Genomic DNA, 115343 nt, shown 5'->3' with positions numbered 1-115343 from the left:
CAAATTCACCATTCGTCAACAGTTTTTTTAATTTTTTTCAAAATTTTTTATTCATCACAAAAGGGGACTCCGAAGAGCCCCCTCTGGGTTGGTTTTCTATAATTACTTTAACTGCTCTCCAGCTACCTCGTAAGCCTTCTTCAGAGCCTCGTCCACGCCTGCCGGATTCTTTCCGCCTGCCTGAGCCATGCCCGGACGGCCACCGCCGCCACCGCCTACAAGTGCTGCAATGCCCTTGATCAGGTTGCCTGCATGAGCACCCTTCTTCTGAGCATCATCGGAAGCAGAAGCCATCAGATTTACCTTGCCATCCATCACAGAAGCAAGAACGATCACGCCACCGCCGAGCTTATCCTTGAGCTGGTCACCGAGATTTCTTAAACCGTTCATGTCCACATCTGCTACCTTGGTTGCGAGAACCTTCACGCCGTTGATCTCCTGAACCTGGCTCATGACATCGCCGAGGGAGTCACTTGCGAGTTTGCTCTTTAACTTCTCGTTCTCAGCATGGAGAGCCTTGATCTCATCCATCATTGCCTCGATACGGCTCTTTAACTCTGCCGGAGTCGTCTTAGCGGTCTTTGCAGCCTCCTTTAACTCCTCCTCCTGCTTCTCGTAGTGAGCCATCAGACCATCACCGGTCAGTGCCTCGATACGGCGCACGCCTGCTGCGATTCCTGCCTCAGAGAGGATCTTGAATGCCTGAATCTGACCAGTACTGCCAACATGAGTACCACCACAAAGCTCGGTAGAGAAGTCGCCCATCTTAACCACACGAACCTTCTCGCCATACTTCTCGCCAAACAGTGCCATAGCGCCCGTCTTCTTTGCCTCATCCAGACTCATCTCCTCGGTCACAACCTTGAGATTCTCACGGATCTCCTCATTGACGATCTGCTCAACCTTCTTCAACTCCTCCGGAGTCATAGCGGAGAAATGAGTGAAGTCGAAACGCAGACGATCCGGAGTTACAAGAGAACCTGCCTGCTCAACATGCTCGCCCAGAACAAGACGCAGAGCCTTCTGAAGCAGATGGGTTGCACTGTGGTTCTTCTCACAACCACCGCGCTTCTCAGCGTCAACCTTCAGCGTAACGGTCTCACCAACGGAGAGCATTCCGCCTACCATATGGCCGACATGACCGATCTTGCTTCCCTGAAGATGAATCGTATCCTCAACAACGAAGCGTCCGCCGTCTGCGCCAACGATCTCACCGACATCGCCGGTCTGACCACCCATCGTTCCGTAGAACGGGGTCTCCTCGACAAGGATCGTTCCCTTCTGTCCATCGGTCAGAGCCTCAACGATCTCATCCTCGGTCGTCAGAACCGTGATCTTGGAATCATGGGTCAGTCTGTCATAGCCGACAAACTTGGACTCAACATCAGCCGGAATCGACTGGTATACAGTCACATCTGCGCCCATGTAGTTCGTGGTCTTTCTTGCCTTTCTTGCCTTCTCACGCTGGTCGTTCATTGCCTTCTGGAAGCCGTCGTTGTCAACGGTCATTCCCTTCTCCTCAAGGATCTCGATCGTCAGATCCAGCGGGAATCCGTAGGTATCGTAGAGCTTGAATGCATTCTCTCCGGAAAGAACGGTCTCTCCATTTGCGCTCATCTCTGCTTCCATATCTGCAAGGATTGCAAGACCCTGATCGATCGTCTTGTTGAACTTGTCCTCTTCCTCTGCGAGAACCTTGAGGATCATAGCCTTCTTCTCCTCAAGCTCCGGATAACCGTCCTTGGACAGCTCAATCACGGTCTTGGACAGCTCCGGCATAAATCCACCCGGAATACCGAGCAGTCTGCCATGACGGGCAGCACGGCGCAGAAGACGACGAAGAACGTATCCACGACCCTCGTTGGACGGCATGATACCATCGGAAATCATGAAGGTACAGGACTTCACATGGTCTGCAATGATACGCAGGGAAATATCGGTCTTGTGATCCTCGAGATACTTCACATGTGCCATCTCGCAGACTTCATCGAGCAGAGCCTTGTTCGTATCAACGCTGAACAGGGAATCGACATCCTGAACAACCACTGCCAGACGCTCCAGACCCATACCGGTATCGATGTTCTTCTGGATCAGATCGGTGTAATGGCCATGTCCGTCATTGTTGAACTGGCTGAATACGTTGTTCCATACCTCGATGTAACGGTCGCACTCACAACCTACGGTACATCCCGGCTTTCCACAGCCATACTTTTCTCCACGGTCATAGTAGATCTCAGAACACGGACCACACGGACCTGCGCCATGCTCCCAGAAGTTGTCCTCTCTTCCGAAACGGAAAATACGCTCCGGTGCAATGCCGATCTCCTCGTTCCAGATCTTGAATGCCTCATCATCGTCCTGATAGATGGACGGATACAGGCGGTTCGGATCAAGACCAACGACCTCAGTCAAAAACTCCCAAGACCAGTGAATTGCCTCATCCTTGAAATAATCGCCGAATGAGAAGTTACCAAGCATCTCGAAGAAGGTGCCGTGACGAGCGGTCTTTCCGATATTCTCGATATCACCGGTACGAATACACTTCTGACAGGTGCAGACACGTCTGCGTGGCGGAATCTCCTGACCTGTAAAATAGGGCTTTAAAGGAGCCATACCGGAATTGATCAGCAACAGGCTGTTATCATTATGCGGTACAAGCGAAAAGCTCTTCATTGCAAGGTGTCCCTTGCTCTCGAAAAATTCGAGAAACATCTTTCTTAACTCATTTACTCCATATTTTTTCACTTTACTGCTTCCTCCGTAATCATCAGATTGCTTCATCCGTTTATATTATCATAGGAAATAACAAATGTAAAGTCTCGCAAAATAAAAAAGAATGTGCCTTGGCACATTCTCGCGCCGAGGCGCGGTTGCTTCGGCGACCATCTTCTCCTGCGCCGAGTGCGCATTCTTGCGGAGCGTTTTTTGTATGATAGGACGCAATTTCCTATCATACAAAAAAGAGGGGAGCCAACAACTGCCGTCTCCCCTGAATTTTTATTTGCGCGGACTCTTGCCAGATTCCTACTGGTATTCCTACTGATATTCCTACTGGTAATCGTCACCCTTTAAGTAATTGTAGAAAGCGGTGTTGACATAGCGCTCCTGCGGGGTTACCTCCACTCCGCTGTCGCCTGCAAACTCTTTGAACTTTTCTACGGTCTCATCCTTGTTCTCCGGAAGAGCGAACGGATGAATCGAGTAGATGCCATCGCTTACAACACAGTCATAGATCTGATGATAATCCTCAGAGGACATATCGGTTCTCGTTGTGCTGTAAAGCGGCTGCCACCAGGATGCATAGATCAGACCCTTTGCTTCCTCGTTGCCCTCGTTCTTCTTTGCGTAGGCATTGATCACGTCGTTGAAACGCTTGAGGTCTGCGGTCGTGTTAAACTCAAGTTTCATATCATACTCAACTGCATAAACGAGATACAGATCATCGTCAAACTGCTTTACCTCGTAAGTCGGGGTAGCCTCCGGAATCGGACCCCACTCAAGCAGGTACTGGTAGATACTGATCTTCGGCTCAAGCTGTACCTTCGCGTCGATGTTCTCGCTGTTCAGCAGACCGATCAGCTGATGAGCATGCTTGATATCAGAGTGACCATACTGAAGAGTCAGATCAGAGAGGAAACGAGCATCATAAGCAGCGGACTTGATTCCGTAACCGGTTGTTACCTGCTGTTGAACGGAATTCTTTCCGATCTCTGAGAGCTTGTCATCGTCAAAGATGATGAAGGAATTCCACGCCTGGTCAATCTTTCCGTAGATATCCGGATCGCTTGCCATGCCAAGATAGTTGCGTCCGTCACCGTTTACGTCGATGATTCTCATCAGAAGGGACTCTGCCTGTGCCTGAGTCATCGCCTCTTTCTTCACAGCGCTCTGTCCTTCCTCATCTGAGATCAGATCGGTATCCAGTGCGCAGGCAAGATAAGCCGCATACTCCTCATCAACCTCATCCTTGATGCCGTGAACAGCAAGGCGCTCCTTGACCTTGTCAGCCGGATAGCTCAGCGCAAGCTCCTCATAGTCTGCTGCGCCGACAGCTGCCTTGACTGCGGTCAGGAGATTTAAATCTCCCTCGACAGCAGGTGCCTCGTCGCCGGCAACAGTCTTGAGTGCCTCATTGAATGCAGTTGCATCCGGACCATCCTTTGAAATCTCCACTCCGTAGTACTCTTTCAGCCATGCGGAATCCGTCGCCTCAGACTTCGTCTCTGCCTTCTCTTCTTTTGCAGTCTCCGTCGTCTCCTCAGCTTTTGCACTCTCTGACTCTGCAACCGTTGTCTCGGTTGCGCTCTCTGCTGTCGTAGCCGTCGTCGATGCCGTGTTGTTTGCACAACCACCGATCACCAGAACGGACATACCCACTGCTGCCATCTGAGTCAGTTTCTGAATGGATTTTCTCATCGTCTTCCTCTCCTCTTCTTCCTTTTCTTTGGATTTGTAGTGCCTTTATCATGCACAAAAAGGGCAGAGTCACCCATTTGTATCGGATCACTCTGTCCTCTCTGTTATGATTCATTCTTATTTGTGCTTCGGAACAAGAACCTCGGTTCCACCCATGTACGGCTGAAGAACCTTCGGTACCTTTACGCTTCCGTCTGCCTGAAGGTTGTTCTCCAGGAATGCAATCAGCATACGCGGCGGAGCAACTACGGTATTGTTCAGGGTATGAGCGAAGTAACGGCCATTCTCACCCTCGATACGGATCTTTAAGCGACGAGCCTGTGCATCGCCCAGATTCGAGCAGGAACCAACCTCAAAGTACTTCTTCTGACGCGGGGACCATGCCTCTACGTCGCAGGATTTTACTTTCAGATCTGCCAGATCACCGGAACAGCACTCCAGAGTACGAACCGGGATATCCAGAGAACGGAACAGATCTACGGTGTTCTGCCACAGTTTATCGTACCAAGCCTTAGAATCCTCCGGCTTGCAGACTACGATCATCTCCTGCTTCTCGAACTGATGGATACGGTATACACCGCGCTCCTCAATTCCGTGTGCGCCCTTCTCCTTGCGGAAGCATGGAGAATAGCTCGTGAAGGTCTTCGGAAGCTCTGCCTCCGGAGTTACGGTATCGATGAACTTACCGATCATGGAGTGCTCACTCGTACCGATCAGGTACAGATCCTCACCCTCGATCTTGTACATCATTGCGTCCATCTCTGCAAAGGACATAACGCCGGTTACGACGTTGCTACGGATCATGAACGGCGGGATGCAGTAAGTGAATCCACGGTTGATCATGAAATCACGCGCATATGCCAGAACTGCGGAGTGAAGTCTTGCGATATCACCCATCAGATAGTAGAAACCGTTTCCGGCTACACGACCTGCTGCATCGAGATCAATGCCATCAAAGGTCTTCATGATGTCGGTGTGGTACGGAATCTCGAACTCCGGAACAACCGGCTCACCGAACTTCTCGATCTCAACATTCTCGCTGTCGTCCTTACCGATCGGCACACTCGGATCAATGATATTCGGAATAGTCATCATGATCTTGAGAACTTTCTCTCCAAGCTCTGCTTCCTGCTTCTCCAGCTCTGCCAGACGTGCTGCGTTTGCAGCCACCTCTGCCTTCACTGCCTCTGCCTCTTCCTTCTTGCCCTGACCCATCAGCTGACCGATCTGCTTGGACAGCTTGTTGCGGGATGCGCGGATGCTGTCTGCCTCAGCCTTTGCTGCACGGTTCTTTGCATCCAGCTCAATCACCTCGTCTACGAGCGGAAGTTTCTCGAACTGAAACTTGTTCTCGATATTTTTCTTTACGATGTCCGGATTCTCACGGACAAACTTTAAGTCTAACATCTTTTCCTCCTGTATACATCGATCCCGCGCCCTCTGTCCGGAAACCCGTCCCGGACGCTGAAACCATGAATAATATAACAATCATTCCCAAATTATACTACATTTTTACACGGTTGGAAAGGGGTTTATCTGGAAATCTGCAAATCATTAGGAAATCCGCATGAAAAGACCTGCTTTTTTCAGGACCGGACGGACTGCCATGTAAACGACACAGACCACAATCGTACCTGCAACAGCGTTGATGAAGGTCACACCTGCTGCCCATGTTGCCATGATCTTTGCTGCGTCAGACTGAACACCCAGGATGTAGTTTTTATAGAAGAATCCAACGATCGGATCGAAGATCACATTGAATCCGAGACCTGCAATCGAAGCGATCAGCGTCCACTTCAGGATGTACTTGTTGTCGTGATTCTCAGTGATGTGTGCGATATTGTGTGCGACGAAACCTGCGATCAGACCGATGCAGAGCTTTAACACGAAGGTCTTCGGTGCACTCGTGATATAGGTAGGATCAATCAGATCTGCGATCGTCATCCCCAGAGAGCCTGCCAGACCGCCGTAGCCACCGCCGAGCAGTAAGGCCGCAAGCACGCAGAATGCATTTCCGATGTGAAGCGCAGTGTAGTCGCCACCGAAGGTCGGAATCGGAATCTTTAAGTAAGTGAATGATACATAGCACAGAGCTGCCATCAGCGCAGTCAGCACCAGCTTGTATACCTTGTTGTCCTGTTTGTCTTGTCTGTTTTCCATAACTGTTCCACTCCTCTTTTGCTTTTCAGGTCACGCCTTCCTCTTAAGAATCCGTAACCTGTTTTGGTTCTCCCAATCATAGCACGCTGGTGGAGTGGCATAAATATCCAGTTTCGTATATTTTGACCAGTCCAGTTTGAATTTTAACCCCGATCTCTCGATTCCACGCAGACTAAAACACCCTTGTCGATCCAGATCTTTGCCTCATCCTGTGCAAGCTCATTGCTCAAGCAAAGTCCACTCTCCACACCTTTTTTTAAGTCCCAGCCGTGAAGCAGATACTTAAATCCTGCAAGGTGAATCCCCGTCACGCGGTCGGTGTACGGGAAGAAGGAGATGTATTTCCCCCAGACCTTTTCCCGCTCAAACTCCGCCTGATGCTCGATCAGATACAGACGATTCTGTGGATCGACAAGCTCGGCATGCACATTCTGCTCGAGACACGCGGACAACATCTGAATATTTGCAATCATGTGGTCAAGCCGTCCGCCGGTTGCCCCGAGAAAGACGATGCGACTGCATCCGAGCTCGAGCGCCCGACTTCTCGCAAGCTCCGTGTCCGTCTCATTTTTTTCCGGATGATGCTGTTCCCAGAATACAATGCGACCATCCTCCAGCTCTACCGAGCCAACCGTCTCCTCCTGACCAAACAGTTCCGCACTCTCATAGACCTGTTCTTCCAACGGTTCCTTCGACGGTCCTTCCATCGTCTCTTCGTCGGACAGACGCGCCGGAATCTTCGCCGGGCAGTACTTTTTCAAAAGCTCTTCGTCCACGGTGTCAAAGTCGCCGACAACCCAGTCCGGTTTCAGACCGAGCGCATCCGCATATTTGAGTCCCCCGTCAACGGCAATCACAAGATCAAATGTTTCCCTCTCCAAAAAGGAACGGGCGAAAGCCAGTTCCAGCTCTCCGCCCGTAACCACAAGACAGGATGGATGTTCCCTCATCACTCGTACTCCTTAAATGTCTCTAAGAATGCCTTGACATTCGCCTCTGCATCTCCCTTGAAGACTGCGGAACCTGCGACAAGAATGTTTGCTCCTGCCTTGAGAAGCTCCCCTGCATTGGCAGTCGTCACACCGCCGTCAACCTCGATATCGGTGTGAAGTCCCATCTCATCTGCCATTTTGCGCACCTCGCGCACCTTCTCCGTCGCATAGGAGATAAACTTCTGACCGCCAAATCCCGGATTGACCGACATGATCAGCACCATATCCACCTCAGGAAGAATCCACTTGAGCGTCTCAACCGGAGTTGCCGGATTGAGTGCAACGCCTGCCTTCATGCCGAGATCTTTGATCTGGTGAATCGTGCGGTCGAGATGTTTGCAGGCTTCCTGATGCACACAGATCAGATCTGCCCCTGCCGTCTTCAAATCCTGCACATAGCGTCCCGGCTCCTCCACCATCATGTGAACATCAAACACACGGTCCGTACAGGAACGAATGCTTGCAATCACCGGCATTCCAAAAGAAATGCTCGGCACAAACATGCCATCCATCACATCGATGTGAAGATACTGCGCTCCTGCCCGATCGACCTTCTGAATCTCTTCCCCGAGTTTCTTAAAATCTGCCGCTAAAAGCGACGGTGCTAAAATTGCCATGGTTCTCTCCTCTTCCCTTTCTTAGTCATTACCTTTGAAAATAAAAAAATCTTTTGTATATAGGGCGAAAAAAGGCAATAAGTCGGCGCAAACCCGTTTTCGACGTCGGTGTTTGGGTCGCGTAGTTTGCGACCTTATGCACCGCTACGTCGAAACTCGGAGCGAGAGCGTGTTTGCAAGACTTATTTTGCCTTTGGAGCCCCCTACAGTAATTTTAATATCTTCTTCTCTCTTTTTCTTTGAGTTCCTGATAGAGAATCCGATAATTCTCATAACGACTCTCACTCAGCTTCCCACTCTCGAGAGCATCCTTGACTCCGCAAACCGGCTCCCCGATGTGAACGCAGTCCGCCTGAAACTTGCAGGCATCCGCAAACGGTTCAAACTCCGGGAAGTAGTACTTGAGCGCTCCGGACTCAATATCCTCAAGATACATCGAAGAAAATCCCGGTGTATCGCAAAGATAGGTATTCTCCTCCACGCAGAACAACTCTGCATGGCGGGTCGTGTGCTTTCCTCTCTTGATCTTCTCGCTGATCGATCCCGTCTCCATCACTGCCTTCGGCAGGATCTGGTTTGTCAGCGAAGATTTGCCGACCCCGGAAGGTCCCGCAAGAATCGTCGTCTTTCCACGCAAAACTTCCCGGATTTTCTCGACACCGGCTTCCTCCCTGCTACTCACAAAGAGCACCGGATAGCCCGCCTGCTCATACGTCTTTCGGTACTCCTCCTGACGATCCTCCTCGCCGAGATCCGTCTTGTTAAAACAGATCGTGACCGGGACCTCCTGCGCCTCCATCATAATCAGGAAACGATCGAGCAGGTTCAGATTCGGCTCCGGCTGTGTGATCGCAAACACCACAAGTGCCTGATCCACATTTGCCGATGCCGGACGGACAAGCACATTTTTGCGCGGCAGAATCTCCTCGATACTGCCCTCCGCCTTCTCCTCGTCGAGAACGACAAACTCCACGTTGTCCCCGACCACCGGCTTGATGCCACGGCTTCGGAAAATTCCCTTCGCACGGCACTCATACACCGTCTCATGTCCGTCATGGACATAGTAAAATCCTGCAATTCCTTTGATAATTTTTCCTGTCATCTCTTATCTCTTCTCAACCTGCTGTATCTTTTTATCCTCTTACATCAGTCCATCGCAAAGAAGGTGAGCGGATAAATCTTTAAAATCTCTCCGCTGTCCACATTCACAACCTCAACCTGACCCTGATCGGTTCCATCCATGCTCTCAATGCTTGTAAAGCTGATCGGAAGCAGGACATTTCCGCGAATTCTCGTCGTCTGCATCAGCACTTTATAGAGCGGATTGCTGTCCGGCCCCTGGCGCAGGCGCACCATCACGCTGACGGTCGAACCACTCGCTCCCGGACCGATGAGATTGCTCGGATCATAGACCTCATTGATCGAGGCAACGTATCTCTGACGCTTGATCTGAGGACCGGTGCTGACCACATAGTCCACACTGCTTCCCGCCTCAACCTGAGTACCGGCTACTTTTGCCTGACTGATCACATGACCGGATGCCACGGACTCACTGCTCTGCTCCGTCACATCCCCGGAAATCAGTCCCGCCTCAACCAGAAGCGCATTTGCTTCCTCCTTCGTCTTTCCGGTCAGAGACGGCACATAGGCAGTCTCGACATGAGGACCACTGCTGACGTAGAGAACCACACTTCCATTTTCCTCTACCTCCTCCGGCTCGTAGCGGATCACCTGATCCTTCTCAACCGTATCGCTCTCCTCCTCAACGACGGTCACTGTCAGATTTTTGCTCTCAAGAAACGTCTTTGCCGTGCTCGCGTCGAGATCGGTCAGTTTCTGATCTCCGATCGTCAGCTCTGACAGAACAATCTTCTCAGAACCTATGCTGACAATCACCGTGACGGAAGCGCCCTTGAGAACCACACTGTCGGCAGACGGTGCCTGGCTAATCACATACCCCTTCTTGACCTCATCCGAGGAGGTGTAGGAAACCTTCATCGTCAGGAAACTTGCCTTGAGTTTCGTCTGTGCCTCTTCCTCGGTGAGGCCTCTGACATCCGGCATATAAATTTCGGTATCTTTGAGGCCATCCGCATCCGTTCTTGTCTCCATCTCTGCCTCATTCGATGCCACTGTCGTGTGAAGACCTCCAAGACCTGCATGGGAGAAGCCACCAAAGAGCTTCATCACCACAACAATGAGAACCGCCACAATGCCGATTGCGACGACAATTCCCACCCCAGCAAGAAGTCGCTCGAGCTTTGGATTCACCTCATCCTCATTTTCCTCCGGCTCTTCCTTGCGCCCTTTTCGATGTCCGTCGTAGTAATCCGAAACCTCAGAATGTCTCTGATAATGCTTTTTTGTTGATCGATCCGGATATTCGTCCGTTTTCTGCTTGGAACCACTCGACTTCGGAAACTCAATCTCATCCTCAATCAGAGATCTGTGTTTGCCGATCTCCTCAACTTCCTTACTTCCGAGCTTAATCGTCTCTCCATCTAAGGCAATCTGACTCTTCGGAGTCTTAGAAAGCGTCGCAACATGGCTCTCCGGCTGAAGAAGCACTTTTCTGAGATCTGCAATCAACTCTTTTGCACTCGCATAGCGCCTCTCCGGCATCTTCTCTGTGCACTTCTTGATAATCTGTTCAAGACTTGCCGGAACATCCGGGTTGTAGACACTCGGCGGAACCATCACATTCTCTAAATGAGCAACTGCAATCGCAACCGCATTCTCCCCGGTAAACGGCAGATATCCGGTCACCATCTCATAGATCGTGATGCCGAGCGAGTAAATATCACTTCGCTCATCGCAGAATCGCCCCTTCGCCTGCTCCGGCGAGATATAGTGAACCGATCCCATCGCCGAGGAAGTCATCGTCTGGGAGGAAACGGCACGCGCGATTCCAAAGTCCGTCACCTTGACCTTTCCATCCCTCGAAATCATGATGTTCTGAGGCTTGATGTCGCGGTGAATGATGTGCTGTTCATGCGCCGCCTCCATGCCCTGTGCGACCTGAATCGCAATGCCGATCGTCTCCTTCACCTCAAGATGACCTTTCTTGGCAATATAGCCCTTGAGCGTGATTCCCTCAATCAACTCCATCACGATATAGTGAAGCTGTCCCTCATCGATAACGTCGTAGACGCTGACGATGTTCGGGTGGGACAGTCCCGCTGCCGCCTGTGCCTCCATCTTGAACTTGCTGACAAAATTGCTGTCGTCGCAGAATTCCTCCTTGAGCACCTTGATTGCCACGAAACGGTTGAGCTTATGACATTTCGCCTTGTACACCACAGACATGCCACCAGAGCCGATCTGTTCGAGTATCTCATAACGGTCCTGCAAAAAAGTTCCCGGTCTCAGCATCATAGGCTCACCTCACTTATCTGAGGTTCTACCAGAATCACCGAGATGTTGTCCTTACCGCCACTGCGGTTTGCCGCATCCACAAGTCCCTTTGCCTTCTCGCTGATGCTCTCCTCCGCGCGGATGATATACTCCATCTCAAACTCGTCAACCATATTACTCAGACCATCCGAGCACATCAAAATCACATCCCGGCTCTTGAGCTTAAATGCGAACAGATCCGCATCGACATCCTCATCTGCGCCGATCGCACGGGTGATGATATTCTTGTTTTCGAGATAATCCCGGCTTCCGCGCTTCATCTTTCCGAGCGCGACAAGCTCCTCCACATAAGAATGGTCGCGCGTGATCTGCTCAAGCTCATCGCGCAGAAGATACAGACGGCTGTCGCCGACATTTGCGACATAGAGCACATTGCCACGAATCGTCGCAAGCACCAGCGTACTTCCGGTTCCCTTCAAGTCCTCATTCTGATTTGCAGTCTCGTAGAGTTCCCGATTGACTTTTCGGATTCCCTCCCGGATGATGCTGTGCACATCCTTATCCGGAAACGGCTGGGAGAAATACTCCGTCAGCTTCTCCACAACAAAACGGGAGGCAAAATCCCCCGCCTTGTGTCCGCCCATTCCATCTGCAACGATAAAAAGATTATCAAGAGAACCGATCGGCGTCGTCGAAGCGTATACATAGTCCTGATTCATACTGCGATTCATGCCAATATCTGTAAGCGCGCATGCCTCCATCTCCCAGTCCCTCCTTATCCTTCTTTCTCATGATCGAGATAGCTCTTTCTGAGCTGTCCGCAGGCGCCGTTGATGTCGCGCCCCATCTCTCTTCTTATCGTAACATTGATTCCATTTTTTTCAAGATAATTTTTGAAATCCTCAATCGCCTTTCTTCCGGACTGCACATAGTCGCGCTCCTTGATCGGGTTGACCGGAATCAGGTTCACATGACCGTGAAGATCCTTGATCAACGCCGTGAGGGCACGAGCCTCCTCGAGGTTGTCGTTGACTCCGCGCACAAGGCTGTACTCAAACGTCAGTCTGCGACCGGTCTTCTCAAAGTAAGTCCGGCAGGCAGAGAGCACATCTTTGAGCGCATAGCGGTTTGCGATCGGCATCAGCGTCTTTCGGACCTCGTCACTCGGTGCATGCAGAGAAAGCGCCAGCGTGATCTGAAGATCCTCCTCCGAGAGTTTCAGGATTCCCGGCACGATTCCGCAGGTCGATACCGTGATGTTTCTCTGGCTGATGTTAAGTCCCTTCTCACCCGAGAGCAGGCGCACAAAGCGGATCAGATTGTCGTAGTTGTCCATCGGCTCTCCGGAACCCATGACGACGACGTTTGAGACGCGCTCGCCCGTCAGCGTCTGAATCCGGTAAATCTGATCGAGCATCTCGGACGGAGTCAGGTTTCGCTCAAGTCCGTCAAGCGTGGACGCACAGAAGCGACAGCCCATGCGACAGCCGACCTGGGAGGAGATGCAGACGGAGTTGCCGTGATGATACTTCATCCAGACACTCTCAATCACATTTCCATCGGCAAGACCAAACAGATACTTTCTCGTTCCGTCGATCGCAGAGACCTTGACATCGACCGGCGTCAGCGCCGTCAGCGTGCAGGTCTCCTTGAGCTTCTCGCGAAGAGAGGCGGGAAGATTCGTCATCTCGTCAAAATCTGTCACGAGCTTCTCATGCATCCACTGAAAAATCTGCTTTGCACGGAAAGCCTTCTCTCCTCTCTGTCGCATCCACTCTTCCAGTTCCGGAAGATACAACGATTTGATATCTGTCTTGTTGTCCATCTCCATCTTTCTCTCGTCCAACCCTTCTATCCTTCTATTACCATTAAAAACGCTCACTCAACATTTCCGAGTTTTTATTGTTTCTATTCTCTAATTCTTTTTCAATCCGATGCTCACAGCGCTTCGTCTTCTTTTCTTCTGTACACCGAGATAAAGAATCCGTCACACGGGTATTTGCCCGGAAGAAGCTGTACATAGCCGTCCTTCAGCGACTCCTCACTCAGAACTTCCCCGAGACTGTCACTCAAATCAACCGGTTCAAACGGGAAGTTTTTAAGAATCCATTCTCTCTGCTTCTCATTCTCCTCCGGGCTGATCGTGCAGGTACTGTACACGAGCCGTCCCCCCGGCTTGACATATCTCGTAACGGTCTCAAGAATCTCTCTCTGAAGCACCGCCAGATCATGAATCTTCTCCGGTGAAGCCTGATACTTGATGTCCGGCTTCTTTCCGATGATTCCAAGCCCCGAACACGGAAGATCGGCAAGCACGAGATCGGCACCATTCTCCCACTCCGGATCAAACTCGCGCGCATCCCAGACCTCTGCCCGGATATTCGTAAATCCACTCCGGTAAATATTGTCCTCGACAAGTGCAATCTTCGACTCTGTCAGATCCCGGACAACAACCTCTCCGCTTCCTTTCAGACGATCTGCAAGGTCAAGGCTCTTTCCGCCTGGAGCCCCGCAGACATCGAGCACAAGCTCGCCTTCATGGACTCTCGAAGCCTGTCCGACAAGCGCGGAACTCGCATCCTGCACCTGAATCCAGCCATTTTCAAACGCATCCAGACTCTCGAGGTAGTCATAACCTGAGATCTGAAGCGCATGAGCAAGCAGGGGACTCTCCGTCACCGTCACGCCCTGAGCCTCAAGACTCTCGCGGATCTCTTCAAGGGAAGCCCGGTCAAGGTTACAGCGAACCGTCGTCGGCATTTCAGCTAAGAATGCCTGAAGGATCTGCTCCGTCGCCTTTGAACCGTACTGGGACTTCCAGTTCTCGATCAGCCAGTCCGGCATCGAATACTTCCTCTCCCAATCCGGGAAATCAAACTCCTCTTTTCGGCGGGAAACCGAGCGAAGCACACCGTTTACAAAACCTTTGAGCCCTGCAAAGTGACGCTTCTGTGCCAAATTGACCGCCTCACTGCAAACGGCGCGGTCCGGAATTCGGTCCATCCAGAGCATCTGGTAGACCGACATCCGAAGGATCGTGCGGATCACCGGCTTCATCTTCTTCACCTTTGTGTTCGAGCACAGATCGAGCACCCCATCGATCGTGATCAGACGCTCAATCGTGCCCTCAACCGTGCGCGTGATGAAGGCGCGGTCGGATTTTGGCAGATACTGGTACTTCTCGAGCGCCTGACGAAGCACGACATGGCTGTGCTGTCCCTTCTCAAGAATCTCAAGGAGAATGTCTAAAATCAGCTCTCTCGTCTGCGTCGGAGCCTTCGCCGTTGCAGACTTCGCTGTCTTTTCCGTCTTTGCTGTCCCCGTCTTCGCCGTCGTCTTCTTCGCTCTCGTATTCTTCGCAGTCACAGTCTTTGTCGTCGCAGGTCTTCCCGCCGTGGTCTTTTTGTTTCCGTCTCTAGTCATCTCGTCTTCTTCCTCCGAACAGAATGATCAGACGCAGAAGTTGCAGAAGCGAAACGGCAACCGCTGCCACATACGTCAGTGCTGCCGCACCGAGCACCTTTCTCGTCTGTCCGACCTCATCACCCCGAAGAATTCCAAGGCTGTCGAGCAGGCGCACGGCTCTCGCGGACGCATTGAACTCAACCGGAAGCGTGATCACCTGAAACAGGACTGCAAGCACAAACATCCAGATTCCAAGCTCGACAAACGGAGTCATACCGATCAGCACGCCGAGTATGATTGCCGGCATCGCGAGCTTGCTTCCAAGATTTGCAACCGGCACAAATGCAGAGCGCAGACGAAGCGGGACATAGCCCACATTGTCCTGAATCGCGTGACCGCACTCATGCGCTGCGACTCCGATCGCAGAGACTGAAGTCTGGTTGTACACGGACTCCGAGAGATTGACGGTCTTCGTCCGCGGATCATAATGATCGGTGAGACTTCCACTAATCGGCTGAACCGTCACATCATAGATTCCTTGCGAATGTAAGAGCTGTCTTGCGACCTCCGCTCCCGTCATCCCGGTCATACTGCGAACGCGCGCATACTTGCGAAACGTTCCATTGACATGGGCGGACGCCCAGAATGAAAGCACGGCGCCGATCAGAACAAGGATCATCGTCGGGTCCCAGTACATTCCATAGTATCCATATCCACCGTAATAAGGCATGTAATTCATTACTCCTTTCCGACTCTGCTTCCCACTTCCACGGGATATCCGCGCAGGAAGGAAGCCACATCCATCCGCTTCTTGCCCTCAAGCTGAAGACTGCAAATTTTTAACACGCCGTCTCCGGTCTGAATCGTGAGCGTGTCGTGATCTGCCTCAAGCACATCTGCCGGCTCGCCTTTTTTCGCATCTGCGGACTGAGGAAGCACCTCTGCCTCCCAGATCTTTAACATCTTTCCGTTCCAGTGTGTGTAAGCACTCGGCCACGGATTTAAACCACGCACAAGGCGCTCAATTGCAACCGCAGACATCGTCCAGTCGATCTCTCCCATCGACTTCGGGATCTTCTTCACATAGGTCGCCTGTGCATCGTCCTGAGGCACTGCCTGAATCGTGCCAGCCTCAAGTTTGTCGAGCGTCGAGAGAATCAGATCTCCTCCCATCAGGCTCAAACGGTCAAACAGACTTCCGCCCGTCTCCTTTTTATCGAGCTTAATGACTGCCGTCTCAAGAATATCGCCGGTGTCCATTCCCGCTGCCATCTGCATCGTCGTGATACCGGTCTCCTCATCGCCGTTGATGACTGCCCACTGAATCGGAGAAGCTCCGCGGTACTTCGGAAGCAGGGAAGCATGGATATTCACACAGCCAAACTTCGGAAGGTCGAGAAGTTCCTGGCTCAAAATCTGTCCAAACGCAATGACAACCATCACATCCGGATTCAGCGCCCGCATCTGCTCGACAAAGGACTCCTCTCGCGCTCTGACCGGCTGATAGACCGGAATCTCATGCTTTAATGCACACTCCTTGACCGGAGACATCTGAATCGCATTTCCGCGTCCCTTCGGCTTATCCGGCTGGGTCACCACACCGACAACCTCATGGCGGGAGGAAATTAATGTCTCAAGCGTCGGAACGGAAAAGTCCGGCGTTCCCATAAATACAATTCTCATCTTAGTCCTCCATTTCCGGAATCACAGAGATCTCTTCCTCGTCTGCGGTCGTATCCATCAGCTCACCCTCAACGCGCTCCACATAGAGGTGACCGTGCAGATGATCGCACTCATGGCAGATGCAACGGGCGAGAAGCTCGTCTCCCTCAAGCTCAAACTGCTCCATGTTCTCATCGTAGGCGCGAACCTTGACGTGATTCGGACGGGTTACCTGACCGGACTTGTTCGGAACACTCAAGCATCCCTCCGGACCGGTCTGGCTTCCGCTCTCCTCGATGATCTCCGGATTGATCAGCACATACTGGTTGCCGTCATCCACATCCATAACGATGATCTGCTTTAAGATTCCGACCTGCGGAGCCGCAAGACCGACACCGTTCGCCTCGTACATCGTCTCAAACATATCCTCGATCAGTTCTCTCGTCCGATCGGTCATCTCCTTCACCGGCTTACACTCTTTATTTAAAATTTCGTCTCCAATGACTCTGATCTGTCTGATTGCCATTTTCTTTACGCTTCCTTTCTCTTCTCTTTTCTTCTGCAATTTAATCTTATAAATTTATAAAACGAAAACCCACTAAAACTTATAAAATTTGAACCTGTAAACAAAAACTTATAAGGCTGAAACTTATAAGACTGAAACTTATAAAATCCAAATTTATGAAACTCCAAGTTATGAAAAATCATACTGGATCGTCAGCCGTCTGCAACTGTCTGTCTCGTCCCAGCGCGTCTGAACATATTTTTGGATTTTTATTAGTATATCATAATTTTGTTGTTTCATATATAAAATTTTTCTGTAAATATCATTAACTTTGTAGACCGGAGCCGGAACCGGCCCGATCACGATCGTCTGATCCCCGAAATGCTTCTGCACCGCCATTGCGATCGAATCCATGATCCGCGCAAGCAGTTCCTCCTCTTTTCCCGCAGTCTGGATACTCAGCATATGGCAGGCAGGCGGGTAATGCATGAGTCTGCGAAACCGCATCTCCTGGCGGAAAAATTCGCCGTAATCCTGGCGCGATGCCGTCTGAATCGTGTAGTGATCCGGCATATACGTCTGAATCACCGCGATTCCGGGCTTTTCGGCACGTCCCGCGCGCCCCGAAGCCTGCACGAGAAGCTGGAACGTCCGCTCCGCACTCCGGTAATCCGGCGCGTAGAGGGAGACATCGGCTGCGAGAATCCCGACGAGCGTCACATCCGGAAAATCATGCCCTTTGACGATCATCTGTGTCCCGATCAGGATGTCCGCCTGATGTTTCGAGAATGCGGACAGAATCTTCTCATGACCGCCCTTTTTTGAGGTCGTGTCAAGATCCATCCGAAGAATCCGGGCTTTCGGAAACATCTTTCCCGCCATCTCCTCGATTTTCTGCGTCCCGACCCCGAAGCCCGCCAGATACGAGGAACCGCAGGTCGGACAGGTCTTTGGCATCGCGATCGTGTAGCCACAGTAATGGCAGACGAGGCGCGAGTGATGGTGAAGTGTCAGCGAGACATCGCAGTGCGGGCATTTGACTGCCTCCCCGCACGAACGGCAGGAGACAAAGTTTGAGTATCCTCTGCGATTCATAAACAGCATGATCTGCTCATTCTTTTCAAGGCGATCCTCGATCAACTGCTGAAGCCTCCGGCTGAAAATCGAGCGGTTTCCATCTGCCATCTCCTGACGCAGATCGACGACCTCCGTGACCGCAAGTGTCTTTGCGACCGCGCGGTGCGGAAGTTCAAGCAAGCGGTAAATCCCGACTCTCGCCTTCTCATAAGCCTCGACCGACGGGGTTGCAGAACCCATGACGAACATTGCGTCGTGCATGCGCGCAAGGTGCTCTGCAACCTCTCTCGCATGATACCGCGGGGTGACCTCACTCTTGTACGCGCCCTCCTGCTCCTCATCCATCACGATGAGTCCGAGATTTGCAAACGGTGTGAAGAGTGCGGACCTTGCACCGATCATGATGTCGGTCTCCCCTCGCCTTGCGCGCTCAAACTGGTCAAACCTCTCTCCCTCGGAGAGTCTTGAGTGCATCACGCAGACCCGGTCACCGAACCGGCGGTAAAACCGCATCACCGTCTGGTACGTCAGCGAGATCTCCGGAATCAGCACAATGACCTGACGCCCCGAGCGGAGCACGTAATCAATCATCTCCATGTAGACTTCGGTCTTTCCGCTTCCGGTGACTCCGTAGAGCAGAAACGGCTTTCTCTCGCCCTCATCGTAGTACGCCTGAAAGATGTCGACCGCGTCCTGCTGATCCTCGTTGAGCACAACCGTCCCCGGCGATTTCTGCGCTCCCTCTCCCCCGTTCTGATTTTCCGATTCACTCTGTATTCCCAAATCGTCCGGACTTGAACCCTCAAGACCTACTGACCCTTTTTGATTTAAACTCTCTGCGATCGGAATCCCGGTCACCGACTGCACGACATTCTTGTTCCGCGCTTTGACCTTGCGCTTGACCGGAAGCACGGTCTTTAATGCCTGATTCATCGTCGAGCCGTAACGCTCTTTCATCCACCATGCAAGCTCAATGAGTTTTGAGTCCGCGGTCACTCCCCTCTCGGGAATCGAGTCGATCGCCTTGATCTTTGTCACCTCATAGTCCGCGTGGTCTGTGATCTCGACGACATAGCCTTTTCTAAGTCGGTTCCCCGAACCAAAAGGAACGCAGACCTGCGTCCCGATCCGGACCTGCCCGAGAAGATTCTCGGGAATCCGGTACTGAAACACACGGTCTACGTTTTCATGAGAAATATCTATAATAATACTGGCATACAAATCTGCCATTCATTCACCTCTTTTTGCTCGCCCAGTTTCCCAGTTTTCCAACTTTCCAGTTCGCATTTTTGCCGATCCTTCATGCCTTCGCATTCCAAATCGGCTTTATCTCTTTATCATCTATATCTATTTTAAAAGCTGGGATGCAAGTTCCTGAAGTTTCATGCTGTTCGAGCCCTTTAAGAGCACACAGTCTCCCGGCTGAAGCATCTTTTCCACTGCCTCAAAGAGTGCCTCGCGCTCTTCCACCTCAAAGTGATGGCAGTCACAGCCGACGTTTGCCTCCTTCGCGCCCTCCTCGATCTCCTTTGCGAGCTCTCCGAACGTAAAGAGCACATCGACCGGATGGTCGGCAAGAAACGTTCCGATCTCCCGGTGGAAGCGCGGGCTCTGCTCGCCAAGTTCCTTCATGTCGGCGAGTACTGCAATATGGCGCTTTAGGCTCTTCATCGAGTCGAGGACTTCAAGTCCTGCCATCATCGATGCCGGACTTGCGTTGTAGGTGTCATCAATCACGGTCACCCCGTCCGCTCTGCGGTAAATCTGCTGGCGGTTCTTAAATCCATGGAACTCGCTGAGTTTCTCGGAAGCCTTCTCAAGCGGAACGCCACAGGCATCTGCGACAGCAAGTGCAGACATCGCATCAAGCACATGATGGCGACCCATCACCGACAGGCGCACCGGAATGCGCTTTTCTTTGCAGACTGCCACAAATGACGGGCAACCATCCTCAAGCACAATGTTCTCTGCGCGGTACTGGCAATTCTCCCCGGTTCCGTAGTACACGGTGCGAAGTCCGTCTCTCGCCTTCTGATCTTTTAACAGCGGATCGTCGCCATTTAAAATCAAAAGCCCTCCCTCTGGCATTCCATCCTGAATCGTCAGCTTCTCTCTGCGGATATTCTCCTGACTTCCAAGCTGTTCAATATGGGCAACGCCGATGTTCGTGATCACCGCCATATCGACTCTCGCGATCTGGGCAATTACGGTCAGCTCACCCGGAAGGCTCATTCCAAGCTCGAGAACACCGACCTCATCCTGACTTGAGATCTCGGAGATCGTGATCGGCACTCCGATCTGGCTGTTCGCATTTCCCGGTGTCTTGAAGACCTGATACTTCGCAGAGAGTGCCGTCGCGATCATCTCTCTCGTCGTCGTCTTTCCGACGCTTCCGGTCACTCCGACAAGCGGAATGTGCAGTCTCTCTCTCAAGTAGACACCGATTGCCTGAAGCGCCTTCTTCGTGTCGTCGACGCGAATCCACGGATGCACATCATCCATCGCATCGTGCTCTGAGGTCAGCGTGGCAGCTGCCCCCGCCTCAAACGCGCCCTCGATAAAGCGATGCGCGTCGACTCTCTCTCCGATCAACGGGACAAAGAGATCTGCTCCCGCCATCTCCTTCGAGTTCGTGCTGATATGGGAAAGCGTCAGACTCTCCTCTCCGCACAGAAGTCTGCCACCGGTTGCCTTCACAATGTCTGATACGGTTATCTGTTCCATTTGCTTACCACCTCTTCTACGACCGCACGATCTAAGAACGGATAGCGGACGCCTTCAATCTCTTGATAATTTTCATGTCCCTTGCCGATGATCGCAATCATATCACCCGGCTCTGAGTGTGTGATGCTGTATTCAATCGCTTCGCGACGATCCGGGATCTCGAGGAAGGCTCCACCGGTCTTCTCGATGCTTCCGCGAATGTCCGCAAGAATGTCCTCGACCTTCTCAAATCGGGAGTTGTCTGCGGTGATGATCGACAGATCTGCCATGCGTCCGCCGATCTCACCCATCGAGTAACGGCGCTCCTTCGAGCGATTTCCGCCACAGCCGAAGACGACGACGAGACGCTTCGGATGGTACTCGCGCAAGGTTTCAAGAAGGCTCTCCATGCTGACTGCATTGTGCGCGTAATCGACGATCACACAACAACGCTCTGAGGTGTAGACAATCTCCATTCTTCCATCGATCTTTAAGTGCTCAAGCGCATGCTGAAGTTTCTCTGCCGGAACTCCTGCCTTCAGCGCAACTGCGGATGCAGAGAGTGCATTGTAGACATTGAATTTTCCCGGGATGTTGACTCTGACCGGAATCTCATGGGCTCCGCGAATGTCAAACTCGATTCCGACAAAATCCGGCTCCGACACATAGTGGAGGTTCTCTGCCTGGTACGTCGCATTTGCGCCCATGCCAAATCCCGCCCACTCGCACGGAATATCCTTCACAATCTCCTCAAAATGCTCATCGTCGACATTGACGAGCGCAAACTTGCTCTGTGCAAAGATCTGCTTCTTGTAGTACAGATACTCTGCGAAATCTGCATGCTCATCCGGTCCGATGTGATCCGGGGAAATGTTTGTGAAAATTCCATAGTCGAACGTGATTCCGGCTACGCGGTACATCTTGAATGCCTGGGAGGAAACCTCCATCACACAGCAGTCGCATCCCTCCTCGACCATCTGAGCGAAATAGCGATGCAGATCATAGGATTCCGGTGTCGTGTTCATCGTCGGATAGTGATCCTCGCCGATGTAAACTCCGTTCGTTCCGATCATTCCGGTCTTCTTTCCGGCTGTCTCCATGATCTTTCGGATCATGTGCGTCGTTGTCGTCTTTCCCTTTGTTCCGGTCACTCCGATCATCAGAAGCTTCTCCGCCGGATAGCCAAAACGTGCTCCTGAGAGCTTTGCAAGTGCCTCTCTTCCGGATTTCACAAGAAGTACGGTCACACCCTCCGGAACTTCTACCGGACGCTCTGTCACGAGAACCCGACATCCTGCCTCAAGTACCTGCGGAATGTAATCATGGGAATCTCTCTTCGTTCCCTTCATGCAGACAAACACCGTCTTCGGTGCCGCCTTTCTGGAATCATAGACAACCTCGTCCACTTCCTCCTCCACACTGCCACAAAGCAGTGTGTAATCCAGCTTATCCAGCCAGTCTCTGATCTTCATGATTTTGATTCCTTTCCCTGCATCATTTTAAAAAATGTTGAATCTCTCCGATTTCCTGCATCGTTTGAAGACAAATCAGAGAGATTCTTTCTACTTTTGTTTTGTTAATTAAATGGGAACTGCTCGGTATTCTGTACTTCACAGTTCCGTAAAATTTTAGAACAGACCCGTGATCACACCGTCATCGGTCACATCGATTCCGTCTGCTGCCGGCTTCTTCGGCAGTCCCGGCATCGTCATAATTGCTCCGGTCAGAACAACGACAAAGCCTGCACCTGCGGATACATACGCGTCGCGCACATTGATCTTGAATCCGGTCGGACGTCCGAGCTTCTTCTGATCGTCAGACAGAGAGTACTGCGTCTTTGCCATACAGATCGGGAAATTGCCAAAGCCCATCTGCTCGATCTGAGCGAGTGCCTTCTGTGCTGCCGGTGCATAGGTCACACCGTCTGCTCCGTAGATCTCACCTGCGATCGTCTCGATCTTGTTCTTTAAGCTCATGTCATCCGGATAGAGCGGATGGTAATTGCTCTCCTTGTACTCGAGAGTCTTGAGGACTTTCTGTGCGAGAGCTTCACCGCCCTCACCGCCTTTTGCCCATACCTCGGAAAGTGCGAACTCACAACCACGGCGCTCGCAGAATGTGCGGATGAACTCATACTCTGCCTCGGTGTCGGTGACAAAGGAGTTTAAGGTCACAACAACCGGCACGCCGAATTTCTGGATGTTCTCAATGTGCTTCTCGAGGTTGACGATTCCCTTTCTCAGGGCGTCGAGGTTCTCCTCAGCAAGGTCAGTCTTCGGAACACCGCCGTTGTACTTGAGCGCACGAACCGTTGCGACAAGGACAACCGCATCCGGCTTCAGATCTGCCATCCGGCACTTGATGTCAAAGAACTTCTCAGCTCCCAAATCAGCGCCGAATCCTGCCTCGGTGATCGTGATGTCCGCTAACTTCAGAGCGGTCTTTGTCGCACGCACGCTGTTGCATCCGTGTGCGATGTTTGCAAACGGTCCACCGTGTACAAGTGCACCCGTATGCTCAAGCGTCTGAATCATGTTCGGCTTGATTGCGTCCTTCAAAAGGGCTGCCATTGCGCCGACTGCATTCAGATCTTTCGCCGTCACCGGCTCTCCCGCATAATTATATGCAACGATGATCTTGCCGAGGCGCTCTTTGAGATCCTTCATATCGTTTGCGAGGCAGAGGATTGCCATGATCTCGGATGCAACCGTGATGACGAAATGATCCTCGCGCACAACGCCATCTGCCTTCGAGCCAAGACCGACTACGATGTTTCTGAGCACACGGTCATTCATATCGAGGCAACGCTTCCAGAGGATCTGTCTCGTATCGATCCCAAGCGCATTTCCCTGCTGAATGTGGTTATCCAAAAGAGCGGCAAGCAGGTTGTTCGCAGAGGTGATCGCATGGAAGTCACCGGTAAAATGCAGGTTCAAATCCTCCATCGGGACAACCTGAGCGTAACCACCGCCGGCTGCTCCACCCTTGATTCCAAAGCACGGTCCGAGGGACGGCTCTCTGAGCGCGATCATCGTCTTGTAACCAAGTCTCGTGAGCGCATCTGCCAGTCCGATGCTCGTCGTCGTCTTTCCCTCTCCTGCCGGAGTCGGGTTGATTGCAGTCACGAGAACCAGTCTTCCGTCCTTCTTGTCTTTTATCTTTTTCCAGAGGTCATCCGTCAATTTCGTCTTGTACTTTCCGTAAAGTTCCAGATCATCTTCCGAGATTCCGTAGTTCTCTGCCACTTCCTTGATCGGCATCATCACCGACTCCTGTGCGATTTCAATATCCGTTTTCATAGACTTTCCTCCTTTGATAAGGGCTTTTGGTTTTCTGTCGTCGCTATTTACGATTGTCTCAACAGCTCCTCAAACTCCTGTTGCGTCATCAGAACCTTGCGGGGTTTTGTTCCTTCTTCTTCCCCGACAACGCCTGCCTCTGCAAGTTGATCCATAATCCGCGCAGCGCGGTTGAACCCGATTTTGAATACCCTCTGAAGCATGCCGATCGATGCACGGTCTTTCTCGATGATGAAGTTTCCCGCTTCCGCGAAATACTCATCACGCGCATCCCTTGCACCTCCCGCTCCCGCCGTCGGCGCAGAATTCATCTGTGTCTCGACCTCGGCGCTGTAATCTGCGGTCATTCCCTGTTCGGTCAGGAAATCCACGACAGCCTGCACCTCCTGATCGGAGACGAATGCACCCTGCACGCGTTGCGGTTTCGGGAATCCTGCCGGATAGAAGAGCATATCGCCCTTACCCAGCAATTTCTCGGCACCATTCATATCGATAATCGTCCGGGAGTCCACACCGGATGACACGGAAAATGCAATTCTTGACGGAATATTTGCCTTGATCAGACCTGTGATGACATTGACTGACGGTCTCTGGGTCGCAATCACCAGATGGATGCCCGCTGCTCGCGCAAGCTGTGCGAGACGACAGATCGCATCCTCGACCTCACCCGGAGCAACCATCATCAGATCCGCAAGCTCATCAACGATGATGATGATCTGAGGCAGTTTCTTCGGCTTGTTCGGATCGTCAATATCCTTCACGCTCTCAATCTTTGCGTTGTATCCCTTTAAGTCACGCACATTGTACTGTGCAAACTTCTTGTAACGGTCTGTCATCTCTGCAACCGCCCAGTTGAGTGCGCCGGAAGCCTTCTTCGGGTCGGTCACAACCGGGATCAGAAGATGCGGGATTCCGTTGTAGACGCTAAGCTCCACGACCTTCGGATCGATCATGATCAACTTGACATCTTCCGGTTTTGACTTAAAGATCACACTCATAATCAGCGTGTTGATGCAGACCGATTTACCGGAGCCTGTCGCACCTGCGATCAGAAGGTGAGGCATCTTTGCGATATCCGTCACGACAACCTGACCGCCGATATCCTTTCCGACTGCAAACGCAAGGCGGGACGGATGGGAGCGGAAATTTTCTGACTCCAAGAGGTCTCTCAAATAAACGGTATTGTTCTCCTTGTTCGGCACCTCAATGCCGACTGCGGACTTGCCCGGAATCGGCGCTTCGATACGGATGTCCGCTGCCGCAAGACTCAGCTTGATGTCATCGGCAAGTGCGACGATCTTGCTGACCTTGACGCCCTGCTCCGGGTGAAGCTCATAGCGGGTGACGGACGGACCACAGCTGATGTTTGTCACAGTGACTCCGACTCCGAAGTTTCTGAGTGTCTGCTGGAGCTTGATCGCCGTCTTTCGATACTCCTCATCGGAAAAGCTGTTCGCACTCGGTGCCCCCTTCTTCAACAACGTGGTCGGCGGAAACACATACTCCTTTTTCGGGAGTTCTTCCTCCTTGCGGATCTGTGTCGCCACACTTGTATCCTGACCGGCTCTCGCCTGACGCAGTTCCTCCTGACGCTTTGACTCGAGCTTCTTGTGAAGTGCCTCGGTCTCCGTCTCAATCACCTTGCCCGATGCCGTCACAACACGGCGCTCTGCGGACGGAACCGCAAAACTTCCACCGTTTTCGGTCGGCTTCATTCTCACATCCCGGTCGAGATACTCTGGTTCTGTTGCTCTCGCCCACGGGGTCGGTTCCATCGACTGCTGGGCTTGCACTGCCTGCTGAGCTTGCATGGTCGGATGTGCCTGTGTTGTCGAATGAATTCTCACCACCTGCTGAGCGGGCGCCGGATCAGGAAAGTAACGATCCTGCGACTGCATAGACTGCTCGAGCTTTTCCTGCCCTGTCTCATACATCTCATACATCGAAGGCTCTCGAACCGGATTCTGGCTCGACTCTGAGCTCGACTCTCTATTTGCATTTGCTTTTCCTGACTTGCTCGCAAGCGTGTCTCTGAGACTCTTGCTCGCCGGAGAAAATGTCTGCGGACGGGAAGTTCTTGAGGTCACATTGACCCAGACATCGTCAGAAGAGTCGTCATCCGCGACTGAACCAATCGGCGGGATCTCTCCCTCCTCATAGCGCGCAGATGCACTTAACGGCTCTGCCTGCTTCTGCTCTGCTCCGGACGCATGAAGACTCCACGAAACTGCCGTTCCATAGTCTTCTTTCTTTTCCTCTTCCTCAAACGGGACCTCGCTCTGGCGCAGACTTCCCGAAAAACTCGGTGAAATCGACTTTTGACTGCTCATCTTGCTCATTGACGGCACGGTCGAGGAAGACTCAGACGGCTCCGACGGCATTTGTGCTGTTCCCATCGGGACCTGAGTTGATGATGTTGATGAGAACGCCTGAGAGGCACCGAATGCGGATGCAGACGCTGTCGGAATCGATGCAGGTTTCGGCTCGCTCTGAGAGTAGATCTCATCCTGCGCCGTGTAGACACGATATCCCTGCGGGTGAGAAATGCTTCCGGTAAAGATGTCTGCCGGATCTGGTCTCGTGATCGTCGGCTCGGAGATCTTTAAGTTGGAGCCAAAATTGCTCGCCCTCTTCTCCCTCTGATCCGCCATCTTGCCCTCACTCTGCATTTCCTGCTTGGAATCTGAACGATCTCTTCGATCGGTTCTTCCTGATCTCTCTATTCCCTCTGCATCATCCGCATTTGCGGACTTTGCTCCTGTCTCCGAACTGGCTTCCTTCGCCTTTTGATTCTTCTCGGTCGACTTCTGTGCCTGACGCTCTGCAAACGAGATCGTCTTTGCCTCTGTCGGCTCCTCGTCATCCCCAACGTCAAATTTTGCCGGGGCTGGTGCCGGTGCGCCAAGCGGAACTCCGACAATCAGATCCTCCATCAAGGTTCCACCGCGATGATACATCGGCTGTTGTGCCGGCATTCTGCGGTTTCTTCCGCCTGTCGGCTGTCTCTTTCTTCCGGAGGTCTCGTTCATCATCAGCGAAATGCCGGCTGATTTTGCACGCTTTTCCTCCAAATATGCCTCTCTCTGCTCCTCGCTCTCCGGCTTCTCTCCGTCATAGACGCGAAGTCCACGGGAAACCTTGCTCGACACAAGATCCGTCGCTCCGAGATCGACACCGCGCACACGCTGTTGTCTGCGCTCTGCCTGAACCTCTCTGCGTCTTCCAAAATCTTCCCATGCCAGCTCACCCTGCTCCTGCACGAGACGCAGAAATGATTTCTCCGTGATGCACACGAGCGTGATGATCATGCACACAAACAGAAGGACAAAGGTTCCAAGACCGCCGAGAATCTTCTTAAATACCATGCAGATCAGACCGCCGAGCATTCCTCCGCCGACTCCGCTCTTCACTGCCTTCTCATAGTAGACAGAGATTCCCTCTCCCGCTCCCGGCTCACTTCCCATGAACAACTGCAAAAAACAGCAGATGATCACGCCAAGAATAACTCCTGCCACGATTTTTCTTGTCACCAGCGGATTGTCCTGATTCGCGCTGTAAAAGATCACGCCTCCCGCAAGCGCAATCGGAAGGATAAATCCGAATGAGCCAAACACTCCGATCTGGATATTTCTCGCCACTTCTCCTGCGACTCCGCACACATGCAGATTACTCAAAAACAGGAGCAGAGCAACTGCCAGCGAAAGCAGAATACATGCCTCCGACTGCACAAAATCCGGCTCTTCCTGCCACTCCGGTTCCGGCTGAACTGCCACCCGCACCGTCTGTCTGTTCGGAGTCGACGTTCCTCTCTTTGCGGAAGACGCACGGCTTCTCGAACGGGTTTCTGTTGAACGTTCTATCTTCTTTGTCTGTGGTGCTGTCTTTTTTCCAGACTTTTCCTCACTGTTCATTTTCTTGCTTGATGCCACAAATATGCCTCCTCATTTCCCAAATGTACCCTGCCATTTCTCTGCACCTTAAAATATGCTCGAACATCTTTTTTCCTTTTTATCCGAACACCCTGTTTTCGCGCTTGGTTTTCCCTGATTTTGTCTGTGATCTGAGTCTGTGAGAAGATACAGCTACAAAAACAAGCGGTACAGAAACCGCGAACGTACATCAATGAAGATAGTATACAAAAAAATGAGAGGAATTGCAACCTTCCCCTCATTTTCCTTTTTTTCAAAATTTTTCAAGTCGACGCTCGCGGAGACTTGGCGCGTGATTTTGGTCAGCTCTGCTGACATTTTCTTATCAAAATCGCTGCGCATCCTCGCGGAGCGTATAACTCAGAAGGGGATTGTCTCCCCTCCTGAGAAAGTTTGTGATACCCCACCTATAGAGGAGGGGGACATCCACTCTGAGTTATAGCCTGATGATTCCGATTCGGCTTTTTGATGCTTCGCGCATTTTTTATAAGAGCCGAACCGGAATCTATTCTTTTACTCTTTTACTGTTCCGTTTGCTTTTTCGTTTGCGTTCTCTTTACTTTTCTTTCTTTTACACTTACATCAGAGAACGATACAGTTCCTTGATCTCCTCAACAGAGGTATCTCTCGGGTTGCCCGGACGGCAGGCATCTGCATATGCGGACTCAGACAGGAAGTCCAGATCCTCTTCCTTCACGATTGCCTTCAAATCAGCCGGAATTCCGACATCAGCGGACAGCTTCTTGACTGCGTCAACGGCTGCCTTGCGGTATTCTTCCTGGCTCATCTCATCGACACCCTCAACGCCCATTGCCTTTGCGATGTATTTATACTTGTCACCGGTGCACGGAGCATTGTACTCCATGATCGTCGGAAGCAGGATTGCATTTGCAACACCGTGCGGGGTATCATAGACAGCACCGAGTGAATGTGCCATCGAGTGAACAATACCAAGACCTACATTGGAGAAGCCCATTCCTGCGATGTACTGACCGAGTGCCATTCCCTCTCTGCCTTCCGGAGTGTTCTCAACTGCGCCTCTCAAGGACTTTGAGATGATCTCGATTGCCTTGAGATGGAACATGTCGGTCATCTCCCATGCGCCCTTCGTGATATATCCCTCAATCGCATGAGTCAGAGCATCCATACCGGTGGAAGCCGTCAGACCCTTCGGCATGCTTGCCATCATCTCCGGATCGATGACTGCGACAACCGGAATGTCATGGGTATCTACGCAGACAAATTTTCTCTTTTTCTCAACATCGGTGATAACGTAGTTGATCGTTACCTCTGCTGCGGTTCCTGCTGTCGTCGGAACGGCAATGATCGGAACACACGGCTTCTTCGTCGGAGCTACGCCCTCAAGACTTCTGACATCCTCAAACTCCGGGTTGTTGATGATGATGCCGATTGCCTTTGCGGTATCCATCGAGGAACCACCACCGATTGCGATCAGGTAATCTGCGCCGGATGCCTTGAACGTTGCAACACCGGTCTGCACATTCTCGATCGTCGGATTCGGCTTAATGTTGGAATAAACCTCATAGGCAAGACCTGCCTCATCGAGAACATCGGTCACCTTCTTCGTCACACCAAATTTGATCAGATCCGGATCGGAACATACAAATGCCTTTGCAAATCCTCTAGTCTTCACCTCATTTGCAATCTCCTTGATTGCTCCTGCTCCATGATAAGAAGTCTCATTCAATACGATTCTGTTTGCCATGTGAATTTCCTCCTATAATGATAATGATCTAAAGATTTCCGACCATATGCGACATCAACCGCAGATGACCGATTTTGTTTGCATTTCGGAACGAATTTTCTTTTTGTTCGCTCTCTCTTGTAACTGTTATTATTTTAACAGCATTTTCACAAAAAAGAAAGTGACAAATCTGCTCGTTTGTCACTTTCCGCCTAAATCTTTTTTCTATTTTTCGTTTCTTCATCTATTTTCACGATGATTTCTTCGGTAAGTCTCAGTTTTCCCATTTTCGTGTTTGCCAAAAAATAGACAGTAATGTCAGGATCTGTCACTGATTCGATATTCAAGATCCTGATCAATCTAATTCATCTGAGCGGTCTACCTAGTCCTGCCAAGAGCACAAAAACTCGGAATCAACTTCCCTACAAGAGTCCCAACTCCAGGAAGACCTTTGCGAGCTTCGGCGGGATTCCCTCCACGAGCTTTTCCGCCATCTCTCTCGGAGAACGCTTCATTCCACCGAGCACCCATTTTTCCGTCATGTAGACAGAACCGCGACAATACATCTCAAGCAGGAAATCGAGATCCTCACTCAGAGGCCGGGATGTCCTCGTCGCGATCAGACTCTTATAAAACTGCAAGATCAGAACGAAATCATGTTCCTTGACCGAATTATAGTCATCTGAGCGAAATGCCTCCGTGAAAAAGGCCTTCTCTTTGCGGATAAATTCAAATTTCTGGACAAGACTCTCCCCAACGGTATTCTCCGTCCCCATTTGTGCAAATGACTGGAGCACGAGTTTGTCAAAATACCAGTTGATCAGATCATACTTATCTTTGAAATTTCGGTAAAATGTCTGGCGCGTCAGCCCACATCCGTCCACAATGTCCTTGACGGTGATGCGATCGACCGGAGTCACTCTCATACATTCCTTGATCGACTCTGCAAGCCGGTATTTTGTGCGATCGCTTCCTCCCGGATTCCCGGATACTTCAATCTGTTTGTCCATGCCTCTACAATCCTTTTCTTTCGTGTTCTTTTGTGCCTTTTGTGTCTTCTGTTTTTTCGTATCTTTTCTTTTTTGTAATCTTCTGTATTTCCCAATTAATAAGAACTCGTATTCCTGCTTTTCTTTCACTTTTTATCTATTTTATCAGATTGTCTCTTCTTCTGTCTACCATCTCATAAAGTTTTCCAAGTGCATCCCGAATTCCGCCGACCTCATCGATCAGCCCCTCCCGGACTGCCTGCGTGCCGACAAGCACAGTTCCGAGATCTCTCGTGAGCATCTCTGTGTTGAGCATCAGCCGTTTCGCCTGATCGTAGGCAATCCGCGAGTGTTCACTGATAAAACTTAAGATCCGATCCTGAATCATATCGAAATATTCATACGTCTGGGAAGCCCCGATCACAAGTCCATTCATCCGAACCGGATGGATCATCATCGTTCCGGTCGGCACGATAAACGAGTAATCGGTTGAGACCGCAAGCGGGACTCCGATCGAGTGACTTCCGCCGAGCACCAACGATACCGTCGGCATTGACAATGATGCAATCATCTCCGCAATCGCAAGTCCTGCATCGACATCTCCACCCGAGGTATTTAAGAGCACGAGAAGTCCCTCCACACTATCATCATCCTCGAGTTTTGCAAGCTGTGGAAGCACATGATCGTATTTCGTCGCCTTCGCATTTCCCGAGAGATTTTCGTGTCCTTCCACCTCCCCGATGATCGAGAGAAGCTGGATTCTCCGCTTTTTGCTGTTCTCGTCGAGCGTCAGCTCTCCGTATGCCTCCGGAGCCTGATCCTGTCCCTGATTCTGCGATCCGTTTTGCCGACTCTGTCCGCTCCCGTTTTTCCCATTTTCTTCATTCCATTTAAATTCCATCTCGTCTTCCATGCGCTCTTCCCCTCCATAACCCAAGATAAATAGGAAACATAAGAAATCTTCTATTCGCATTTTTCCCTGCAATCCGCTATAATATTCTTATTGATTTCTTGTTAATTATAAATAAAGGGGGATTTTTTATGTCTGAATATACCATCAGCCAAATCACTCCGTCTGATCGCCGTGCCTGCCGTCAGATGGACGCGCTTCTCGAAAAAGAGGGCATTGAGCGCGATAAGAACTTAGATTACAGCATCGGTCTGTTCGATGAGGATTACAATCTCGTTGCAACCGGATCCTGCTTTTCCAATACGCTTCGCTGTATGGCGGTTTCTTCCGATCATCAGGGCGAGGGTCTGATGAATCAGGTCGTCACTGCCTTGATGGATTACCAGTTTTCTCGCGGATGCACGGATCTCTTTTTGTATACCAAGATTACAACCGCACGCTTTTTCCGAGATCTCGGATTCTATGAGATTGCGCGCGTGGAGGGCAAACTTGTCTTTATGGAAAATCGTCGCACCGGATTTGAAAATTATCTAAAAAATCTTCAGCGCGAGACCGAGGATGCTCTGCCTCAGCTCACGAAAAACACAAATCCGGAAGTAAGCGGTCACATCGGAGCGGTGATCATGAATGCGAATCCATTTACCCTTGGTCACCAATACCTGATTGAGCAGGCATCCTCCCACACAGAACTTCTCCATGTTTTCGTCGTCTCCGAGGATGTCTCCCTCGTTCCGCTTGCCGTCCGCGAACAGCTCGTGAAAGAGGGATCTGCCACCTTCAAGAACCTGATTTTCCATCGCACGGGACCTTACATGATCTCAAATGCGACGTTCCCGTCCTATTTCTTAAAGGATTCGGATACCGTCATCCGCTCCCATGCAAAGCTGGATATCCAGATTTTTACGAGAATCGCTTCGGCACTCGGCATCACAGACCGTTTTGTCGGCGAGGAGCCATTCAGTCAGGTCACCGGCATCTACAATCAGGTGATGAAAGAAGAACTCGAATCCGCTGGTCTCACCTGCGCGATCATTCCGCGAAAAACAGGCAATGACGGCGCCATCAGTGCTTCCGATGTCCGCACCAAGATCAAGGAAGGGGATTTTGAGGCGCTTCGCGCTCTTGTTCCGGAGACGACTTATCGATACTTCACTTCCGAGAAGGCAGAGCCTGTGATTGCGAAAATTAGGGGAACTGCGGAAGTACGCCACTATTAGTTTTTTAAGATACTTATATTTGCCCTTGCTCCGCTCCTCCGACCGAAATAAGTCCTGCAAACTCGCTCTCGCTCCGGGTTCGACGTAGCAGTGCATAAGACCGTAAAATACACGGTCTAAGCACTGACGTCTCACACGGGTTTGCAGGATCTTTTTCGTCATCGGAGCGGTCATAATTATGATGGCACAATAATTCTTAATTAAAAACTATTATTAAAACAGACAAAACCTCATGCCTAGTCTCCGTGGATACCAAGTAAAAAAACAAAATCTGCGCCAGTTCTCAACTCAGCAACTATTTTCTGAGATAAGATCTGACGCAGATTTTTTACATAAGCGGTGCAAAGATTCGCAGAGCCTTTCCGACCGCTTTCTTTGCAAACGGGAAATCTCGGCAATCTTCCAGCGTGATTTTCTGGCACTTTTTCAGGGTCTCCTGGAAATCCTGCTCTGCCTGTCCGACAGCCGGGTTTCGATAAATATAGGTCGCACACTCAAAATGAAGATGAAGACTCCGGTAATCAAGATTGACTGAACCCACCACTGCCTTCTCATCATCGCTTGTGAAGACCTTCGCATGCACAAATCCCGGCGTATACTCATAAATCCGCACACCGGCGCGGATCAACTCGGCATAGTAAGAGCGCGCAAGCAGATACGCATAAATTTTATCCGGAATATGAGGCATGATGATCGTCGTCTCGATTCCTCGCTTTGCCGCAAATGTCAATGCCGTGATCATATCACTGTCGAGAATCAGATACGGAGTCATAATGTGGACGTAATAGCGCGCCTCATTGAGGATATCCATGTAGACATGCTGTCCGACGGTCTCCTGATCAAGCGGACTATCCCCATACGCCATCACATACCCGCTCCGGTCAAGATCTTTCGGCCAGTTGTGGGAGCGTTTCGGCAGATACCGCTCATAATGTTCTTCTGTGTGCTCCGTCACATTCCACATCTGAAGAAACATCATCAGAAAACTCTGGACTGCATCCCCTTTCAGCATAATCGCCGTGTCCTTCCAATGTCCAAAGCGCACTTTTCGGTTGATATACTCATCTGCGAGATTTACCCCTCCGGTGAATGCCGTGAGTCCATCGATCACAACGACTTTTCGGTGATCCCGGTTGTTCTGATAAGAGGAAAGCACCGGGCGAACCGGCGAGAACATCTTGCAGCGGATTCCTTTTTTCTCAAGCTGAGCCGGATAGCGATACGGGAGGAGTGCCAGACAGCACATTCCATCATACATCACGCGAACCTCGACGCCGGATTTTGCTTTTTCCTCAAGCACTTTCAGGATCTCTCCCCACATTTCTCCGCGATCAATGATGAAGAATTCCATAAAGATATATCGCTTTGCCTTCCGAAGTTCTCTGAGAAGTACCGGATACATGTCATCCCCGAGTGGAAAATACTCGACATGGGTATTTTTCACAACCGGATACCCGCCGTAATGATTCATATAGACCGCGAGTCCGGTGACCCCACGGCTCTCCTCATAGAGCTGGTGCATGACCGCCGGGTCCTGTTTGAGCCACGGTTTCGTATCAAGCTGAAGTTTCTGAAGACGCTTTGCAATCGCCTTCGTTCCCGGCTGTGTCTCAATAAACAGATAGAACATGACACCAAAAACCGGAAAGACGAGAACCGGAATGATCCACGACATCTGGTAAGACGGGTTTTCATTTTTATTTAAAATGTAGATCACGACAACCGCACTCAGGATCGTGAATCCCCCATAAAAATAAAACGCCTGATTTTTCAGCCACTCAAACGTCAGGCATAGAACCATGATCTGCACAATCAAAGAGAGAATCACAAACGTCGTTCGTCCAAAAATGATTCTGAGCAATTTTCCAGAAGTCTTTTTGACGAGTTTTTTCTTGTCTTCCTTCAACATGTCGTACCGCCTCCTGAACATCCGGTCTTTATCTTTGTATCTTATCTATATCCCAGACGAAATTTTTTCAAAAGTATTCCGCTAAAATCATTCAACGAAGTCCTTACCGAAAAATCTTCACCAAAATTTTCACCTGAAATCTTTATCTGAAATTAGAATCTAGTTTACCACAATTTTCAAACAGATACAATAAACCAATCCCGCCCGAGTGTTCATCCATCCCTTCTGCTTACCTCTCCGCTATCCTATCTCTCACGAAATTCATTTAGAAATTTTCTACTCATAACTTACAATTCTTCTATTACACTTTACGCGCCGGGTGCTTTGCTCGCTGTTCCAAGCGGAACTTTGTCACGTCCGACCTGGCGCACCGTGATCTCCTCATCGCCGTTTAGTGTGAGATTTGGCGCAATCAGACGCTTTTCTGTCCAGTATGGCGTGTCAACCTGCTTTCCATTGACAAAGATCTTTGAATAAGAATTAAAGCCTGATCCAAACACAATCACCTGATGCTTTCCCACATAGGTGCTCTTCTGGATGATCGGATCAATTCCAAATTCCATCTTAACTGTCTGATACGGCGAAGTGCCCCCGTAGACCTCCTGATCCCCGTAGAGAATATCGTACTCGAGGAGTTGCATCTTGGAAAGATAGGTATCATTCTGATCAATGTCCTGCCCGTTCTCCTCCTCTTGTTCTTCGCTCTGCTTCTCATCCATCGTCTCCACAAGCGTTTGCTCGGTATCTTCCACTTCTGCAAATGTTGACTCGGTATCTGTCGTCTCCACAAATGTCGACTGCTTGCTTACCGCTTCGGTCGACTCCTCGCTTACCGATTCGGGTGTCTGCTCGGCACTTTCTCCCGCGAGATTTTCCTCATCCCTCATATATTTCTGGTGGAAGCAGAACATCGTGCCCTCATGAAGATTCAAAAGATCCTGCACATAGGCGGAAAGCTGATAGCTCTCCACATCCCGCTTCTGCACCGGAAGATCCAGATTGTTCCAGATCACATAGTTCGTCTGAAACAGAGACTTGTTCTTCATCTCATCCGCGGTCCACTCAAATCCCGGCAGATGATCGCCGTACATCACAAGAACCGTCGGCTCTTTGCGCGCATTCAGCGTCCGCACGAGCTTTTTGACAAAGCCGTCCATCTCATGAATCTGCTGACAGTAATACTCAAACGACGGATATTTTCCATGACCCTGCACCGAGATCGTGTAAATAAAATCCTGCCCTACACTTGAATCCAGTGCCTTTTCGATTTCCTCAACAAGAATCTTGTCCTTGCACCACCCGGTCGGATTGCGCTCCACGTTGTACATATATTCAATCGGCGTGAAATCATCAAAACCAAGCTGAGCAAAAATCTTATGCCGATCATAAAAGGTTGCCTCATTGTCATGGATCGCATGCGTGTGGTAGCCGAGATTTTTCATATCAAATGCCATGCTCTCGCACGCTGTCTTCTGAAGCACGGTCTTGTACGGATACTCACCCGGGCCGAAAAAGTCGAGGTTCATTCCGGTGATGCATTCAAACTCGGTGTTCGCCGTTCCTGCTCCGACAGACGGCACACTCAGATAGCCCGACGGAAAATGCTCCATCAGATAGCGGAAAAACGGAATCGGATCTTTCTCGACTGGATTATTTTCCCAGAGCATCGGATCAAAAAACGATTCCAGCTGAATCATAATGATGTTCGGAGTCTGGTACTCACTCAGAGAATACGTTTCTCCTGCCTCAAGCTCAATCGTCTCAAGGTCTTCTTTCTCAACCTGGGCGACGGTCGCCTTGTCATAATCACTCGGGCGCGCAATTCCCGTGTGAAAAAGTGAATTGGAAAAACAGTAGACAAAACCGTAATCCTGATAGGCCTGACCGATGTTTCCAAAGTGAAGTGCCAAAATTCCACTCAAAACTGCGAGATGAAGTCCTCCCCAGCTGATAAGCAAAGCAACTCCCGCCACACAGAGCGAGTTTCGCAGACAAATTGGTTTTGGATCTACCGGCGCAAGTCTCCAGAGCAGAACTCCAAGAATCAGCGCAAGTACAATCCCGACAGCACCGAGCACGATCTGCCACCATGTCAGATACGTATTCAAAAGGCTCAATGCATACTTGACCAGTCGCAGATCCGATGCCGTAAACGGCGTTGTCCGAAAGACGAGAAGGACTCCGTTGATGAGTCCCATCGCCAACCCAAGAATCACCAGAATTCCCGCCGTAAACACTTTTCTTCTCGTAAACAGAATCAGCAGAAACGGTGGCAAAAGCAAAAGCGCGTTCGCGAGAAATACCAGAACGTGTCCAACGCTGTAATCAAAAAGTCCAATTAGTGACTTCCGACTCAAAAGCTCTATCGCAAGGTCGAGAAGAAGCACCAGACCAAATAGTTTTCCAAGCAAAATCCATGTTTTTTTCACAATCTCAGTTTCCCCTTTTTTATCTTCTTTTCGTTCTTTCGTTCATTGATTTCCCATTTTTTCGAATTTTCCAAACACACTCTACCATATTTTTCTAAAAAACGACAGATCACTTTTTTATAATTTTTTACAAAATCTTGCAATTTTTCCTATTTTCTCAGCGTTGTCCCATCGGAATGTAAAATTTTCACGGTCAAACACGACGATTCCTGCCGGAAATTTTACGGAAATCTTACTCGGAATTCATTGAAATTTTCGATTAGATCGCATATAATCGAAAAGAAAAAAAGAATATAGATAGAATTGAGGAAAAAACAATGACGGATACGATTGTACAGGGTCTCACTGCCCTTCTCGGCGGAAAGGTATCAAAGGAGGCCATTATTTTTATCATTTCCATGATCCCGATCCTCGAACTGCGTGGCGGACTGCTCGCCGCATCCCCGGCACTCTTAAATGTTCCGATCACACGTGCGATTCCGATCTGCATCATCGGTAACCTCCTTCCGATTCCGTTCATCCTTCTGCTGATTGAACATGTTTTGATCTGGATGGAGAACGTTCCGGGACTTGGAAAGATTGCACGTTGGGTTCGCGCAAAGGCTGACAAGAACAAGGACAGCATTCAGAAGTACGGATTCTGGGGACTCACGCTCTTTGTCGGCATCCCGCTTCCGGGTACCGGCGCATGGACCGGCTCTCTCGTCGCTGCACTCTTACATATGGAGTTCAAGAAGTCGATCCCTTCGATCCTGATCGGCATCGCACTCGCGACGATTATCATGTCTCTTGTCTCCTACGGACTGCTCGGCATCCTGTTTGGCTAACTAAAATGCTCCCTCTTATCAGAAATCAACCCTTGGATTCTCTGATGGAGGGAGTATTTTTTATCCGCAAAAATTCCAACTCCATTTCATATCGCCTTTTCACCCATAGATAATACCCACATAAAAAAGCCCCACCGCTCAGGCAGATTTTCATCTGCCCTCACGATGGGGCTTTCTATATTATGTTCTATGCAAGATCAGAACTCACAGTCCCGAATGGATTACTCCTCGGTGCTGTACAGAGCGGTCAGCTTGGACAGATACTCATATCTCTCCTTAGCCTCGCTCTCGTTCTTAGCGAACAGCTTAGCTGCTCTCTCCGGATTCTTCATAGCCAGAGAAGCGTAACGAACCTCGCCCTTCAGGAAGTCCTGATAGCCTTCCATCTTCGGAGCCTTGCTGTCCAGGGTGAACTTCTTCTCTGCTGCCGGGTTGAAGCGGAAGTTGTTCCAGTAACCGGTCTCAACTGCCAGTTTCTCCTCGGTCTGAGCCTTGCTCATGCCCTTCTTGATACCATGGTTGATACACGGAGCGTAAGCCATGATCAGGGACGGACCCGGATAAGCCTCTGCCTCTGCGATTGCCTTAACGGTCTGAGCGTAATCAGCACCCATGGAGATCTGAGCTACATATACATAGCCATAGGACATAGCCATGCTTGCGAGATCTTTCTTCTTGGTCTCCTTACCAGCTGCTGCGAACTGAGCAACTGCACCAGTCTTGGTTGCCTTAGAGGACTGACCACCGGTGTTGGAGTAAACCTCGGTATCGTAAACCATGATGTTGATATCCTTACCGGATGCCAGTACATGATCCAGACCGCCGAAGCCGATATCATAAGCCCATCCATCACCACCAAAGATCCACTGGGACTTCTTAGCCAGGAAGTTCTTATTTGCTACGATGTACTTGCAGGTATCGCAATCAACACCCTCAAGAGCTGCAACCAGCTTGTCCGTAGCGGAACCGTTCAGAGCACCGATACCGAAGGTATCCAGCCACTCCTTGCAAGCAGCCTTCATTTCCTCAGTAGAGGTCTCAGAATTAGCTACTCTCTCAACTTTCTCCTTTAACTCATCACGGATTGCGTTCTGAGCAAGAAGCATACCATAACCGAACTCTGCGTTATCCTCGAACAGGGAGTTGTCCCAAGCCGGGCCCTGACCCTTAGCGTTCACGGTGTACGGAGTAGACGGTGAAGAGTTACCCCAGATAGAGGAACATCCAGTTGCGTTTGCGATGTACATTCTGTCACCGAACAGCTGAGTGATCAGCTTAGCGTACGGAGTCTCACCACAACCTGCGCATGCGCCGGAGAACTCAAGTAACGGCTGCTTGAACTGGCTACCCTTAACGGTGGTCTCTTTGAACTTTGCAATAACGTCTTCCTTGATCGGAAGGGTTACAGAGTAGTCGAAGATCGGCTGCTCGTCAACATGATCAGCTAACGGCTCCATGGTCAGTGCCTTCTCACCCTTCTTGCCCGGGCAGACATTTGCACAGGAACCACATCCGGTACAATCCAGAGCGGAGATAGCCAGAGTGAACTTGTAGTTCGGCATACCGGTCAGCGGCAGGAACTTGGTTCCTTCCGGAGCCTTAGCAGCCTCTTCCTCGGTCATAGCGATCGGACGGATAACTGCATGCGGACATACATAAGAACAGAAAGTACACTGGATACAGTTGTCAGTATTCCAAACCGGAACATTAACAGCGATACCACGCTTCTCGAATGCGGAAGATCCAGACGGAGTAGAACCATCTACATAATCCTTGAATGCGGATACCGGCAGGTTGTTACCTTCCTGAGCGCTTACCTTGTTCTGGATGTTGTTTACGAAATCAACAACGTCCTTTCTGGAACCGGTAACGTTCTTGAAGTCAAGACCTTCGTCTTCGCAGTTCTTCCAGCTCTCCGGAACGTCTACCTTGACAACGCCCTGAGCACCTGCATCGATTGCAGCCCAGTTCTTCTTAACAACGTCCTCACCCTTACGGCCGTAGGTCTTCTGAGCAGCTTCCTTCATCAGCTGGATAGCCTTCTCCTCCGGGATAATGCCGGTCAGTTTGAAGAATGCAGACTGCAGAATGGTGTTGATACGGGTCGGGCCCATGCCGGTCTCGATACCGATCTTAACGCCGTCGATGGTGTACAGGTTGATGTTGTGGTCAGCGATGAACTTCTTCATCTGACCCGGAAGGTGCTTGTCCAGCTCCTCGTGAGTCCACGGGCAGTTCAGCAGGAAAGTACCGCCGTCAACCAGCTCCTGAACCATGTTGTACTTACGAACGTATGCCGGGTTGTGGCATGCTACGAAGTTTGCCTTGTGGATCAGGTAGGTAGATTTGATCTTCTTATGACCGAAACGCAGGTGGGACATGGTAACACCACCGGATTTCTTGGAGTCATAATCAAAGTATGCCTGTGCATACATGTCGGTGTTATCACCGATGATCTTGATGGAGTTCTTGTTTGCACCTACGGTACCATCTGCACCCAGGCCCCAGAACTTACAGTTCGTGGTTCCTTCCGGAGTGGTAACGAGCGGAGCGCCAACCGGCAGAGACAGGTTGGTTACATCATCGTTGATACCGATGGTGAAGTTCTTCTTGGAGGTGTTCTCGTATACTGCTACGATCTGAGCCGGAGTAGTATCCTTAGAACCAAGACCATAACGTCCGCCGAAGATCTCAACCTGATCGAACTTGCTGCCCTTCAGAGCTGCAACAACATCCAGGTATAACGGTTCGCCAAGGGAACCAGGCTCTTTCGTTCTATCCAGAACGTTGATGTACTTAACGGTATCCGGCAGAGCGTCGATCAGAGCCTGAGCGCTGAACGGTCTGTACAGACGAACCTTAACAACACCAACCTTAGCGCCGGTGGTCTTTGCTAAGTAGTCGATGGTCTCCTCAATGGTATCATTTACAGAACCCATTGCGATGATAACCTTCTCAGCATCCGGTGCACCGTAGTAGTTGAACAGCTTGTAATCGGTACCGATCTTCTCGTTTACCTTGTCCATGTACATCTGTACAATACCCGGCAGAGCGTCGTAGTACGGGTTGCAAGCCTCTCTAGCCTGGAAGAAGATATCCGGGTTCTGAGCGGAACCCTTCTGGCACGGGTTGTTCGGGTTCATTGCATTCTTACGGTACTCCGTAATTGCATCCCAATCTGCCATATCTGCCAGATCATCGTAATCCCAAGTCTCGATCTTCTGAATCTCATGAGAGGTACGGAATCCATCGAAGAAGTTGATGAACGGAACCTTGCCCTTGATTGCAGCCAGATGTGCAACCGGAGTCAGATCCATAACTTCCTGCACGCTGGAGGAGCACAGCATAGCTGCACCGGTCTGACGGCATGCATAAACGTCGGAGTGATCACCAAAAATATTCAGCGCATGAGAAGATACTGCACGCGCGGATACATCAAATACGCCCGGAAGCTGTTCGCCCGCAATTTTGTACAGGTCCGGAATCATCAGTAACAGACCCTGAGAAGCCGTATAGGTTGTGGTCAGAGCACCTGCTACCAGGGAGCCATGAACAGCACCAGCAGCACCAGCCTCAGACTGCATCTCGGTAATCTGAACCGTGCGTCCGAAGATGTTCTTTCTGCCCTCAGTTGCCCATTCATCCGTATGCTCCGGCATTACGGAAGAAGGAGTGATGGGATACATGGCAGCTACTTCGGTAAATGCATATGATGCATGAGCGGCAGCCTGATTACCATCCATGGTTTTCATTTTTCTTGCCATTTGATTTTCCTCCTACAAATGTGAATATTACATGTGTTCCGGGAAGGTCCTCCGGAACAGCTTGTCCGATTCAGAAAGCACTTTCAAAATGCTCCGAACCGACGTTTAAGCTATTCCCTGTAAACACTCGGAATAGCTGACCTGTATACATTATATCAACTTTTTATCAATTTGCAAACATGAATTGAAAAAAAATGCGTACTATTTTGCATACAATCCACACAGAACCCTCTCCATTTTCTTTTTTTCTGCACACTGATGCACAAAAAAAGAGAGATGAGGGTCTTTTTTCTCTCATCTCTCTCAAATCTCGTGTTTCTTATTTTTTCCTGCAATTAAGCTGTGATCAGCCTGCCGGATTCGGAGCGATCGTCTCCACATTCGTGTCTCCACCCGGTACCGGAGACGGTGCCGGTGCAACCGTTGTCGGCGTTGTGGCAGGTGCTGTCGCCGTCGTCGGTGCTACGGTCGTATGCTCTGCTGTCGTTGCCTTCTCAGCTGAGGTTGTGTGCTCCGCTGTCGTTGCCTTCTCTGCCGAAGTGGTCTTTTCTGCGGAAGTCGTCTTCTCCGCTGCCGTGGTCTCCGCCGAGCTGGAATGCTGGATGCTCTCCTCGGAGGAGGTAGCCGGAGCCGTTGTCGTCGCTACTGCGGAAGAATTTCTCAGGATTACCGGGGTATGTCCCTTGTAAGTTGCGGTGTGATCCACCTTATCGCTGACCACCTCGCCGTTCTTCTTCACAACAAGGCGAACTTCCCACTTGCTTCCCTTTGTTCCTGCGGTCTTCGTCTTCTCCGTTCCCGGTGCAAGCGTTGCATCTTCCTCGTAAGTCGGAGCCGGAATATCGGTCTCAGACAGCTTCTCGGACTTCAGAGAATAGGTCACACCCTCTTCAAGAAGCGGGATTGCGTAAATCGAAACCGTACACTCCTGATCGGCGTAGCTTGCGCGGATACCGATCGCGGTGTCGGAATTGTTCACAAACTCATAGTCCGGTCCACCCCAGCTGACAGTTGCGTCCATACCCGGGGTAACGTAAGTCGGCTCAAATGTGTGAGAACGTCTCGTCACAGTCTTGAGTCCTGCCTTCACAACGGCATTGTACAACGTGGAAGATACCTGACATACACCGCCACCGATCTCCTGAACAACCTCACCGTTGCTGTAAGCGCCTGCCTCCTGGTAACCCTTCGCCTCGGTACGCTCTCCCACGGTCTTATTGAAGGAGAAGGTCTCTCCCGGCTGAAGCACGGTTCCGTTGATCGCCTTTGCTGCGAGACGCACATTCGTGTTTCTCTTCGCATTTGCGGTCGTCTTCGTCGTCACGGTCGAAACCGTCTTGTACTTCTCTCTCGCCGTGCTCTCAGAAAACTCCGGCTCTACGGTATTCACCGTCGCTGTGATCACTGCATCGAAATGCTTCTCATTCAGAGCGCTCACAATATCGCTTGCGAGCTTCTCCTGATCGACTGCCTGACCGTTCTCTGCACCTGTAAACTGGAATTTTCCGGTCGAATCGTCATAGCTCGAGATCGAACCATTCTTCGCCTTCTTATCCCACTTCTTTGCCACAGCCTCAGCCTCAACCTTCGCGGCCTCCTCCAGACCGGTCGTGTCAAGTGTGTAGCTCTCCTTCGGCTCCCCGGAATAGATCTCTGTCAGAAGCGTGTCGAGCTTCTCTGCCATCAGGTCAGTCACCTCATAGGTCTGATCCTGCCAGGTCACCTTCATCGCCCACGGGAAGTCCTTTAAGATGGCTTCCTTTGCCTCTGCCTTTGACATTCCGGTGATATCAATTCCGTCTACGCTGACCTGCTTTTTCAGCTCAATCTGCGCCTCTGTCGTCGTCTCCACGGTCGTCTTATCTTTACCGTTATCTTTCTTTCCAGAACCGACAATTCCCTTTACAAGAAACATAATGCAGGCAATCGCCACAACCAGAATGACTCCTCCGATCACGATTTTTGCGACCTCATTTCCGGAGCTTCCGCGTCTCGGCGGACGGCGATTTCTTCCTGAATAGGAATATCCACTGCGATGACTGCTTCCTCTGCGTGAAGATCCCCCTGAAGAATATGTGCTACGTCTGGATGCACTTCCCGTCGTGCTCCCCGCATGTCCTGTACTTCTTGCTCTTGAATGCCCCGATGTCGAATTTCTGTTATTCTCGTACTGACTCATACCATTCACCTGTTTTCATCATTATTCGTATTCGTACTGTTCTCGTACTTCTCTATGTGTCCTGATTTTTTGTCAGAAACACACTCTTGCCAAGTATATCACATTTTGTCAAAAAAGAACTAACAATTTTTTAACTTTTTCATGAATCTTTTTTATGCATTCCTTAGAGTCTGTTTAAGAATTCGTTTCCGCCTGCTAAGCGCCCGATTATTTTGTTAAATTTTTATCTTGCAGAATGAAACCGGACTTGTTATACTGTTGCCGTAAACGAAAACAAGTAACATAAAAAAGGAAACCACATAAAATTCCAAACGTTTCTCAACTAAAAATGGAGGAAGGAACCATGAAAATTCAGAACATTAAGGATGTAACCGCTTTTTTCAAGATCATTGATGAGTGCAAGGGTCCGGTAGAGTTAATCTCCCCGGAAGGCGACCGCATCAACTTAAAATCCCGTCTCTCCCAGTATCTGTCTATGGCAACCATGTTCTCCAACGGATATATCAGAGAGCTTGACCTCGTCGCTCATGACAAGGAGGACGTTGAGCGCCTGCTCAAATACATGTACCAGGGAGAATAACCTGTATTTTGCGGTCGTTCAGAACAGATACTCCCGCTGCTTCCTTCTTGCATCCTTATTCTTTCCAATTCAGAAAGTTTGGACATCCCAAATTTTTGAAAATGCGGAAACAGTGACATGCCAGTCGACATATGATGAAGTGTAAACCAATTCCGGAGGAATAACACTATGAGCGATCTGGCTGCAACAAACTGCGGATGCGATTGCAGTTGCAACAATGGAGGAAACAGCTGTAACACGATCTGGCTGATTCTGATTCTGTGCTGTTGCTGTGGCAACGGATTCGGAAACGGCTGTGGAAATGGCTGTTGTGAACATAACGGCTGTGGAGGAAATGAATGGATCTGGATCATCCTTCTCCTCTGTTGCTGTGGCGGAAATAACGGCTTCTGCTGTTAAATCGCCTGACCGAGAATCAGGGAACGCACCACTGACGTCTCTCTGACGCGTCTTCCTGACCGGGAAAGAAAGAGCTACCCCCAACTCAGATGAGTTTTTCTCATCTCTGGAGCGGTAGCTCTTTTTTGTTCTCCTATTCGTTTTCACGGTTCCTGTTTTTCTTATTTGGTTTTTCTTATTCGGTTTTTCTTATTCGGTTTCTTATATTTTCTTATTTGGTTGATTCCTTATCTTTTTTTATTTTTTCGTCTTCCCTGTATCCGGCGCTGATCCCGGATTTTCCCCGTGCAGAGAACTTCTCCCGCACCATTCGCTCCGGTTTTCCTGTTTCTTCTGATTTTTCTGATTTTTCTGGTTTCTCTGATTTCTCTGTTGGCATGCCTCACATTCCTCATCAATCTCGTAAACGGCATTTCCATTTATGATCAATCTTGTCTTCATATTTTTCACGCTCCTGTACCCGTAATATATGCCTGATTTTGAAAAATGTTTGAAAAAACGGGATCTCCCTCCCATCCTGCCACATGTTTTCCAAAAATCATGCATATATTGTCTCAGAACGTAACGGTTCGATACCTTATACCTTCACAGTCACAAGTTTCCATTTAAACGAATCTCTCAACAGATGACGCAGAAAGGAGAGTTTTTATGAGTGAAGATCAGGGAAATCAGGACTGCCGGGCAACGGAATTTGACTATCTTTTGGCTGATCCCCATATGCAAATGCTCAAAGCTGCCCTGCCCTACATGCCGTCCTCGCGACAGCGTTTCTGTTCGATGCTGATTCAAATCCAACAGATTCAGCGCACGCGCAGTCTGTTTCAGGACGGGCAACTGAGCACGATGGAGCTTGCGCGCTCCGGAAACAAGACCGCCTCCCCGATTGAGATGCTTCAGGCGATCAAGCCCTACGCTTCCCAGCGGGAGCGGGAACTCATTGAGATGCTTGAAAATCTTCAGATTATGATGCAGGCGATCTCCTAAATCCATTTTCAAAATCAATCCATCGATCTGGCAGACAAATTTTTTAACTGGGCGGAACCTGTTAAATCGATTGTCTGCAATCTGATCAATCATACAATCGGACACGATTCACACGAACATAATAAAATATGGAGGAACCTGTATGAACCAATCATCCTGGCAATCCGATCCGCGCCTTGCCGGCATGGACCCGGAAAAGCTGAATTTCATCACTGCCTTTGCAAGGCAGATTTCCACGCTCCCGCACGAACACATCCTCCCCGCATTCATGGCGATGCAACTTGACGCCTCCCGAAAACACATCGATTTTTCGGATCAGGAGACTGAGGCTCTCGTCTCGATTCTCAGCGAGAACATGTCGACTGCGGAAAAAAAGAAGCTCGAAACCCTTCGTCTTCTAGCAAAAAAACTGACTGCCAGGTCATCCTGACAGCCAGTTTTCTTATGTGACCAAATTCCAATCAACACTCCACGAGCACCGATTAAAATCTGGAAACAAATATTTACCTATTTACTTGAAATGATTACTTGCAAACAATGTTGATGATCTTGCCCGGAACATAGATCTCTTTTACGATCGTTCCAGTCAGCTTGTCAGCTACAATCTCTTTTGCCTTTGCAAGAGCTTCCTCTCTCGTCGCATCGGTTGCAAGAGCAACAACGCCTCTTGCCTTACCGTTTACCTGAACGCCGATCTCGATCTCGTCATCCTTCATTGCCTCAGCATCGCACTCCGGCCACTGGGTATGGAAGACGCTGTCGGTATCACCGCCAAGCTCCTGCCACAGCTCCTCACCGATATGCGGTGCAAACGGAGCAAGCAGAACTACGAAGGTCTTTAAGGTCTCTTTGTCGATTCCGCCGGTCTTCTTTGCAAGCTCGATCAGCTTGTTGTTGTACTCCATGAATCCGGAGATTACCGTGTTCAGATTGAACTGGTTGAATCTCTGCTCAATGTCGTAAACCAGCTTGTGACGCAGACGGATCATCTCCTTCGTCGCCTCAATGTTCTTATCCTTAGAATCCTGTACCAGATTCCAGAAACGATTCAGGAAACGGGATACGCCCTCGATTCCGCGGTCATCCCACTCTGCATCGAGTTCCGGCGGTCCTACGAAGAGCTCGTACATTCTCAAGGAATCGCATCCGTAATCTCTTACGAGATCATCCGGGGAAACGACGTTGCCCTTGGACTTACTCATCTTGATTCCGTTCTTACCGGTAATCATACCCTGGTTGAACAGCTTGGTGAACGGCTCATCGAAGTCGATCACACCGATGTCATTCAGGAACTTGGTGTAGAAACGGGAGTACAGCAGGTGAAGAACGGCATGCTCAACACCACCGATGTACATATCTACCGGCAGGTACTTGTCTGCCTTCTCGCGGGAAACAAGCTCCTTGTCGTTGTGGTTATCAACGTAGCGCAGGAAGTACCAAGAAGAACCAGCCCACTGCGGCATCGTGTTCGTCTCTCTCTTTGCGTCAGCGCCACACTGCGGACACTTGCAATTTACCCACTCGTCGATTGCTGCAAGCGGTGACTCACCGGTTCCGGTCGGCTGATAGCTCTCTACATCCGGAAGTCTAAGCGGAAGCTCCTCCTCCGGAACAGCCACATTACCGCACTTCGGGCAGTGGATGATCGGGATCGGCTCGCCCCAATAACGCTGTCTGGAGAATACCCAGTCACGCAGTTTGTAGTTTACGGTCTTCTTACCAATTCCGCGTGCCTCGATCATCATCGGAGCTTCCTTCTTCAGAACAGAAGACTCCATTCCGTTCCACTCGCCGGAATTGATCATTGTGCCAGATGCCTCGGTGTAAGCCTCGGTCATGTTCTCGATCTCTTTTCCGTCCTTTGCGATAACCTGAATGATCGGAATATTGAACTTCTTTGCGAACTCGAAGTCACGATCATCATGAGCCGGTACGCACATGATTGCACCGGTACCGTAATCAGCCAGTACATAGTCGGACAGCCAGATCGGAACCTTTGCGCCGTTGATCGGGTTAATTGCGTAGCTTCCGGTGAAGACGCCGGTCTTCTCCTTGCTCTGCATACGGTCTACGTTAGAACGCATGGAAGCGTCGAAGATGTACTTCTCAACTTCCTCTCTCGTCTCATCCGTAGCAAGGCTCTTTGCCAACTTGTGCTCCGGAGCGAGAACCATGAAGGTTGCACCGTAGAGGGTATCCGGGCGGGTCGTGTAAACAGTGATCTTGTCCTCGCGACCGTCAACCTTGAAGTCAACCTCAGCACCGTAGGATTTTCCGATCCACTCGGTCTGCATCTTCTTAACCTTCTCCGGCCAATCCAGTTTGTCCAGATCATTCAACAGGCGATCTGCATAAGCGGTGATCTTGAGCATCCACTGACGCAGGTTCTTCTTCGTAACCGGAGAACCACAACGCTCACAGCAACCGTTTACAACTTCCTCATTTGCAAGACCGGTCTTACAGGACGGGCACCAGTTGATCGGGAACTCCTTCTCGTAAGCCAGACCCTTCTTGAACATCTGAACGAAGATCCACTGCGTCCACTTGTAGAACTCCGGATCGGTCGTGTTTACTTCCATATCCCAATCGTAGATTGCTGCGATCTCTTTGATCTGACGCTTGATGTTCTTGATGTTCTCAGCGGTTGATTTTGCCGGATGTACGCCCATCTTGATTGCATAGTTCTCTGCCGGAAGACCAAATGCATCCCATCCCATCGGATGAATAACATAATGACCTTTCAGCATCTGATAACGGCTCCATACATCAGAGATAACGTAACCTCTCCAGTGACCTACATGAAGTCCGCTTCCTGACGGATACGGGAACATATCCAGACAGTAGTATTTCGGCTTCTTGCCGTCGTTGACATTGATCGGGTGTTTCTCCCAGTTCTCGCGCCATTTCTTCTCAATGGCACTGTGGTTGTAACCAGCCATTTTTCTTCCTCCTGAATCCCATGCACGGTTCTCTCCGAACAAACGATCTGCGATCTCGTCCCTCGACAGCCTTCGCTTTTGATCATTCTTTTCTCCGATCTCCATGCACCTGAATTATACGTTTGCTCGGTGATTTCTGCGACGATCTCATTAAGAGTCTCTCCCTCAGTATATTCGATTCCTTTCATTTTTTCAAAAACTTTCAAAAATATATTCCTAAATTCTTGAATTCTCATAAGAACGAAATCGAAATAAAAAAACGCGCCCCCGGAATCTCCTGATTCCAGAGACGCGGGGAAAATCTCTACGACCTCGCGCGGTACCACTCTGCTTCATGCCTTGCATGCACTCTTTGGATCTGTACGACTGCGCGCCGTGCCTTACGGCAACAGATCCGCTTCCTCTGACGGGGGATTCCGTTCTGTCTTACTGACCAGATCATCCTCTATGCTCTCGCTTAGGGAGTCTCCGATGTTGGGCAGACCGCTCCAAGACCAGTTCCGCTTTCTTCCTCCGCTGTCTCGCACCCTCCGACAGCTCTCTGAACGATTTCAAAAGCGTACTCCTTCTCTTCACTGCGTTTACGCTGACTTTTAATCTAGCATATCGAGCGGGTAATGTCAAGATTTATCAAACAACTCCCCCTGATTTTTTATTGATTTGACAGAAAAACATCTGAAAAGCTCAGCAAAATCACGCACCAAGTCAACGCCCTCGTCGCCTTAATTTTTTTCAAAAAAATGCATTTTTATAAGTCTTTCTTGCACAATTAGACAGATTATGCTAAGATTAGAGCAATTGTCAAAGGAGACACAGCTTTCGGGCGTCGTGTCTCCTTTTTCTATTTTATTTACCAGGGAAAGAGGGATCTAGTATGAAAGAAAAAAAGAAAATGTCATTGGCGATGAAAATCTTCATCGCGCTCGTTCTGGCGGTTGTCGCCGGACTTCTGCTTCAGAGTCACGCATCTTTTGCAGAAAACTTCATCAAACCGTTTGGTACCATCTTCTTAAACTTAGTTAAGTTCATCGTTGTTCCGATCGTTTTGTTCTCGATCATGTGCGGAATTATTTCGATGAGCGACATCAAAAAAGTCGGCGCAATCGGTCTGAAAACCGTAGTCTTTTACCTGTTCACCACAGCCTTCGCGGTTACGATCGGTCTGACCGGCGGAAATCTGTTCAAATCTCTGTTTCCGGTCATCGCTACCACAGATCTGTCCTACGAGGCGACAGAGGCTACTTCCTTCATGGACACGCTCGTCAACATTTTTCCATCCAACTTCGTGTCTCCTATGGTAAATGCCAATATGCTTCAGATCATCGTCATGGCGATTCTGCTCGGTTTTGCCATCATTCTGGTCGGTGAGAAAAACATCCGCGTCGTAAATGCATTCAACGATCTGAATGAGATTTTCATGAAATGTATGGAAATGATCCTGAATCTCTCCCCGATCGGCGTTTTCTGTCTGCTCTGCCCGGTCATCGCTGTGAACGGTCCGACCATCATCGGTTCCCTCGTCATGGTGCTCCTCGCAACTTACATCTGCTACATCGTTCATGCCGTCTTTGTCTACTCTTCGACTGTAAAACTTCTCGGTGGCATCAGCCCTCTGAAGTTCTTTAAGGGAATGCTTCCTGCTATCATGTTTGCATTCTCAAGTGCTTCCTCCGTCGGAACTTTGCCGATCAATCTGAGCTGTACCGAGAAACTCGGAGCAAAGAAAGAAATCGCCTCCTTTGTTCTTCCGCTCGGCGCAACGATCAACATGGACGGCACTGCGATTTATCAGGGTGTCTGCGCGATCTTCATCGCATCCTGCTATGGCATTGATCTGACGCTGTCCCAGATGGTCACAATTGTGCTGACCGCAACGCTCGCATCCATCGGAACCGCCGGTGTTCCGGGTGCCGGTATGATCATGCTTGCAATGGTTCTCACCTCTGTCGGTCTTCCGGTAGACGGAATCGCCCTCGTAGCCGGAGTTGACCGTATCTTCGATATGGGACGTACCACCGTCAACATCACCGGCGATGCTGCCTGCACGATCGTTGTCTCCAATCTCGAAGCAAAGCGGGAAGCGAAAAAAGCATAGAATCGTTAACAAAAAAGAGAAGCAAAGATCAAATCTCTGCTTCTCTTTTTTCTTTTATCTCACTATTATTCCGTAGCCGACAGAATCTCCCCGTACCGTTCTGCAAGCTCATATGTCCTCTGTCTTGTACTCTCCCGGATCAGGCGATTATACTCAATCTCATCGAGCGTGCTTCCATTTTGACGTCCGGATCCCTTCGTCGCCTCCTCATCCCTCGTTCTCAACCACTCTTTCTGCTCTTTAAACAGCTTTTCCCACTCCGATGGTTCCAGCTGGTTTTCCAGTGTATCGAGGAAGCGGTTCATCTGCGTCTCCCAGAGCTTGCACTCATTCTCGACCGTCGCCTTGCGCGCATTCGGGGTTGAGTCTGTCTCAACCAAAGCCCGCTGTGCAATCTCCTCATCAATCGCACGCAGTTTCACAAAGACCTCATCCGAAGGCTTCGCCCCGTCTGCACTCTCTGCATCCTGCACCGAGATTCCGGAATTCTCCGCCCCGCCAACTGCCTGCTTTTTGCCCTGGCGCTTTGAACTTTCTTCCTGATTTCCAGTAGAATCCTGCGCATTTGCACCGACTCCCACCTTTGCCATCCCACCAGAAGCAACTTTTTCTCCATCACCTTCGGCATTCTCAGCATTCAGTCCCTGTTCCGCCACACCTGCATCTGGCATCTCCTCGAGATTCTGGCTCTGCACCATCGCAACATTTTCCTGCTCTGACTCGATGTATGATTTTGTGTATCTCGTCACCCCGATTCCTGCAATCAGAATGACTCCTATTGCAATCCAAATTCCTTTGAGTTTCATCTTCATCCTGCCCTGTCTCTAATTTCTTGTTCTGTCTCCACTCCTGAGAAAGCCTGTAATCCCCATCCATACCAAACTATACAAAAGGGGAATATTCTCTCTAAATTATAAAAAAGTGGAATATCAACAGAGCCTTCAACTCTGTTCATTAACACAATATCATAAAGCAGGGCAGATGAAAATACAAAAGCAAAAGAAGTAAACATTTGTAAGAGAACTGTAAGTGTTGCTGTTCACGCGCCCTGCAAACAGCAACCGGTAAGTTTCTCTATTGGGCTTCCACGCCCTCATCCACGAGGAGATTCTGTCCATCCGCTGCCGTCGTCGCAAGCTGATCGCACCGCTCATTCTGCGGATGACCAGCATGTCCCTTTACCCAACAAAATGTTACCTTATGGGGCGCCTTCGCTTTTAAAAGACGCTCCCACAGGTCAATATTCTTCACCATGCCACTTTTCCCGCGCTTCCAGTTGTTCTTGACCCAGCTGTCAATCCAGTGCTGGTTAAACGCATCCGTCAGATATTTGGAGTCCGAATAGAGCTCCACCTCACACGGACGGGTCAGCGCCTCCAAAGCCACAATCGCCGCCAAAAGTTCCATACGGTTGTTCGTGGTTCTGCGGAATCCGGCAGAGAGTTCGCGCTCATGAAGCTGTCCCTTGCTGTCGACAAAGTGGAGCACCGCCCCATATCCTCCCGGTCCATCCGGGTTTCCTCTCGCTGATCCATCCGTGTAAATCTGTACTTTTGTTGACATGATACTTTTATTTTCTCCCTTCTTACTACACTTCTGGTTACTGTTTACACGCCCCGCAAACAGCAACTTTTTCTGCACTTATACTTATAATATAATTTCTTCTGCAAAGGCTCCGGCGGTGGAAAAGATTCTGCAAACCCGTGTGAGATGTCGGTGTTTAGGCTGTGCACTTTACAGCCTTATGCACCGCTACATCGAACCCGGAGCGAGAGCGCGTTTGCAGAACTTATTCCGCCTGCCGGAGCCCACTACCTATCACTCAAGAAAAATGAAACAAACTCAAACTATCTATCCCACTTGTCGCAGAGCGCCTGAATCTGATCCGCAAACTTCGCCAGATCCTTGTTCGCTCCACCCTCGTTTCTCGCAATAACCGCAAGCAGGCGCTCGCCCGCTGCCAGCAAACGTGCAAAGACTCCACTTGCCTTCTTCGTCGCCATCGTCTTCGGGTTAACCGGGATACCCTCGGTCTCGCGAATCCACTCGCCCTTCGCCAGATCATACTCCGCTCCACTGAACGGTGCCTTTGCCGGACAACCGGTCTTTGCAGTCACAAGCTCAGCAAACTTGTCGCAGACATCGTCATTGCCGTGCACGATAAAGAACTGGGATGGCTTCTTCTCGAAAGCGCAGGCCCACTCAATCAGTCCATTCTCATCCGCATGACCGCTGATGTCATGAAGCGTCTCGATATGCGCCTCCACATCGATCGTCTCACCAAACAGCTTCACCATCTTTGCACCATCGATCAGCGCACGACCGATCGTTCCCTCTGCCTGATAACCGGCAAACACAACCGTACATTCCTTTCTCCACAGATTGTGCTTCAGATGATGGCGGATACGTCCCGCATCACACATGCCGGATGCCGAGATGATGACCTTCGGCGTCGTGCTGAAGTTGATGTTCTTGGACTCCTCGCTCGTGACAGAAAGTTTCAGTCCCGGGAACGAGATCGGGTTGATGCCCTGCTCCACGAGTGCCTTCGTCTCATCGTCGTAGCAGTCCATCTGGTTCTCCTTGAAGACGTGAGTCGCCTCGACTGCAAGCGGGCTATCTACATAGACCTCAAAGCCGTCATGACCGTGTACCATATGCTCTGCCTTAATATGACGGAAGAAATAGAGAAGCTCCTGGGTACGACCTACCGCAAACGCCGGAATCACGACATTTCCGCCCCGATCAAGCGTCTCCTGAACGATTCTTGCAAGCTCTGTCACATGATCTTTGCCCTTCTGATGCAGGCGACCACCGTAAGTCGACTCCATAACCGCATAATCTGCCTCTTTTACATAAGCAGGGTCGCGGATCAGAGGTTTGTGCTTATTTCCGATATCTCCGGAGAAGACGATCTTCTTCTCGACACCATCCTCCCTCATCCAGATCTCAATCGAAGCAGAACCGAGCAGATGACCGACATCGGTGAAACGGATTGTGATGTCATCATTCAATGTAATCATCTCTCCGTAATCGTATCCCTCAAAATGTCCGATCACGCCTTCCGCATCCGCCATCTCATAGAGAGGCTCGACCTCCGGTTTGCCGGCACGGCGGGCCTTTCGGTTCTTCCACTCTGCCTCCATCTCCTGAATGTGTGCACTGTCTCGAAGCATAATGTTACACAGATCGCAGGTTGCCATCGTCGCAATGATTCTTCCCCGGAATCCTCTTGCATAAATATACGGCAATAAACCGACGTGATCGATGTGGGAGTGCGTCACAAGCACGAAATCAAGATCCGAGTACGGAACCGGCGGTTCCACGTTCTCGTAGATATTTGTTCCCTGCTCCATTCCACAGTCCACAAAGAGTTTCGTATTTCCAACTTCCAGATAATGACAACTACCCGTCACTTCATGATCCGCACCGATGAACATTAACCTCATAAGGATACCTCCTTTTCTCGCTTGTACTCTAAAACTCTTCCCCAGACAAGCTCATTATTAAATTTTGCGTTTCTAACTCATCATGTCTCACTATCTTACTCATCATGAAAATTTGACTCAATTCACTCAGATGATGATACAGATCAGCCCTCCATTGCTGTCATTGATAATTTTCTGCATTGCATCCTGAAGACGTGCCTGACACTCCTCGGTCATCTGGTTGACCTTCGCCTGAATTCCATCCTCCACGATCTGCTCGATCGATTTTCCGAAAATATTCGTGTCCCAGATCCCATCTTCCTTCTTGCCTGCATTCTCCTTCATATACGCAATCAGGTCTCTTGCCTGTTCTTCACTTCCCACAATCGGAGCAATCTCCGTCTGAATCTGTGCACGAATCAGACTGATCGATGGTGCCTGCGCCCTCATCTTCACTCCATAGCGGTTTCCGTGGCGAATCACCGTCGGCTCGTCGAGAAGAATCTCAGAGCGTTCCGGTGTCACAACGCCATATCCTTTCAGTCTCACCTGGCTGAGTGCACCGCGCACCTTGTCGTATTCGCTCTGCATCGATGCCAGCTGTCTAAGTTTCTGCATCAGCTGGTACTCATCTTCCACCACGACTCCCGCAAAATCGCTGAGCACCTGATAATACGACTCCTCGTCGAGAACGACCGTAATCTCCACCTTTCCGTTTGAGAGATTCTGCCGATCCGTCTTCATCTGACGAATCGCCGTCTGATCCGGAAGGTCAAACTCCGACGGAACATCCTTCATATAGCGGATCTTCGCCATCGCCTCGCGCACCGTCAAAATCACCTGCTCTTTGAGCCAGTGCGAGGACGGCAAGATCTCAAGCCATCCCGGAATATCAAAATCCGCCTCCGTCACCGGAAATTCATTCAACACCTTCTCAAGAATCCGACAGATGTCGTCCCGTTTCAGTTGCTCACAGTTGACCGGAAGAACTGTCACCCGATACTTCTCCTCGAGTTCCCCGGCAAGTTTTCTCGTCTCTTCGGAGTAAGGGCGATCTGAGTTGAGCAGAATCAGAAATGGTTTCCCGATCTCTTTCAGTTCTGCGACGGCGGTCTCCTCCGCCGGTAAATACGCCTCCCGCTTGATCTCTCCGAATGATCCGTCTGTCGTCACCACGATTCCGATCGTGGAATGGTCTTTAATGACTTTGCGCGTACCGATCTCTGCTGCCCGGGTGAACGGAATCTCCTCCTCAAACCAAGGAGTCTTCACAAGACGCTCTCTGTCATTCTCAATATGACCGCCTGCGCCCTCCACCATGAAGCCCACACAGTCAATCAATCGGATCTTCGCCTGCGTCTTATCGGCAAGCTCAATCTCTGCCGCCTCCTTCGGGATAAATTTCGGCTCTGTGGTCATGATCGTCTTCCCCGTCGCACTCTGTGGGAGCTCATCGCGGGTCCGGTTCCTCTGATGTTCATCCTGAATATCGGGGAGCACCATCTGCTCCATAAACCGCTTGATGAACGTCGATTTTCCGGTTCGCACCGGTCCGACAACCCCGAGATAAATCTCCCCCTTCGTCCGCGCCTGAATATCTTTATATACATCAAAATGGTCCATGCAGATCTCTCCCCTCAGCCTTTTTGCCCCACACATCTTCTAAAATATATGCTGTGAGAAATCTGCACATGCCGAACGGTTATCTTATTTATACCACAAAAAAGAGGAAAAAGTCTATAACTTTTCCCTCTTTTTCGATAAATTTTCTGAATTTTATAGATTGTTTATTTATATCACAGATATTTGAAAACTTTTTGTGACCAATCCAATCTATCACAATATCGAACCAATATCTAACGAAAGATTTTGTGACCAAAGCGACAGATTACTCGCTCAGATATGCCTTCTTGACTGAATCATCGTTCATCAGTGCCTGAGCATCTCCGCTGAGTGCGATCTTTCCGGTCTCAAGAACGTAAGCGCGGTCTGCAATCGAGAGCGCCTTCTTTGCGTTCTGCTCAACAAGAAGAACCGTTACTCCATCATCCTGATTGATCTTCTGGATGATGTCAAAGATCTCATTTACATAGATCGGAGACAGACCCATCGACGGCTCATCGAGAACGATCAGCTTCGGATGAGACATCAGCGCGCGTCCCATTGCGAGCATCTGCTGTTCACCACCGGAAAGCGTTCCGGAGAGCTGATCGCGACGCTCTTTCAGACGCGGGAAACGCTCGTAGATCATCTCAAGCGTATCTTCCATCTCTTTCTTATCTTTTCTGGTGTAAGCGCCCAGATAAAGGTTCTGAAGGACGGTCAGACCTGCGAACACGCGACGTCCCTCCGGCACATGGGCGATTCCCATCGAAACCAGCTTGTGACCCGGGATCTTTGTGATGTCCTGTCCCTCATAAATGATCTGTCCCGCCTTCGACGGAATCAGTCCGGTGATCGTCTGAAGCGTCGTCGTCTTTCCTGCTCCGTTTGCACCGATCAGCGCAATGATCTCACCCGGATTTACCTCAAAGGAGATTCCCTTGATGGCCTGGATGACTCCGTAAAACACTTCCAGATTTTTAACTTCCAGTATTGCCATTTCGTGTCTCCTCCTACTCTCCCAGATATGCGGTGATAACACGGTGATCGTTCAGTACGGTCTGTGTGTCACCCTGCGTCAGCACCTGACCGAAGTTCAGAACGGTCAGCTTCTCGCAGATACCAGATACCAGCTTCATGTCATGCTCGATCAGCAGAATCGTCATGTCAAAATTGTCACGAACGAAACGGATCGTATCCATCAGCTCTGCGGTCTCGTTCGGGTTCATTCCTGCTGCCGGCTCATCGAGAAGGAGAAGTTTCGGCTCCGTCGCAAGTGCACGGGCAATCTCGAGCTTTCTCTGTGCACCGTAAGGCAGGTTTGATGCCTTGTAATCTGCGACAGAATCGAGCTCAAACACCTTCAAAAGCTCCATAGCACGCTCATTCATCTGCTTCTCAACCTTATAGTATCTCGGCAGACGCAGGATTCCCTCGATCGTGGAATACTTAAAATGGTTGTGCAGTCCGACTTTTACATTGTCAAGAACGCTCAGCTCCTTGAACAGACGAATGTTCTGGAAGGTACGCGCAATTCCGTCCTGGTTGATCTCGATTGTACTGCGTCCGGTGATATTCTTTCCATCGAGAAGAATTGTACCGGTATCCGGCTTGTACACGCCCGTCAACAGGTTGAACACCGTCGTCTTTCCTGCTCCGTTCGGTCCGATCAGACCGTAGAGCTGTCCTTTCTCGATCGTCACGCTGAAATCATTTACTGCTTTCAGTCCGCCGAAGGAAATGCTGATATTTTTTACCTCTAACATTGCCATTTTATGCAGCCTCCTTCCGGTTCTTTTTGATCTTGTCCATGAATACCGAACGCATCTCGATTGCCTTCGGGCTGGAGTTGAAGATCATCATCACAATCAGAACAATTGCGTAGATCAGCATACGGTAGTCGTTGAGTCCACGCAGAAGCTCCGGAAGCATCGTCAGAACAACTGCTGCGATAATCGAACCGCGAATATTTCCAAGTCCTCCGAGTACAACAAATACAAGGATCATGATCGACTGGTTGTAACCAAAGTTCTTCGGCGTAGCTGCAAGGCTCGAAAGGTTGTGTCCGTAGAGAACACCTGCCACACCTGCAAGTGCTGCTGAAATCGAGAATGCCATCAGCTTAAACTTCGTGATGTTGATGCCGACAGACTCAGCGGCAATGCGGTTATCACGGATTGCCATGATTGCACGTCCGGAACGGGAATTGATCAGGTTCAGGACGATGAACAGCGTCAGAAGCACGAGAATGATACCGATCGTGAACGTCGCTGCCTTCGGGGTTCCGGTGATACCCTGGGCACCCTTGATGATGACAACGCCGGTGTCATCCATGCCAAGAGAGGTTGTATCCTTGAAGGAGAAGTGGAAACCGCTCTGATCCACACCGACATAGATTGCATTTAACAGGTTCTTGATGATCTCACCAAAAGCCAGGGTTACGATTGCCAGATAGTCTCCGCGAAGACGCAGAACCGGGATTCCGATCAGAATACCGAAAACGCCTGCAACAAGTGCACCGATCAGCAGAGCAAAGAAGAAACGCACCTGCACGCTCGGGATCACATTTGCCATACAGTTCGTAAAGAACGCACCGGAAAAGGCTCCTAAACACATGAATCCGGCATGACCCAGACTCAGCTCACCAAGAATACCAACCGTCAGGTTTAAGGATACTGCCATGATCACATATATGCAAAGAGGTACAAGAAGTCCCTTCATCAGACTGGTCATATGACCCGTACTGGCAAGGATCTGCACCAGAATCCAGCATCCGATGATGATTGCATACGTGATGCTGTTCTGAATCAGCAATTTGTTTTTCTTCATTCTTCCCACCTACACTTTCTCCGTAATCTTCTTTCCCATAATACCGGTAGGACGCACAAGCAGAACCACAATCAGAACTGCAAATACGATCGCATCCGAGAGCTGGGAAGAAATATATGCCTTGGAAAGGTTCTCGATCACACCGAGAAGAACGCCTCCGATCAGCGCACCCGGGATCGATCCGATTCCGCCGAATACTGCTGCCACGAATGCCTTGATTCCCGGCATGGATCCGGTGTACGGAGTCAGGGACGGATAGGTGGAACACAACAGCGCACCTGCGATTGCAGCAAGTGCAGAACCGATTGCGAATGTCACGGCAATCGTTCGGTTTACATCAATTCCCATCAGGGTTGCTGCTCCGGTATCCTCAGAAACCGCAAGCATTGCCTGACCGATCTTCGTCTTGTTGATGAAGGTCATCAGACCTACCATGATGATGATACAGGTAAGGATCGTCACCATCGTGACACCGGAAATCGACAGCGCACCGCCGGCCAGTTTCAGGCTCGGAACGTTTACAACGGAAGTAAACTGACGCGCATTCGATCCAAAAATAAGAAGTGCCGCATTCTGAAGAAGATAGCTGACACCGATTGCCGTAATCAGTACGGCAAGAGAAGAAGCTCCGCGAAGGGGCTTATATGCCACACGCTCGATCACAACACCGAGAACCGTGCAGGCAATCACAGCTACGAGGACACCCACTAACGGAGGGAATCCCATTGTGCTGACACAGGTGAAAATCACAAATCCACCTACCATGATGATATCGCCGTGGGCGAAGTTCAGCATTCTTGCGATTCCGTATACCATCGTGTATCCCAGCGCGATGATCGCGTAAATACTGCCCAGGCTGATTCCATTGATCAAATAAGACAGAAAACTCATGTACCACACACCTCTTTGTATTTTTCTTGAAAAACAATAACATGTCGAATTATAGCATAGTAGAATAGGAAGTTCAAGTGTAAGTTACAAATGTCTTTGTCACAAAGACACAAGCAGTTATTCTTCACGCGTCACACGAACGGTAACGGATTTTTTTGTTGTTTTGCACGAACTTTCCCTATCCCCACCAAATCCCTATAAAACGAAAAAGAGAGTCGTCTTTCGACGACCCTCTTTTGGATCGAATCAGCCCTCACACAAAACCAATCTTTTAAAACGTTCAAAAGCAAGTCTTCTGTGAGAAAAATCTGACTCATCAGAGAAACCATCTCTACCGTTCATGTGTTGCATGATCGGCAATCTCTTATTTCTCCATCTCGTAAATGCCATCTACGATCTTAGCTGCCTTCGGTGCCTTGTTCGGCTCACCGTTTGCATTCCAGCTCATGTCTGCACCAGTCAGACCCTGGATGGTGATCTCGGTCATAGCAGTCTCCATTGCATCGCACATATCAGATGCGCTCATATCAGCGGTGATGCCAGCCTTCTCTGCTGCTGCCTTGATTGCATAAACTGCATCGTAGGAATCAGCTGCGAACTGAATCGGCTCTACGCCATAAGCCTCGGTGTAAGACTTGGTGAAGTCCTCACTGCCCTCCTCAGTGGTGGAGAACGGAGTCAGAAGCATCAGACCCTCTGCCAGAGACTTATCAAAGTTCTCAACAGACAGGATTCCGTCCATACCGTCACATCCGAAGAAAGTCGGAGCGAACTCTTTGTCAGCAGCCTGCTTCAGGATAACAGATGCCTCCTGATAGTAGATCGGCAGGAATACGAGCTCTGCGCCTGCATCCTTTGCCTTGTCCAGCTGTACGGAGAAATCGGTGTTGCTGTCTGCGGTAAATGCCTCATCTGCAACAACCTCGATACCCTGGTTTGCAGCCTCTTTTACGAAGGACTCACGAATACCGGAAGAGTACTCGGTAGAGCTATCGTAGATGATTGCAACCTTGGTAGCCAGCTTGTGCTCGCCAATGTACTGAGCGGAAGCAGTACCCTGATCCGGATCTGCGAAACATACACGGAATACGTTCGGGTTGGATACGCACTCTACTGCAGAACCAGACGGAGTGATCTGGAACAGGTTGTCGCTTGCAGACTCAGCTGCAACTGCGATACACGGCTTGGAAGTGGTTGTACCAACCAGCATCTGCATACCCCAGTCCTTCAGGGTGTTGTATGCATTGACAGACTTCTCCGGATCGTTCTCATCATCCTCAGCCTTCAGCTCAACCTTCATGCCGTTGATACCGCCAGCCTCGTTGATCTCCTTAACTGCCAGATCTGCACCATTCTGAACTGCCAGACCATAAGATGCTGCTGCACCGGTCAGCGGTCCGATTACGCCGATTTTTAAGGTACCACCCTCTGCGGAAGAAGCCTCTGCACTGCTCTCGCCAGCCTCTGCGGAAGTCTCTGCCTTTGCATCTGCTGCTGCGGTTGTCTCGGTGCTTGCGCTACCGCCACAAGCAGTTAAAGATGCCATTGCAACAACTGCTGCCATACCTGCGCTCATAAATCTCTTTTTCATAATGATTCCTCCTCTTAACACTCCCATCGTCCGACAGGAGGTTTACAGATCAAATGTGATCTGCATACAAGCTCGGACTTATTATAGTTGTCTGAAAAATGCTTGTCAAGCTTTTTTTCTTTACCGCGATAAATTATTTACTGTTCACGCGCACGTGCCCAGTAACGGAATTTGCCGTGGCTTCGCATTTAAATACGGCAAATTCCCGCTACCACCACTGGATCATACGGCATTTTCAGTTCAGAAAATGCCTACCCGTGTACAGTAACAGAAATCATTCCCAGTAAATTCACTCCCAGCCGATCGCCGGGCTCTCCACAGTCCGATCACGGAGCATCAGATCCTGAACCGCCTCACTTGCCGGTCTTCCGTCAAACAGCACCTCGTTGACCGCCGTGATGATCGGCATCGAAATCTCATATTTCTTTGCAAGCGCAAGCCCCGCCTTTGCAGAGTAAACACCCTCGACAACCATCTTGACTTCCGCCATCGCCTCTTCCATCGAGTAACCTTTTCCGATCAGGATTCCGGCTCTGCGGTTTCGGCTGTGCATGCTCGCACATGTCACAATCAGATCTCCGATTCCGGTGAGTCCGCCGAAGGTCTCGAGCTTTCCGCCCATTGCGACTCCAAGTCTTGAGATCTCCGAGATTCCTCTCGTGATCAGTGCCGCCTTCGTGTTGTCCCCGTATCCGAGACCGTCCGCAATTCCCGCTGCGAGCGCAATCACATTTTTGAGTGCTCCGCCGATCTCAATTCCGGTGATGTCCGAGCTTGTATACACACGAAAGACCGGACTCATGAAAATGCTCTGGATGTACTCCGCGGTCTTTCTGCTCTTCGCACCTGCGACACAGGTCGTCGGCAATGACCGGCTGACTTCCTCCGCATGGCTCGGTCCGGACAACACTGCGACATCGGCATTTGGCAGTTCCTCCTCGAGAATTTCCGACAGAAGATCAAGCGTTTCTGCCTCGATTCCCTTCGACGCATTGACGACGATCTGTCCGTCTCTGACGAACGGCGCCATCTTTCTTGCGGTCTCCCGGATATAGATAGAAGGGACAACCGTCACGACAAGATCCTTCTCTTTTAAAGCTGTCTCCATATCCGCAGTGAACTCCATATCTTCCGGAAGAACGAGATCCGGAAGATTTTTCTGAACCCGATGCTCTCTCAAATACTTTGCATCCTCCTCGAATGCAGACCAGACCGTCACCTGATGTCCGTTTTCATGAACGAGTGACGCGAGTGCAATTCCCCAGGTTCCCCCTCCAATGATGCCAATCTGTGCCATAATGTTTTCTCCTTATTATTCAAGTTGACGTATCGTTCAAGTCGACATTTATTCAAGTCGATGCTTAATCTAAATATGCAAATACTCCCGAAACCCATTCTGTCAGATTCCGAGAGTATTGATTTGTTTATGCACGCTTATTTACGCATGCCTATTATACATGTATACATGTTTGTCCATGCGATTGATTCCCTGTGCACTTATGCATTCTTCTTCGCTCCGAGCTTATTCTCCGTGCCGTTTAAAAGGCGACGGATATTGGCATGGTGTCTCCAGATTCCCATCAGCGAAATCGCAAGAGCAATCCCGATAAACTCCGTCTGACAGGACTCTGCCAGACCATAATCCCCGCGAATCACTCCAAAGAAAATCATTCCGATCGCAAAACAGATCATCACAAGAATCGAGCCAAGGGAGACATAGCGTGTGATTGCGACCGCCATCACAAACACGACGAGACAGATCAGCATCAGACGCCAGTCTGTTGAGGCGAGAAGACCTGCGGAGGCCGCAATTCCCTTTCCGCCCTTAAATCCCATGTAGAACGGGAAATTGTGTCCCAGAATCACGCCAAACCCTGTGTAAAGCAGGTAGAGATAGAGAAATTCCGGCTGACTGCGAAAGATCACGCGCGTCAGGAGACAGGCAAGGATCATCTTTCCTGCATCTCCGAGAAAGACCACAAGTCCCGCTTTTTTTCCCATCACGCGAAGAACATTCGTACTTCCTGAGTTGCCACTTCCGTAATTGCGGATGTCCATATGTTTGGAACGGCTGTACAGATATCCTGTCTGAAACAGACCGAAGACATATCCCATCACAAGACAGATCAGGCGCTCCATTACTGCTCCTTTCCGGAACGCTCACGCACGATGAATTTCAGTGCGGTTCCCTTAAATCCAAAGGATTCTCGAATCCTGTTCTCAAGGTAACGAACATAGGAGAAATGCATCAAGTTCTTGTCGTTTACAAAGATGACGAAGGTCGGCGGTTTTACCGCTACCTGAGTCATGTAGTAGAGTTTCAGGCGCTTGCCCTTGTCAGACGGTGGCTGCTGCATGGCAACGGCTTCTGTCATGATCTCGTTGAGGACACCGGTTGCGACACGCAGAGTCTGGTTCTCGCGCACCATGTCGATCAGATCAAACAGCTTGTTCATACGCTGTCCGGTCACAGCAGAGATGAAGAGCATCTCAGCATACGGCATAAAGGAGAGCGTATCTTTGATCTTCTTCGTGTACTCGTAGATCGTCTTGTCGTTCTTCTCGATTGCGTCCCACTTGTTGACAGCAACGATGATTCCCTTGCCTCTGTCGTGTGCGATTCCGGCAATCTTTGCATCCTGCTCGGTCACGCCCTCAACCGCGTCAATCACAAGGATGACCACATCGGCGCGCTCCACAGCGGATACGGTACGAATGATGCTGTAACGCTCAAGATCTTCCTTGATCTTGCTCTTTCTTCTGAGTCCTGCGGTATCGATAAAGACATACTCGGTTCCGTTGTGAACGACCTCGGTATCAACCGCATCACGGGTTGTTCCGGCAATGTTTGATACGATCACGCGGTCCTCGCCGAGGATCTTGTTGATGATCGAGGATTTTCCTACGTTCGGCTTTCCGATGATCGCCACACGCGGACGCTCGTCCTCTGCATCCTCCATCTGATCGGTCGTAAAGTGACGGCTCACCTCATCGAGCAGATCACCGATTCCGAGGCGGGAAGCACCGGAAACTGCGATCGGATCGCCGATTCCAAGGTTGTAAAACTCGTAGATATCATTGCCAAATTTCTGGAAGCTGTCGACTTTGTTGACTGCCAGAACGACCGGCTTTCCGGACTTTCTGAGCATGTCCGCTACCTTCGCGTCGGAATCGACAAGTCCCTGTCTCACATCCACAAGGAAAATAATGACATCTGCGGTGTCAATCGCAATCTGTGCCTGCTCTCTCATCTGGGAGAGGATGATGTCCTTGCTGTCCGGCTCGATACCACCGGTATCCACCAGTGTAAAGTTCATGTTCAGCCAGGTACAGTCCGCATAGATACGGTCTCTGGTTACGCCCGGGGTGTCTTTTACGATCGAAATCGTCTCCCCTGCCAGCACGTTGAACAGGGTGGATTTTCCCACGTTCGGGCGTCCTACAATCGCTACAATCGGTTTGCTCATTCTCAAATCTCCTTCAATTCGTATTTGTTATGTTCAGTATTTTGTTCAATATCCGGGTACAGGATTGCGTCAACGAGATCCTGTCCGCTTGATTTTACAATATTCACCGGAACTTGTAAAGCATTTTGCAGTTCTGTGCGCGTCACATCGTCGAGAAAGACCTCTTCTCCGCTTCGGAACATGCACGCAGGAAGCAAAAGTCTGTGACCGAGTTTCTGGTTCGTCAGCTGGGCTTTCAAGTCCTGTCCCGTGATCAGACCGGCAACCGTGATCATCGGGCCGAAGAAATCGTTGCGGATCTCATAGATGTGCACCTTCTTCTGTGGGAACATCTGTTCGATCTTCTCCACCTGCTTTTTCAGATACGGGTAGGCAAGTTTTCCGGTCGCAATTGAGAGCTCCTCCTCCGCGACTTCTTCCACCGGTTTCTGATCGTTCTGATCATCCTGTTTTTTATGATTCTTCAGGTTCTTCTGATTTTTCTGCGCTTTATTGTGATTCTTCTTATTCTGTTCCTTTTTCTGCTTCTTTTTGAGCTCCTCGAGCGCCTCATTGACCTCGGTGTCGAGAAGGCGAAGCATGCCGACTCCATTCTCAAGCTGAATGTAACCGTCGTAGCGCTCCTCCTCCGGCATCGGGCGCTCCGCTAAGATGTAGAACTCATCGCTCGCCTGAACAAAGTGAATTCCGTGCTCCTCGTAGATCTTCTTCTGCCAGCGCTCAATGATCTCGAGTGCATCCTCCGCACGTTTCTTGTCAAACGGTTTCATCGGAAAAAGACCGTCGCGGTATTTCGTAAGACCGACCGGAACAACCGACAGACTCTGCATGCACGGAATGTACTTTGCGAGGTCTCCGATCGTGCGGTCAAGCTCCTCTCCGTCATTCACATCCGGGCAGAGAACGATCTGTCCGTTCATCGGAATGTCCGCCTGGTAAAGACGGTCGATGTTCTCAAGCGCCCGTCCCGCAAAGCGGTTGTGAAGCATCTCACAGCGCAGTTTCGGGTTCGTCGTGTGCACGGAAATGTTGATCGGCGCAAGTTTGAAATCGATGATACGCTGAATATCATGCTCTTTCATATTTGTCAGCGTGACGTAGTTTCCCTGAAGAAATGAGAGGCGCGAGTCGTCGTCCTTAAAGTACAGAGTTTCTCTCATTCCCGGTGGCATCTGGTCGATGAAACAGAAAATGCACTTGTTACTGCAAGACTTGTAATCGCTCATCAGACCGTTCTCGAAATTGATTCCGAGGTCCTCGTAATCATTCTCGATCTCAAGTTCCCACAGCTCGCCGTCCGCCTTCTCGACCTCCATGATCATGCTCTCGCTGTCAACATAGTACTCATAATCAAAAATATCTTCTACTTCATTTCCATTGATTGTCAGCAGGCGGTCTCCTGCCTCAAGCTCAAGCTCTTCTGCGATTGAACCCGGATCAATGGATTTTATCAAATGACCTTTTTTCTTCATTTAAATTTTCTTCCCTACTTCCTTAATCTCTTTTCGTTGTTGAATGTTTTTAATTTTCTTATTTAGATTTTTTATTTAAATTTGGAACTAAATTTCTTCCTTAATATTAGTTTCTCATGTTAATCTATCTTTCGTATAACTCAAAGGAGGAGGCGATCCACTCTGAGTTATAACATTTTGTATGTCCCTATATACCCGTCTTTTTATCATAACAAGATTCCCTCTCTTTGTAAAGAAACAAGACTTTGTTTTTTTTTACGAAATTCGACATTTGCCTATTGACTGCCTTGTTTTCAAAATGGTATAAATGAGGGTGGATTTAACTTCAATTTAACCGAATATATTTGTGAAGGAGCTTAAAAATGGCAAATAATTATGTGTTCAATGATGTTCTTCCGGTTGCACCGCTCAAAATCGCAGCTCTGGAAAGTTGCCGGGATCTCGCTGGCAAGGTCAATGACCACATCGTCAAATTCCGCAGAAACGATACGGAAGAGTTGATTCGTCGCGAGAAGGATCTTAATTATCGTGGTTACGATGTAGATTCTTATCTTCTGGACTGTTCTTGTCCGCGTTTTGGTTCTGGTGAGGCAAAGGGTGTGATCAACGAGTCTGTCCGCGGTGTTGATCTGTTCGCAATGGTGGATGTCACCAATTACAGCATTCCCTACACTGTATGTGGATACACCAACCACATGTCACCGGACGATCATTTTCAGGATCTCAAGCGCATCATCGGTGCTTCTGTCGCAACGGCACACCGCGTCAATGTGATTATGCCATTTTTATATGAAGGTCGTCAGCATAAGCGCACCAAGCGTGAATCCTTAGACTGCGCAATGGCACTTGAGGAGCTTGTAGAGATGGGTGTCTCCAACATCATCACCTTCGACGCTCATGACCCGCGCGTGCAGAATGCAATCCCGTTAAACGGATTTGATAACTTTATGCCGACTTATCAGTTCGTGAAGACCCTGTTCAAGCATGACCAGTCCTTAAAGATCGACAAGGATCACCTGATGATCATCAGCCCGGATGAGGGTGCAATGAACCGTGCCGTTTATCTGGCAAACAACCTCGGTGTCGACATGGGTATGTTCTACAAGCGCCGTGATTACTCTCGCGTTGTGAATGGTAGAAACCCGATCGTCGCTCATGAGTTCCTCGGTTCTTCCGTAGAGGGCAAGACCGTTCTGATCATCGACGATATGATCGCTTCCGGAGAGAGTATGCTCGATACCGCAAAAGAGCTGAAGGAGCGCAAAGCTGACAAGGTTATCGTTTGCTGTACTTTCGGTCTGTTCACCAGCGGACTTGAGAAGTTCGATGAATTCTACAACCGTGGTTACATCGACTATGTTATCACGACCAACTTAAACTATCGTCCGGCCGAACTTCTTGATCGCCCGTGGTACTTAGAGGCTGATATGAGCAAGTACATTGCTGCCATTATCAACTCCTTTAACCACGATGTTTCTATCGGTGCTTCTCTGTCCCCGACAGAAAAGATCCAGAATCTGCTCCGCAAATACCATTCCGACGGATACGATTATATCGGCTCCATCAAATAAATACAGCGTTTAAATATAACGTTAGCGATTAGCAAAAAGCAAAATAAAACAGCAATAAGATAGGCTATTGCAAGGCAGAAAACACTCTGTTTTGCAATAGCCTTTTCTTTGTGTGGGATTCATGAAGCTATAAAGAGGTTTATACGGCTTCTATGCATATGGGGGGCTCCGAAGACGGGCAAAGTCCTGCAAACGCGCTCTCGCTCCGGGTTCGACGTAGCAGTGCATAAGATCGCAAACTACGCGATCTAAGCACTGACGTCTCACACGGGTTTGCAGTGACTTTCCCGTCTCGTCGCCCCTGCCACCACCCCTTTCACATTAACGAAACCTGTTCTATTCACCATTCAAACTAATATCCGCAAAGATTTTTTGCATGATTCTAATCTTCTTTGCCGGCATTTTCTAATCAGAATCTAATCAGAAATTCTATATCCTTTTATTTTTCCTTCAAGCACAGGAATGCGGAAAGATTTCCACGATCCTTTCCAACTGCACGGTGTGAGAACAGGAAATCTGGGTTGCAGCGGGTACAGATGTCTGTCGTGTGAATGTTCTCCGGCTTTACTCCACGTTCCGCAAAGATGATCTCATTCGCTCTCCAGAGATTCAGCTGATACTTACCATTTTCCTTGCGGTAAAATAATTCTTCATGATATTTGGGCGCGAAGGCCGTCGCAAACTCCTCGACAACCTCAGGACCGACCTCGAAGCAATCCTGACAGATGCTCGGTCCAATGCAGGCAATCACATCGGAGGCATTTGTTCCGAAGGCTTTCTCCATCTCATCGAGCGTCGCCTTTCCCATGCGGTGAACCGTTCCTCTCCATCCAGAATGAGACAGTCCAATCGCACGGTGAACCGGATCAAGAAGATAGAGGGGCACACAGTCTGCATAGAAGGTCACAAGCGTAACGCCCGGAATGTCGGTGATTAGACCATCCACATCCCTGTAATCGCGCGGATAGACCACACCTTTCCCGAGGTCTTCCGCTGTGACTCTGCGCACATTCGTCGTGTGGGTCTGGTAGGACAGCACCATCTTTTCCATATCGACATCGAGCACATCTGCCATGCGCTGATAATTTTCCAGCACATGCGCCGGGTTGTCCCCTCTTGTGAATCCAAAATTCATCGTCGAGAAGATTCCCTCACTCACTCCGCCGATCCTCGTCGAAAAGGCATGTGATACCATTCCAGTCTGCTCAAGTGCCGGAAACGTCAGATAGCAGACTCCATTTTTCTGATTTATGTTTACCTGTTCTTTTGCATCTTGTTTTCTGATCCAATCTGCCATCATCTTTCCTCCTGAGAAACCTTATAATCCCACACATGCATCAAAATGCATTCTTCATCCAGCGCACCTCGTTCCCGAGTATTGCGACCACATCAAACCGACAGGGTGTCTCCTCCGCATAACGATTTCGATAGAGATAATACCTTGCTGTGTTCCGGATCCTCATCTGCTTCTGGTAGCCGACCGCTTCCGCCGGATCTCCGACCGATGCCGAGCTTCGATACTTAACTTCCACGAAGATAATCGTCTGCCCGTCTCTTGCAATCAGGTCAATCTCTCCTGTTCTCGATCGAAAATTCTGCGCGAGAATGGTAAGTCCCTGCGCCTTCAGCCATTCTTTTGCGATCTGTTCATACTTTGATCCGACTGCACGGCGATTCATTTTTCACTTCCCTGCATAATCTTTCCGATAAAACTTCTGCGGTGAATCGGGCATGGACCATACTTTCTCAAAGCCTCGGTATGCATAGCCGTTCCATATCCCTTGTGCTTTGCAAATCCGTACTCCGGGAAAATCTTATCGTACTCGACCATCATGTGATCCCTTGTCACCTTCGCAAGCACACTTGCGCCTGCGATCGAGAGACTCTTCGCATCTCCCTTAATGATCGGCACCTGCGGAATCTCAACACCCGGAATCGTCACGGCATCATTCAGCAGAAGATCCGGCTGAACGCCAAGACCTGCGATTGCACGGCGCATCGCCTCATACGTCGCCTGCAAGATGTTGATCTCATCAATCACATCCGGTCCGACAATGCCGACGCTCCATGCGACTGCCTTCTCCTGAATTTCAACAAAAAGGGCTTCCCTGCGCTTCTCTGAAAGTTTCTTGGAATCATTCAGATAAAGGATGTCACAGTCCGGCGGAAGGATCACAGCGCCTGCGACAACAGGACCTGCGAGCGGTCCGCGTCCTGCCTCGTCAATTCCGCAGATTGCACTACACGCCGCATAGGTGTCCTCATACTCTCGCATTTTTTTCAGGCGTTCCAATTCTGCCTGAAGTTTTTCTCCCTTGAGTTCTCTCAGTGCCATCACTTTGCCTCCGTTTTGTCTGCTGTTGCCTTCGTCTCCTTCACCTCTGCTTTTTCGGATTCATCCGATTTTGGCGGAAGTTCCAGTGTGATTCGACCGAGACGACCAGAACGGAAATCCTCAATCAGAATCGCTGACGCCTTGCTGTAATCCGGCTCTCCGCCTTTTTTCAGACATCCACGCGCACGCGCAATCTGTGCAAGGATCTCTCCCGGCTCGTTTTTCTCTTCCTCGCTCATTCCGTCTAACTTGTAGCGCTCCGTCATCGTCTCCGGACATCTCTGCATCAACAGACGAATCAGCTCCACTGCAAGCTCGTCCTTGTTGAGGATCTCATCATTGATTGATCCGATCATCGCCAAAAGCAGACCGACGCGCTGATCCTCAAATCTCGGCCAGAGAATTCCCGGAGTATCGAGAAGCTCTAAGGTCTTGTTGAGGCGAATCCACTGATTTCCCTTCGTCACACCCGGCTTATTTCCGGTCTTTGCACACGCTTTTCCGGCAAATGAATTGATGAACGTGGACTTTCCGACATTCGGAATTCCAACTACCATCGCACGAACCGGGCGATTTAAAATGCCACGACGACGATCTCTCTCGATCTTCTCCTTACAAGCCTCCTGCACCACTGCATTGATCTGCTTGATACCAGCCTTGCTTCTCGAATCGAGCTTGACCACGAAACAGCCTTTTGACTGAAACCACGATGCCCACATCGCACTTGCACGCTCATCCGCAAGATCTGCCTTGTTGAGCAAGATCAGGCGCGCCTTTCCCTTTCCAAGCTCATCAATATCCGGATTGCGACTTGCAAGCGGTACACGCGCATCTACAAGCTCTACAATCAGATCGATGAGTTTGATATCTTCTTTCATGGCTCTCTTGGCCTTTGTCATATGTCCCGGATACCACTGAATATTCAAAGTTGTTTCCTCCTATCCCAAATTTATCTATAAAAATCTACGATCGTATCAACCCAAACCCGGAAAGCGGGGCGATCCGAAGCCACACTTTCCCGATAATCTGCTCTTCCCTGATATTTCCCACATTGACGAAACGGCTGTCCTCACTGCTCTCCCGGTTATCTCCCAGAAGAAAATACTCCTTCTCGTCGAGCGTGATCGGAGTCTCCGCCAGACCCGCAAGCGACACCGTCCCTGCCTCCTCAAAGATCTCTCCATTGATGTAGACCGTCCCGTTTTGAATGTGAACCGTATCGCCGGGGATTCCAATCACCCGCTTCACATTTGTCTTCTGGTCTTCCCGCTCATACACGACAACATCCATGCGATCCGGCTTTCCAAAATCATAAGCCATCTTGTTGATCAATACTACATCCCCGGAATTTAAGAGGGGTTGCATGGAAGGACCTCCAACTACAATCTGAGAACCAAAAAAATTGAGGAAAAACCAGGCGAACGCCAATGCGACTGCAATATCCACCACCCAGCTGGACACACGCCGAACCAGGTTGCTTTCATCACTTTGATAAAAATACACGAAAATACTCCATATTCATCTCTAACCCAAAAGGATACCTTTACGTTTCTGTATACGTTTCTGTCTGCATTTCTCTACGCATTTTTTATGCATTTCTCCATGCATTTCTTTACACAGTTCTCTCTGCATCCCTTCGCGTTATAATCAATGGACGCGTCACCGACGCATCCTCGACATGTAAAATAACAAAAGGGGGGACAATAAACATTGTCCCCTCTCGTCTACGCAAAATTCGCAAAATTATTTAACCAGCTCTTTTACCTTTGCAGCCTTACCAACTCTGCTTCTCAGGTAGTTCAGTTTTGCACGTCTTACTTTACCCTTTCTAACAACCTCGATGTTGTCTACGAACGGGGAATGTACCGGCCAGGTCTTCTCTACGCCGATTCCGTTAGAGTTCTTACGAACGGTGAAGGTCTCTCTTGCGCCACCATTCTGTCTCTTGATTACGGTACCCTCGAATACCTGGATTCTCTCACGGTTACCCTCTTTGATCTTGTTGTATACCTTAACAGTATCACCAACACGGAACTCCGGTACAGATGCCTTCAGCTGAGCTGCTTCAATATTCTTAATAATTTCGTTCATTTGTGTGAACCTCCTTCATCTACTTGACATTCTTAATGCGTCCCGCGCAACAGAGGAATATCTCTTTTTTCTTCGTCACAACGCATCAATTCTATCATATTCATTTTATAATTGCAAGTACTTTTCTAATTATTTCTGTAACCTTATTTTTATTCCTGATTTTCCTGCTCTTCTTGTGGTTTCTGCACCTCTTGCTGAGCACGCAGTTTTGCAAGGTAAATCTTCTCTTTCTTGCTCAAAACCGCATCCTCGAGAAGATCCGGTCGACGCTCCAAAGTACGCTTAATCGACTGTTCTCTGCGCCATTCCTCGATCTTCTTGTGATGACCGGAAAGAAGTACCTCCGGAACCTGTCGTCCCTCATAAACCTCCGGGCGGGTGTACTGTGGATACTCGAGCAGATTGTCGTGAAACGACTCAATCTCCGCAGAGACATCGTTGTTGAGCACTCCCGGCACGAGGCGGGAAATGCAGTCAATCATCACCATCGCCGGAAGCTCTCCACCCGTCAGCACATAGTCTCCGATCGAGAGATAATCCGTCACAATCATCTCGAGCGCACGCTCATCAATGCCCTCGTAATGTCCGCAGAGGAAGACGAGATCCTCCTCCTTCGAGAGTTCCTCCGCGATCTTCTGGTTAAAAACCTTTCCCTGAGGAGTCATGTAGAGGACACGCGGGCGTTTTCCGATCTTCTCGCAAAGTGCCTCATACGCGTCGCAGACCGGAGCCGGTTGCATCACCATTCCGGCACCGCCACCGTATGGCGCATCGTCCACATGACCGTGTTTTTCTTTTGTATAATCCCGGATGTTGACCGCCTCAATCGAGAGAAGTCCCTTCTTTGTGGCGCGTCCGATGATGCTCGTGTTCAGTCCGTCCATCACCATCTCCGGAAACAGTGTCAGAATGTGATAATTCACGTTCTCTTCCTCCATTTTTAAGCATCTATTCTTACAGCTTTTATCTCTTATCTCTTACACAAATACACAAATCTCTATAAATTGCCAATAAAACTTCTTATAAAATTTAAAATTAAAATTTCTTATATTTCTTTACAGATCAAGAAGTCCATCCAAAATGTGCACGGTGATCACACCAGCCTCGAGATCGATGTTCAAAATACACTGCTTGATTGCCGGGAAGAGATATTCTTTTCCGTCGTTTCCGTCAATGATGTAGACATCGTTTGCTCCGGTCTCCATGACGTCCTTCAGCGTACCAAACTCCACACCCTCATCCGTCACAACCTTCAGTCCGATCAGATCCACGATGAAATTTTCGTTCGGCGCAAGTTTTACTGCCTGGTCACGATTGATCAGCAGATCTTTTCCCTTGTATTTCTCGATCTCATTGATGTCATTGAACTCTTTAAATTTCAAGATGACCATGTTTTTAAAGAATTTCACCTGCTCAATGTTTAAGGTCAATTTTTCCCGTCCGGTGTCGAGCATCACAGTCTTGAGCTTCTTAAAACGCTTCGGATCATCGGTGGTCGGGAAAACCTTCACCTCTCCGCGTACTCCATGTGTAGAAGAAATCACACCCACTCGCAGTGTCTGTTCCATTATTCAACCTCTCCTAAAAAATATGATATAAATGCGCATCCTCGCGGAGCTCTTTTGTACGATAGACTACAATATTCCTATCATATAAAAAAAGCTGTCGCCAGGAATCTCCCAGCGACAGCCAAACCGGCTATTGAATATCGACAACAACCTTTTTTTCTTCTTTTGAAGCAGCCGCCTTGACAACGGAGCGGATTGCTTTTGCAATGCGTCCCTGCTTGCCAATCACCTTGCCCATATCGGACGGGGCAACCTTCAGTTCAATCACAGTCTCGCCGTCTTTTTCAGTCTCGGTGACAACCACCTCATTCGGATTGTCTACTAATGCTTTCGCAATCACCTCAACCAAATCTTTCATAGCTGTCTCCACTTAGATTACTGAATACCAGCAGTCTTCAGCAGCTTTGCTACACGGTCGGTCGGCTGAGCGCCAGTTGCCAGCCACTTCTTGGTCTCTTCCTCGTTGAACTTGATTCCGCTCGGCTCAAGATTCGGATCGTAGGTACCAACCTCAGCGATGAATCTTCCGTCTCTCGGGGATCTAGCATCTGCTACAACGATTCTATAAAAAGGATTCTTCTTTGCGCCCATTCTTCTTAATCTCATCTTAACTGCCATTTTAATTAGCCTCCTTGACTTTCTTTCAATCTTCTTGATCTGTTTTCTTTTTTATCAACAAATACAGCTTCCTGTATTGTTATCACATTTACGGTTACAAGTTCATGCCCTGCATAAACGGTAACGATTTACTGCCCTTTCACCCTTCACACTCAATATTTTTATCTTGTGCTTAGAAAGGCATTTTAAATTTGCCCAGCATATTTCCGAGACCGCCCAGGCCACCGCGGTTCTTCTTTCCACCGCCCATCATACCCGGAAGCTGTTTCATCATCTTCTTCATCTGGTCAAACTGCTTGACGATTCGATTCACCTCGCTGATGTCCACTCCGGCACCGCGTGCAATACGCTGTTTTCTCGAAGGATTCATCAGAGCGGGATTCGCCCGTTCCTCCTTTGTCATGGAAAGAATGATCGCCTCGATTCGATCCATCGACTTCTCATCGACTTCCGGAATTCCGCCTTTGAGCTGTCCCATTCCCGGCATCATGCTCATGATGCTTCCCAGACCGCCCATCTTCTTGATCTGAGCCATCTGTTCAAGGAAATCGTTGTAGTCAAACTCTGCTTTGCGCAGTTTCTGACTCATCTCACGGGCTTTCTCCTCATCGACCTGAAGTTCTGCCTTCTCAATCAGCGTCAGGATGTCTCCCATTCCAAGGATTCGAGATGCCATACGATCCGGATAAAACTGTTCCAGATCGGAGAGCTTCTCTCCCATACCAATATAGAGAATCGGTTTGCCTGTCACGGAACGGATCGAGAGAGCCGCACCGCCTCGGGTATCACCGTCAAGTTTCGTTAAAATCACGCCGTCAATTCCAACCTTCTCCTGGAAGCTCGATGCCACATTGACTGCGTCCTGTCCGGTCATCGCGTCGACAACGAGAATTGTCTGATCGACATGAACCGTCTCCTTGATGTTGACTAACTCCTCCATCATGCCCTCATCGACATGAAGACGACCAGCCGTATCGAGGATCACAACATTGTATCCATTCTTGCTCGCATGCTCTACGGCAGCCTTGGCAATGTTGACCGGATTCTGATTTTCACCCATGGAGAAAACCGGTACTCCCTGCTTCTCTCCATTGATCTGTAACTGTTGAATAGCTGCCGGACGATAGACATCGCAGGCTACCAGAAGCGGTTTTCTGCCCTTTGCCTTCATCTTTCCGGCGATCTTTGCTGTGGTCGTCGTCTTACCTGCACCCTGAAGACCTGCCATCATAATGACGGTGATCTCACTTGCCGGACGAAGCGCAATCTCGGTTGTCTCCGAACCCATCAGTCGAACGAGCTCTTCATTTACAATCTTGATTACCATCTGTCCCGGCTGAAGGGAACCAAGCACTTCCTCACCAACGGCCCGTTCCTGAACGGAGCTGATGAACTGCTTAACGACCTTGAAGCTGACATCCGCCTCGAGAAGTGCCATCTTGACTTCTTTCAGCGCGGTCTTTACATCTGCTTCACTCAGACGTCCCTTGCCTCGCAGGTTCTTAAATACATTTTGCAATTTATCGGATAAGCTCTCAAAAGCCATCTAACATCCTCCTGCCCAGCTTTCGCTGTTTCTGCGTCAGTTTTGCCTTCGCATCACAGATCTATGATGTCGCTGGAAATCTGCTCTATTTTTTCAATCAATTTTCTGTCGTTTGTCTCTTGAAACTTCTGCGTCAACTCGCGGATCTCTGTCACCAGTTGCTTCGTCTCCTGAAACTTCTCAATCAAATGAAGTTTCTCCTCGTATCCGGCAAGAATCCGGTCACAGCGCTTGATCAGATCATGTACACCCTGTCGGCTGATTCCCTGCTCCTGCGCAATCTCACTCAGCGACATATCGTTGAAAATCACATCTTCATAGACGTTTCGCTGATGTTCCGTGAGAAGTTCTCCGTAAAAATCATACAGAAGACTCTGTTTTACAATGCTTTCCATAACATCACCTTGGATATCATACATGAAAACATTTTCGGTGTCAAGTATTTTTTCTTTACACCTGTTATTTTTTTATTTCTATCTATATTATTTTTTCTTTCCATCTATAAAACAGTTAAAACAGTAACTTTTTGCCTCACCGATAGAGGAGGGGAACATCCACTCTGACTTATACTCCCACCTTCGGGCAAATGTCATTCAGGCAACACCGATCGCAGTACGGCTTCGTGCGCGCCGTGCAGATCTCTCGTCCATGCCAGACAAGGCGGTGACAGAACTCACTCCCTTCCTCCGGCGGAACGAGCTTCCAGAGTGCCATCTCAACTTTCTTCGGCTCCTTGATCCCGTCCACAAGTCCCATCCGGTTTACAAGGCGGATGCAGTGCGTATCCGTAACGATTGCAGGCTTTCCAAACACATCGCCCATCATCAGGTTCGCACTCTTTCTTCCGACTCCCGGAAGCGAGAGCAGAGCATCAAAATCATCCGGCACCTGACCGCCGAATTTCTCACAGAGCATCTTCATGCATGCGCTGATGTCTCTCGCCTTGCTGTGTCCAAGACCACACGGCTTGACAATCTCCTCGATCGACTCCACCGGAGCCTCTGCAAGTGCCTGAGGACTCGGGTATTTTTCAAAGAGCGCCGGCACGACCTGATTGACCCTCGCATCGGTGCACTGTGCCGCGAGGCGCACGCTCACAAGCAGTTTCCACGCCTCCTCGTAGTTGAGCGTACAATCCGCATCCGGATACGCCTCCTTCAGCCTCTGGATAATCTCCAGAGTCCGTTCCTGTTTTGTCATGTTTTGTTCTTCCTCCCGCAAGTAGTCTTTTTTACCTATTTATTTCCCATACTCATTTTTTCTCATACTTATTTTCCGTACTCACTCGTACTCATTTGAATCTCTTGTTGTCCTGCTCTGTCAATCCCTCAACCCACTCGTTTTCTCTCCATAGTCTGGCAAATCTGGCAAGAACCTTTTCTCCCAGTACGGGCGCGTCTTTAAGACCAGACTGCTCCCAACCAGTGCGACGAGAAATCCGCCAAGCACATCCGTCGGGTAGTGCACGCCGAGATAAAGTCTCGAGAACGCCACAAGCACCGCCAAAATCAACACCGGAACTCCCGCTTTTTTCGGGAGCAGATGAAAACAGATCAGCGCACACGCAAACGACGCACAGGTGTGCCCCGACGGAAACGAGTAGTCATGTGGGCGCGTAATCAACGGAACGATCAGAGTCGAAAAATCGTATGGTCTGGTTCGCGCCACCAGATTTTTTAAGAAAAGATTCGTCACAAGAAAACCAAAAATCAGGGAGAGCGCGGATGCGACTCCGACGAGCTTTGTTCTTCTATAAAGGATCAGAACCAGGGTGAAAAGAATCCAGAACCAGCCGGCATTTCCAAGCGTTGTGATCGCCCGCCAAAATCCGGTCCATCGATCCGTTCTCAAATAATTCTGAATCCAGAGCAGAATTCCAAGATCCACCTGTGTCACAGCCGTCATCCTCCCTCACCCGCCTTTCATTTCTTTCTTTTATATCTTTCTTTCATACCTTCGATGTCCGTTATCTTCTCTAATTTTTTTCTTCCAAGACGCTTACCGTAGTTACACGCTTATCGCAGTTACTCTCTTATCGCAGTTACACGCTTATCACTTTTACGTTCTTATTGTCTTGGCTCTCTTATAGTCTTGGCTCTTGCCACTAACTATTTCAGAAGATCACACACAATCAGAGAGAAGACACGGATTGCATCGACAAGCACCTTCTCATCAAAATCAAAGGCTGTCGTATGCTGGGCGGATGCCATATCGGTCACCGATCTCATGTAGGTCGCCTTTCCACCGTGTTCCTGCACACGGTTCATCATCAGGGAAATGTCCTCACTGCCCCAGTTCTGCGCATTCTCACAACTGCTGACTTTCAGATCCGGCATCTGCTCGCGCACAAGATTGCCAATGTAGGCAAGGAAATCCTCATCGCTCTGCTGGGACTCTCCGCCTCCCTGAAGCACCATCTCGCACCGGCATCCTGCGATATCTGCCGCTGCCTGACAGATCCGCTTCGCCTGCTCATCCATGTAAGCGTTGATCTCGGTCGTCGCTCCACGCACCTCCATCTGAAGTACCGCGTGATCCGGAATCACATTTCTTCCCGTTCCACCCTCGATCACACCGACATTGACGCGTGTGATTCCATCGCTGTGTCTCGGAATCGCATAGAGGTTGAGAACTGCATTTGCAGCTGCAACGATCGCATTGCATCCCTTCTCCGGGAATCCGCCCGCATGTGCAGCCTTTCCATAAAAATGAACGTCATACTTCCAGTTTGCGAGAGATCCCCAGGTTCCCGGTGTCAGATCACCGTCGTCCGGACCACCGCTCGGTGCAACGTGGGTTCCGATAAAGTAATCCACATCGTCGAGATGACCATGAGCGACAATCGCGCGTGCGCCCTTTCCGCCCTCCTCGCCCGGCTGGAAAATCAGCTTGACCGTGCCGTGAATCTGATCTCTCATCTTTATCAGCACCTCTGCGACTCCAAGACCGATCGTCGCATGACCATCGTGACCGCAGGCATGCATCCAGCCCTGATGCTCGGAGGCAAAGCCCTCGCGATATGGGCGATGCTCCAAAGTCGCATCCTCTCTCATTCCAAGACAGTCGATATCAAAACGCAGGGCGACAACCGGACCTTCGCCACAGTGCAAGACTCCGATCACTCCAGTATAGCCTTCCTTCATCTCATCCGTCAGATACTCCTGCGGTGCTCCCCACGCGATCGCCTCCCTCGCATGCGCCTGCAACTCCTCCTCCGACGGGACACCCATACGGGCAGATTCCAGACAGACTTCTTTTCCAGTCAACACTTCATCATAGCCAAGTTCCGTCAGCGTCTTTGCGATGATTGCCGAGGTTCGCATCTCATACCATGCCATCTCCGGATGCTTATGAAAATCTCTTCTTCTCGCCCGGCTCTTCTCATCCAGCATACGCGCATACTCTGTAATCTTCTCGTACATCGTCTTTTTTCTCCCATCGTTGTATTTTCTTGTAATGTTATATGTTATTGTCACATGTTGCCTTTGTATTTTGTTGTTATACTTTCGTTACACTTTGTTATTCAAGTCGACGCTCGCGGAGACTTGGCGCGTGATTTTGGTCAGCTCTGCTGACATCTTCTTATCAAAATCACTGCGCATCCTCGCGGAGCGTATAACTCAGAAGGGGATTGTCCCCTCCTGAGAAAGTTTGTGATACCCCCACCTATAGAGGAGGGGGACATCCACTCTGAGTTATATGTTGTTATATCTCGTCCCTGTTCGTTCTTATCTGGTCAGACACAGGTTTCGGCTTCACAAAGTAATCCGGAAAATGTTCCCGAATCTCCTCGATATTCTCCGTGTAGCGATTCAAGTGACGGCGCGCAATCTCAGACGCCCGCTCCTCATCCCTACTTGCAATCGCATCGAGCAGTTCTTCATGATCCTGAATCACATTTTCCGTTGCCAATTTGCACTGGTATTTCAAAGTCGATGTGCGATCAAAATGAGGAGCCACCCCCTCCGCAAGCTCATACCAGTAACTTCTCCCACACAGCTGATAAATCATTCCGTGAAACTCTTTGTCAAGGACAAGACTCTCCGCAACCTGATCCATCTCGACACACTCTTTCCAGCGTGCAACATTCCCCCGAAGTTTTTTCAAATCGTCTTCCCCGATCACTCTGCACGCCATCCTTGCAAGTTCTGATTCCAGAACGCTTCGCATATGGCGCACCTCATCGACAAGATCCACATCAATATAGGAAACATAGGTACCGATCTTCGGTCGAATCTCCACCAGATGTCTCTGCGCCAGTTCCAAAAGTGCTTCCCGAAACGGTGTCCGACTCACACCGCAAAGTTCACAGAAATCTCTCTCAAGAAGCTGATCCCCCGGTTTTAATCTGACGTTGACAATATTATCAAGGAGAATTCGCATGATGTATTCTTTTGCCGATTCTTTCCGTTTCTTCTCCAGTACAAGAATCATCTGCCTGTTTTTCCCTTTCCTGCAAAGTTCTCTGTTCCCGTTCATGCGTTGCACAAACTGTAATCATTATAGAACATTTTTTTACTTTCTACAAGCATCACTCTTGATGGAAACCTGTTCCTGCCTTATAATAAATTGGAATATTTTCATGCCATTTCACACACACAATTTCCACACCTGACGAACGCAGTTCAACGGAAACAGATGTGGAAATTCATCAAGTTTCACAATCTCAGAAATTACAGTCAGGAGGCATACTTTCATGAAACCAGCACTTATCATCGGCTCCACCTGCGTGGATGTCATCATCAATCTCGACCATCTTCCAAAGACGCAGGAGAATCTCCGTCCGACTTCTCAGAGCATGGCGCTCGGCGGATGCGCATTCAACACGGCTCAGATGTTCCGTCTTCTTCACGCCCCGCACACCTTCATCACACCGGTCGGCAGTGGAATGTTCGGCGACTATGTTGCCTCCAATATGAAACGTGCAGGAATCCCGATCTCTGTCTCCGTTCCCGATCAGGAAAACGGCTGTTGCTATTGCCTCGTCGAATCTTCCGGAGAGCGGACCTTTCTCTCCTATCACGGCGTGGAATACACCTTTCAGAAAGAATGGATGGAACCCTATTTGGCAGACAACTACGATCTTGTATATGTCTGCGGACTCGAGATTGAGGAAAAGACCGGCGACAATCTTATCGAATACTTGGAGGAACACCCCTCGCTGACCGTCTGCTATGCCCCGGGACCGCGCGGGAAACGCATTTCGCCTGAGCGCACCAACCGAATGATGGCACTTCACCCGATGCTTCACATCAATGAACAGGAAGCGATGGATCTAAGCGGATGCACCGATGTTCAGGAGGCTGGACGCATTCTCCATGAGAAGACACAGAACACCGTCATCATCACCCTCGGCGCTGACGGAGCGTTCTGCATCGAGAAAGACGGAACTTCTTATCTCGTTCCCCCTGTCCCGGCAAAGAAGATCGTCGACACGATCGGCGCAGGCGATTCCCATATCGGAACGATTCTTGCCTGCCTGACACTCGGTCTTCCGCTTCGCGATTCGATCGCCTATGCCAATCAGGTTTCCTCCGCAATCGTCGGCGTCAAGGGCGGTACCCTCCCCGCAGAACTTCTGCCACCACTCCCGGAAGCACTTTCCGAACTGATCAAGGCTCAGTAGCGCCAACCACAATCACTCGCTAAGTCGATGTTTCTGTCCAACTTGAAGGCAATTAACCGACAAATTCGACACCAGCATATTCGTACTGTGTAACAAAACAGGGGCTGTTACCTGATAGAAGAACTTCATCCAGAAATCCTTCTAAAAGGCAACAGCCCCATATTTATTTTCCGTTTCTTTTTGCTCTGTCTTTCCTATCTAAATCCAACAGAATTTACACTACTTTTTTATATTACACTTAAACCACGCTCTGAAGTCCCAGCGTCTTCTCAATGATCAACATCACGCCCAGCGTAATCACCATCATCAGAGTCGCAAGCGCTGCGATCGTCGGATCAAAGTGATACTCGACATATGCCATCATCTCAATCGGCAGTACCGATACACCGGCACTTGTGAGGAAGGCGGACAGCGATACGTTGTTGAAGGAATTGATGACTGCCATGATGCAGGCAGAGACAATACCCGACTTGATGTTCGGAAGAAGGATGTGGAAAAAGGTGTATCCACTGCTTGCTCCGAGAATCCGCGCTGCCTCCTCCATCGAGAAGTCAAAGTTTGCAAGGCTCGAAGTGATCACTCGCATCACATACGGAATCGAAAGGATCGTGTGACCGATCAGAAGACTCGGCAAAGCCGGCAGGTGAAAACGGTTCACGACATAGCGCAACATCACGAATCCGAGTACAATCACCGGGATCAGCACCGGAGAAAGGAACATGCCCTTGATGACTTCCTTTCCCTTAAACCGATAACGGTTCAGTGCATAAGCTGCCGGAAGTCCCAGAATCAGGGCGATAAATGTGGCAACAAATGCAATGATGGTGCTGTATTTTGCCGCACTGCCGAAGGATTTCACTTTCAGGATCTGACGATACCACTCGAGTGTGAATCCTTCTCCCGGGAATTTCAGATAATTCGTCTCACTGAAGGATGCTGCCATGATGACAAGCAGGGGTCCGATCAGAAAGATGTAAACCAGGATCGTGACGGCCAACAGAGATTTACTCTTCTTCATGATGTATTTTGCTCCTCTTTTATAATTCCTAATGTTGTCTGTCAGCTGAGAGATAACTATCACTGTATCATACGGCATTTTCCACTCAGAAAATGCCTACTCGTATCCGGTAACAGATGGATTACTGTACAGAGAACAGCTCGTTCCAACGGTTGGTCCAGTCAGCCTTGTTCTCGTTGATGACTGCCCAATCCGGAATCTGAAGGCTGTTGATCATCTCTTCGCCGTAAGTAAAGTTTGCTGCCTGCTCCTCAGTCAGCTCTACATCCTTGCGAACCGGAGCATCTACACCGTCAAGTGCCTCTGCCTCCTGAACTTCCTTGGAGATGTAGAAGTTTACAAATGCCTCTGCCAGCTCTTTGTTCTTGGTTCCCTTGATGATGTTGATTGTGTTGAAACCGCTGTAGCTTCCCTCAGACGGATCTACCCATACATAGTCCTCAGAAGCAGACTTTGCGGAGGTGTAGGAGTAGTCAAGAAGAACTGCAACGGAGATCTCGCCCTGGTTCAGCATCGTGATCGTGTCGTTTGCGCTGGTGTAGGTCTTCATTACGTTCGGCTTTAACTCTTCCATCTTTGCAAAGATTGCATCATCATCCTCGCCCGGAGTCAGGTTCTCCATCTCTGCAACGGAGTAGTAGAACAGCGGACCGGTTGTCGTCGTGATATCCGGGATTGCGATCGAGCCCTCAAGCTCCGGATTCCACAGATCAGCCCAAGACTTGATCTCGATCGGGCAGGTGGACTTATCGTAAACGATTCCCAGACGGTTAAAGGTGTAAGCCGGACCATACTCCTCGCCGAACGGTGCCTTTGCAACGTCGTACAGACCATCAAGATTGGTCAGCTTTGTGGAATCGATCGTATCGATCAGACCCTGATCCATCAGATCTGCAACGAAGGAGTCACCGATTACAACAACATCGTAGTTGTCCGGAGTCTCTTTGATCTTGGTTACACGCTCTGCATTCTTTCCGCCCTCAACAATCAGCTTACAGCCGGTTGCCTTCTCAAACGGATCATAAACGTTCTTCTGAAGCAGTTCTGCGTTGAAAGAGAAGGTGGAAACACGAAGCTCCTGACCCTCAAAATTTCCCAGATCTGCGGTATCAGCAGACTCACTGCCTGCCTCAGTTGCCTCACTCTGCTCCGCTTCCGTTGCCTTTTCTGCCTCAGTTGCCGGTGCGGTGGTCTCCTCCTTTGCGGAACCGCCACATGCAGTCAGGGATGCGGTCATCAGTGCGACCATTGCAACGCTCATGATTTTCTTTTTCATAATCCTTTTCCTTCCTCTCCTTTGTTAAAACAAAATTTTAAAGCAAAATGATTTTATTTGGGGTCAGAGACAGTGCCACTTTGTCTCCTGCCTTGTAAACACTCTCCTGGTCGGTGCTGACCTCGAACTCACCGATTGCGGTGCGCACGTTGTACTGATTGCGCTTTCCAAGGAATGTACTTACCAGAATCTCTCCGGAAATCTGATTGACTGCCTGTGCACCAGCCGGAACCATCTGAATATCCTCCGGACGGATACATCCGCGCAGGTTCTCTCCCTCTTTCTTGTCTGTCACCTGAATCTTTGTGCCGTCGTCTGCGAGGTAAACACCCTCCGTCTCGGTCTTTTTCAGGTCAAGGAAATTCTCAAATCCAACGAAATGAGCGATAAATTCGGTCTTCGGATGATTGTAGATCGCAGACGGGGTATCCATCTGCTCGATCACACCGTGATTCATGATCGCAACCTTATCGGAGATCGCAAAGCACTCCTCCTGATCATGAGTAACATAGATTGCGGTAAATCCAAATTTCTGCTGAAGGCGACGGATCTCTACACGCATCTTGACGCGCAGTTTCGCATCCAGGTTTGAGAGTGGCTCATCGAGAAGCAGAAGATCCGGCTTGATCACAAGCGCACGGGCAAGCGCAACTCGCTGGCGCTGTCCACCGGACATCTCCTTCGGGAAACGATTCTCAAATCCCTTCAGATCCACAGTCTCAAGCATCTCAAGAACTTCCTTCTTGATCTGATCCTCCGGAGTCTTTCTCATTCTGAGTCCGAATGCCACGTTGTCAAACACCGTCATGTGCGGGAACAGGGCGTAGCTCTGGAACACGAAACCAAAGTTTCTCTTGTTTAACGGAACATTCGTGTAGTCTTTTCCATCAAAAATAAACTGTCCGTCGATCGGATTGGAAAATCCTGCGATCAGGCGAAGCGTCGTTGTCTTACCACAGCCACTCGAGCCGAGCAGGGAGACGAGCTCTCCTTTCTCCACCTGAAAGTTCAAATCCTTCAGAATGATGTTTTTGTCATATCCAGCTGTAATATTCTGTAATTCCAGAAGTGCCATAATCTTCTCCTTTTATCAAATCGTCGGGTTTAACTTTCGGCTGATTGCGCTGATGCCACTCGATACGAGAATCGTCACAACAATCATCACAACCGCAACCACGGAAGCCTGTGTCCAATCTCCTAAAGACATCGCCTGCTGATAGATCATCGTCGCAAGCACGCGGGTATCGGTACCTCCCAAAAGCTGAGGGGTCGTGTACGCGGTCAGGCATCCGGTAAAGACGAGAACGCTTCCGGTCACAAGTCCCGGAATACTCAGTGGCAGGACCACATGGCGGAACGTCGCCATCTTGGAAGCTCCAAGGCTTCCCGCTGCCAGATTCAAATCCTCCGAGATGTTGTCCATCACACCGATCAGAGACAGAATCATCAGCGGAAGGAAGAGCTGAATGAAACCAACGACCATCGAGAACTCATTGTAGAGCAGGCTGATCGGCTTATGTACTAGGCCGGTCGACACAAGCATCTGATTCACAATACCTTTTTTTCCAAGAATAACCATCCAGCTGAACGAACGGATAACCGGGCTCGTGAACATCGGGAAAACGGCAAGTGCCATCAACACACCCTTGTTCTTGGAATACTTGGAAATGTAGTAGGCGGTCGGAAATCCCAGACCGGCACAGACGATTGTGCTGATCAGGCTCAAGCGAATGCTTCGCCAAAATACCTGCTGAAAGTAAGTACTCTGAAGCAGGGTAAAATAATTCGCCAGGGAGAACGCTCCACTCTCATCAAAAAATGTCTTAAAGATGAGGGAGAACAGCGGAATCAGCATAAATACCGCAAGAAACAGACAGCCCGGCAGAATGAACAACAGATAAATCTTTGTCTTCTTCTCTAACAATGGTCTTCCCAACCTTTCTGCATGTAAATCATGATGACAGGACAAACCGAAGGCATCTTCTGAATCTGAATCGCATTTGCTGAATTACATCTTTCGACCCGCATCGCTCTCTTTCGACTCTAACGCCAATCAAAAAGGGACTCTTCATTTATAAGCAATTTTGCTTTTATTAAACAGTCCCTCTTATATTTAGTTTATCTCTTATCACGTTTTCTAATGAATATACCATATCATTATGTGATTCAAAAGTCAACCTCGTTTTTACATAAAAAATCGTTACTGTTCACGCGTTGCTCAAACAGCAACGGATTTTGTCGATGCTTCGCATTCCAAATCGACAAAATCCGCTACCACCACGTTATCTTACGGCACTTTCGGTCCCAAAAGTGCCTACCTATGAACAGCAACCCAATTTTCTAATTTTTTATTATACAAATTCAGAATAGACTCCTCTTACAGCACATCCGCATAGGTCTCCGCCTGGCGGACAAACGCCGGCATCTCGCGCATCAGTGCCTCTCTCTCCACATCAAGCGAGACATTCACGAGTTTGTGACCGTCGACAAGAAGTCTTCCATCGACCCAGACTTTATCTACGTTTGAGGCATTTGCCGAGTAGACGAGAGCCGAGTATGGATTATAGACAGGGAACATATTGACCGATTTCGTCTCGACAAGGACAAGATCCGCACGCTTTCCAACCTCGATCGTTCCGATCTGCGTCTCCGCTCCGAGTGCACACGCACCGCCTCTCGTTCCCATTGCGACAATGCTCTGCGTCGGCATTGCACTGCGATCATGGTAATGCGTCTTCTGAAGACCGGCAATCATCTTAAACTGCGTAAAGAGATCGAGCGTATTTCCTGAGGACGGTCCATCCGTTCCGACTCCGACGACAACACCCGACTCAAGCATTTCCTTGACCGGCGCAACACCCTTTCCTGCCTTGATATTGGCGCCGACACAGTGAGCAACCTTCGTCCCGGTCTCAGCAAATAAGTGTACATCGTTCTCAGTCGCATGGATGCAGTGAACCGCAAGCGTATCCGGTCCGAGCACTCCGAGATCATAGAGAAACTCGATCGGAGTCTTTCCATATTTCTCGCGGAACATCGTCATCTCATAGTCCATCTCGCTGACATGGAGGGTGTAGAGCGTCCCATAGCGTCTTGCAAGGTCATAGGCTTCCTTCAAAAGCTCCGGCGGGTTCGTGTTTGTCGCATGAGGAGCGACGATCGGATGAATCCGGTCGTGACCTGACCACGCTTTTAAGAAGTTCTCACAACGCGCAAGCTCCTCTCTTCCATCCTTTGCATCGCAGGTCGGCTGATCGATGACCGTCTGACCAACCCACGCGCGAATCCCCATCTCCTCGCAGGCTCTCGCAACCTCCTCTTCAAAATAGTACATGTCGGTGATTGTCGTCACACCCGAAAGCAGAAGCTCGCAAATCCCATATCGCGCTCCGTGGTACACAAGTTCTGGCGTCATCGCCTCAAGCTCAAGAGGGAAAAGAAATTTTCTCAAGCGGTCCGGACAATCATCTCCCATCGAGCGAAACGGAATCATCGAGATGTGGCTGTGCGTGTTGATCATGCCCGGCATCAGGATTCCGCCTTCAGCGTCCACAGTCTGATCCACATCACTCGGCCCCTCTCCGTCTCCGATCTCAAGAATCTTTCCATCCTCCATCACGACATACCCATCCCGATACGTCTGAAACTCCTGATTCATCGTCAAAATCCATGCATGATTGATTTTTGTCTTCATCTTTTCCTCCACAAAAATTTAGTGAGATTTCCGATTGATATACTCATTGCGAATCTTGGAATAAATAAACTTCTGACTGCTGTACAGCCCATAATATCCCGAGAGCGTGAAGCTGACTGCAACCGCAATCGCAAAATACGGCATCGCCTCAAACCCAAACAGCTCAAACGCCATCAGAATTGTCGAGACCGGACAATTCGTCACGCTCACGAACAGGCAAGCCATTCCCATCGCCGTTCCAAGCGAGGACGGGAGCGGAAGCACACTCGTCAGCAGATAGCCGACACTCGCTCCAACCGTCAGCGTCGGCACAATCTCACCGCCCTTAAATCCCGCACTCAATGCGATCGAGGTGAACACAATCTTCATCAGAAACGCATAAACCGGAACGCTCTCGCCCTCAAAACAGCACTCAATCAACTGCATGCCTCCGCCATTGTAGTAGCGCTCCTTAAATATCAGCGTCATCACAATAAAAATCGCACTTCCCGCGAGAACACGAAGATAGGGATTCGGCACAAGTTTCTGTGCGAATTTGCCACTGTTATGCAAGGAAACACAGAGGAGAATTCCCGCACACGCACAGACCATCGCAAGAATCACGGCAAGCACCGCGCCGGTAACACTCATCGGCGGAACTCCACTGACCGGAAATGCCTCCGGCGCAAGTCCGAGCTTTCCCGCAATCCCTGCTCCGATAAACGAGGCAAACAGACACGGAACCAGAGCCGAATAATACATGACTCCGATGCTCACAACCTCCATCGCAAAGACTCCCGCTGCAAGCGGTGTCCCAAACACCGCCGCAAAGCAGGCACTCATTCCGCACATAACCGCAATCTTCTTATCCTTCTCATCAAGGTGAAGCACACTTCCAAACAGATCCCCGAGCGCACCGCCAAGCTGTAAGGCAGCTCCCTCTCTTCCGACGGATGCACTGACGCAGTGGCTCAAGATCGTCGAACAAAAGATCAACGGTGCCGTCGCCAGCGTAATCTTCTCATTCGAGGAGATCGAAGAGATCACCATGTTTGTTCCGCGGTTCTTCTCCTCCTTTGTGACACGGTAGAGCCAGACAATGAAAAGTCCGACCACCGGCATCAGAAACAGACTCCAGTGATGACTCTGCCAGAACGTCGTCGCAAATGCGACGCCCTTTCCAAACGCCGTTCCCACCAGACCGACGATGCATCCCGTCACCACAGAGATCAGCGTCCACTTGATAAAATAATGAATATTTGCCCCGAGCGGGGTTTTCTCCTTGTATCCTTCCATCTTTCCCGTTTTCCCCTCTTTGTCTCTTCGCGCATGCGCCTTCTCGACAAACAGCCGGATATCCCATATCCCACTGAGACACCCGGCTGTCATGTTTCTTTTTCCCTAACTACATTAACTACATTTTCCTTAACTACCTTGACGATATTCAAGTTTTAAATCAACGCCCGCATGCAAAACATATGAAGCGTATGACTTCTTCTTACTCATTACTCGTTGTAGCAGCTTCCCTTGGACTTTACGAGCTTCGGACGATATCCCGCATCGCTGAGTGCCTGAACGATCTTGTTCTTGTGCTCGGTACCCTCCGCCTCAAGTGTGATGCGAAGCTCCACAGCTGCATTTCGGTTGATGCTGACAAACTGGTTGTGCTCGAGCTTGATGACATTTCCGCGCTCACTCGCAAGAAGAGTTGCAACCTTTGCAAGCTCACCTGGCTTATCCGGAAGCAGAACAGAAACGGTGAAGATTCTGTCTCTCTGGATCAGACCATGCTGTACAACAGAAGACATCGTGATGACGTCCATGTTTCCGCCACTGAGGATGGAAACGATCTTTTTCTTCTTCACATTCAGATGTTTGAGTGCTGCGACAGTCAGAAGACCGGAGTTCTCAACGATCATCTTGTGATTCTCTACGATGTCGAGGAAGGCTACGATCAGCTCGGAATCCTCAACGGTGATGATGTCATCCACATACTTCTGAATATACGGGAAGAGCTTCTCGCCCGGACGCTTTACTGCGGTACCATCTGCGATCGTGTTGACTGTCGGCAGAGTCACCACATGACCTGCCTTTAAGGATGCCTGCATGCAGTTTGCGCCTGCCGGCTCAACGCCGATCACCTTGATGTTCGGATTGAGCAGTTTTGCCAGAGTGGAAACACCGGTGCACAGACCGCCTCCACCGATCGGAACCAGGATGTAATCCACGGTCGGCAGTTCCTTGATGATCTCCATTGCGATCGAACCCTGACCGGTTGCCACATCAAGGTCATTAAACGGATGAACAAAGGTGTATCCATGCTCATCTGCCAGCTTGTATGCGTACTCACATGCCTCATCAAACACATCTCCGTAGAGCACAACCTCTGCACCGTAGCTTCTCGTGCGGTTAACCTTCATCAGAGGGGTCGTCGTCGGCATTACGATCGTTGCCGGAATGCCTGCGAGCTTTGCTGCGTAAGCAACACCCTGCGCATGGTTTCCTGCGGAAGCGGTGATCAGTCCCTTCTTCTTCTCATCCTCAGAGAGTGTGCTGATCTTATAGTAAGCACCGCGCACCTTGTAAGCTCCGGTGTACTGCATATTCTCCGGCTTTAAATATACCTTGTTTCCGGTAATGGAAGAAAAATACTCACTGTAAATCAGCTTCGTCTCGGAAGTTACCTCCTTGACGATCTCAGAAGCCTCCTCAAATTTTTCCAGTGTCAGCTCCTGCTCGCTGTTCTCTTCTACGATGCTCTTCTCGTTCTTTTCCTGATCCATGTTTTTTCCCTCTTTTCCCGCTGTCATCCGCCTGATCCGACCAAAAAGACAGATCCCTGGCTTGTGACTGCTGTTCTTCATTCTGTATTCTGTCTGTCTAATTCTTACCCGTGTACGGTAGGTAACGTCTTTTTCTACTCGGTCTTTGAAGTCTCGAAAAGTGCTTTTACAAAATCCTCGGAATCGAATTTCTGAAGATCTTCAATCTTCTCTCCAACTCCCACATATTTCACCGGAATTCCCAGTTCTGACTGAATTGCCACAGCAATTCCGCCCTTTGCGGTTCCATCCAGCTTTGTCAGGATGATGCCGGTGATATCCGCCACCTCCATAAACTGCTTTGCCTGTGCCATCGCATTCTGTCCGGTCGTTCCATCGAGAACCACCAGCGTCTCACGGTAGGCATCCGGATACTCCTTGTCGATGATCCGGTTGATCTTGCGAAGCTCCTCCATCAGGTTCTTCTTGTTGTGGAGACGACCTGCTGTATCGCAGATCAGAACATCTGCATGGCGGGATTTCGCCGCTGCAACCGCATCATAGATGACAGCCGCCGGATCAGATCCCTCCTGCTGGGCGATAATCTCGACTCCGGCACGGTTCGCCCACTCCGTCAACTGCTCAATCGCTGCCGCACGGAAGGTATCTGCCGCTGCCAGAATGACTTTCTTGCCCTCATCCTTGAGCTGACCCGCAAGTTTGCCGACAGAAGTCGTCTTGCCCACTCCATTGACACCGATGACAAGGACAACCGATTTGCGATTCTCGAACTCGTAAGCATTCTCTCCGAGGTTCATCTGCTCGCGGATCGAATCGATCAGAAGCTGACGGCACTCAGACGGCTCTTTGATGTGCTGAGCCTTGACCTTTGCGCGAAGATCCTCCATGATCGTCGTCGTGGTCTTGATTCCAAGATCGCCCATGATCAGAGTCTCCTCAAGCTCCTCATAGAAATCCTCATCAATCGAGGAAAATCCGCTGAAGATCGAGTCCATTCCGCTCACAATATTCTCTCTCGTCTTGTTCAGCCCCTCCACGAGACGGCTGAAAAATCCCTTTTTCTTCTTTTCTTCCACTCGTCCACCTCCATAAGTCGATTTTAATACATTCTGTCGCAGAAATCTATGTTTTTCTTTTCAAACATGAATTCGTTTGTTATTTCTTTATTTCTTAATTTCCTTCATTTTCTTTTCTTCTTCTGCTCGTCCAACTTCCGCTACTCATCCAACTGGTCTTCAATCAGATTTACCGACACAAGCGTGGAGACACCCTTCTCCTGCATCGTAATTCCGTAGAGACGGTCGGATGCCATCATCGTGCCTCTTCGATGCGTGATGACGATAAACTGCGTGTTCTTCGTCAGTTTTCCAAGATAACCGGCAAAGCGGTCGACATTCGAGTCGTCGAGTGCCGCCTCAATCTCATCGAGCAGACAGAACGGCGATGGCTTGAGGTTCTGGATCGCAAACAGCAGAGAGATTGCAGTCAGTGCCTTCTCTCCTCCGGACAACTGCATCATATTCTGGAGTTTCTTGCCCGGTGGCTGTGCAATGATCTGGATTCCCGCCTCAAGGATATCCTCATCATCCTGAAGATTCAGCGTTCCGTGACCGCCTCCGAAGAGCTCCTGGAACACGCGGTCAAACTCCTGCCGGATCTCCTTAAATTTTTCCTCAAACTGACGGCGCATTCCGAGATCAAGCTCCTCAATGATCTTCACAAGTGCTTCCTCTGCCTGCACAAGATCCTCATGCTGTCCCTTCATAAACAGGTAACGCTCCGAGATCTCCTTGTACGCCTCAATCGCATTGACGTTTACATTTCCGAGTGCCCTCACCTGCTGTTTGAGGGAATCTGCCCGTGCGCGAAGATCGGCAAGATCATGAAGACTGGGATCGCGAAGATTCTTTGCGACGCTCGGCGTGAGTTCATACTCATTCCAGAGATAATGAATCCGTCCGTCCTGCTTCTCCTCGAGCTTTTCTCTCTGGCTTTGCAGACGGACAACCTCGCGGTCAAGCTGACTGATCTGACCAGAGAGATCCTCTCTTCGGTCAAAGAATTCCTTCTGACGTTTTCCCTTCGTCTCGCGGTCGGCAAGTTTCTTTTCAAGAGAGGTCGCAAGTTCTTCCTTCTCCTTCGCCGAATCCGAAATTCTCGCTTTTAACGCCTCGATCTCCTGATTTTTCTGATCAATGGCTTCCTCAGAACCCTCGCTTCCGCCTCGAAGTCCCTCAAGTTCCTCCTCGAGTTTGCGGACTTCCTCTTCTACACGAGAAATATTCTGCTGTGCAAATGCCTCATTCTGCTTAAGTGTCGATTCCTCCATGCGGATCTGCTCAAGTTTTGCAGACGCAAGCTCGCGCTCACGCTTGGCTTTTTCCAGCTCGCTTCCCCGCTTTTCAATCTCCTCGTTGAAGTCCTGATTCTTCTTTGCGAGAACCTCGGTCTCCTCTCTGACCTTTCTCCGGCTCGCCTCGATCTCCTTGATCTGAGTCTCAAGCTGTCCGTTTTCAAGCACAAGGTCTCTTGAGGACTCGCGGATCTCCTCTCTCCTCGTCTCAATCTGTTTGAGTGCAAGCGTAGCGGTATTGTAGCGGATCGAAGCCTCCTGCACATTCTGATTCAGTTTTGTCCTCTCCCGCTGTACTTTTGTGAGCGCCGTTTCCTGCTCTTTCAATTCCTGAGCAAGTCTCTGGCTCTTCTCTCCGGCACGCACACACTGCCCTTCGAGCTCGTCAAGCTCTCGCTTTCTTCCAAGCAGATTGCTCGTATTCTTGAATGCACCACCTGTCATCGAACCGCCGGCGCTCAACAGCTCGCCCTCCAAGGTTACAATGCGAAGCGTGTAGCGGAACTTCTTTGCGAGTGCAATCGCATGGTCGATCGTGTCGACAACGAGCACGCGACCGAGAAGATGAAGCGAAAGCACCTGATACTGTGCTTCCGTTGAGACGAGATCACTCGCAAGTCCGATGACTCCCGGCTCAGAGAGTGCCTCCGGTCTTGAAAATCCCCCGCCCTGACCGATACTTGTGAGCGGAAGAAAGGTCACACGACCGAAACGGTTCTTTTTTAAGTACTCGATCAGCTCTTTCGCGGTCTGCTCGGAGTCCGTCACCACATTCTGAATGCTTCCTCCAAGAGCTGTCTCAATCGCCGTCTCATACTTTTTCTTCGTCGTGATCAGATCGGCAACGACACCGTGAATTCCGCTGACGCGCTCTCTCTGCTCCATCACGCGACGCGTACTGCTTCCATAGCCCTCATAGCGCTCTGCAAGATTTCGCAGGGAATCGAGCTTTGCAGACGCAATCTTCTGCTCCTGCTGTGCCTCCGAGAGCGACTGGCGAAGTTTCCGACAGCTTTTCTCAAGCAGAGTCTGCTGACTCTCCTTCTCTGCCTGTGCACTCTTTAATTCCTCGAGTTTCTCCTTTGCGCGGCCAATCTCGACCTGCTGTACCTCAACCTGCTCGTCCTGAACCGACTCATCACTCTTGATCTTTAAAAGTTTCTGGCTGACTTCCGAGCGACGCACCTGAACCTGCTCAAGCATCGCCTCGTAGCGCTGTTCTCTCGCAGTCAGAGAGGCTTTCTCGTTTAACGCTGTGATGATTCCATTCTTTGCCTCCTCGATCTTCTGCTCGAGAAATGCAAGATTCTCATCCCGTCTGTGAAGTTCATCCGTCTCCTGCGCGAGGCGCTGACTGCTCTCCTGCGCCCTTCCGGATGCCTCCTCTTTCTCTGTCCGGTAAGTCGCCATCTGCTGACTGCGATCTTTGAGATCACGGGTCACCGATTCCATACGCGAGCGAATATGCTCCGCATTCATCTTTTCGGTGTTGATCTGCTCGTGAAGGACGTTGATCTGTCCCTCAAGACTTCCCTTCTCCATCTCATGCTGATTTAAGAGCGTGCGCTTCTCCGAGATCTCAAGATCAAGCTCCGCAGTCTCCTCCTCAAGTTTCCCGTAGGATTCCCTGAGTGCATCCGACTGCGCCTTTACCTGCGAAAGATCCGCCTCCGCAATCTTTAATTTCTCATTGATTGCTTCCGCCTGCGCCTGAAATTCCTCGGTCTCCATCAAAAACTGGTTGACCTCACAGCGCTTCTGATCTTCCCGGAGTGCTAAATACTTCTTTGCGGTCTCCGCCTGTCTCTCAAGCGGTCCGACCTGTTTCTCCAGCTCCGAGAGGATATCCGTCACGCGGACGAGGTTCTGTTTCTCATCCTCAAGTTTCTTCTGTGCAAGTGCCTTTCGTCTCTTAAATTTCACAATTCCGGCAGCCTCGTCGAAAAGCTCACGCCTCTCCTCCGGCTTTCCGCTCAAGATCTTGTCGATCTGTCCCTGACCGATGATCGAGTATCCCTCTTTTCCGATACCCGTGTCGTAGAACAGCTCATTGACATCCTTTAGACGACACGCCGTCCCGTTGATCCGGTACTCACTCTCCCCTGATCGATACAGCCGTCTCGAGACCGTCACCTCGTCAAAATCAACTGCCAACTGGTGATCCGAGTTGTCCAGTGTGATCGCGACATAGGCAAATCCCTGCGGACGGCGCATCTGTGTTCCGGCAAAAATGACATCCTGCATCGTTCCACCGCGCAGTTGCTTGACTCTCTGCTCGCCCAAAACCCAGCGAACCGCATCCGCGACGTTGCTCTTTCCGCTTCCATTCGGTCCCACAATTCCAGTGATTCCGTTGTGAAACTCAAAGAGAATTCTGTTTGCAAACGATTTAAAGCCCTGAATCTCTATGCTTTTTAAATACATTCTCGATTATTCCTTATTATTTCTCAGCTTTAAAATTCCCCGATAAGCGGCAACTGCCTCTGCCGCCTTCTTCGTTCTTCCGGTTCCGCGACCGATCTCCTCGCCACCGAGAAGAGCTCTCACCTCAAACGTCTTGTTGTGGTCCGGTCCCTCCTCGCGCAGAACCTCATACTCCAGATGGTCTTCCGTAGTAGCCTGCACCATCTCCTGAAGGATTGTCTTGCTATCATAAAAGAGCTGTTTGTGCTCAATGTCGTTCATAATAAAGCGATGTATGAACTCTTTTGCATTAGCAAAACCACCATCCAGATAAATGGCTCCGATCAGTGCCTCCATCGCATCCGATACGACAGAATTGCGTCCGCGTCCACCGGTTGCCTCCTCGCCTCTTCCAAGAAGCAGATAGGAACCAAGATCAATATCCCCTGCACAGTATGCCAGCGTCGGCTCGCACACGATGCTCGCGCGGATCTTCGTCAACTCGCCCTCCGGCTTGTCCGGATACATGTGAAAAAGGAAGTCACTTGAGACAACCTCCAAGACTGCATCTCCAAGAAATTCCAGACGCTCGTTGCATCCGGCCTTGCTCAGACGGTGCTCATTTGCATAGGAGCTGTGTGTCATTGCCTGGGCAAATAACTTTTCATCCTGAAACTGATAACCAATTTTTTGTTCCAGTTCTTTTAATTCGCGATTCATGCTTTCTCCTTTTTACAAGCAAAAGGGGCGCACGGACACTTCCGACAGCCCCTTTTTGTTTCTCTGCTTTGCAGATCAGAAACGCACCGATGATGCGTTCCCTGATTTTTCCTGCTCGTCTCTATTTTTGACTCTTCTGACTCGTTCAGAATGGTTCCGATTCCTTTACAATTAGTTCAGAACACTCTTGATCTGATCAACGGCATCTGCAACGCTCACGATCTGCTCTGCTGCCTCAGTCGGGATCTCGATGTCAAACTCCTCCTCGATTCCCATGATGATCTGGAAAATGTCCAGAGAATCTGCACCCAGATCCTCAACAAAGGTGGTCTCCATGCTGATCTCATCTGCGCTTACGTTCATAACCTCCGCAATAATGTTCTGAAGCTTCTCGAATTCCATATCTTTTCTCTCCTCTTCCTATTTCTTTTTCTTTTTTGTTTTCTGTTGGTTTTTGTTTACTTTTTGTTTGTTTGTCTTGCTTTTACTTGATCTCAGTTTAAAGATCCTGTTTTTCCGTCTTCAGGCTTTCCTGAATCTTCTCGTTGATCTTCTGTTCCTTGAAGGTCACACACTGGATGATGGAATTGCTCACTTCCACTGCCTTTGCGCTTCCGTGTGTCTTCACAACGAGTCCCTTGAGTCCCAGAAGCGGTGCTCCACCGTACTGGGTCGCATCAAACGACTTGAGCGTCTCCTTGAGCGCCGGTTTCACCAGCAAAGCTCCGATCTTGCTCCGAAGTGAACTCATCATTCCCTTCTTCACAATATGCATCAGCGTCGATGCCGTTCCCTCATAAAGTTTCAGGATAACATTTCCCGTGAATGCCTCGCAGACAATGACATCTGCTCCGCCATGCGGAATCTCTCTCGCCTCAATACTTCCGGTAAAGTTGATGTCAGAACATTCTTTTAAGAGAGGAAACGTCTCTTTCACGAGCGCATTGCCCTTCTCCTCCTCGACTCCGACATTCACAATGCCAACTCTCGGATGCGGAATGCCGACCACATGTTCCATGTAAATCGAACCCATCCGCGCGAACTGAAGCAGGTGAGACGGTCTTGCGTCCACATTTGCTCCGCTGTCAAGCAGAAGGGAAACGCCCTTCTCTGTCGGAATCAATGCACCAAATGGCGGTCTCTCGACTCCCTTGATTCTGCCGACGATGACCTGTCCGCCCACAAGAATCGCTCCTGAGCTTCCCGCAGACACAAAAGCATCAGCCTGCCCGTTCTTCACCAGATTCATGCCAACCACAATCGAGGAATCCTTCTTCTTACGGATCGCATTCACTGGCGGTTCTCCGGTCTCGATCACCTCCGATGCGGGAACAATCTGAATCTGCTCTTTCGGATATGAAAACTTGTTCAACTCCGCCTCGAGCACCTCTTTGCGACCTGTCAGCAGAACCTGAATATCGTTTCTGCGACTTACCGCGTCCACAGCACCTTTTATGATCTCGCCAGGGGCATTGTCTCCGCCCATCGCGTCTACTGCTACCTTAATCATGCCGATTCTCCTTTCCGGCTTTTGTCTTTCCATTCCTTAATTACTATACTAGATTATATTTTATAAATCAACATGAATTTCTCCAAATTTTTTGAGGAGCAAAATTGGAGTTTTTTGGCGCCGAGTGCGCATCCTTGCGGAGCATTTTTTGTATGATAGGACGCAATTTTCTATCATACGAAAAAAGACCTCCGGACAAATGTCCGAAAGTCTTCTGATATTCATTCATATCGAGTTCGTAAAACGATCTGGGAATTAGTCCTCAACCTTAACGATCTCTTTCTTATTGTAAGACCCACAAGCCTTGCACACACGATGAGGCATCATCAGTGCGCCACACTTGCTGCACTTTACTAAATTTACAGCGCTCATTTTCCAGTTAGCTCTACGCTTGTCGCGTCTTGCTTTGGAAGTTTTATTCTTTGGGCAGATAGACATGGTTTACACCTCCTTAAACTTTTGAAATAAATCCTGGATTACTGACATTCTTGGGTCAGGCGAACTCTGGTCACAGGAGCAAGCCGTGTGATTCCGGTTCGCACCACATCTATTGCAAATCCCTTTGCAGTCTTCCCTGCACAATACCTTCATAGGCAGATTCAGCAATAGCTCGTTACTGAGCAACCGGTTTACATCCAGATTATAACCGCTTACATAGGGCTGTTCATTGAGATCCTCTGCACGCTCTTCCTCTGTCTTGCTCATATCCAGCTCGTCCTCAAGGGTAAGATCGAAAGGACAGTTCACCGGCTCCAGGCACCGGTCGCATGGGATCTGCAAAGTTACCTTTGCCTGACCCTCAAGCAATAGCTTACGATCTCCGAGATTCCGAATATGAAGGGACACAGGCTCTTTTGACACGATCGGATATACCCCATTTCTGGTCTCAAGTCCATCCATGTCAATCTCGCATGTATAGTCTTTCTCTTTTCCATCTCTGGTAAACAGCTCTGTTAAATTAATCAGCATATTAATCTCCTAATACGCACCTTAAACATTATACATAGATGGTCTTGCTTTGTCAATAAAAAGTTTTATCTTTTTCTAAAATTTTCCGCAATCAGCGGGAAACAACGGCGGTCACTCCAAAGTCTCATCCGCTTCGGATCACCGCCGTCTTCCAAAACCACTCTGCAATTCTGTCAGGAGTTCTGTTGATTACAATTAATTGCTTAAATTATTTAAATCATTTAAATTGCTTGACTTAAATTACTTGAATTACTCGGTCAGACGCTTGGTCTCGCGTGCGATTGCTAACTCCTCGTTGGTCGGGATCAGCATAACCTTAACCTTAGAATCAGCAGCAGAAATCACTCTGTTCTTACCTCTTACATCGTTTGCCTCATCGTCGATCTTAACGCCGAGGTAGCCAAGGTACTCACATACGTTCTTTCTGGTTGCCTTATCGTTCTCACCAACACCTGCGGTAAATGCGATTGCATCTACGCCGTTCATTGCTGCGGTGTAAGCGCCGATGTATTTTGCTACGCGGTAAACAAATGCCTCCAGAGCAACCTCTGCAAGGTGATTGCCTTCCTTAGCTGCGGTCTCGATGTCACGGAAGTCGCTGGAAACGCCACCGCTCATGCCGAGTACACCAGACTTCTTGTTCAGGATGTTCAGAACCTCGTCTACGGTCTTGCCTTCCTTGTTGCAGATGAACTGAACAACGGTCGGGTCGATATCACCACTTCTGGTTCCCATGATCAGACCCTCAAGAGGAGTCAGACCCATGCTGGTGTCTACGCACTTACCACCGATGGAAGCAGAGATGCTTGCACCGTTTCCTAAGTGGCAAACGATAACCTTTGCGGTCTTCGGGTCAAGTCCACCGAACTTGATAGCCTCGCCAGATACGAACATATGGCTGGTTCCGTGGAAGCCATATCTGCGGATGCTGTACTTCTCATAGTACTCATGCGGGATTGCATACATGTATGCCTTCTCCGGCATAGCCATACCGAAAGCGGTATCCCATACAGCTACGTTCTTCTTGCCTGGCATTGCCTTCTCACAAGCCTCGATACCCATCAGGTTTGCCGGGTTGTGCAGAGGTCCTAAATCGAAGCACTCACGAACAACGCGCTTTACATCCTCATTTACAACGCAAGACTCGCTGTAAACGGTACCAGCGTGCAGAACGCGGTGACCGATTGCGGAAATCTCGTCGGTGCTCTTGATTACACCGTGCTCCGGATCCTGCAGAGCGTCCATAACCATCTGGATTGCTACGGTGTGATCCGGCATCGGATTCTCTACGACATACTTGTCTTTGCCAGCCGGCTGATGGGTCAGCTTAGAACCCTCGATACCGATTCTCTCGCATAATCCCTTTGCGATTACGCTCTCATCGGTCATATCGATCAGCTGATATTTCAGGGAAGAACTTCCGCAGTTGATGACTAAAATCTTCATTTCTATTTTCTCCTATTTTTTCTTAATGTGCTCTCCGAACCGCCATCCTAGCGATCCAAAGAGCACCTAAACTCAAGTCTACGCTCGCGTAGACTTGGCGCGTGATTCTGGTCAGCTCTGCTGACATTTTCCCATCAGAATCACTGCGCATCCACGCGGAGCGTATAACTCAGTAGGGGAAACAATCCCCTTCTGAGTTGTAAACGCTAATTCTTTTTATGATGATCGTGGGATCAAACATTTTTGATTCGACTCAAAGTTTTCGCTAATCGGTTTAATTAGTTCATCTGAGCCTGTACAGCAGTGATTGCTACAACGCCTACGATATCGTCAGCAGAGCATCCTCTGGACAGATCGTTAACCGGCTTTGCAATACCCTGGCACATCGGGCCATAAGCCTCTGCCTTTGCCAGTCTCTGAACCAGCTTGTAACCGATGTTACCTGCATCCAGGTTCGGGAAGATCAGAACGTTTGCGTGACCTGCAACGGTGCTACCCGGTGCCTTAGAAGCGCCAACAGACTCAACCAGAGCTGCATCAAGCTGCATCTCGCCGTCGAGCTGAAGCTCCGGAGCTGCCTCTTTTGCGATTCTGGTAGCTTCCTGTACCTTGGTTACATCGTCGTGCTTTGCACTTCCCTTGGTGGAGTAGGACAGCATAGCAACCTTCGGCTCCTTGCCAACCAGCATCTTGAAGCTCTCAGCAGAGCTCAGAGCGATTGCTGCTAACTCATCAGCAGTCGGGTTCTGGTTCAGACCGCAGTCAGAGAATACGAAGGTACCGTTCTCACCGTACTCGCAGTTCGGAACTTCCATCAGGAAGAATGCAGATACCAGCTTGGTGCCCGGCTTGGTCTTGATGATCTGCAGGCACGGTCTTAAGGTGTTTGCGGTAGAATGGCAAGCGCCAGATACCATACCGTCAGCATCGCCGTTCTTGATCATCAGACAACCATAGTAAGCGTAGTCCTTGAGCATGATCTCCTTAGCTTCCTCCGGAGTCAGACCCTTCTTCTTACGAAGCTCTACGAACAGGTCTACATACTCCTGAGTCTTCTCATAGGTGAACGGGTTAATGATGGTTGCTCCGGAGATATCCAGACCCTTGCTGTTAGCCTCAACCTCTTCCGGTGTACCGATGATGATTAAGTTTGCCAGACCTTCTTTCAGAATCTTCTCAGCAGCCTCAAAAGTTCTTCTGTCCATAGACTCCGGGAGAACGATGGTCTTCTTGTCAGCTTTTGCTTTTTCTTTGATTACATCAATAAATGCCATGGTGCAATACCCCTTTCATTTGTTTAGCGTTTGCTTTTGATACTATTATATAACACCTGTTTTTTGTATACAAGATGTTTTTTCGGAAAAAAATGTTTTTTTTTCCATACTTTCATTCTATCCCAATCCGCTTCTTTCGTCAACGGGGCAGATGAGGGATTTACAGCAAAAAAAACAAACGATATAATAGGGAAAACCCTATATGCAGAAAGGATTTTTGTTATGAAAACAGCAGGAATTATTGCGGAGTACAATCCGTTTCACAATGGTCATCTCTATCAAATCGAGGAGGTGCGAAAACAGACCGGTGCCGACTATGTTGTCATCGTCATGAGCGGGGATTTTGTCCAGCGCGGAGAACCGGCAATCTTTGACAAATACACCCGGACGCGCATGGCGCTCTCCGCCGGAGCTGACCTTGTGCTTGAGCTTCCGGTCTCGTTTGCGACCGCAAGTGCTGAGCTTTTCGCACACGGGGCTGTCTCTCTCTTCAACCAAACCGGCATTGTTGATCTTCTCTGCTTTGGAAGCGAGAGCGGTTCTCTTGATGATCTGCGTGCGACTGCCGAGATTCTTGTGCGAGAGCCCGAGGAATACACGCAAAATCTGCGCGCATTTTTAAAAGAGGGAAATTCGTTTCCGCTTGCCCGAAGCCTTGCCCTGCGCGCGTTTTTGGAGTCTCAGAATGTAGAGGCATCCCCGAAGTCTCCAGCTTCCCGTTCAGAGTCTCCGGTTATGCGTTCCGCGTCCTCATCCTCATCCTCTTTAAGTTCAAGTCCTCAGATCCCACTCTCTTCTCCCAATGATATCCTTGGAGTCGAGTATCTCAAGGCGCTGATCCGCACCGACAGTTCGATTGAACCGTTCACGATCCGCAGGGAGGGACAGGGATACAATGACTCGACAAATCCGGAGACTTTAGGGTCTCTGCATTCGACTTCTATGGCTTTTCCGTCTGCTTCTGCGCTCCGCGCTATGATCTGTGAAAATGTGGATGTGGAAATGAATGGAACCGGAAATATGGAAATGAATAGAACTAGAAACGAAAATAGAAACTCAGAAAAAGAGGAGGACACAGAAGTTACTAAGATTTCCAATCTTATACAAATGCTTTCCCTCTGGATTCCGCACTCCGCGCTTGACGCACTGAATGCAGAAGGTGCCCTTGCGACTCCGATATTTGCAGATGATTTTTCTCTGCTCTTAAACAGCAAACTCCTTGAACTGTCGCAGAGTCAAATCCCTTTTGAGCAGTTTGCTGATCTCTCTCCGGAGCTTGCCTCCCGGCTTTTGGCTTCTGTGCTGACCTTTGATTCTTTTTCCGGTCGCATCACAGCGTTGAAGAGTCGTCAATACACTTACACGCGAATCAGCCGTGCCCTGCTTCATCTTCTGCTTGGCATCAAGTCAACAACTATGGAGGAATACAAAAAATCCGAGCGTCTTCCATACGCCCGGATTCTCGGTTTCCGTAAGTCCGCCTCCCCGCTCCTCTCAAAGCTCAAGGCAAATTCTTCTATTCCGACTCTCGCAAAGATCGCCGGTGCAGAAAGTAAATTGAGTGAATGTGGTGTACAGATGTTACGGGAAGAGCTGTTTGCATCTCATCTCTATCAGTCTGTTGTATTTCAGAAAGGGCGACGGATGAAGAATGAGTATACGCGCTCGATCGTTCTGCTTCCGTAAAATAAGCTAGACAAATATACTCTTATTCTCGGAGCTCCATCCGGCAAATAAGCTAAACAAACATACTCTTATTCTCGGGGCTCCATCCGGCAAATAAGCTAAACAAACATACTCTTATTCTCGGGGCTCCATCCGGCAAATAGGTCACGCAAACTCGCTCTCGCTCCGGGTAAATCAGCGGAAGCGTCACTGGCGCTTCCTCGATACGCTGAGCGGACGTAATGGTGCATAAGGTTGCAAACTACGCAACCTAAGCACCAACGTCTCACACGGGTTTGCTTAGACTTTTTGCCTTCTGTCGCCATACATTCTTTTCTCCCACACAGCAAACACTTTCCTTTTTTCATAAAATGCAACTTTACTCCCACAAAAGCTGTGCAAGCGTTGGCTTTAAGGAAAATTCCTTACAGATTGCTTCGATCTCAGCACGATTGTTTTTCTTTCGTCCGCTTCGCACTGCACGAATCAAAATATTCTTCGGCGTGTGCTCCATATCGATGAACTCCAGAATCTACGTGCGATAGCCCTGATTTTCAAGAAGTTCTGCACGCAGAGCATCGGTGTAGAGCGCCGCCATTCTTTCTTTGATCAGCCCGTATCCAAGCACCGGCTTTAAGAGGTCATTTTTCATCTGGCGATTCAACTCATGCTGACAACATGGAACCGAAAGGATCACTTTTGCACCCCAGCGTACTGCCTTTGCGAGCGCAAAATCTGTTGCAGTGTCACACGCATGCAGAGTTACTACCATATCGACCTGATTGACTCCCTCATAGGAAGCAATGTCCCCACAGAGGAACTTGAGTTTCTCATATCCATAACGCTCCGCAAGCTGATTACAGTGCTCAATAACTGTTTTCTTTAAATCAAGACCAATCACGCGAATCGGATAGCCCTGCACCTCATGAAGATAATAATACATCGCAAACGTCAGATACGATTTTCCGCATCCGAAATCAATGATCGTATTCTCCCGCTCTTTTGAAAGCTCCGGAAGAATATCCTCAATAAATTCCAGGAAACGATTAATCTGACGGAACTTGTCATAGCGACTCTTGACGATCGCTCCCTGTGCTGTCATAACGCCAAGATCAACAAGAAACGGAACCGGTACACCTTCTGGAAGTAAGTAACGTTTCTTTCGGTTATGATCGAGAACGGCATTCAGAGGATTCACACCCAGATTAATCTGTTTATCTGATGAACTTGATGAGTTCGGCTGAATCTGTGCATATGCCTGCTTTGCGCCATTCTTTCGGCGAACTTTTACTGTCACCGTCCCGCTTTTGCTCACAAGTACGGTTGCTTCACCGAGTGCAGAACTCACCTGAGCTTGCTTGAGCACACCAGAAAAAAGTCCAATCAGATACTCAGCAAGTTCCTCCGGCTTTAAATTTTTGTGAAATGCCTGCGTTCCAATCAATTCTTCCGCCTGCATCGTCAGCTCTCCCTTTAAAAGAACCGGGCGGATGCGCACTTTCTGCACACCCTCCCGGTTCACCGGATTGCTGACTACAATATGTTTCAAATGCTCATTGGCAAACTCATCCGCCAACGAACGAATCTTTTCCACAAACTCCGGTGCAAGCCCGGATTTCTTTTTTGTAGTCTCTTCCATATTCATTTTCTCCAAAACACAATTAAATAAAATCAATCATTGCATACACATTTCTTGATCGTTTTGCGCTATCCATCCCACACCTAAAGACGTGGTTTTTTTTTCACGCATTCATTGTAATACTCACCAACGATCAGCGACGCAGGGCGAGAAAGATCCCGCAAACCCGTGTGAGACGTTGGTGCTTAGGTTGCGTGGTTTGCAACCTTATGCACCATTACGTCGAACCCGGAGTGCGAACGAGTTTGCGGGACTTATCTCGCCGGCGGAGCGTTACGATCGCTTCTCGCCGTTATAAGCCAATCGCAAATATATTTTAGTTCTTGAAGCTGTGAATCGGTGCCGGGATTCGTCCGCCACGGGTCACAAACTTCTCGCAGGAATAACGATTTACCGGCATAACCGGCGCATAGCCGAGCAGTCCACCGAACTCTACCGTATCGCCCACACCTTTTCCGATAACCGGAATCACACGCACTGCTGTCGTCTTCTGGTTGATCATTCCGATTGCTGCCTCATCTGCGATAATACCGGAAATCGTCGTTGCCGGCGTATCTCCCGGAATCGCAATCATATCAAGTCCAACGGAGCAGACACAGGTCATTGCCTCAAGTTTCTCGATGGTCAGAGCACCGAGAGAAACGGCATCGATCATACCCTGATCCTCGCTGACCGGAATAAACGCACCGCTGAGTCCGCCAACGTAGGAAGAAGCCATGACACCGCCTTTTTTGACCTGATCGTTGAGCATTGCAAGTGCTGCCGTCGTTCCCGGTGCGCCGACACGCTCCAAACCGATCTCCTCAAGAATCTCAGCGACACTGTCGCCAACTGCCGGAGTCGGAGCAAGAGAAAGATCAATGATTCCAAACGGAACACCGAGACGTTTCGATGCCTCCTGAGCAACGAGCTGACCTACACGGGTGATCTTGAATGCCGTCTTCTTGATCGTCTCGCACAGAACCTCAAAGTTTGCACCTCTTGCCTTCTCAAGCGCTACCTTTACCACACCAGGTCCGCTGACACCGACATTGATGATCGCATCTGCCTCGGTCACGCCGTGAAATGCACCAGCCATGAAGGGGTTATCATCCGGTGCATTACAGAATACCACAAGTTTCGCACATCCAAGAGAATCATTCTCCTTTGTTGCCTCTGCCGTCTCGCGCACAATCTGACCCATCAGATTGACAGCATCCATGTTCAGACCCGTCTTTGTGGAGCCGACGTTGACAGAACTGCACACACGCTCAGTCTGTGCAAGTGCCTGAGGAATCGAGCGAATCAGATTTTCCTCCGCCGTCGTCATTCCTTTGCTCACGAGAGCAGAATATCCGCCGATGAAGTTGACACCAACCTCTTTTGCCACACGGTCAAGTGTCTTCGCAATCGTCACGAAATCTTCCGGAGTCTTGCAGGCACATCCGCCAACAAGCGCAATCGGAGTTACGGAGATTCTCTTGTTGACAATCGGAACACCGAAGTCTCTTGCGATCTCCTCACCGGTCTTTACCAGATCTTTCGCATAGGAAGTGATTTTCTCATAGATCTTGCGGTTCAGCTCATCCAGATTTGCATCACAGCAGTCGAGAAGGCTGATTCCCATCGTGATCGTGCGCACATCGAGTTTCTCGTGCTCGATCATGTTATTTGTCTCGATAACTTCAAACATATTCAACATCGCTATTCACCTCAGTCATCTTTCATCTTTTCTCTTGTTGATTCAGAAAAATCTCATCTGTAATCGATAATCTGTAATTTCTGCATTTCTTATTCCATACAATCCTGTACAAATAGTATCAGCTATTTAATATCAGCTATTTAATATCAGATATTTAGGATTAGTTATTCAGAATCAGATATCCGATCAGATACGATGCATCTTGGTAAAGATCTCTTCTCTCTGGCACTTGATTCTCACGCCGATCTCTTCCCCGAGTTTCTCAAGCTCCTCGGAAATCTGAGCGAATGGAGCATCTGCATGTTCCATATCAGCGATCATCATCATGTTGAAATACTCCTGAACGATCGTCTGGGAAATATCCAGAATGTTCACTTTCTTCTCTGCCAGATATGTGCAGACTTTTGCGATGATTCCTACGGTGTCCTTTCCTACTACGGTAATGATAATCTTGTCCATGTTCCTCTTCCGCCTTTCTGAAATGAAATGTGTGGTATTTCTTCTATACAAAAAGAGCTGATTTTTCAGTCTCTTCTGCATGCCTCAGCATTTGCCAGAGTGTGTCTGAACGTGCATTTTGCATACAATCTGTCACAACAAAATAATAACTATTTCAAGTCGACGCTCGCGGAGACTTGGCGCGTGATTTTGGTCAGCTCTGCTGACATCTTCTTATCAAAATCACTGCGCATCCACTCTGAGTTATAACTCAACAACCGGTGACAGACTGTCCCGCCCCGCTACGGCAATGGAAAAATCATCCGCCCGATAAGGCGTATCCCCCTCATTGATCTCCATGCGCACAGTCTCATAGGCGAGCGCCTCATAATTATTCTCCTTACTTAAATGGCCAAGCAACACCTGCTTCAGATTATCATGAAGAATCAGGCTGAGTAGCCGTCCCGCAGTCTCATTTGACAGATGACCGCGGTCCCCCAGAATTCTGCGTTTCAGATAATACGGATACGGACCTGTCTCCAACATGCGGATATCATGGTTGGCTTCCAGCAAAACCGCATCCAGTCCCTTGAGGTGATCTGCCACATAGGAATCAAAATGTCCCATATCAGTCGCCACCGCAACGGACTTTCCGTCATGACTGACCCGGTAAGCAACCGGATCTGCCGCGTCGTGATCTATGGAAAATGGGTCGATCGTGAGATCTCCCACAGTAAAAGCAACATCCGGCTTGACCGGGTTTAAAAGCTCTTTCGGGTACTCCCCGAGATTTTTCATCTGGGAAATCTCATCGAGAGTCCCCTGTGTCGCATAAATCGGGATATGGCATCTTCTCGCAAGCACCCCAAGCCCCTTCACATGGTCGGAATGTTCGTGCGTGATCACCACGCCTGCAAGCTCACTGCCCTTAACCCCCAGTTCATTGAGTCCCTGCTCAATTCGTTTATTGCTGATTCCGGCATCGACGAGAATATGCGTCTTCTCTGAACCGACATAGACGCAATTTCCGCTACTGCCACTGGCTATACTCGCTAATCTCATTGTGCACCTTCCTGCCTGATTTTTTCATCCTGTCTCTTGAGAGCGGAATCTGAGCCGGAAATCGTCTCCATCATTTTTGCGATCTCCTGTTCCACCTCCTCAGGCGTTCCGTCATTGTGAATCACATAGTCGGACAACTGCACAAACGATTCGCGATCCTGCTGTTTCGCCATGATCTCGAGACATTTCTCTCTCGAATATCCGCGGTTCTTCATCAGGCGTTCAATCCGGATCTGGGGATCTGTATCTACACAGACAAGAAAATCGCAGACGCGTCGACTGTTCTCATCAAACAGCGCTGCCTCCACAACAACAAGATCCGCACTGCTTGCCCTGCTCATCTGACGGATGCGCTCCCAGACGAGCGGATGAATCAATGCATTCACTTTTTTGAGTGCATCCGAATCTCCAAAAATCAGCTTAGAAAAGAGGGCTTTGTCCAGCGTTCCATCCGAAGATAAAATCTGATCTCCAAAAATCTTTACCAGACCATTCAAGCCCTCCTGTCCCGGCTGTTCCAAGTCTTTTGCAACCTGATCCGCCTCAATCACAAAGGCCTTATACTTGTCCTTCAAAATCTGGAGAACTCTGCTCTTTCCGGCTCCGATTCCGCCGGTCATTCCGATGATCATGCCTCTTTTCCCTCTTTTCCCTGCAAATTCATCGTATTTTAAGGAAATCTCTTCGGTTTCCCGAAGAAATCTACCTGTTTTCAAATTTAGTTTGCCTTGTGCGCGTTTCTCTTTGCCTCACGCTGTTTGAGAAGAGATAAGAGCAGATCCTTAGAAATGCTGATGTTCTCTCCATACGGGTTGATGACAAATCCGCGCAGATCATTTAAGTTGCGGATCAGGATATTTCCGAAATCTTCCATCGTCATGATCAGTGCCTGATTGTGACGGTCATCCTCGTTCCATTTCTCATACTCATCGAGATCGGTAAATCCCATGTAGTACTTCTCGCCCTTATCGTTCTGAATGGACTCAAAACGAACGCGAACGGACGGACCATCTTTCTCAGTCAGAATCGTCTGACGCTGAATCGGAGAAAGCAGTCTCGACTCCATCAGAGCTGCTGCCATCTTTCCGCGCGTGTAAGCATTGTCATCTTTCAGCACTTCCTGCATCGCATCTACCAGTCTCTGATTCTTGATTGTCTCTGCGGATTCATTCTTCATATCAATAAATTCCTCACTTTTCTTACTTTTATCTGCATTCATCAGTTGCGCCTCTGCGTGCGCGCCCTCTCCTGAATGGGTTCTCTGAACGTTTGTTTTTGGCAACGATTTCCTTCTGCTGAATCGTTATCATTCTGTATCATATCATAAATCTGTGCGCTCATCCATAAAATTTTTCATTTCCGCACTTTTTTTTGAATGTCACAGTCCCTGCCTTCTCATTTCTTCCTATTTGCACAGCCCAAAAATCGCGCTTCCTCTAGCCCTGATTTTTTAAGTATGTCAGGCACGCTTCTGTCTCAGATTCTCCAAAGACCGGAATGCCGTGTGCCAGCAACAGTTCGGCGGTCACTCCGTTTCCCTCTGTCAATTTTCCACTGTATGTGCCATCATAAATCTGACCGTGACCACAGGAAGGACTGCGTTCTTTTAGCACGGCGCAGGTGCAGGAAAACAGCTCGGCAAGTTTCCACGCTTCTCTGGCGCCTTTCTGATACTGCGCCGTCACATCCGCCCCGGTTTTCGTTTTTACCAGATCCCCGACCCGCTCGGACGGCACTCTCGGAGTGGAAAGACCGCCATAGATTTCCGGGCAGACCGGAATCAGATCTGCAACTTCCATCAATGCCCGGACATTTTCATCGAGAACGCCTTTCTCGTTATAACGACAGTTCGAACCAAGCAGGCAAGCACTCACGAGCACCGCAGGTCTTGATCTTCGAGTCGCAACCGATGATTGTCCGGTTGTTTTTCCCAGTCCTTTTGCCACATCCTTTTCCTTTAAAAGAATGTGGCGGAGCGTGCCCCCGTACTTTTCCTTTGTCGCAATGATGCGGTAACCGTGTCTTTGCATCGAGTGAAGACTTGCGTGATTGTCCGGATGAATCGTACACATCAGAAACTTCTGCATACGCCCGGAAAGCTCGCGCTCCGCTTCCTCGACAAGTCGCCCCTGCAAATGATGACCACGAAATTCCGGATCAACAGCAACCGAATCCATATGCGCGACGAGAAGACGTTTTTGCGCATCAAAGCCTGCATCGATTCCGAGATTCACTCCCTGATCCGGATTGTGAATCCCACCGGAAAGTTCCCGGACTCCCGGAAGATCCACGGTAAAGAACGCGACGAGTCTTGGCTCTGCCCCCGGTTCCTCGTTGTCCTCCGGTTTTACTTCTGCGAGAACCGTAAATCCCTCCGCCGACACATGGCGCAGAAGCCATGGCAGTTCATCCGTGATATACCAGTCCGGATGCTCCATATTTTGTTTTACGCGGTCCATCAGTTCCTTGACCCGGACCATGTCTGCCTCCTGAGCCAGACGAATCGTTATCTGGTCATCTCTCATTGTTTTCCACTCACTCCCGCAATTTTCGCGTTCTTTGAACGATCATCTAAATTTCTGATTACTATATCACATCTGTAGAGCAAAATACAAGTCTAAATACAGGTTTATTTGTTCGTATATCGTTGTATCACACAAAAATGGCCGTGTTTATTTTGCATCAAACCAGGTTGCGCCCGCATGCGCCTCGACTTCGAGTGAAACGGAGAGTTCCACAGCGTGACGCATTTTCTCCTCGAGAAGTGCCGTCACTTCCTCCTGCTCATCCACAAACGTCTCGACGAGAAGTTCATCGTGTACCTGAAGCACAATCCGGGATCTCAACTTTCTCGCCCGAAGTTCCCGATCGACTGCAATCATCGCGATCTTCATGATGTCCGCTGCCGTTCCCTGAATCGGGGAATTCATCGCCACTCGCTCACCAAAAGCTCTCTGCATAAAATTCGATGACTTGAGCTCCGGAATCGGACGGCGTCTGCCAAAGAGCGTCGTCACATATCCCTGCTCCTTTCCCTCCTTGACAAGGTCGTCAAGAAATGTCTTTACACCTGGATACGTCTCAAAGTACTTGTTGATGTAGGCAAGTGCCTCCTTTCGACTGATGCTCAAGTCCTCGCTCAAACCAAATGCACTGATTCCGTAGACGATTCCAAAGTTTACTGCCTTCGCATTCCGGCGCTGAAGCGGGGTCACCTCATCAAGCGGAGTGTGGAAGACCTGGGACGCCGTGATCGCATGGATGTCCTGTGCCTCGCGGTATGCCTCAATCAGGCGCGCATCCTTCGACATATGAGCGAGGATACGAAGCTCAATCTGGGAGTAATCGGCATCGACAAAGACTGCCCCGTCCTCCGGCACAAAGACTTTTCGGATCTCCCGTCCAAGTTCCATCCTGACCGGAATATTCTGAAGGTTCGGTTCCGTACTGCTGATTCGTCCCGTCGCCGTGATCGTCTGATTGAAAGTTCCGTGAATTCTTCCATCCTCCTGAATAAATCCGGCAAGTCCCTCCGCATACGTCGAGTTGAGTTTTGTGAGCTGACGGTAATCGAGAATCATCCGCACAATCGGATACTCCGGTGCGAGCTTTTCGAGCACATCCGCTGCCGTCGAATATCCGGTCTTTGTCTTCTTTCCGTGAGGAAGCTCCATGCGCTCAAACAGAATCTCTCCGAGCTGTTTCGGAGAATTGATGTTGAACGTCTCGCCCGCCGATGCGTAAATCTCCTGCTCGAGCTTTGCAATCTTCTCTTTCAGTCTGTCGCCGTATGCCTCAAGCTGAGCGCGGTCGATGCGCACTCCCGCCTTCTCCATGTGATCGAGGCTGAAAATCAGAGGCATTTCTACTTCATGGAACAGCTTCTCCATTCCGGTATTCTGAAGATTTTCAAGGAGTTTCGGCATCGACTTCCACGCAATATATCCCATGTAGCAGGCGCAGGTGCATCCCTTCTCGTCCCCCGCACACATCGCTGAGCCCACAGTCTTTTTCCCGAGCAGATCCGCTCTTGACGGAACGGTCATTCCGAGATAATCTCTCGCCAAATCGTCATACTCGTAAGTATCCTTGAGTGGATTTAAGAGATAGCCCGCAATCGCTGTGTCAAAGACGACAGTTGTCTCCTCAAGATCCATGGCCTTGAGCTGATCCTTGAGTCCGATCGTCGCAACAGAGTCCTGCTCTTTGCGCTTCTCTATCAACGACTTCATCTTATCTGCGAGGTAGGCTCCGGTCAGAAATCCCTCCGCCCGAATCGCATAGATCTCATCCTCCCCGAGACAGAGTGCAAGACCGACAACCGCCTTCTTCTGATCGAGAATCAGTTCAAATCCGATCGTCTTTGCCTGTTCTGCCTTCTCAAAGATTGTCTCCGCTCCGGCAAAGTCCTCGATCGTCCAGAATTTCTCCTCGATCTGATTCTCCTCAGCCCCGATCTGCACGGCGTCAAACCGCGCAAGAATCGACTTAAACTCCAGACGCTTCATATAATGATAGGCTTCCGGTGTGTAGAGGTTCTCAATCCGTGCATTGTCATAGACAAACTCGACCGGGCAGTCAAGACGGATCGTCGCGAGATCCTTGCTCATCTCTGCAAGATCATAGTGCTCCGTCAGCGCCTTCTGCGCGCGTGGCGGGCGCACCTCCTCGAGATGATCCCGCACATTCTCAATGCTTCCGTAAGTGACAATCAGATTTGTCGCTGTCTTCTCTCCGATCGAAGGAACTCCCGGGATGTTGTCGGAGGAATCTCCCATCAATGCCTTTACATCGATGAACTCGGTCGGCGTCACCTGGTACTCGCGCTTTACATCCTCCGGATAATAGTCATGGATCTCAGTCTTTCCACGGCTTGTCTTTGGAATCCGAATCTTGATGTGCGTGTCCGCAAGCTGTAAGAGATCCCGGTCACCCGAAACGATGGAGACCTCGATTCCATCTGCCTGACTGCGCTTTGCGACTGTTCCGAGAATATCATCCGCCTCATAGCCTGCAAGACTCAAGATCGGGATTCCCATCGAAGTCAGCACTTCCTTCATCAGTGGAACCTGCTCCCTGAGTTCTTCCGGCATCGGCTTTCTCGTTCCCTTGTAATCCGGATATTTCTCATGGCGAAACGTCGGTGCACTCAAATCAAAGGCAACTGCGAGATGATCTGCCTGTTCCTCCTCGAGAATTTTAAACATGATATTTAAAAAGCCATAAACCGCATTCGTGTGAAGTCCCTCCGAATTTGTAAGCTCCGGCACTCCGTAAAATGCACGGTTTAAAATGCTGTGTCCATCAATCAGTACGAGTTTTTCCACCTTGTTCTCCTTTATCTCAAAAATTCCTAATTTTCTAAAGTCTGATCGCTCTCTTCTCTGAGTCTGGCTGTTTTTTTATCGCCACTTTCTATTTTCTCCAAGCACGTTAAGAGCGCACATTTTCCAAAAGACAGACGAAAAAGTCTGCCCCCTTTTCTTGCCCTCCCGCCCTTTTAACGAGTTTTATTTCTGTGCCATCAGAGAATTCCTGTCTCTGTCCAGATGCGAAACTGCATCACCAAAAGTGTCAGAACGCCTGCCACACAGAGCGTGTTAACCGCATAGCAAATCACTTTTCGCAGACGGGCTGTGCGAACCTTAATCCACGCATCTTCAAGGCTTTCCTCCAAGGCTCCCGCAATGTCATATCCGCCTGCACCCGAATCAAGCTGGCGCAGTCCTAACGATACCGTATAATAGATTTCCAGTTCCTCCCGGCAATCCGGACAGGTGCTCACATGAGTCAGAAATGCTTCCAGCTCTTCCTCATCCAGCTTCATATCAATAAATGGCATAATCAGTTTTTCCGCCTCCCGGCATGTCATCCCTGTCACCACCTTATTTTTTTATGTGCCCCCATCATACCACTGATTCCGCCCTTGAATCTACCCTATTTTATCATTTCTCTGTGTTTTTTTTGATTTTCTTATTCTTGACTTGATTTTTAATCTCTGCTAGAGTGTGTTTGTATTTTTTTATTTCATGTGCTCTCAGAATCTCTTTGTGCCTGTTCTTGCGAAGAGAGACTTCGAGAGTAGATACTTACAGGAAGAGGGGATTTTTTATGCCAAAGCTGAATGAACATTATCAGGATTTAAAAGAAAGCTATCTTTTCTCCGAAATTGCACATCGTGTTTCCGCTTACTCGGAGGCACATCCGGATGCGAACATCATCCGTCTTGGAATCGGAGACGTTACCCTTCCACTTGGAAGCCTCGCAATCAAGGGACTTCACGAGGGTGTTGATGCAATGGCAAGCGCTGAGACATTCAAAGGATATGGTCCGGAGCAGGGATATGAATTTTTGCGCAAGGCAATTTCTGAATACTATGCAAGAAATGGTGCAGAAGTTGATCCTGCTGATATTTTCATCTCCGACGGTGCAAAGAGCGATACCGGAAACATCTCTGAGCTGTTTTCCAACGACAATGTAATTCTGATTCCGGATCCGGTTTACCCAGTCTATGTCGATTCCAACCTCATGGGCGGAAAGCACGTCACCTATATCTCCGGAAATGCGGAAAACGATTTCCTCCCGATGCCTGATCCGTCTGTTCATGCAGATATTATTTACCTGTGCTCCCCGAACAACCCGACCGGTGCTGTCTACAACAAAGCACAGCTCAAGGAGTGGGTGGACTACGCACTCGCAAATGATGCAGTCATCCTGTTTGACTCCGCTTACGAGGCTTTCGTCAGTGATCCAGAACTTCCGCGCAGTATCTACACAATCGAGGGTGCAAAGAAATGTGCGATTGAGTTCTGCTCCCTCTCCAAGACCGCTGGATTTACCGGAACCCGCTGCGGATACACCGTTGTTCCGAGAGAGCTTGTCTTCACCGCTTCCAACGGCAAGGAAATGTCCCTGCATGCAATGTGGAACCGTCGTCAGTGCACAAAATTCAACGGTACTTCCTACATCATCCAGAAGGGTGCTTCTGCAGTCTTCTCTGAGGAAGGCATGAAGCAGTGCCAGGAGAACATTCATTATTATCAGGAAAATGCAAGAATCATCGCTGAGACCTTAAAGAAGAAAACCATCCGTTTCTTCGGCGGTGTTCACTCTCCTTACATCTGGTTTGAATGCCCGGATGGAATGGAATCCTGGGAATTCTTTGACTACCTGTTAAACAATGCTCAGGTCGTCGGAACTCCGGGTGCAGGTTTCGGTGAGAACGGTAAAAACTACTTCCGCTTGACCTCATTCAACAACCACGAGAACACGATCGAGGCAATGAAACGCTTTGAGAAGCTGTTCTAGGGGAAGCGGTTGTGTGAACCAAATTCCCATTTCCAATTTTTGAAAAAATTGCTTGCAAACGTTCGGCACTTATGCTATAATTCTTTTGTTGCGTAAGTAAGCCGGCGTGGCGGAATGGCAGACGCATCAGACTCAAAATCTGACGGGGGCGACCTCGTGCCGGTTCGAGTCCGGCTGCCGGCATTCCTTGGCAGGGGCAGGAGCCAGCAGAATTATCTCTCGATGATTCTGTTGGCTCTTTCTTTTTGCCCGATTATCGATTATAATAGGTTGCATAAATATATCAAATACATCAAATGTATGAAATTCAAGTCGACGCTCGCGGAGACTTGGCGCGTGATTTTGGTCAGCTCTGCTGACATCTTCTTATCAAAATCACTGCGCATCCACGCGGAGCGTATAACTCAGAAGGGGATTGTCTCCCCTCCTGAGAAAGTTTGTGATA

At 49.5% G+C, this 115343-nt stretch carries 92 protein-coding genes, 1 tRNA gene, 2 pseudogenes and 1 other annotated feature; of the genes and pseudogenes, 12 read left to right on the top strand and 83 right to left on the bottom strand.

Features of this window, described 5'->3' with window-relative positions; all coding sequences use genetic code 11:
* Positions 1-102: 102 nt before the first annotated feature.
* The 22 genes from alaS to ACR0QT_RS06065 all read right to left on the bottom strand — a co-directional run bounded on the left by alaS (position 103) and on the right by ACR0QT_RS06065 (position 31726).
* Positions 103-2781, bottom strand: coding sequence for an alanine--tRNA ligase (alaS, locus tag ACR0QT_RS06170; protein WP_432629963.1), 2679 nt, complete (start codon positions 2779-2781; stop codon positions 103-105).
* Between the two features lie 267 nt (positions 2782-3048).
* Positions 3049-4416, bottom strand: coding sequence for a hypothetical protein (locus tag ACR0QT_RS06165; RefSeq protein WP_432629962.1), 1368 nt, complete (start codon positions 4414-4416; stop codon positions 3049-3051).
* Positions 4417-4533: 117 nt separating this feature from the next.
* Entirely contained in the window at positions 4534-5823 is a 1290-nt protein-coding gene (serS, locus tag ACR0QT_RS06160) for a serine--tRNA ligase (RefSeq protein WP_432629961.1), read from the bottom strand.
* A 147-nt stretch (positions 5824-5970) separates the two neighbouring features.
* Complete coding sequence (locus ACR0QT_RS06155) at positions 5971-6576, bottom strand: ECF transporter S component (protein WP_432629960.1); 606 nt, start codon at positions 6574-6576, stop codon at positions 5971-5973.
* A 143-nt stretch (positions 6577-6719) separates the two neighbouring features.
* Positions 6720-7526 (bottom strand): thiamine diphosphokinase, encoded by an 807-nt coding sequence (locus tag ACR0QT_RS06150; protein ID WP_432629959.1) that lies wholly within the window; start codon positions 7524-7526, stop codon positions 6720-6722.
* The gene (gene rpe, locus ACR0QT_RS06145) at positions 7526-8185 is read right to left on the bottom strand and encodes a ribulose-phosphate 3-epimerase (RefSeq protein ID WP_432629958.1); all 660 of its coding nucleotides are present in this window, start codon (positions 8183-8185) and stop codon (positions 7526-7528) included. Before rpe ends, ACR0QT_RS06150 begins: the two co-directional genes overlap by 1 nt.
* Before the next feature lie 214 nt (positions 8186-8399).
* Positions 8400-9287, bottom strand: a complete 888-nt coding sequence (gene rsgA, locus ACR0QT_RS06140; protein WP_432629957.1) for a ribosome small subunit-dependent GTPase A — start codon at positions 9285-9287, stop codon at positions 8400-8402.
* Positions 9288-9331: 44 nt separating this feature from the next.
* Positions 9332-11560, bottom strand: coding sequence for a Stk1 family PASTA domain-containing Ser/Thr kinase (gene pknB, locus ACR0QT_RS06135; protein WP_432629956.1), 2229 nt, complete (start codon positions 11558-11560; stop codon positions 9332-9334).
* Positions 11557-12300 carry a Stp1/IreP family PP2C-type Ser/Thr phosphatase gene (locus ACR0QT_RS06130; protein ID WP_432629955.1) on the bottom strand — a complete coding sequence of 248 codons (744 nt, stop codon included), beginning with the start codon at positions 12298-12300 and terminating at the stop codon, positions 11557-11559. The genes pknB and ACR0QT_RS06130 overlap by 4 nt, the downstream gene beginning before the upstream one ends.
* A 14-nt stretch (positions 12301-12314) precedes the next feature.
* A complete protein-coding gene (rlmN, locus tag ACR0QT_RS06125) occupies positions 12315-13364 on the bottom strand; it encodes a 23S rRNA (adenine(2503)-C(2))-methyltransferase RlmN (protein ID WP_432629988.1) in 1050 nt (349 codons plus the stop codon).
* Between the two features lie 113 nt (positions 13365-13477).
* Positions 13478-14962 carry a 16S rRNA (cytosine(967)-C(5))-methyltransferase RsmB gene (gene rsmB / locus ACR0QT_RS06120; protein WP_432629954.1) on the bottom strand — a complete coding sequence of 495 codons (1485 nt, stop codon included), beginning with the start codon at positions 14960-14962 and terminating at the stop codon, positions 13478-13480.
* Positions 14955-15674: a zinc metallopeptidase gene (locus ACR0QT_RS06115; RefSeq protein ID WP_432629953.1), complete on the bottom strand. Its 720-nt coding sequence runs from the start codon at positions 15672-15674 to the stop codon at positions 14955-14957. Before ACR0QT_RS06115 ends, rsmB begins: the two co-directional genes overlap by 8 nt.
* Before the next feature lie 8 nt (positions 15675-15682).
* Positions 15683-16627, bottom strand: coding sequence for a methionyl-tRNA formyltransferase (fmt, locus tag ACR0QT_RS06110; RefSeq protein ID WP_432629952.1), 945 nt, complete (start codon positions 16625-16627; stop codon positions 15683-15685).
* 1 nt (position 16628) lies between these two features.
* On the bottom strand, positions 16629-17132 hold the full coding sequence (def, locus tag ACR0QT_RS06105) for a peptide deformylase (RefSeq protein ID WP_177977460.1): 504 nt from the start codon (positions 17130-17132) through the stop codon (positions 16629-16631).
* Between the two features lie 168 nt (positions 17133-17300).
* Positions 17301-19418 (bottom strand): replication restart helicase PriA, encoded by a 2118-nt coding sequence (gene priA / locus ACR0QT_RS06100; protein ID WP_432629951.1) that lies wholly within the window; start codon positions 19416-19418, stop codon positions 17301-17303.
* Positions 19419-19535: 117 nt separating this feature from the next.
* On the bottom strand, positions 19536-20912 hold the full coding sequence (locus tag ACR0QT_RS06095) for a UDP-N-acetylmuramoyl-tripeptide--D-alanyl-D-alanine ligase (RefSeq protein WP_432629950.1): 1377 nt from the start codon (positions 20910-20912) through the stop codon (positions 19536-19538).
* On the bottom strand, positions 20900-22363 hold the full coding sequence (locus ACR0QT_RS06090; RefSeq protein WP_432629949.1) for a UDP-N-acetylmuramoyl-L-alanyl-D-glutamate--2,6-diaminopimelate ligase: 1464 nt from the start codon (positions 22361-22363) through the stop codon (positions 20900-20902). Before ACR0QT_RS06090 ends, ACR0QT_RS06095 begins: the two co-directional genes overlap by 13 nt.
* A gap of 156 nt (positions 22364-22519) precedes the next feature.
* The gene (locus ACR0QT_RS06085; RefSeq protein ID WP_432629948.1) at positions 22520-24190 is read right to left on the bottom strand and encodes a formate--tetrahydrofolate ligase; all 1671 of its coding nucleotides are present in this window, start codon (positions 24188-24190) and stop codon (positions 22520-22522) included.
* 47 nt (positions 24191-24237) lie between these two features.
* Positions 24238-28119 (bottom strand): DNA translocase FtsK, encoded by a 3882-nt coding sequence (locus tag ACR0QT_RS06080; protein WP_432629947.1) that lies wholly within the window; start codon positions 28117-28119, stop codon positions 24238-24240.
* A gap of 577 nt (positions 28120-28696) precedes the next feature.
* Positions 28697-29845, bottom strand: coding sequence for a lactaldehyde reductase (gene fucO, locus ACR0QT_RS06075; protein ID WP_432629946.1), 1149 nt, complete (start codon positions 29843-29845; stop codon positions 28697-28699).
* Positions 29846-30246: 401 nt separating this feature from the next.
* Positions 30247-30834 (bottom strand): TetR/AcrR family transcriptional regulator C-terminal domain-containing protein, encoded by a 588-nt coding sequence (locus ACR0QT_RS06070; RefSeq protein ID WP_432629945.1) that lies wholly within the window; start codon positions 30832-30834, stop codon positions 30247-30249.
* A gap of 136 nt (positions 30835-30970) precedes the next feature.
* Positions 30971-31726: a ClpP family protease gene (locus ACR0QT_RS06065; RefSeq protein ID WP_432629944.1), complete on the bottom strand. Its 756-nt coding sequence runs from the start codon at positions 31724-31726 to the stop codon at positions 30971-30973.
* 128 nt (positions 31727-31854) lie between these two features.
* Here ACR0QT_RS06065 and citC point away from each other — a divergent pair, with 128 nt between their 5' ends.
* Positions 31855-32940: a [citrate (pro-3S)-lyase] ligase gene (gene citC / locus ACR0QT_RS06060; RefSeq protein ID WP_432629943.1), complete on the top strand. Its 1086-nt coding sequence runs from the start codon at positions 31855-31857 to the stop codon at positions 32938-32940.
* Positions 32941-33268: 328 nt separating this feature from the next.
* On the opposite strand, the gene cls is transcribed toward citC, so the two are convergent.
* A complete protein-coding gene (cls, locus tag ACR0QT_RS06055) occupies positions 33269-34849 on the bottom strand; it encodes a cardiolipin synthase (RefSeq protein WP_432629942.1) in 1581 nt (526 codons plus the stop codon).
* A 308-nt stretch (positions 34850-35157) separates the two neighbouring features.
* Complete coding sequence (locus tag ACR0QT_RS06050; RefSeq protein WP_432629941.1) at positions 35158-37278, bottom strand: sulfatase-like hydrolase/transferase; 2121 nt, start codon at positions 37276-37278, stop codon at positions 35158-35160.
* 317 nt (positions 37279-37595) lie between these two features.
* Here ACR0QT_RS06050 and ACR0QT_RS06045 point away from each other — a divergent pair, with 317 nt between their 5' ends.
* Positions 37596-38105, top strand: a complete 510-nt coding sequence (locus ACR0QT_RS06045; RefSeq protein WP_432629940.1) for a COG2426 family protein — start codon at positions 37596-37598, stop codon at positions 38103-38105.
* A 221-nt stretch (positions 38106-38326) separates the two neighbouring features.
* Here the strand turns inward: ACR0QT_RS06045 and nifJ are convergent, their stop codons facing one another.
* Together nifJ and ACR0QT_RS06035 are read right to left on the bottom strand one after the other, a co-directional pair.
* Positions 38327-41869: a pyruvate:ferredoxin (flavodoxin) oxidoreductase gene (gene nifJ, locus ACR0QT_RS06040; RefSeq protein WP_432629939.1), complete on the bottom strand. Its 3543-nt coding sequence runs from the start codon at positions 41867-41869 to the stop codon at positions 38327-38329.
* Positions 41870-42215: 346 nt separating this feature from the next.
* Positions 42216-44048: a VanW family protein gene (locus ACR0QT_RS06035; RefSeq protein ID WP_432629938.1), complete on the bottom strand. Its 1833-nt coding sequence runs from the start codon at positions 44046-44048 to the stop codon at positions 42216-42218.
* A 343-nt stretch (positions 44049-44391) separates the two neighbouring features.
* On the opposite strand from ACR0QT_RS06035, the gene ACR0QT_RS06030 reads away from it, so the two are divergent.
* Positions 44392-44628: a polya polymerase gene (locus ACR0QT_RS06030; RefSeq protein ID WP_432629937.1), complete on the top strand. Its 237-nt coding sequence runs from the start codon at positions 44392-44394 to the stop codon at positions 44626-44628.
* 168 nt (positions 44629-44796) lie between these two features.
* Complete coding sequence (locus ACR0QT_RS06025; protein WP_432629936.1) at positions 44797-45027, top strand: chorion class high-cysteine HCB protein 13; 231 nt, start codon at positions 44797-44799, stop codon at positions 45025-45027.
* Positions 45028-45264: 237 nt separating this feature from the next.
* On the opposite strand, the gene ACR0QT_RS06020 is transcribed toward ACR0QT_RS06025, so the two are convergent.
* Positions 45265-45468, bottom strand: coding sequence for a hypothetical protein (locus ACR0QT_RS06020; RefSeq protein WP_432629935.1), 204 nt, complete (start codon positions 45466-45468; stop codon positions 45265-45267).
* A gap of 207 nt (positions 45469-45675) precedes the next feature.
* Here ACR0QT_RS06020 and ACR0QT_RS06015 point away from each other — a divergent pair, with 207 nt between their 5' ends.
* Entirely contained in the window at positions 45676-46011 is a 336-nt protein-coding gene (locus ACR0QT_RS06015) for a hypothetical protein (RefSeq protein ID WP_432629934.1), read from the top strand.
* A 142-nt stretch (positions 46012-46153) separates the two neighbouring features.
* Complete coding sequence (locus tag ACR0QT_RS06010) at positions 46154-46441, top strand: hypothetical protein (RefSeq protein WP_432629933.1); 288 nt, start codon at positions 46154-46156, stop codon at positions 46439-46441.
* A gap of 94 nt (positions 46442-46535) precedes the next feature.
* Here the strand turns inward: ACR0QT_RS06010 and leuS are convergent, their stop codons facing one another.
* Positions 46536-48950 carry a leucine--tRNA ligase gene (gene leuS, locus ACR0QT_RS06005; protein ID WP_432629932.1) on the bottom strand — a complete coding sequence of 805 codons (2415 nt, stop codon included), beginning with the start codon at positions 48948-48950 and terminating at the stop codon, positions 46536-46538.
* Between the two features lie 282 nt (positions 48951-49232).
* Positions 49233-49535, bottom strand: a binding site (T-box leader).
* Positions 49536-49824: 289 nt separating this feature from the next.
* Here leuS and ACR0QT_RS06000 point away from each other — a divergent pair.
* On the top strand, positions 49825-51045 hold the full coding sequence (locus tag ACR0QT_RS06000; RefSeq protein WP_432629931.1) for a dicarboxylate/amino acid:cation symporter: 1221 nt from the start codon (positions 49825-49827) through the stop codon (positions 51043-51045).
* A gap of 65 nt (positions 51046-51110) precedes the next feature.
* Here ACR0QT_RS06000 and ACR0QT_RS05995 read toward each other — a convergent pair whose 3' ends face one another.
* From ACR0QT_RS05995 to ACR0QT_RS05935, 13 genes are all read right to left on the bottom strand, one after another.
* Positions 51111-51851 carry a lysozyme inhibitor LprI family protein gene (locus tag ACR0QT_RS05995; protein WP_432629930.1) on the bottom strand — a complete coding sequence of 247 codons (741 nt, stop codon included), beginning with the start codon at positions 51849-51851 and terminating at the stop codon, positions 51111-51113.
* Positions 51852-52119: 268 nt separating this feature from the next.
* Positions 52120-52608, bottom strand: a complete 489-nt coding sequence (gene rnhA / locus ACR0QT_RS05990; protein ID WP_432629929.1) for a ribonuclease HI — start codon at positions 52606-52608, stop codon at positions 52120-52122.
* Positions 52609-52892: 284 nt separating this feature from the next.
* Positions 52893-54500 (bottom strand): MBL fold metallo-hydrolase RNA specificity domain-containing protein, encoded by a 1608-nt coding sequence (locus tag ACR0QT_RS05985; RefSeq protein ID WP_432629987.1) that lies wholly within the window; start codon positions 54498-54500, stop codon positions 52893-52895.
* Positions 54501-54620: 120 nt separating this feature from the next.
* Entirely contained in the window at positions 54621-56096 is a 1476-nt protein-coding gene (spoIVA, locus tag ACR0QT_RS05980) for a stage IV sporulation protein A (RefSeq protein WP_432629928.1), read from the bottom strand.
* A 265-nt stretch (positions 56097-56361) separates the two neighbouring features.
* Positions 56362-57075 carry an ABC transporter ATP-binding protein gene (locus ACR0QT_RS05975; protein WP_177976887.1) on the bottom strand — a complete coding sequence of 238 codons (714 nt, stop codon included), beginning with the start codon at positions 57073-57075 and terminating at the stop codon, positions 56362-56364.
* 13 nt (positions 57076-57088) lie between these two features.
* Complete coding sequence (locus ACR0QT_RS05970; protein WP_177976886.1) at positions 57089-57847, bottom strand: ABC transporter ATP-binding protein; 759 nt, start codon at positions 57845-57847, stop codon at positions 57089-57091.
* 1 nt (position 57848) lies between these two features.
* A complete protein-coding gene (locus ACR0QT_RS05965) occupies positions 57849-58904 on the bottom strand; it encodes a branched-chain amino acid ABC transporter permease (RefSeq protein WP_432629927.1) in 1056 nt (351 codons plus the stop codon).
* 9 nt (positions 58905-58913) lie between these two features.
* Positions 58914-59795, bottom strand: coding sequence for a branched-chain amino acid ABC transporter permease (locus ACR0QT_RS05960; RefSeq protein ID WP_432629926.1), 882 nt, complete (start codon positions 59793-59795; stop codon positions 58914-58916).
* 364 nt (positions 59796-60159) lie between these two features.
* Entirely contained in the window at positions 60160-61386 is a 1227-nt protein-coding gene (locus ACR0QT_RS05955; RefSeq protein WP_432629925.1) for an ABC transporter substrate-binding protein, read from the bottom strand.
* A 289-nt stretch (positions 61387-61675) separates the two neighbouring features.
* A complete protein-coding gene (locus ACR0QT_RS05950; protein WP_432629924.1) occupies positions 61676-62683 on the bottom strand; it encodes an NAD(P)H-dependent glycerol-3-phosphate dehydrogenase in 1008 nt (335 codons plus the stop codon).
* A gap of 200 nt (positions 62684-62883) precedes the next feature.
* Positions 62884-63525 carry a glycerol-3-phosphate 1-O-acyltransferase PlsY gene (gene plsY, locus ACR0QT_RS05945; protein ID WP_432629923.1) on the bottom strand — a complete coding sequence of 214 codons (642 nt, stop codon included), beginning with the start codon at positions 63523-63525 and terminating at the stop codon, positions 62884-62886.
* A complete protein-coding gene (gene der, locus ACR0QT_RS05940; RefSeq protein WP_432629922.1) occupies positions 63525-64853 on the bottom strand; it encodes a ribosome biogenesis GTPase Der in 1329 nt (442 codons plus the stop codon). The genes plsY and der overlap by 1 nt, the downstream gene beginning before the upstream one ends.
* Before the next feature lie 2 nt (positions 64854-64855).
* A complete protein-coding gene (locus ACR0QT_RS05935; protein ID WP_432629921.1) occupies positions 64856-66325 on the bottom strand; it encodes a DUF512 domain-containing protein in 1470 nt (489 codons plus the stop codon).
* Positions 66326-66687: 362 nt separating this feature from the next.
* Here ACR0QT_RS05935 and ACR0QT_RS05930 point away from each other — a divergent pair, with 362 nt between their 5' ends.
* Positions 66688-67896, top strand: a complete 1209-nt coding sequence (locus ACR0QT_RS05930) for a ribose-phosphate pyrophosphokinase (RefSeq protein ID WP_432629920.1) — start codon at positions 66688-66690, stop codon at positions 67894-67896.
* 439 nt (positions 67897-68335) lie between these two features.
* On the opposite strand, the gene pgeF is transcribed toward ACR0QT_RS05930, so the two are convergent.
* The 16 genes from pgeF to ACR0QT_RS05850 form a co-directional block, all read right to left on the bottom strand.
* Complete coding sequence (pgeF, locus tag ACR0QT_RS05925) at positions 68336-69193, bottom strand: peptidoglycan editing factor PgeF (protein ID WP_432629986.1); 858 nt, start codon at positions 69191-69193, stop codon at positions 68336-68338.
* Positions 69194-69233: 40 nt separating this feature from the next.
* Positions 69234-69575: a YraN family protein gene (locus tag ACR0QT_RS05920; RefSeq protein ID WP_432629919.1), complete on the bottom strand. Its 342-nt coding sequence runs from the start codon at positions 69573-69575 to the stop codon at positions 69234-69236.
* The gene (locus ACR0QT_RS05915) at positions 69572-70231 is read right to left on the bottom strand and encodes a ribonuclease HII (RefSeq protein WP_432629918.1); all 660 of its coding nucleotides are present in this window, start codon (positions 70229-70231) and stop codon (positions 69572-69574) included. The genes ACR0QT_RS05920 and ACR0QT_RS05915 overlap by 4 nt, the downstream gene beginning before the upstream one ends.
* Positions 70231-71157 carry a ribosome biogenesis GTPase YlqF gene (gene ylqF, locus ACR0QT_RS05910; RefSeq protein ID WP_432629917.1) on the bottom strand — a complete coding sequence of 309 codons (927 nt, stop codon included), beginning with the start codon at positions 71155-71157 and terminating at the stop codon, positions 70231-70233. The genes ACR0QT_RS05915 and ylqF overlap by 1 nt, the downstream gene beginning before the upstream one ends.
* Positions 71158-71194: 37 nt before the next feature.
* Positions 71195-71734, bottom strand: a complete 540-nt coding sequence (gene lepB, locus ACR0QT_RS05905; protein WP_432629916.1) for a signal peptidase I — start codon at positions 71732-71734, stop codon at positions 71195-71197.
* A gap of 240 nt (positions 71735-71974) precedes the next feature.
* Positions 71975-72322 carry a 50S ribosomal protein L19 gene (rplS, locus tag ACR0QT_RS05900; RefSeq protein WP_177978582.1) on the bottom strand — a complete coding sequence of 116 codons (348 nt, stop codon included), beginning with the start codon at positions 72320-72322 and terminating at the stop codon, positions 71975-71977.
* A gap of 149 nt (positions 72323-72471) precedes the next feature.
* Positions 72472-73245, bottom strand: coding sequence for a tRNA (guanosine(37)-N1)-methyltransferase TrmD (gene trmD, locus ACR0QT_RS05895; protein WP_432629915.1), 774 nt, complete (start codon positions 73243-73245; stop codon positions 72472-72474).
* 132 nt (positions 73246-73377) lie between these two features.
* Positions 73378-73890, bottom strand: a complete 513-nt coding sequence (rimM, locus tag ACR0QT_RS05890; RefSeq protein WP_177978595.1) for a ribosome maturation factor RimM — start codon at positions 73888-73890, stop codon at positions 73378-73380.
* A 130-nt stretch (positions 73891-74020) separates the two neighbouring features.
* A complete protein-coding gene (locus tag ACR0QT_RS05885) occupies positions 74021-74248 on the bottom strand; it encodes a KH domain-containing protein (RefSeq protein WP_177978586.1) in 228 nt (75 codons plus the stop codon).
* A gap of 17 nt (positions 74249-74265) precedes the next feature.
* Positions 74266-74508 (bottom strand): 30S ribosomal protein S16, encoded by a 243-nt coding sequence (rpsP, locus tag ACR0QT_RS05880; RefSeq protein WP_177978588.1) that lies wholly within the window; start codon positions 74506-74508, stop codon positions 74266-74268.
* Positions 74509-74680: 172 nt separating this feature from the next.
* On the bottom strand, positions 74681-76054 hold the full coding sequence (ffh, locus tag ACR0QT_RS05875; RefSeq protein WP_432629914.1) for a signal recognition particle protein: 1374 nt from the start codon (positions 76052-76054) through the stop codon (positions 74681-74683).
* 53 nt (positions 76055-76107) lie between these two features.
* A complete protein-coding gene (ylxM, locus tag ACR0QT_RS05870) occupies positions 76108-76449 on the bottom strand; it encodes a YlxM family DNA-binding protein (RefSeq protein WP_432629913.1) in 342 nt (113 codons plus the stop codon).
* Positions 76450-76618: 169 nt separating this feature from the next.
* On the bottom strand, positions 76619-77254 hold the full coding sequence (nth, locus tag ACR0QT_RS05865; RefSeq protein ID WP_432629912.1) for an endonuclease III: 636 nt from the start codon (positions 77252-77254) through the stop codon (positions 76619-76621).
* A 120-nt stretch (positions 77255-77374) separates the two neighbouring features.
* Positions 77375-77959, bottom strand: coding sequence for a phosphatase PAP2 family protein (locus tag ACR0QT_RS05860; RefSeq protein ID WP_432629911.1), 585 nt, complete (start codon positions 77957-77959; stop codon positions 77375-77377).
* Between the two features lie 203 nt (positions 77960-78162).
* The gene (locus tag ACR0QT_RS05855; RefSeq protein WP_432629910.1) at positions 78163-79476 is read right to left on the bottom strand and encodes an amidohydrolase; all 1314 of its coding nucleotides are present in this window, start codon (positions 79474-79476) and stop codon (positions 78163-78165) included.
* A 283-nt stretch (positions 79477-79759) separates the two neighbouring features.
* Positions 79760-80488 (bottom strand): GntR family transcriptional regulator, encoded by a 729-nt coding sequence (locus ACR0QT_RS05850; protein WP_432629909.1) that lies wholly within the window; start codon positions 80486-80488, stop codon positions 79760-79762.
* A gap of 262 nt (positions 80489-80750) precedes the next feature.
* On the opposite strand from ACR0QT_RS05850, the gene ACR0QT_RS05845 reads away from it, so the two are divergent.
* On the top strand, positions 80751-81680 hold the full coding sequence (locus tag ACR0QT_RS05845) for a carbohydrate kinase family protein (RefSeq protein ID WP_432629908.1): 930 nt from the start codon (positions 80751-80753) through the stop codon (positions 81678-81680).
* A 238-nt stretch (positions 81681-81918) separates the two neighbouring features.
* Here the strand turns inward: ACR0QT_RS05845 and ACR0QT_RS05840 are convergent, their stop codons facing one another.
* The 16 genes from ACR0QT_RS05840 to pta all read right to left on the bottom strand — a co-directional run bounded on the left by ACR0QT_RS05840 (position 81919) and on the right by pta (position 101105).
* A complete protein-coding gene (locus ACR0QT_RS05840) occupies positions 81919-82698 on the bottom strand; it encodes an ABC transporter permease (protein WP_177977319.1) in 780 nt (259 codons plus the stop codon).
* A 121-nt stretch (positions 82699-82819) separates the two neighbouring features.
* On the bottom strand, positions 82820-83974 hold the full coding sequence (locus ACR0QT_RS05835; protein ID WP_432629907.1) for an ABC transporter substrate-binding protein: 1155 nt from the start codon (positions 83972-83974) through the stop codon (positions 82820-82822).
* 37 nt (positions 83975-84011) lie between these two features.
* Positions 84012-85049: an ABC transporter ATP-binding protein gene (locus ACR0QT_RS05830; protein ID WP_432629906.1), complete on the bottom strand. Its 1038-nt coding sequence runs from the start codon at positions 85047-85049 to the stop codon at positions 84012-84014.
* Positions 85050-85064: 15 nt separating this feature from the next.
* Positions 85065-85898, bottom strand: a complete 834-nt coding sequence (locus tag ACR0QT_RS05825) for an ABC transporter permease (RefSeq protein WP_432629905.1) — start codon at positions 85896-85898, stop codon at positions 85065-85067.
* 453 nt (positions 85899-86351) lie between these two features.
* Positions 86352-87668 (bottom strand): amidohydrolase, encoded by a 1317-nt coding sequence (locus ACR0QT_RS05820; RefSeq protein ID WP_432629904.1) that lies wholly within the window; start codon positions 87666-87668, stop codon positions 86352-86354.
* A gap of 18 nt (positions 87669-87686) precedes the next feature.
* Complete coding sequence (locus ACR0QT_RS05815; RefSeq protein ID WP_432629903.1) at positions 87687-89036, bottom strand: chloride channel protein; 1350 nt, start codon at positions 89034-89036, stop codon at positions 87687-87689.
* Between the two features lie 116 nt (positions 89037-89152).
* Positions 89153-90430, bottom strand: coding sequence for a threonine ammonia-lyase (gene ilvA / locus ACR0QT_RS05810; protein WP_432629902.1), 1278 nt, complete (start codon positions 90428-90430; stop codon positions 89153-89155).
* A 134-nt stretch (positions 90431-90564) separates the two neighbouring features.
* Entirely contained in the window at positions 90565-91506 is a 942-nt protein-coding gene (ftsY, locus tag ACR0QT_RS05805; RefSeq protein ID WP_177978157.1) for a signal recognition particle-docking protein FtsY, read from the bottom strand.
* Between the two features lie 140 nt (positions 91507-91646).
* Positions 91647-95207 carry a chromosome segregation protein SMC gene (gene smc, locus ACR0QT_RS05800; protein ID WP_432629901.1) on the bottom strand — a complete coding sequence of 1187 codons (3561 nt, stop codon included), beginning with the start codon at positions 95205-95207 and terminating at the stop codon, positions 91647-91649.
* Positions 95208-95213: 6 nt separating this feature from the next.
* Positions 95214-95906, bottom strand: coding sequence for a ribonuclease III (rnc, locus tag ACR0QT_RS05795; RefSeq protein ID WP_308450641.1), 693 nt, complete (start codon positions 95904-95906; stop codon positions 95214-95216).
* Between the two features lie 171 nt (positions 95907-96077).
* Positions 96078-96308: an acyl carrier protein gene (acpP, locus tag ACR0QT_RS05790; RefSeq protein WP_308450642.1), complete on the bottom strand. Its 231-nt coding sequence runs from the start codon at positions 96306-96308 to the stop codon at positions 96078-96080.
* A 97-nt stretch (positions 96309-96405) separates the two neighbouring features.
* Positions 96406-97416: a phosphate acyltransferase PlsX gene (gene plsX / locus ACR0QT_RS05785; RefSeq protein WP_432629900.1), complete on the bottom strand. Its 1011-nt coding sequence runs from the start codon at positions 97414-97416 to the stop codon at positions 96406-96408.
* A gap of 255 nt (positions 97417-97671) precedes the next feature.
* Positions 97672-97854: a 50S ribosomal protein L32 gene (gene rpmF / locus ACR0QT_RS05780; RefSeq protein WP_177976594.1), complete on the bottom strand. Its 183-nt coding sequence runs from the start codon at positions 97852-97854 to the stop codon at positions 97672-97674.
* A 3-nt stretch (positions 97855-97857) separates the two neighbouring features.
* Positions 97858-98385 (bottom strand): YceD family protein, encoded by a 528-nt coding sequence (locus tag ACR0QT_RS05775; protein ID WP_432629899.1) that lies wholly within the window; start codon positions 98383-98385, stop codon positions 97858-97860.
* A 249-nt stretch (positions 98386-98634) separates the two neighbouring features.
* Positions 98635-99831 (bottom strand): acetate/propionate family kinase, encoded by a 1197-nt coding sequence (locus tag ACR0QT_RS05770; RefSeq protein ID WP_432629898.1) that lies wholly within the window; start codon positions 99829-99831, stop codon positions 98635-98637.
* 278 nt (positions 99832-100109) lie between these two features.
* The gene (gene pta / locus ACR0QT_RS05765; RefSeq protein ID WP_432627494.1) at positions 100110-101105 is read right to left on the bottom strand and encodes a phosphate acetyltransferase; all 996 of its coding nucleotides are present in this window, start codon (positions 101103-101105) and stop codon (positions 100110-100112) included.
* Between the two features lie 222 nt (positions 101106-101327).
* On the opposite strand from pta, the gene ACR0QT_RS05760 reads away from it, so the two are divergent.
* Positions 101328-102791, top strand: coding sequence for a tRNA(Met) cytidine acetate ligase (locus ACR0QT_RS05760; protein WP_432629897.1), 1464 nt, complete (start codon positions 101328-101330; stop codon positions 102789-102791).
* A gap of 358 nt (positions 102792-103149) precedes the next feature.
* Here the strand turns inward: ACR0QT_RS05760 and ACR0QT_RS05755 are convergent.
* The 10 genes and pseudogenes from ACR0QT_RS05755 to ACR0QT_RS05710 form a co-directional block, all read right to left on the bottom strand.
* Positions 103150-104409 (bottom strand): annotated as a pseudogene (locus ACR0QT_RS05755) (class I SAM-dependent methyltransferase).
* A gap of 316 nt (positions 104410-104725) precedes the next feature.
* On the bottom strand, positions 104726-106090 hold the full coding sequence (locus ACR0QT_RS05750) for a PFL family protein (RefSeq protein ID WP_432629896.1): 1365 nt from the start codon (positions 106088-106090) through the stop codon (positions 104726-104728).
* 186 nt (positions 106091-106276) lie between these two features.
* The gene (locus ACR0QT_RS05745; protein WP_432629895.1) at positions 106277-106549 is read right to left on the bottom strand and encodes an ACT domain-containing protein; all 273 of its coding nucleotides are present in this window, start codon (positions 106547-106549) and stop codon (positions 106277-106279) included.
* A gap of 243 nt (positions 106550-106792) precedes the next feature.
* Entirely contained in the window at positions 106793-107590 is a 798-nt protein-coding gene (locus ACR0QT_RS05740) for an MBL fold metallo-hydrolase (RefSeq protein ID WP_432629894.1), read from the bottom strand.
* Positions 107587-108222, bottom strand: a complete 636-nt coding sequence (gene coaE / locus ACR0QT_RS05735) for a dephospho-CoA kinase (RefSeq protein ID WP_432629893.1) — start codon at positions 108220-108222, stop codon at positions 107587-107589. The genes ACR0QT_RS05740 and coaE overlap by 4 nt, the downstream gene beginning before the upstream one ends.
* Positions 108223-108308: 86 nt before the next feature.
* On the bottom strand, positions 108309-108809 hold the full coding sequence (locus tag ACR0QT_RS05730) for an SseB family protein (RefSeq protein ID WP_308450651.1): 501 nt from the start codon (positions 108807-108809) through the stop codon (positions 108309-108311).
* Positions 108810-109026: 217 nt separating this feature from the next.
* Complete coding sequence (locus tag ACR0QT_RS05725) at positions 109027-109470, bottom strand: DUF523 domain-containing protein (RefSeq protein WP_432629985.1); 444 nt, start codon at positions 109468-109470, stop codon at positions 109027-109029.
* A gap of 144 nt (positions 109471-109614) precedes the next feature.
* Positions 109615-109767 (bottom strand): annotated as a pseudogene (locus ACR0QT_RS05720) (GNAT family N-acetyltransferase); the annotation flags it as partial.
* Between the two features lie 495 nt (positions 109768-110262).
* Entirely contained in the window at positions 110263-112917 is a 2655-nt protein-coding gene (gene polA / locus ACR0QT_RS05715) for a DNA polymerase I (protein ID WP_432629892.1), read from the bottom strand.
* A 197-nt stretch (positions 112918-113114) separates the two neighbouring features.
* Entirely contained in the window at positions 113115-113462 is a 348-nt protein-coding gene (locus ACR0QT_RS05710; protein ID WP_432629891.1) for an anti-sigma factor family protein, read from the bottom strand.
* Positions 113463-113701: 239 nt separating this feature from the next.
* Here ACR0QT_RS05710 and ACR0QT_RS05705 point away from each other — a divergent pair, with 239 nt between their 5' ends.
* Together ACR0QT_RS05705 and ACR0QT_RS05700 are read left to right on the top strand one after the other, a co-directional pair.
* On the top strand, positions 113702-114898 hold the full coding sequence (locus ACR0QT_RS05705) for an LL-diaminopimelate aminotransferase (RefSeq protein WP_432629890.1): 1197 nt from the start codon (positions 113702-113704) through the stop codon (positions 114896-114898).
* A 100-nt stretch (positions 114899-114998) separates the two neighbouring features.
* Positions 114999-115081 (top strand) — tRNA-Leu (locus ACR0QT_RS05700).
* Positions 115082-115343 lie beyond the last annotated feature (262 nt).

The sequence above is a fragment of the Brotaphodocola sp. genome (assembly GCF_050873365.1).
Lineage (GTDB): Bacteria > Bacillota > Clostridia > Lachnospirales > Lachnospiraceae > Brotaphodocola.
The sequence above is the reverse complement of the archived record's forward strand: the minus strand, read 5'-3'. Positions and strand labels throughout refer to the sequence as shown.

What these genes read in the sequence shown, in the direction of transcription:
- rnhA (WP_432629929.1), bottom strand. Translation starts at nt 52,608, where the DNA reads ATGTCAACAAAAGTACAGATTTACACGGATGGATCAGCGAGAGGAAAC.
- ilvA (WP_432629902.1), bottom strand. Translation starts at nt 90,430, where the DNA reads ATGGATCAGGAAAAGAACGAGAAGAGCATCGTAGAAGAGAACAGCGAG.
- ACR0QT_RS05840 (WP_177977319.1), bottom strand. Translation starts at nt 82,698, where the DNA reads ATGAAGAAGAGTAAATCTCTGTTGGCCGTCACGATCCTGGTTTACATC.
- rsmB (WP_432629954.1), bottom strand. Translation starts at nt 14,962, where the DNA reads ATGACTAGAGACGGAAACAAAAAGACCACGGCGGGAAGACCTGCGACG.
- serS (WP_432629961.1), bottom strand. Translation starts at nt 5,823, where the DNA reads ATGTTAGACTTAAAGTTTGTCCGTGAGAATCCGGACATCGTAAAGAAA.
- ACR0QT_RS05935 (WP_432629921.1), bottom strand. Translation starts at nt 66,325, where the DNA reads ATGAAGAAAAAAGGTCATTTGATAAAATCCATTGATCCGGGTTCAATC.
- ACR0QT_RS05855 (WP_432629910.1), bottom strand. Translation starts at nt 79,476, where the DNA reads ATGTACGAGAAGATTACAGAGTATGCGCGTATGCTGGATGAGAAGAGC.
- rpmF (WP_177976594.1), bottom strand. Translation starts at nt 97,854, where the DNA reads ATGTCTATCTGCCCAAAGAATAAAACTTCCAAAGCAAGACGCGACAAG.
- nifJ (WP_432629939.1), bottom strand. Translation starts at nt 41,869, where the DNA reads ATGGCAAGAAAAATGAAAACCATGGATGGTAATCAGGCTGCCGCTCAT.
- pta (WP_432627494.1), bottom strand. Translation starts at nt 101,105, where the DNA reads ATGGCATTTATTGATGTAATCAAAGAAAAAGCAAAAGCTGACAAGAAG.
- coaE (WP_432629893.1), bottom strand. Translation starts at nt 108,222, where the DNA reads ATGATCATCGGAATGACCGGCGGAATCGGAGCCGGAAAGAGCAGAGTT.
- plsY (WP_432629923.1), bottom strand. Translation starts at nt 63,525, where the DNA reads ATGGAGCGCCTGATCTGTCTTGTGATGGGATATGTCTTCGGTCTGTTT.
- ylxM (WP_432629913.1), bottom strand. Translation starts at nt 76,449, where the DNA reads ATGGAAAGCATTGTAAAACAGAGTCTTCTGTATGATTTTTACGGAGAA.
- ACR0QT_RS06010 (WP_432629933.1), top strand. Translation starts at nt 46,154, where the DNA reads ATGAACCAATCATCCTGGCAATCCGATCCGCGCCTTGCCGGCATGGAC.
- ACR0QT_RS05740 (WP_432629894.1), bottom strand. Translation starts at nt 107,590, where the DNA reads ATGAGATTAGCGAGTATAGCCAGTGGCAGTAGCGGAAATTGCGTCTAT.
- ACR0QT_RS05965 (WP_432629927.1), bottom strand. Translation starts at nt 58,904, where the DNA reads ATGAAGAAAAACAAATTGCTGATTCAGAACAGCATCACGTATGCAATC.
- ACR0QT_RS06130 (WP_432629955.1), bottom strand. Translation starts at nt 12,300, where the DNA reads ATGGAGGCATGCGCGCTTACAGATATTGGCATGAATCGCAGTATGAAT.
- fucO (WP_432629946.1), bottom strand. Translation starts at nt 29,845, where the DNA reads ATGGCAAACAGAATCGTATTGAATGAGACTTCTTATCATGGAGCAGGA.
- rpsP (WP_177978588.1), bottom strand. Translation starts at nt 74,508, where the DNA reads ATGGCAGTTAAGATGAGATTAAGAAGAATGGGCGCAAAGAAGAATCCT.
- ACR0QT_RS05920 (WP_432629919.1), bottom strand. Translation starts at nt 69,575, where the DNA reads ATGAATCGCCGTGCAGTCGGATCAAAGTATGAACAGATCGCAAAAGAA.
- smc (WP_432629901.1), bottom strand. Translation starts at nt 95,207, where the DNA reads ATGTATTTAAAAAGCATAGAGATTCAGGGCTTTAAATCGTTTGCAAAC.
- ACR0QT_RS05850 (WP_432629909.1), bottom strand. Translation starts at nt 80,488, where the DNA reads ATGATTCTTGTACTGGAGAAGAAACGGAAAGAATCGGCAAAAGAATAC.
- fmt (WP_432629952.1), bottom strand. Translation starts at nt 16,627, where the DNA reads ATGAGAATTGTATTTATGGGAACGCCGGACTTTTCCGTTCCGACGCTT.
- ACR0QT_RS05975 (WP_177976887.1), bottom strand. Translation starts at nt 57,075, where the DNA reads ATGGCAATACTGGAAGTTAAAAATCTGGAAGTGTTTTACGGAGTCATC.
- ACR0QT_RS05820 (WP_432629904.1), bottom strand. Translation starts at nt 87,668, where the DNA reads ATGAAGACAAAAATCAATCATGCATGGATTTTGACGATGAATCAGGAG.
- ACR0QT_RS05710 (WP_432629891.1), bottom strand. Translation starts at nt 113,462, where the DNA reads ATGACATGCCGGGAGGCGGAAAAACTGATTATGCCATTTATTGATATG.
- nth (WP_432629912.1), bottom strand. Translation starts at nt 77,254, where the DNA reads ATGACAAAACAGGAACGGACTCTGGAGATTATCCAGAGGCTGAAGGAG.
- ACR0QT_RS06115 (WP_432629953.1), bottom strand. Translation starts at nt 15,674, where the DNA reads ATGCCTTATTACGGTGGATATGGATACTATGGAATGTACTGGGACCCG.
- citC (WP_432629943.1), top strand. Translation starts at nt 31,855, where the DNA reads ATGTCTGAATATACCATCAGCCAAATCACTCCGTCTGATCGCCGTGCC.
- ACR0QT_RS05915 (WP_432629918.1), bottom strand. Translation starts at nt 70,231, where the DNA reads ATGGCACTGAGAGAACTCAAGGGAGAAAAACTTCAGGCAGAATTGGAA.
- ACR0QT_RS05885 (WP_177978586.1), bottom strand. Translation starts at nt 74,248, where the DNA reads ATGAAAGATTTGGTTGAGGTGATTGCGAAAGCATTAGTAGACAATCCG.
- ACR0QT_RS06000 (WP_432629931.1), top strand. Translation starts at nt 49,825, where the DNA reads ATGAAAGAAAAAAAGAAAATGTCATTGGCGATGAAAATCTTCATCGCG.
- ACR0QT_RS06065 (WP_432629944.1), bottom strand. Translation starts at nt 31,726, where the DNA reads ATGGAAGACGAGATGGAATTTAAATGGAATGAAGAAAATGGGAAAAAC.
- ACR0QT_RS05950 (WP_432629924.1), bottom strand. Translation starts at nt 62,683, where the DNA reads ATGGCACAGATTGGCATCATTGGAGGGGGAACCTGGGGAATTGCACTC.
- ACR0QT_RS05960 (WP_432629926.1), bottom strand. Translation starts at nt 59,795, where the DNA reads ATGAGTTTTCTGTCTTATTTGATCAATGGAATCAGCCTGGGCAGTATT.
- ACR0QT_RS05930 (WP_432629920.1), top strand. Translation starts at nt 66,688, where the DNA reads ATGGCAAATAATTATGTGTTCAATGATGTTCTTCCGGTTGCACCGCTC.
- ACR0QT_RS06035 (WP_432629938.1), bottom strand. Translation starts at nt 44,048, where the DNA reads ATGAGTCAGTACGAGAATAACAGAAATTCGACATCGGGGCATTCAAGA.
- ACR0QT_RS05760 (WP_432629897.1), top strand. Translation starts at nt 101,328, where the DNA reads ATGAAAACAGCAGGAATTATTGCGGAGTACAATCCGTTTCACAATGGT.
- spoIVA (WP_432629928.1), bottom strand. Translation starts at nt 56,096, where the DNA reads ATGGACCATTTTGATGTATATAAAGATATTCAGGCGCGGACGAAGGGG.
- ACR0QT_RS06090 (WP_432629949.1), bottom strand. Translation starts at nt 22,363, where the DNA reads ATGAAGATCAGAGACTGGCTGGATAAGCTGGATTACACACTGCTTTGT.
- ACR0QT_RS05745 (WP_432629895.1), bottom strand. Translation starts at nt 106,549, where the DNA reads ATGGACAAGATTATCATTACCGTAGTAGGAAAGGACACCGTAGGAATC.
- ACR0QT_RS05970 (WP_177976886.1), bottom strand. Translation starts at nt 57,847, where the DNA reads ATGGCAATGTTAGAGGTAAAAAATATCAGCATTTCCTTCGGCGGACTG.
- pgeF (WP_432629986.1), bottom strand. Translation starts at nt 69,193, where the DNA reads ATGGCAGATTGGATCAGAAAACAAGATGCAAAAGAACAGGTAAACATA.
- ACR0QT_RS06165 (WP_432629962.1), bottom strand. Translation starts at nt 4,416, where the DNA reads ATGAGAAAATCCATTCAGAAACTGACTCAGATGGCAGCAGTGGGTATG.
- ACR0QT_RS05955 (WP_432629925.1), bottom strand. Translation starts at nt 61,386, where the DNA reads ATGAAAAAGAGATTTATGAGCGCAGGTATGGCAGCAGTTGTTGCAATG.
- def (WP_177977460.1), bottom strand. Translation starts at nt 17,132, where the DNA reads ATGGCAATCAGACAGATCAGAGTCATTGGAGACGAAATTTTAAATAAA.
- ACR0QT_RS06085 (WP_432629948.1), bottom strand. Translation starts at nt 24,190, where the DNA reads ATGAAAACGGATATTGAAATCGCACAGGAGTCGGTGATGATGCCGATC.
- ACR0QT_RS05730 (WP_308450651.1), bottom strand. Translation starts at nt 108,809, where the DNA reads ATGAATGCAGATAAAAGTAAGAAAAGTGAGGAATTTATTGATATGAAG.
- ACR0QT_RS05705 (WP_432629890.1), top strand. Translation starts at nt 113,702, where the DNA reads ATGCCAAAGCTGAATGAACATTATCAGGATTTAAAAGAAAGCTATCTT.
- ACR0QT_RS06070 (WP_432629945.1), bottom strand. Translation starts at nt 30,834, where the DNA reads ATGGACAAACAGATTGAAGTATCCGGGAATCCGGGAGGAAGCGATCGC.
- rlmN (WP_432629988.1), bottom strand. Translation starts at nt 13,364, where the DNA reads ATGGACAACAAGACAGATATCAAATCGTTGTATCTTCCGGAACTGGAA.
- ACR0QT_RS06015 (WP_432629934.1), top strand. Translation starts at nt 45,676, where the DNA reads ATGAGTGAAGATCAGGGAAATCAGGACTGCCGGGCAACGGAATTTGAC.
- acpP (WP_308450642.1), bottom strand. Translation starts at nt 96,308, where the DNA reads ATGGAATTCGAGAAGCTTCAGAACATTATTGCGGAGGTTATGAACGTA.
- priA (WP_432629951.1), bottom strand. Translation starts at nt 19,418, where the DNA reads ATGGCAGATTTGTATGCCAGTATTATTATAGATATTTCTCATGAAAAC.
- rimM (WP_177978595.1), bottom strand. Translation starts at nt 73,890, where the DNA reads ATGGAACAGACACTGCGAGTGGGTGTGATTTCTTCTACACATGGAGTA.
- ffh (WP_432629914.1), bottom strand. Translation starts at nt 76,054, where the DNA reads ATGGCTTTTGAGAGCTTATCCGATAAATTGCAAAATGTATTTAAGAAC.
- leuS (WP_432629932.1), bottom strand. Translation starts at nt 48,950, where the DNA reads ATGGCTGGTTACAACCACAGTGCCATTGAGAAGAAATGGCGCGAGAAC.
- rsgA (WP_432629957.1), bottom strand. Translation starts at nt 9,287, where the DNA reads ATGACAGGAAAAATTATCAAAGGAATTGCAGGATTTTACTATGTCCAT.
- ACR0QT_RS05830 (WP_432629906.1), bottom strand. Translation starts at nt 85,049, where the DNA reads ATGGCACTTCTGGAATTACAGAATATTACAGCTGGATATGACAAAAAC.
- cls (WP_432629942.1), bottom strand. Translation starts at nt 34,849, where the DNA reads ATGTTGAAGGAAGACAAGAAAAAACTCGTCAAAAAGACTTCTGGAAAA.
- plsX (WP_432629900.1), bottom strand. Translation starts at nt 97,416, where the DNA reads ATGATTAAGGTAGCAGTAGACGCGATGGGCGGAGACAATGCCCCTGGC.
- rplS (WP_177978582.1), bottom strand. Translation starts at nt 72,322, where the DNA reads ATGAACGAAATTATTAAGAATATTGAAGCAGCTCAGCTGAAGGCATCT.
- rpe (WP_432629958.1), bottom strand. Translation starts at nt 8,185, where the DNA reads ATGGCAATTTTAGCACCGTCGCTTTTAGCGGCAGATTTTAAGAAACTC.
- ACR0QT_RS06045 (WP_432629940.1), top strand. Translation starts at nt 37,596, where the DNA reads ATGACGGATACGATTGTACAGGGTCTCACTGCCCTTCTCGGCGGAAAG.
- ACR0QT_RS05750 (WP_432629896.1), bottom strand. Translation starts at nt 106,090, where the DNA reads ATGTTGAATATGTTTGAAGTTATCGAGACAAATAACATGATCGAGCAC.
- alaS (WP_432629963.1), bottom strand. Translation starts at nt 2,781, where the DNA reads ATGAAGCAATCTGATGATTACGGAGGAAGCAGTAAAGTGAAAAAATAT.
- rnc (WP_308450641.1), bottom strand. Translation starts at nt 95,906, where the DNA reads ATGAATCGCGAATTAAAAGAACTGGAACAAAAAATTGGTTATCAGTTT.
- der (WP_432629922.1), bottom strand. Translation starts at nt 64,853, where the DNA reads ATGAGCAAACCGATTGTAGCGATTGTAGGACGCCCGAACGTGGGAAAA.
- ACR0QT_RS06025 (WP_432629936.1), top strand. Translation starts at nt 44,797, where the DNA reads ATGAGCGATCTGGCTGCAACAAACTGCGGATGCGATTGCAGTTGCAAC.
- ACR0QT_RS05815 (WP_432629903.1), bottom strand. Translation starts at nt 89,036, where the DNA reads ATGACAGCCGGGTGTCTCAGTGGGATATGGGATATCCGGCTGTTTGTC.
- ACR0QT_RS05860 (WP_432629911.1), bottom strand. Translation starts at nt 77,959, where the DNA reads ATGACGGCTGTGACACAGGTGGATCTTGGAATTCTGCTCTGGATTCAG.
- ACR0QT_RS05845 (WP_432629908.1), top strand. Translation starts at nt 80,751, where the DNA reads ATGAAACCAGCACTTATCATCGGCTCCACCTGCGTGGATGTCATCATC.
- ACR0QT_RS05770 (WP_432629898.1), bottom strand. Translation starts at nt 99,831, where the DNA reads ATGAAGATTTTAGTCATCAACTGCGGAAGTTCTTCCCTGAAATATCAG.
- ACR0QT_RS05775 (WP_432629899.1), bottom strand. Translation starts at nt 98,385, where the DNA reads ATGCTGATTAATTTAACAGAGCTGTTTACCAGAGATGGAAAAGAGAAA.
- ACR0QT_RS06020 (WP_432629935.1), bottom strand. Translation starts at nt 45,468, where the DNA reads ATGAAGACAAGATTGATCATAAATGGAAATGCCGTTTACGAGATTGAT.
- ACR0QT_RS05995 (WP_432629930.1), bottom strand. Translation starts at nt 51,851, where the DNA reads ATGAAACTCAAAGGAATTTGGATTGCAATAGGAGTCATTCTGATTGCA.
- ACR0QT_RS06095 (WP_432629950.1), bottom strand. Translation starts at nt 20,912, where the DNA reads ATGGAACAGATAACCGTATCAGACATTGTGAAGGCAACCGGTGGCAGA.
- ACR0QT_RS06150 (WP_432629959.1), bottom strand. Translation starts at nt 7,526, where the DNA reads ATGAGGGAACATCCATCCTGTCTTGTGGTTACGGGCGGAGAGCTGGAA.
- ACR0QT_RS06030 (WP_432629937.1), top strand. Translation starts at nt 44,392, where the DNA reads ATGAAAATTCAGAACATTAAGGATGTAACCGCTTTTTTCAAGATCATT.
- ACR0QT_RS05835 (WP_432629907.1), bottom strand. Translation starts at nt 83,974, where the DNA reads ATGAAAAAGAAAATCATGAGCGTTGCAATGGTCGCACTGATGACCGCA.
- ACR0QT_RS06155 (WP_432629960.1), bottom strand. Translation starts at nt 6,576, where the DNA reads ATGGAAAACAGACAAGACAAACAGGACAACAAGGTATACAAGCTGGTG.
- pknB (WP_432629956.1), bottom strand. Translation starts at nt 11,560, where the DNA reads ATGATGCTGAGACCGGGAACTTTTTTGCAGGACCGTTATGAGATACTC.